The following is a 115343-nucleotide window of genomic DNA, read 5'->3' on the forward strand; positions in this document are numbered from 1 at the left end:
GAAAGCCGCCGTGGCGCTGGCCACCGAACGGCTCGCGGCGATCCTGGGGGCCAACGCGTCCGGCGCGGTGACGGGCGGGCGGCTCGCGGGGTGGTGGACCGACCCCTACGCGCGCGGCTCCTATTCCATCGCGGCACCCGACCATGCCGACGCCCGCGATGCGTTGCGGGCACCCGTCGCCGAGCGTGTCTACTTCGCGGGGGAAGCCTTGGCCGGGGGCGGCGCCATGACGGTCGGCGGCGCGACCCTCGATGGCGAGCGCGCCGCCCGGGACATCCTCAAGCGGCTTCCGGCCTGAGCCTCAGTCCCGCCGCAGGACGTGGACGCTGAACAGCGCCTCGGGATCGGTCCAGACCGTCACCGACTGCCAGCCGGCACGGGCGGCGAGATCCTTGAAGCTGTCGAGCGTGTACTTGTAGCTGTTCTCGGTGTGGATCGTCTCGCCCGCGCGGAAGGCGAAGGTCTCGCTGCCGATCCGCACGCTCTGGTCCTTGCAGGATTCGAGATGCATCTCGATCCGCGAGGCCGTCGGATTGAACACGGCCTTGTGCCGGAACGCGTCGAGGTCGAAATCGCCGCCGAGTTCGTGGTTGATCCGCTTCAGCAGGTTCATGTTGAACGCGGCCGTCACGCCGGCGGCGTCGTCATAGGCGGCCTCCAGACGGGCGGTGTCCTTCACGAGATCGACGCCGAGGATCAGCAGCGCGTCCGGCCCGAGGATCGCGCCGAAGCTGTCGAGCAGGGCGCGGGCTTCCTCCGGCTCGAAATTGCCGACCGTCGAGCCGGGAAAGAAGCCGGCGCGGGGCGCCATGCCGGTCGTCTCGGGCAGGGTGAACGGCTTGGTGAAGTCGGCCACGACGGGCTCGACGGTGAGGTCGGGAAAATCCTGGCGCAAACTCGTCGCCTGCTCGGCCAGGAACTCGCCGGAGACATCCACCGGCACGTAGGCCGCGAGGTCCGGCAGGTGGTTCAGGAGCCGCCGAAGCTTCGCGGTCGAGCCGCTGCCGAATTCCACGAGCGCGGCCTGCTTCGGCAGATAGGCGGCGATCTCGTCGCCACGGGCGTCGAGGATGCCGACCTCCGTGCGCGTCGGGTAGTATTCCGGCAGGGCGGTAATCTGCTCGAACAGCTCCGAGCCGGCGGCGTCGTAGAAGTATTTCGGCGAGAGCGTCTTCTGCGGCTTCGAGAGGCCCGCGCGGACATCGGCCAGGAAGACGGGGTCGGCCGCCACGGACTCGGGGAAGGTCGGATGGACGGTCACGGCGTACTCCGGGGCACGAACGAGAGGGCGGGGCGCCGCCGCGAGGGGCGGCGCGCCGTTCAGGACAGCGGCTCGGCCAGACGCAGGCCGGTGAACTGCCAACGCTGGTGGGGGTAGAAAAAGTTGCGGTAAGTGGGCCGCGCGTGCCCCTCCGGCGTCGCCACCGACGAGCCGCGCAGCACGAACTGGTTCGACATGAACTTGCCGTTGTACTCACCGAGCGCGCCCGGCAGCGGCCGGTAGCCGGGATAGGCAAGGTAGGCGCTGCGGGTCCATTGCCAGACGAGGCCGTAGGCGTCGGGCAGGTCGCCGTTGCGGGCGGCCACTTCCCATTCGAACTCGGTCGGCAGGACCTTGCCGGCCCAGCGGGCGTAGGCATCCGCCTCGTAGTAGCTCACATGGGAGACGGGGGCGTCGGGATCGACCGCCTTCGGCCCGGCTAGGCTTGCCTGGACCCAGCCGCCGTCATGCCGCCGCCAATAGCCGGGCGCCTCCCAGCCCTGGGCTTGGCCGGCGTACCACCCGTCCGACAGCCAGAGGTCCTGCCGGGAATAGCCGCCGTCTTCCATGAAGGCGAGCCAGTCGCGGTTGCTCACCAATGCCCTGTCGATCCGCACGGGCAGGATCAGGCTTTCGTGCCGAGGCGATTCGTTGTCGTAGGAGAAGCCGTCGCCCTCATGGCCGATGGCGGTGATGCCGTGCTCAAGGGTCACGGCGCCGGTTTGCGACGCGGCGTCGGGAAAGCGCCAGGACGGATCGTAGACCGGATCGAGGGGATTCTGAGCGAAGGCGTGGAGGATGTCGGTCCAGAGTAGTTCCTGGTGCTGCTGCTCGTGGAACAGGCCGATCTCCAGGATCGGCAGGATGTCGGCGAGGGCCTTCTCCGAAGCCTGACCGAGCAGGGCCTCGACGGCGCGGTCCACATGCGCCCGGTAGCCCGCCACCTCGTCGCAGGTCGGCCTGGTGATGAGCCCGCGCTGGGTGCGCGGCTGGCGCGGCCCGGCGGCCACGTAATACGAATTGAACAGGTAATGCAGGCGCGGATCGTGGATCGCGTAGCCCGGCAGGTGCTCGGCGAGCAGGAATTGCTCGAAGAACCACGTCACATGCGCCCGGTGCCACTTGGTCGGGCTGGCATCCTCCATGGACTGGATCTGCTGATCCTCGGGCGAGAGCGGCGCGGCCCGCCGCTCCGTCTCCGCGCGCACCGTCCGGTAGGCGTCGATCCAGGCCTGCCGGTCGATGGGCCGGGCGCTGGAGGGCGGCGGCGGGAAGGCCGGGCGGAGGGCGCCTTGCCTGTCGTCCCTGGGCAGTGCGGCGGTGGCAGCCATGCAGTTCCTTCCCTCTCGGCGTCGTTCCGAAGGAGAGTTTTCCCGCCCGGAGGCGTGCCGGGGCACATAGTCCCGCAATCGGACGGTGCAACCGTAGCGCGGCGATTGTGTTCAGCTTGACGATGGCGACCGGTGGATTGACGGGATGGCGGGCCTTTCTCTCGCCGTTTTGAGACGGCCTTAACCACCGAACCGGATGGTCGGTATTCGTTCAAAGGGGAGCAGTGAGCCTTGCGATGCGGATCGACCTGATGGCCGGTGCCGGATTGTCCCTCGCCCCGGTCGGCGTGGCGCCGGAGCCGACGATCCTCGTCTTCGATTCCGGGCTCGGCGGCCTCACCGTCCTCGAAGCCGTGCGGCGGGCGCGTCCCGATGCGCGCTACGTCTACGCCGCCGACGACGCGGCCTTCCCCTACGGACGCCTCTCCGAAGCCGACCTCGTCGCGCGGGTCCTCGACGTGATGGGCCAGCTCATCGCGGCGCATCGGCCCGACCTCGTGGTCATCGCGTGCAACACCGCCTCGACGCTGGTCCTGCCGGCCCTGCGGCAGCGCTTCACGACGCCCTTCGTCGGCGTGGTGCCGCCGATCAAGCCGGCGGCGGCGACGACCCGCAGCGGCCTCATCACCCTTCTGGCGACGCCCGGTACGGTGGCGCGCTCCTACACCCGCGACCTCATCGCGACCTACGCCTCCGCCTGCGCCGTCACCCTGGTGGGCTCGCGCAACCTCGCGACCTTCGCCGAGGCCGAGATGGCGGGCACGCCCGTCGATGACGCGACGCTGCTCGCCGAAATCGCCCCATGCTTCGTCAGCGCCGAGGACGGGCGGCGGACGGATGTCGTGTGCCTCTCGTGCACCCATTATCCGCTGCTGCTGCCGCGCCTGCGCGCCCTCGCCCCCTGGCCGGTGACATGGATCGACCCCGCCCCGGCCATCGCCCGGCGGGTGGTGCAGCTACTCGGGCAGGGCTCCCGCGCCGAGACGCACGGCGTGCTCGCGGCCTTCACCGCCGGCACCAGCCTGACCGCTCCGCTGCGCGACAGCCTCACGCTCCGGGGCGTGAATGAAGTGACGGTGGAAGCGATCCCGCTGCCTATGCAGTAAGGCCTTGCAGCCTATTAAATCTTAACGGTGTTTTAGGAAGGCCACGGTCACGCTCCCATCGGTGGGGAGGGGCGCGGCATGCTCGAACATCGCGGCGGATTGACCGGTCAGGACCGGGCGCCGGGAGCCGCCGAGCGCTTCCTGTCCAAGGCCGTGGCGCATCGCGAGGCGGGCCGGCTCGACAAGGCGCGGCGCAACATCGGCCGCGTCCTCGACATGGCCCCCGACCATGCGAATGCCCGCTACGAACTCGGCCTGCTCGTCAGCCGCACCGAGGGTGCCGCCGCCGCGATCCCGCATTTCGCCGCCGCCCTGAAGGGCGCGCAGTCCAACCCCGCCTGCTGGCTCGCCCTGATCGGCGCCCTCCTCGAAACGCAGCGGCTGCCGGAAGCTCGCGCCATCGCCGAGCGGTTCCGCGCGGCGGGCCTCGCGGCCGTGTCGCCGAAGGCCGTCGCCGTGCTGGTCGAGCGGGCCGTCGCCCTCGGCCGCGGCTGCTACGATCAGCAGGATTTCGTGCGGGCCGAAGCCTATCTCGACCTCGCCATCGCCCTCGACGACACGCACCCGGACGCGACCTTCCTGGCCGGCGCCGTCGCCGCCCGGACGAACCGGCTGCAGATGGCGTTCGATCTCATCAGTATCGCCATCTACCGCACGCCCGACCGAGCCCTGTACTTCGCCGGCCTCGGCGCCCTGATGACGCTGATGGAGGACGAGGCCGGCACCCGCTCGGCGCTTGAGAAGGCCCTCGAACTCGATCCGAACCTCGCCATCGCCCATTCGAACCTCGCGGGGTTCCTGCACAAGCGCTCGTGCTACGCCGAGGCGATGCACCACGCCGACCGCGCCGTGGCGATCGACCCGGCCTGTTCCGGGGCGCATGTGAACCGCGGGCTCATCCTGAAGAGCCTCGGGCGGCTGCACGATTCCATCGCGGCCATGGATACGGCGATCGCCCTCGCCCCGCGCGACATCGACGCCCATTCGAACCGGCTCTTCACCAAGCTCTATGCGGGCGACATCCCGGCCACGGAATATGCGGCCGACGCGCGGGCCTTCGGCAAGCTCTTCGCGGACCCGTTGCTGCGCAAGCGCCCCTTCACCCATGACCGCGACCCGAACCGGCGGCTGAAGGTCGGCTTCGTCTCGGGCGACCTCTGCGCCCACGCGGTGGCCCGCTTCCTCGAACCGTTCCTCGAACGCTTCGACCGCGAGGCTTTCGCGACGTACGCCTACATGACCCGCGCCGCCGAGGACGGGCTGTCGCTTCGGATGAAGCCGCTGTTCGACCAGTGGCTCAACATCTCCGGCATCTCGGACGACGCGGCCGCCGACCGGATCGAGGCCGACCGCATCGACATCCTCGTGGACCTCTCCGGCCACAGTGCCGGGCACCGCCTGCAGGTCTTCGCCCGCAAGCCCGCGCCGGTTCAGGTGACGTGGATGGGCCATCCGGCCACGACCGGTCTCTCGGCCATCGATTATCGGCTGACCGACGACGTGCAGGACGGCGAGGGCTGCGATGCCCTCCACACCGAGGCCCTGTGGCGCCTGCCCCGCGTGTCGGCCACCTACCGCCTCGCCGACGATACGCCCCCCGTGCGCGAGCGGCCCCCTTGCGCGGAGAACGGCTTCGTCACGTTCGGCGTGATGAACCGCTTCGAGAAGGTGAGCGACGCCGCGCTCCAGACCTGGGGCCGGATCCTCGCCGCGATCCCCGACGCGCGGCTGTTCATGGTGGTCGGCGACGTGGACACGCCGGAGGTCCGCCAGCAGGTGGACGAGCGGCTAGCCCGCGCCGGGATCGACCTCGACCGGTTGATCCTGCAACCGCGCGTGACGAGCGGCTATTTCGAACTCTACCACCAGATCGACATCGCCCTCGATCCGTTCCCCTATAACGGCGGCACGACGAGCTGCGACACGCTCAGCATGGGCGTGCCCTTCGTGACTCTGTCCGGCGCCACCGCCCCCGAACGGGCCGGCGCCGTGGTACTCGGCTCGGCGGATCTCGATGAGCTGGTGGCGACCTCGCGGGACGAGTACGTCGCGACGGCCGTCGCCCTCGCCATCGACCGGGAGCGCCTCGCCCGCACCCGCGACGGCCTGCGCGAGCGCTTCTTCGCCGGCCCGATGACGGACCACGCCCGCCTTGCCGGCGAGGTCGGGAAGGCGTTCCGGGCCATGTGGACCCACTGGGCGACAGGTGAGCCATGCGCGCGCGGCTGAAGGCTCCGACCGAGGGCGGCGTCCGCCGCAAGCGCAAGGCGGCGGGGGGCGGCGTCCCCTCCCCGCTTCTCGACGACGCCCTGGCGGAACGCCTCGCTGCCGCCGCCCGCGACCCCGCGCTGCTGCGCGAGGCGCCCGCACCGCGGGCGGCCGGGCCGATCTACGTCACCAAGCCCTTCCTCCCGCCCTACGCCGAATTCGAGCCGATGCTGCGGGAGATCTGGGACCGCAAGGTCCTAACCAACGGCGGCCCGTACCACCACGAGTTCGAGGCGCGGCTGGCCGAACATCTCGGCGTGGCGCATGTCGCGCTGTTCAACAACGCGACGACCGCGCTTATCATGGCGCTGCGGGCGCTGGGCCTGTCCTCGGGCGAGGTGATCACCACCCCCTACTCCTTCGTGGCGACCTCCCACGCGCTGATGTGGACCGGGCTGACGCCCGTCTTCGCCGACATCGACCCCGTGACCCTGAACCTCGACCCGAAGGCGGTCGAGGCTGCGGTGACGCCCCGGACCCGCGCGATCCTGCCCGTCCATTGCTACGGCCACCCTTGCGATGTCGATGGCATCGCGGCGGTCGCCGAGCGCCATGGGCTGAAGGTCGTCTACGACGCCGCCCATGCCTTCGGTGTGCGCGATGCCGGCGGCTCGGTGCTGCGGCACGGCGACCTTTCCGTGCTGAGCTTCCACGCCACCAAGGTGTTCAACACCTTCGAGGGCGGCGCCATCGTCTGCCCCGACGCGGCGCGCAAGGAGCAGATCGACAAGCTCAAGAACTTCGGCCACGACGGCGAGACCAGCGTCATCGAAGTCGGCCTCAACGGCAAGATGAGCGAGTTCAACGCCGCCCTCGGCCTTCTGCAATTGCGCTACATCGATACGGCCATCGACCGGCGCGGGGCCATCGACGCGGCCTACCGGGCCGGGCTCGCCGGCATTCCCGGCATCGCCTGCCTCGAATGCGCGGGCGAGGTGCGGGCCAACTACTCGTATTTCCCGATCCTCGTCGGGCCGGATTACCCCATCGCCCGCGATACCCTGTGGGAGATGCTGAAGCGGGAGGGCATCCACACCCGCCGCTACTTCCACCCGCTGATCTCGGATCATCCAATGTATGCCGGCCTGCCGAGCGCCGGCCGCGCCACCCTGCCGATCGCGGCGCAGGCCGCCGACCGCATCCTCTGCCTGCCGATCTATCCCGACCTCGAACCGGAGGTGGTCGCCAGGACCGTCGCCCGCATCGCCGATCCCTTGCGGACTTGAGCCGCCATGCGTGTCGCGATCATGCAGCCGTATCTGTTTCCGTATATCGGCTACTTCCAATTGATCGCGTCCGTGGATCGCTTCGTGATCTACGATGCGGTGAAGTACACGAAGAAGGGCTGGATCAACCGCAACCGTTTGCTGCGGGACGGCGAGGGCGTCACCTTCACGCTGCCGCTCGCCAAGGGCGCGGACGAACTGGACATCGCCGAGCGACAGGTCGCGGGCGATTTCGCCCCGGACAAGCTCTGCGCGCAGATCGCGGGCGCCTACCGCCGGGCCCCCTTCTTCACCGAGACGATGCCCCTGGTCGAGGCGGTGCTGCGCCACCGCGCGGAGAACCTGTTCCTCCATCTGCGCGAGGGCCTGACGCGCACCTGCGCGCATCTTGGCATCGCCACGCCGATCCTCACCGCCTCGGAGATCGAGGGCCGCACGGATCTGCGCAAGCAGGACCGCGTGCTCGGCCTCTGCCAGCGCCTGGGGGCCACGACGTATGTGAACCCCATCGGCGGCACGGCGCTCTACGACCCACAGGAATTCGAGGCGCGCGGCATGGCCCTGCGCTTCCTGAAGGCGAGGCCCCTCGCCTATCCGCAATTCGGCGCGGCGTTCGTGCCGTGGCTGTCGATCATCGACGTGCTGATGTTCAACGGGCGCGAGGGCACGCGCGCGATGCTCGGCGAATGCGATCTCCTCACCCGCCACGAGGCCGCCCCCGCCGGCCTGCCCGAGGCCGCGTGAGCGGGGTCGCGCCGCGCATCACCTGCAACCGCTCGGATGCGGCGGAGATCGCCCGGCATCTCGCCGCCTGCTCCGCGAGCTTCGTCCCGCCGCTCGAAACCCGCGTCGCCATCCCGGACTACGCCGGGAAGCTCGCCCGGCGCGCCGAGCGGTTCGAGGCTTGGGAGGCGGAACGCCTCGTCGGGCTCGTGGCGATCTATTGCGCGGAGGATGGCGGGGACGCTTTCGTGAGCAACGTCAGCACCGTGCCGGATTGTGTTCGCCGGGGGATCGCGCAGTCGCTCCTCGCCGAAGCCCTCGCCCATGCGCGCCAGCGCTCGCGGACGATGAGCCTTCAGGTGGATCGCCGCGCCCCGGCGCTCGCCCTCTATCGCCGTCTCGGCTTCGGGCCGGTGAGCGAGGACGGCGACACGCTCACCCTCCGGCTGCACTTCGCCGAGCGCAGCGAGGCGCCATCTACGCCATCGGCCTCGTCTGGGCGCCCCAATCCTTTGTGAAGCGCAGGTTGTCCCGCGACAGTTCCGCGATCGATGAGCAGCCCATCAGGCGCATGTCCCGCTCGATCTCGGCATGCATCAGGCTGAGCGCCTTCTCGACGCCCGGCCGTCCGGCGGCGGCCAGGGGGAAAAGGTAGTAGCGGCCGAGGCCGACCGCCTTCGCCCCGAGGGAGAGGGCCTTCAGCACATGCGTCCCGCGCTGGACGCCGCCATCCATGATGACGTCGATCCGGTCGCCCACCGCGTCCACGATCTCGGCGAGCTGGTCGAAGCCCGTGGTGGATCCGTCGAGCTGGCGGCCACCGTGGTTCGAGAGCACGATGCCGGTGCAGCCGATCTCGACCGCGCGCTTGGCATCCTCCACCGACATGATGCCTTTGAGGCAGAACTGGCCGCCCCATTCCCGCACCATGAGGGCGACGTCGTCCCAGGTCATGCTGGGGTCGAGCATCTCGGTGAAGTAGCGGCTGATCGAGAGCGAGCCGCCGCCCATGTCGACATGGTTGTCGAGCTGCGGAAGCTTGAAGCTCTCGTGGGTGGCGTAATTGATCGCCCAGGCGGGCCTGATCGCGAATTGCAGCATCCCGCCGAGCGTCAGGCGGAAGGGAATCGAGAAGCCCGTGCGTTTGTCGCGCTCGCGGTTGCCGCCGGTGATGCTGTCCACGGTGAGCATCATCACCTGGATGCCGGCCTGCTTGGCGCGGGCCATCATCTCGCGGTTCAGGCCGCGATCCTTGTGGAAGTAGAACTGGTAGACCTGCGGCCCGCCGCTGATACGCCGCGCCTCCTCCAGGCTCACCGTGCCCAGCGACGAGACGCCGAACATCGTGCCGTACTTGCCGGCGGCCGCCGCGACGGCGCGCTCGCCATCGTGGTGGAACAGGCGCTGCAGCGCGGTCGGCGAGCAATAGACCGGCATGGCGAGCTTCTGGCCCATCACCGTCACCGACATGTCCACGTCGCCGACGCCGCGCAGGACGTTGGGCACGAGGCTGCAATTGTCGAAGGATGAGGTGTTGCGCCGGTAGGTGACCTCGTCGTCCGCCGCGCCGTCGATGTAGTCGAAGATCGGTCTGGGCAGGCGGCTCTTCGCCATGCGGCGGAAGTCGTGGAACGAGTGGCACTGAGAAAGGCGCATCATCAAACTCCGCAGGCGCTCGCGATCCCCGCGACGGGGACAGGGGACGCCGTGGGCGCCCCCTGTCCGGTTCGGCTCAGTGGACCACCGCCGGGGTGACAATCGTGGGCGGGACCAGGGCGGTGAAGGGTGGGACGTAGGCCTGGAGCATCACCAGGAGGCCGACGAGGCAGGCCAGCGCGATCGAATGGAAGAACACGTAGCGCAGGATCTTCGATTCGCCGCCGTACCATTGGGTCGCGGTGGAGGCGACGACGATGGACTGCGCGTCGATCATCTTGCCCATCACGCCGCCCGAGGAGTTCGAGGCGGCCATGAGGACCGGCGACAGGCCGAGCTGTTCCGCCGTGATCTTCTGCAGGCCGCCGAACAGGACGTTGGAGGCCGTGTCCGATCCCGTCAGCGCCACGCCGAGCCAGCCGAGCATCGCCCCGAAGAACGGGTAGATCCAGCCCGTCTGGGCGAAGGCGAGGCCGAGGGTGGCGTCGGTGCCCGAGTAGCGGGTGACGTAGCCCAGCGCGAGCATCGCCGAGATGGTGATGAGCGAGTAGCGGACGATGTAGGCCGTCCGCCCGTATTCCTTCACGAGCTTGAACGGGTTGAAGCCCAGGATCAGCCCGCCGACGATGGACGAGAACAGGATACCCGTGCCCGTCGCCGAGAGGATGTTGAAGGTATAGACCGCCGCCTCGCTATGCGCCTTGGCGACGACCGGCGGCACCTTGAAGACGAGGTTGTGCAGGTACGGCACCGGCAGCTTGAAGATGAAGAGCGAGTCGAGCCACGCGCGGAACTGCGGCGTGCCCCAGGCGAAGACGAAGACCGAGAGGATCAGCCAGGGCAGCCACGCGCGGAACACGGCGCCCGCGCTGTGCGTCCGGGCGGGGGTGACAGGCGCGGTCGCAGTGGTCGCGACGGCGGGGGTCGCGGTGTCCGTCGAGGTCCAGATCCGGGCGGGCTTCCACACCCGCAGGAAGCTCGCGAGCGCCGCCATGGAGCAGATCGCGGCGATGACGTCCACGAGCCACGGGCCGTGGAAGTTCGAGACGAGATATTGCGGGACGGCGAAGGACACGCCCGCCACCAGCAGCGCCGGCCAGACTTCCCACATGCCCTTGCGGCCGGCGAAGGCCCAGATCAGCCAGAACGGCACGATGATCGAGAAGAACGGCAATTGCCGCCCGATCATGGCCGAGAGTTCGAGGAGATCGAGCCCGGTGACGGCCGAGAGGGCGATGACCGGTGCGCCCAGCGCGCCGTAGGCGACCGGCGCGGTGTTGGCGATGAGCGAGAGGCCGGCGGCGGCGAGCGGCGTGAAGCCGAGGCCCATCAGCATCGCGGCGGTGACGGCGACCGGCGTGCCGAAGCCCGCCGCGCCCTCGAAGAAGGCGCCGAACGAGAAGGCGATGAAGAGGAGTTGCAGGCGTCGGTCTGGCGTGATGCCCGCGATGGAGTCGCGCAGGATGTCGAACTGCCCCGTCTGCTCGGTGAGCCGATAGAGGAAGATGACGTTGAGGATGATCCAGCCGATGGGCAGCAGGCCGAAGGCCGCGCCGTAGGCGGCGGTGGCGCCGGCCATCTGGGCCGGCATGCCGAAGCCGATGATCGCGACGAGGAGGGCGGTGACGAGGCCGAGCAGCGCCGCCGTATGCGCCTTCATGTGCAGGAGGCCGATGCCCCCGAGCAGGACGATGATCGGCAGGGCCGCGAGCGCCGTCGATCCGAACGTGTTCGCCAACGGATCGTAGACTTGGTTCCAGGTCACGCCTTGTCCTCCCCTTTTTGCATCGTCGCGATGCGGCCCCGGTCGTCATTCCCGCATGTGGCGTGTATGCGGCTAACCTTAGCTGGACCGATGGCGGCGGCTTGGTAAAATGAATTGACCAAGCTCGTCAATTGGAAATAGCATTTGCCCAAAGTAATCCATCCGGCGATGTCCATAAGGTCCGGAGGCTGGGGCGGGGCATGGAGCAGGATCCCATCAAGGGCGCGAGCGTGGCCGAGAGCACGGCCCGCCACCTCAAGGATCTGATCGCCGAGGGGACGCTGAGCCCCGGCGATCTGCTGCTCCCCGAGCGCGACCTCGCGCTGCAACTCCACGTCTCGCGGCCGACCCTCCGGCAGGGGATCAAGATGCTGGAGAAGGACGGGCTCATCGTCTCGACCCCCGCCGGCCGCTCGGTGGCGCCGCTCGGCCGCGAGATCACCGATCCGCTGATCGCGCTGATCGCCTCCCACGCGGAGGTCGTGGACGATTACCTCGAATTCCGGGCGACGACCGAGCGGATGGCCGCCCGCCTCGCCGCCGCGCGGGCGAGCGCGGTGGACCGGGACCGCCTATCGGCCTGCATGGAGCGCATCGACCGCGCACACGAGCAGGGGAACGACCGGGAGGAGGCGGAGGCCGATGTCGCCCTGCACATCGCGGTCTACGAGGCGAGCCACAACCTCGTCGTGCTGCACACGATGCGCGCCCTGTCCGGGATGCTGCGCCAGGGGGTGATCGAGAATCGCGAGACGCTGTTCGCCCGCCCCGAGACGCGCGACCGGCTCTATGCCCAGCACAGGGAGATCACCGCCTGCGTGCTGGCCGGCGATGTCGAGAAGGCGGGCGAGGCCGCCGAAGCGCATATCCACTACACGCACAGCGCGCTCAACGAGATCAAGGCGGCCGAAGCACGACTTCAGGTTTCCCTGCGTCGTCTGAACCACGGCGGACTCACCGCAAAGCACAAAAACGACAAATAACCTTTGCTGCATTGCACTCGGTGACAGAGCGCATGCGATTGCGCGAATAACACAGACAAGAGCTTGCTTTCCCCGGACGCCTCCTTTGTACTGGCCCGACAGAGCCGCCGTCAGAGCGGCCTTGCACGGGAGGAAGCATGGCCTCGGTGGGAATCCGCGAGGTTCGCAAGGCTTTCGGTTCGACGAATGTCTTGCACGGTGTCTCCGTGGACATTCGGGATGGCGAATTCGTCATCCTCGTCGGCCCGTCCGGCTGCGGAAAGTCGACCCTTCTGCGCATGATCGCCGGGCTGGAGAACATCTCCGGCGGCGAAATCCGTATCGGCGAGCGGGTCGTCAACGATGTGCCGCCGAAGGAGCGGGACATCGCGATGGTGTTCCAGAACTACGCGCTCTACCCGCATCTCACGGTGCGCGAGAACATGGCCTTCTCGATGCGCATCCGGAAGGCGGCGGCGTCGGAGATCGACCAGCGCGTTGCCAGGGCCGCGCAGATCCTCGGGCTCGCGCCCCTCCTCGACCGCTACCCGCGCCAATTGTCCGGCGGGCAGCGCCAGCGCGTCGCCATGGGCCGGGCCATCGTGCGTGACCCGCAGGTCTTCCTCTTCGATGAGCCGCTGTCGAACCTCGACGCGAAGCTGCGCGTCGCCATGCGCACCGAGATCAAGGAGCTTCACCAGCGGCTCAAGACGACCACGATCTACGTCACCCACGACCAGATCGAGGCCATGACCATGGCCGACCGGATCGTGGTGATGCACGACGGGATCGTGGAGCAGATCGGGCCGCCGCTCGACCTCTACGACCGGCCCGACAACCTGTTCGTCGCGGGCTTCATCGGCTCGCCGGCCATGAACTTCATCCCCGGCCAGGTCCGGGCGAACGGTCAACTCACCTTCGTCGCCGATGGCGGCCTGACGATCCCGCTGAAGGACGCGCCCTCCGGCTGCGAGGGACGGCCGCTGATCCTCGGCATCCGGCCGGAGCATTTCGACCTCGCTCCCGATGGCCTCGCCGCCGAGGTGGTGGTGGTGGAGCCGACCGGCTCCGAGACCATGCTGGCCGTGCGGGCCGGCGGCCAGGACATGACCTGCGTGCTGCGCGAGCGCGTGAGCGAGCAGCCGGGCGAGATCGTCTCGCTCCGCCCGAACCGCGTACACTTCTTCGACGCCGGGACCGGCCGTCGCCTGCCGAGCTGATCAGCCCCGAGGGAGACCCTAAGATGACCGCTCTCGACCGCCGTTCCCTCCTCGCCGGCGCGGCCGCGACCGGCCTCGCCGCCGGCAGCGACCTGCTCGGCTTCGCCAGGGCCTGGGCGCAGACCACGGAATGGAAGCCCGAGCCGGGGGCGAGCCTGTCGCTGCTGCGCTGGAAGCGCTTCGTTCCGGCCGAGGACGAGGCCTTCATGAGGCTGGTGGACGCCTTCACCAAGGCGACGGGGGTGAAAGTCACCGTCACCAACGAATCCTTCGACGACATCCAGCCCAAGGCGTCGGTGGCCGCCAACACCGGCCAGGGGCCGGACCTCGTATGGGGGCTGTTCTCCTTCCCCGCTTTGTTCCCCGACAAGTGCCTGCCGCTGGAGGACGTCGCGGAGTCGCTCGCCAAGAAGTACGGCCCGTTCTTCCCCTCGGCGGAAGCCTACGGCAAGGTGAAGGGCAAGTGGATCGCGATCCCCGTCGCGTTCAACGGCGGATACCCGAACTACCGCATCTCGGCGATGAAGAAGGCCGGGTTCGACAAGTTCCCCACCGACACGGCGGGCTTCCTCGAACTCTGCCGGGGCCTGAAGAAGAACAACACCCCCGCCGGCTTCGCCCTGGGCCACGCCACGGGCGACGGCAACACATGGTGCCATTGGGCGCTCTGGTCGCACGGCGCCAACCTCGTGGACGCCAACGAGAAGATCGTCATCAACTCGCCGGAGACGGCCAAGGCGCTCGAATACGTGAAGTCGCTCTACGAGACCTTCGTGCCGGGCACGGTGTCGTGGAACGATTCCTCGAACAACAAGGCGTTCCTGGCGGGCGACCTCTACCTCACCAACAACGGCATCTCGATCTACGCCGCCGCCAAGAAAGACAACCCGAAGCTCGCCGAGGACATGGACCACGCGGTGTGGCCCATCGGCCCAGCCGGCAAGCCGACCGAGTTCCAGCTCGCCTTCCCGATCCTGGCCTTCAAGTATTCGAAGGCGCCCAACGCCTGTAAGGCGTTCATCAGTTTCATGATGGAGGCGGGTAATTACGGGCCGTGGCTGGAGGCGGCGCAGGGCTACCTCTGCGAGCCGCTGTCGAACTACCCGAAGAACCCGATCTGGACGAACGACCCGAAGAACGCGGTCTTCGCCGAGGCCGGGCGGCGCTCCATGGCGGCGGGCGGCCTCGCCCCGGTGAGCGAGCGCATCGCGGCGGTGCTCGCGGATTTCGTGGTCGTGGACATGTTCGCGAGCCATTGCACCGGCCGCGAGGACGTGAAGACCGCGATCAAGAACGCCGAGCGCGCGGCCCAGCGCATCTTCCGCAACACCTGACGCCCAAGGGCCGGAGGCGAGACCATGGCGCACACCGCCCTGACACGGCCCGCCCCGGTCGCGGTCCCGACCCGCTCGGCCTTGACCCGCCTGCGGGCGAGCCGGGGCTGGGCGGGCTTCTGGTTCATGCTGCCCACCGCGCTGATCTTGGGCCTGTTCCTGGCCTATCCGCTGCTGAAGGGCATCTGGCTGTCCTTCACCAACACGCGGATCGGCCGCGAGGGCGTGTTCATCGGCCTCGAGAACTACGCATGGCTGTGGGACGACGACGTGTTCTGGCTGTCGGTGTTCAACACCTGCCTCTATACGGCCGTCGCCTCGGTGGTGAAGTTCGGCGTCGGGCTCTACCTCGCCCTGCTGCTCAACAAGAACATGCCGTTCAAGTCGATCATCCGCTCGATCGTGCTGATCCCCTTCGTGGTGCCGACCGTCCTCTCGGCCATCGCCTTCTGGTGGATCTTCGACAGCCAGTTCTCGATCATCTCGTGGTCGCTGCGCCATCTCGGGATCATCGACGGCAACATCGACTTTCTCGGCGATCCGGCCATGGCCCGCGCCTGCGTGATCTTCGCCAACATCTGGCGCGGCGTGCCCTTCATCGCGATCACGCTGCTCGCCGGATTGCAGACCGTCTCGCCCTCGCTCTACGAGGCGGCGACGCTCGACGGCGCCTCGAACTGGCAGATTTTCTCGCGCATCACCCTGCCGCTGCTGACCCCGATCATCGCGGTCGTGATGACCTTCTCGGTGCTGTTCACCTTCACCGATTTCCAGTTGATCTGGGCGATGACGCGCGGCGGGCCTGTGAATGCCACGCACTTGATGGCCACCCTCTCCTATCAGCGCGGCATCCTCTCGGGGACGCTGGGCGAGGGCGCGGCCATCGCCACCGCCATGGTGCCGTTCCTGCTCGCCGCCATCGGCATCTCGTGGTTCGGCCTGCAGCGCAGGGCCTGGCAATCCGGGGAAACCGACCGATGAGCGCGCCCGCACCCCCCGCCCATGCCGACCCGCGCCTCACCCCCGTCATGGAGGCGAGGCCGGCCGGCATCACCGACAACTCGGAGGGCATGGCCTATCTGGAGCGCCTGCCCCGGCGGCTCGTGACCACCTATCTGCCGCTCCTCGTGATCCTCGCGGTGCTGCTGTTCCCGTTCTACTGGATGGCGCTCACCGCCATCAAACCGGACGAGCAGCTGATCGACATGGAGCGGTTCAACCCGTTCTGGGTCGTGGAACCGACGTTCAAGCACATCCACAAGCTGCTGTTCGAGACGCAATATCCCCGCTGGCTCTGGAACACGATGTACGTGTCGGTGCTGGCGACACTACTCTCGCTCTTCGCCAGCGTGCTCGCGGCCTATGCCTGCGTGCGCGTGCGCTTCCGGGGCGCGGGCTGGGTCGGCGCGGCGATCTTCCTCGCCTACCTCGTGCCGCCCTCGATCCTGTTCATCCCGCTGGCGACGATCATCCAGGCCTACGGGCTGTTCGATTCCCCCATCGCCCTGATCCTCGCCTATCCGACGATCTTGATCCCGTTCTCGACGTGGCTGCTGATGGGCTACTTCAAGACCATCCCCTACGAGTTGGAGGAATGCGCCCTCATGGACGGCGCGAGCCGCTGGCAGATCCTCACCAGGATCATCCTGCCGCTGGCCTTCCCCGGGCTGATCTCGGCCGGCATCTTCTCCCTCACGCTCTGCTGGAACGAGTTCATCTACGCCCTGACCTTCCTGTCCTCGACGCAGAACAAGACGGTGCCCATCGCCGTGGTGAGCGAGTTCGTGGACGGCGACGTCTACAAGTGGGGCTCGCTGATGGCCGGCGCGCTGCTCGGCTCGCTGCCGCTGGTCATCCTCTACTCGTTCTTCGTGGAATATTACGTGTCCGCGCTGACCGGCGCCGTGAAGGAATAGCCCCGCCGCATTCCTGTACGGAAACTGCATAGCGGCTTCAGAATGGGTTCAACGCGCCAGCCCGAGACTGCCCTCATCGTGAAACGAAAGGGCAGTCCCATGAAGGCACGTCTCATCGGTCTCGTCGCCGCCACGCTCCTGCTGGTCCCCGGCGCGGCCTCCGCGCAATGGTACGACCACGGCCCGCGCCACCATCACGGCCACCATGGCTGGGGCCATCACCGCCCCCACCACGACCATGGGTACGGCTACGGCTACGGTCCCCGCCGGCACCACCACCACGGCCACCACCGTCCCCATCATTGGGGACATCATCACCACCATCATCACCACGGCTACTGACGGGCCGCTTTATTCCGTCATCGCGCCCGTGCATGGTGCCTCCCGGCGCGGGCGCGCCCAAGATGGGAGGAATTGAATGGATCGTCGCGTCCTGCTGACGGGCGTCGGCTCCGTGGCCGCGTGGACCGCGTTGCGGCCCCGCCCTGCCGCCGCGGGCGACAAGACGACCATCGTGCTGTGGCACGCCATGTCGGGCGCCAACGGCGAGGAGGTCGAGCGGTTGGCGCGCGACTTCAACGCCAGCCAGTCGGACGTCACGCTGGAAGCGGTGTTCAAGGGCACCTACCCGGAGACCCTGACGGCGGCCATCGCCGCCTACCGCGCGGGCAAGGCGCCGCACATCGTCCAGATCTTCGAGGTCGGCACGGGGACGATGCTGCAGGCGGGACCGGCCATCAAGCCGGTCTGGAAGCTCGCGGAGGAGACCGGGCTCGCCCTCGATCCGAAGGCCTACATCCCCGGCGTGCGCGGCTATTACAGCCTGCCGGACGGCAAGCTCGCCTCGATGCCGTTCAACTCCTCGACGGCGGTGATGTGGTACAACCGCGACGCCTTCGAGAAGGCCGGGCTCGACCCGGACAAGCCGCCGGCCACCTACGATGACTTCGCCAAGGCCGCCCGCACGCTCGCGTCGAAGGCGGCGACGCCCATCGCCAGCACCTCCGCCTGGATGACGTGGATCCAGTTCGAGGAATACGCCGCGATCCAGAACCTGCCCTACGCCACCGAGGGCAACGGCTATGATGGGCTTGGCGCGCAACTCCTCATCAACGCGAAGCCCTTCGTCGATCAGCTTCAGCGCTTCATGGACCTGTCGAAGGACGGCGCCTTCAAATATGCCGGCCGCGACACGGCGCCGGATGCCGTCTTCTATTCGGGGCAGGCCGCCATCGGGTTCGGCTCGTCCTCCGGCCGCGCCGACATCGTGAAGAACGCCAAGTTCCGCTACGCCGAGGCCTTCCTGCCGACCGAGCCGGCGCTGAACCCGAAGCCGAACAACTCGATCATCGGCGGCGCGAGCCTCTGGGCCATGAATGCGCCCAAGCGCAGCGAGGCCGAGTACAAGGCGGTCGCCGCCTTCTACGGCTTCATCTCCAAGCCCGAGCAGGTCGCCCTCTACGCGCAGCACACCGGCTACGTGCCCGTGACCAGCGCCGGCTACGAGGCGACGAAGCAGGCCGGCTATTTCGAGAAGAACCCCGGCACCGACGTGCCCGCGCAGCAGCTCGGGCGGGGTGAGCTCACCCCCAATTCGCGGGGGCTGCGGCTCGGCCGCCTGCCGGAGATCCGGGTGATCCTCTACGAGGAGATCGAGAAGGCGCTCCAGGGCCAGCAGGGCGCGCAGGCCGCCATGGACAGCGCCGTCTCGCGGGGCAACCGCGTGCTGCGCGAGTTCCAGAAATCCGCCCGGGGCTGACGCGGCGGATCGGGACGCTCTCCACCCATGGAACGACGCACGCTGTTTCCCGGCAAGCTCCTGCCGGCGCTGCTGATCCTGCCTCAGCTCGTGCTGACGCTGGTCTTCTTCCTGTGGCCGGCGGTCCAGGCCATCAAATCGAGCCTGGAGCGTGAGGATGCCTTCGGCACCAGCACGGAATTCGTCGGGCTCGAAAACTTCGCCGACCTGTTCGGCGATCCCCTCTACGTCGCGGCCATCGGGCGGACGGCGTTCTTCTGCGTCTGCGTCACCCTCCTCTCGATGGGGGTAGCGCTGGTGCTCGCCGTCCTGGCCGACACCGAGATCCGGGGCCGGGCCTTCTACCGCACGATGCTGATCTGGCCCTACGCCGTGGCGCCGGCCATGGCGGCTGTGCTGTGGGTGCTGATGTTCCATCCGCAGATCGGCCTCGTCGGGGCGTGGCTGAACCGGATCGGCATCGACTGGGACTACAAGCTCGACGGCACGCAGGCGATGGCGCTGGTGATCCTGGCCGCCGCGTGGAAGCAGATCAGCTACAACTTCATCTTCTTCCTGGCCGGGCTGCAGGCCATCCCGAAGACGATCATCGAGGCGGCGCGGATCGACGGCGCCCGAGGTTTCCGCCGCTTCCGCACCATCGTGCTGCCGCTGCTGATGCCGACCGTGTACTTCCTGCTCGTGGTCGATCTGGTCTACGCGGCCTTCGACACCTTCGCGACGGTCTACGCGGTGAATGCCGGCGGGCCGGGGCAATCGACCCAGACGCTGGTGCTCAAGGTCTATCTCGACGGCATCGTCAACGCGAATGTCGGCTCGTCCTCCGCGCAATCGGTGGTGCTGATGGTCGGCGTCATCGTCCTCTGCGCCCTGCAATTCCGCTTCCTCGGGCGGAAGACCGTGACCTGATGCGCCGCTCCGCCCTTCACCTCATCCCCCACGCCGTCCTGATCCTGGCGATCCTGCTCTTCGCCCTGCCGATCTGGATCGCCATCGCCGGCTCGACGCAGGACTCCGCCGCCATCGCACGGGGGGAGGTCTCCCTCGTGCCGAACCTCGACGGGCTCGGCGTCTACCGCGACGTGTTGCTCGACGGCTCGGCGGGGGCCGGGCCCGTGTGGCGGGCGCTGCTCGTCTCGGCCGGGATGGCGCTCGCCATCGCCTTCGGCAAGATCGCCCTGTCCCTGCCCTCCGCCTACGCGGTGACGTTCTTCCGCTTCCCCTTCCGGATGACGGCCTTCTGGCTGATCTTCCTCACCCTGATGCTGCCGGTGGAGGTGAGGCTGATCCCGACCTTCCAGGTCATGTCGTCCCTCGACCTCATCAACAGCTTCACCGGCCTGACGATTCCGCTCATCGCCTCCGCGACGGCGACGCTGCTGTTCCGACAGACCTTCCTCGCCATCCCCGACGAACTGGTCGAGGCGGCGCGGATGGACGGGGCCGGGCCGCTCCGCTTCCTGCGGGACATCGTGATCCCGGTCTCGGGCGCGAACATCGCGGCGCTGTTCGTGATCCTGTTCGTCTACGGCTGGAACCAGTACCTGTGGCCGCTCCTCGTCGCGACGGATCCGAAGCTCGACACGGTGGTGATCGGCATCGTCAAGATGATCGGCGTCGACACGGCGACCGAGTGGAACAAGGTCATGGCGACGGCGGTGCTGGCGCTGATCCCGCCCGTGGCGGTGGTGCTCCTGATGCAGCGCTGGTTCGTGAAGGGCCTCACCGAGGGGGACAAGTGATGGCGGGCCTGAGGCTCGACGGCCTGCGCAAGAGTTTCGGCGCCAACGAGATCCTGAAGGGGGTCGATCTCACCCTCGCCGATGGCGAGATGTTGGTGATCGTCGGCGCCTCCGGCTGCGGGAAGTCCACCCTGCTGCGCCTCGTGGCGGGGCTCGAAACGCCGACCGGCGGCCGCATTCTGATCGACGGGCGCGACGTCACGCAAGCCGACCCGTCCGCCCGCGACATCGCGATGGTGTTCCAGAACTACGCGCTCTACCCGCACATGAGCGTGTACGAGAACATGGCCTACGGGCTGAAGATCCGCGGGCTGCGCAAGGCCGAGATCCGCGCCAAGGTCGATGCCGCCTCGTCGCTCCTCGGCCTCGACGCGCTCCTCGACCGCAAGCCGCGCCAACTCTCCGGCGGCCAGCGCCAGCGCGTCGCCATGGGCCGCGCCATCGTCCGCGACCCGAAGCTGTTCCTGTTCGACGAGCCGCTGTCGAACCTCGATGCGAAGCTGCGCGTGCAGATGCGCGGCGAGATCCGCCGCCTCCAGCGCCGGTTGAAGGTGACGAGCCTCTACGTGACCCACGATCAGGTCGAGGCGATGACGCTGGGCGACCGCCTGCTGGTGATGCACCAGGGCGTGCCGGTGCAGCTGGCGACGCCGACCGAAATCTTCGAGCGCCCGGCCGACACCTACGTCGCCGGCTTCATCGGCTCGCCCGCGATGAATCTCCTGCCCGGCCTCATGCGCCGCAACGGCACCGCCATCGCGGTCGATGATACCGAGTTCGCTCTCGGGCCGCAGCGCTATGCGCTCCCGGACGGCCACCCGGTGTTCCTCGGCATCCGGCCGGAGCATGTCGCCCTCGCCGCGGATGGCATGGCGTGGCCGGTCGAAGTCGTGGAACTGCTCGGATCGGAAATGCTGGTCCATGCCACCCGGCCCGGCGGGGCGACGCTGACCCTCCGCATCCCGAACGCGCCCACGGGCGGGCCGGCGATGGGCGAGTCGATTCGCGTGGCCTTTCCGGCCGATCGGATCCACGTCTTCGACCGGAACTCGGGCCGGCGGATCGAGCCCGCGTAGGGCGCCGCGTCCTCCCCATCTTTCGGTTCGGACCATGCGCTGCGTTGGCGCATAACATTTCCGTGAAAGAATTGGCCTCGGTATGGTTGTCGTCACGAGGGCGCATGTCGCGGACGTCGCCGCTGCGGACCGGGGTAAGTGACGGATGGACCAGAGAACACCGCTCAACCTCGCCTACGATGCGGTCGCGGCCGCGCGTCTCGTCGCCTCGACCGCGCCGTTCCGGGCCGCCGCGCAGGATCGCGACGACGGCTTCCCCAGCGATGACGTCGCCGACCTCGCCCGCCTCGGCCTGCTAGCCGCCCCCATCCCCGCCGAAGCCGGCGGCGCCGGCCTCGGCGACGAGCCGGGGGCGTGCGCCCTCGCGGAGGTGTTGCGCCTCGTCGGGTATGGCAGCCTCGCCCTCGGGCGGCTCTACGAGGGCCACGTCAACGCCCTGCACCTCGTCGCCACGCACGGCGATGCCGCCCAGCGCGCCCGGCTCTTCGCCGATGCCCGCGCGGGCCATCTCTTCGGCGTTTGGAACACCGAGCCGCCGGATAACGGCCTCGTCCTGAGGGAGGCCGAGGGCTGCCCGCAACTCGGCGGCGTGAAGACCTTCGCCTCCGGCGCGGGATACGTGACCCGCGCCCTCGTCACCGCACGGCGGGACGGCGTGCCGGGCACGCTCATGCTGGTGATGCCGCTCGAACACGGCACCCGTGCCGACCTCTCCGCGTGGCAATCGCAGGGAATGCGCGCCTCGGCCACCGGCACCCTCGACTTCACGGGCTTGCCGGTGCGCGACGAAGACATCCTCGGCGAGCCCGATTCCTATTCCCGACAGCCGGCCTTCTCCGGTGGGGCATGGCGCTTCGCGGCCGTCCAACTCGGTGGCATCGAGGCGGTGTTCGATGCGTGGCGGGCCCACCTCGCCCGCACTGGCCGTGGCGGCGACCCGCACCAGCTCGCGCGGCTCGGCGAGGGGGCTCTCGCCCTCGAAGGCGCCCGCAACTGGGTGAAGCGCGGCGCCGAGACCGTCTCCGATGCCATCCTGCCGCCCGAGCGGATCGTCGCCACGATCAACCTCGTCCGTCTCGCTGTCGAGCGCGCGGGGCTCGACGTGCTGCAACTGGCGCAGCGCTCGGTCGGCTTGCAGGGCTTCCTGCGCGGCCACCCCCTGGAACGCCTCTCGCGCGATCTCGCGACCTACCTGCGCCAGCCCGCTCCCGATGGCGCCCTGATCGGCGCGGCCGTGGAGATCCTGAAGGCCGACGGCTTCGTCGGCGACTTGTGGGACGGGGACGTCACATGAGCCGCTTCACGTCCTCGCTGCCGCCGAGCTACTTCGACGGGCAGTATGCCGGCACCGCCGACCCCTGGCAGCTGGCCACCAGCGACTACGAGCGCGAGAAATACGCGGCCACCCTCGCCGCCCTGCCCGCTCCGCGCTTTGCCTCGGCCGTCGAGGTCGGCTGCTCGATCGGTGTGCTGACGCGGGCTCTGGCGGACCGCTGCGATGCCGTCGTCGGGCTCGATGTGGTCGAGAAGGCGCTGGAGCAGGCGCGGGACCGCAACAGGGATCTGGCCCATGTGCGATTCGCGCGTGCCCAGGTGCCCGGCGAATGGCCGGAGGGGACGTTCGACCTGATGGTCCTGTCCGAGGTGGTCTATTTCCTCGATCCCGTCGACGTGGAGCGTCTGGTCGAACGGGTGAAGGGCAGTTTGCGGCCGGGCGGCACGGTCGTCCTGGTGCATTGGACGGGGGTGACGCATTATCCCCTGAGCGGCGACGACGCCGCAGAGCTGTTCATGGCGACCGCTCAACTGTTCCTCCGCGCCATTCACCATGGCGCGACGGACGCTTACCGCCTCGACGTGCTCATGAACGAACCGGGGGACCGCGGATGACGACGGCCGGCTGGCTCGACACCCCGCAGCGCTATGGCCGCGTCAGCCGCGCCTTCCACTGGCTCATGGCGGCGCTCTTCGCGTGGCAATTCGCCGGGGCTTTGCTCTACGTCACCCTCGGCGACAAGGCCGTCACGCGCTTCGTCGGCGGAAGCCATTTCACCCTCGGCTTCACGCTCTTCGTGCTGGTCCTGTTTCGCGGGATCTGGGGGCTCGCGAACATTAGGCGCCGACCGATCCACGACGGCCGCCTCGGGCGGGCCGCGACATTCGGGCATGGGCTGATCTACGCGCTGATGGTCGTCATCCCGAGCTTGGCGCTGCTGCGCCAATACGGCTCCGGCAAGCCGTTCACCCCCTACGGTCTTCCGCTGATGCCGGGGCGGGACGACAAGATCGCGTGGATGATGATCCCCGCCGACCTGCTGCATTACTGGCTGGGCTTCACGCTGATGATCGTCGTCCTCGGCCACGCGGCGATGGCGATGGTGCACAGGCTGCGCTGGAAGGACGATGTGCTGGCGCGGATGACGTGACCGCGCCAGCACGGCCGTACACGGCCGTGATGCCTGTTCAGGGGGCGCCGGCATCGGCGATGCCGCTGATGTTGCTCATGACCTTGGCCGTGCCCCCGAAGCTTGGCCAACTCCTTTTAAAATTTTAGCCGCCCGTACCGACGCCTCGCCCGTTCGAGTCCGTACCCTCGTGCCTGCTGGGCAAGGTGCTCGAACGGGGATGACGGGTCGGCCTCAACCCGGCGCGAGGCCGAGGAGGGTGCCGAGGGGCACGGAGAGGGTGAAGCCGCCGTAGAAGCCGTCCTTCGGCCGCCGGGCCGTGTACGGATTGAAGTAGGAGTTGCCGTTGACGAGGTACTGGACGACCGGCTCCAGCACGACACCGCCCGGCAGGGCGAAGTGGGCGTTCACCTCAAACACGAACTTGTCCCGTGAGAACGCCGCGCCGGACCCGCCGGAGATGAAGTTCGCATCGGCCAGGAAGCGGGCGTAATCGTCGTTCAGACGCTGCCAGTTGATCTTGATCCCGTAGGTGTCGAGGGGGCGGCCCTGGTCCGGCGCCTGCAGCAGCAGGCCGGCGAAGCTGTTGAAGCGGATCGGGATCGTCGGGTCGAAGGCGTAGCCGGTCCCGGTGTAGAACGAGATCGCCGTTGGATGCAGGTTGACCTCGCGGCCGTCATCGGCCCGCCACAGGGTCTGCGTGCCCGTCAGCACGACCCCGGAGGTACCGGCCTTCTGCAGGACGGGCGCGCCGGGGTTGAGCCCCTTCGCGGTGCCGAAGACGGTCTTATAGTTGTCGTCGTGGTCGGCGGAGTTGAAGAAGCCGGTCAGCGAGGCCCGGCCGGGATAGGCCTCCTGCGTGTAGTCGGTGACGCGGCCGATCTCGACCATGGCCACCGCCCCCGTGAGGCGCTCGTAGCCCCAATCGTAGCCGGAGAGCACGTTGGTGCCGGGGTTCACGCTGAACGCGCCGGCCTGAATGTAGGTCGTGGGCGACGTCTTGTAGGCGACGTTGGCGCCCCAGACGCCGTACAGGGGCGATGTCCAGCCGGCGTTGAAGTACAGCAGATCCTGGAAGCACGAGTTGATCGAGTTGCACGGCGGCAGGGCGTAGTAGCGGCCCGGATGGGTGCGCCCGACCTCGATGACGAGGCGGTCGTCGAGCAGCTTCTGCTGATAGGTGAACAGCGAGAGGCGGTTGTTGTTCGGGTTGTAGGGCGGCTGGTAGCCCACGGTGGTGTCGCCGATGTCGCCGGCCATGTTGAGGTTGCGCACGAGGCCGAAGAACGTCTCGGTGAAATTGATGCTGCCGCCCGCGATGCCGGCGAGCTTCTGCATGTCGGCGGTCATGGAGAGGACGAAGTAGGCAGAGTTCGATTGCTGCCCGGTGCGCAGGCCCGCGGAGGGGTTGGCCTGGTAGAAGTCGTACATGTTGATGTCGAAGGTGAAGCCGGCCGCCGCCATCTCCGTGGCCCAGGGGGCCAGCGGCCCGACCCGCACCGGCGACGTCGCCTTGGCGGCGAGATCCGGGTTGGTGCGCGCCTGCGTCTGATCGTTCAGCGTCTCGACCGGCGTCGCTGTCTGCGACAGGGCCGGCGCGGCCATCAGGCCGGACCCGAGGGCGAGGAGGCCTGGAAGCGCTCCGCGCGTCAGGCCCGATGCGACACGTGACAAGTTAACGATCATCGCTGTCTCCATCTCAGGTCTGAGCCCAGCCGGCATCGAGACGCCGCCCGGTCGCGCGATGGCGATCGGCGACGAGGCCGTCGAAACCCTTCGATATGGCTGTGGTCACTGGCTGGCCCGGCGTTCTGCGCGCCGTCTGGATGCCGGGGCGATCCCCCTCCGCCCGTGATGCGAAGCGGGGTAGCCCGTGGGCCATTGCGGTCAAAACGGGCCCGACATCGACCTAGGGCAAGGTGTCACAGCCATTCCGCCGTCGTCAATGGCCGTTCCATGTCATTTGTGGCTTTCACCGAACATCGGCATTCATGCAACAGTGGTTCATCGGTATCGCCACGCCGGGCGTTGGTCGTGTGAGCCTATCGCTCGCTCCAGGATTTGGGGCGACTACGCAGGCAACACGGCTCTACTCGCTGGGCGCGGGCTCTTTCTGCACAGTTCTTGGACTTTTGGCCGTCGAACGCGTCTTATCTGCCGAAAGGGCGGGCACTACGTTCACGACATGGCGCATCGTTCAGGCGCCGGCCCCTTCCGGTCTCCCCTCATCCGCCGGCTGGCACACGGCTTGCGATGTGGTTTTCGACCGATATGTGGACTTGCCGAGCCGGAGGGTGGGGGATGGATCGCAGGCACTTCTTGCAGGGGCTCGGCGCATTCGCCGCCTGGGCTCAGATCAATCCGGACGTGCTCGTGTCGCCGGCCTTTGCCCAGGCCGGCAAGCCGATGGTCTTCCTGTCGGCGGAGAACATCACGGGCAATTGGGATCCCACCGCCCATACGACGCTCTCGCAGAAGAACATCGAAGGCTTCGTGATGGGGTTCCTCACCCGCACGCCGATGCGCCTCGATGATCCGGGACAGGTGGTCTACGAGCTGGCGACCGAGATCACCCTCCTCGATCCGCACCGCCTGAAGATCATCCTCCGCGACGGCGTGACCTTCCACGACGGGAAGCCGTTCAAGGCGGAGGATGTGAAGGCGACCTTCGAATACGGCGCCCGGTCGGACCGGCCGGCGCAATGGTACCCCGGCCCCACCGAGACGCTGACCGTCACCACCCCGGACGACCGGACGGTCATCGTCGACACTAGCAAGGGCGGCTACCCGGCGCACCTGTTCATCTTCCTGGCTTCGTTCCTGCCGATCATGTCGGCCAAGGACATCGCGGAGGGGCCCGGCGGCGCCCTCACCCGGCGGCTCAACGGCACGGGCCCGTTCCGCTTCGCGGAGCAGCGCGGCAACACCACGGTGCTCAAGGCCAACGAAACTTACTTCAAGGGCAAGCCCGCCATCCCAGGCATCGACTTCACCTTCACGGCGGATTCGACCACGCGGATGCTCTCGCTCATGAACGGGCAGGCCTCCATCGTGGAACGCCTGGAGCCGGAGCAGGTGGAGACGGTCAAGGGCAACCCGAAGATCGCCATCAGCCGGATCGTCTCGGTCGAGAACAAGTACCTATGGTTCCGCTGCTCGAAGCCGCCGTTCAACGACGTGCGGATGCGTCTGGCGGCCTGCCACGCCATCGACCGCAGCGTGATCCTGGATCTTCTCGGCTCGGCAGGACATGCCTCGGCCAACTTCGTCTCGCCGGTGAAATTCGGCTACACCGACCTGCCGAACTACCCCGCCTACGACCCGGCCAAGACGCAGGATCTGCTGGCGCAGGCCGGTTTCCCCAAGGGCAAGGGCCTGCCGCCCCTCGAATACATCACCTCGGTCGGGTTCTACCCGAAGACCAAGGAATACGGTGAGATCATCACCGCGATGCTGAACGAGCAGGGGTTCCCGGTCAGCCTCACCGTCCTCGAACCGGCCGCCTGGAACGAGCGCCTCTACCATCGCCCCGGCGGAGGCCCGGGCCACATGATCGATTGCGGCTGGTCGACCGGCTCGCCCGAGCCCGACCTCGTGCTGCGCACGCATTTTCACTCGTCCTCGCACCGCATCACCGGGCTGGAGGATGCGGAGGTCGATGCGAGCCTCGACGGCGAGCGCAACGCCCCGACCCTGGAGGAGCGCAAGACCATCCTGCAGACGCAGACCATGCCGCTCCTGGCGGCCAAGGCCCCCGCGCTCTCCCTGTTCACCTCGGCGATGATCCACGCCATGCAGGCCGAGCTGAAGGGCCTGTACATCTACCCCGACGGATCCATCGACGCCTCGCGCGGAGCCTGACCGGCCCCGCGATTCCCGGCGCGTTCGCGAGAACGCATCCGCCAGCGCCACCCCGTCTCACCGATGTTCGTGCTCAGCTTCCTCGCCCGGCGCCTCGCGCAGGGGGCGGTCATCATCTCCCTGGTCTCGCTCCTGATCTTCACGCTGCTGCGCGTGGTGCCGGGGGATCCGGTGCGCCTGATGGTCGGCGGGATGGCGCCGGATTCCCTGGTCGAAAAGATTGCGGCCGAGATGGGCCTGCGCGATCCGATCCTCGTGCAGTTCGGCCGCTATGCCGGCCATGTGGTGCGCGGGGATCTCGGCCACAGCTTCGTGCGCCCGGCGAACGGGGCGGCGACCGGCGGCGCGAACTTCGACGATACGACACGCGGCGAGCGGGCGGCCGTGGCCGACCTGATCCGCGATGCGCTGCCGATGACGCTGCAGCTCGCGGCCCTGGCGCTGGTCTTCGCCCTGGCCTTCTCCGCCCTCGTCGGCATCGCGGCGGGGCTGAAGCCGGGCGGGGTGGCGGATAAGGTCGCCTTCGCGGTCTCCTCGATCTTCATCTCGCTGCCGAACTTCTGGCTGGCGATCGTCCTCGCCCTGCTCTTCTCGGTGAAACTCGGCTGGCTGCCCGCCATCGGTTATGGCGGCTTCTCCTACACGATCCTCCCGGCCCTCGTGCTGGCGGTCGAACTCTCCCCCGTGTTGATCCGCACCCTGTCCGGCGCCGTGGCCGCGCAGATGAGCGAGAGCTACGTCACCGTCGGCCGCATCCGGGGCCTGTCCGAAACGCGGATCGTGGCGGCGCATGTGCTGCGCAACGCCGCCGTGCCGATGCTCAACCTCCTCGGCGTCCAGTTCTCGGGGCTGCTCGGCGGGGTGATCATCGTCGAGTACATCCTCGATTATCCCGGCCTCGGCCTGCTCACCATCAATGCCGTGCTGCAGCGCGACTTCCCGCTGATCCAGGGCATCGCCATCGTCACCAGCGCGATCTTTGTCGTCATCAACATCGTCGTCGACCTCGCGGCCACGATCATCGATCCGAGGCTCGAATACTGATGGGTCTCGATTCCCTCGTCGCCCTCGGGCCCCAGCCCGCCGAACCGGAGGCGTCGCGCTCCATCGGGCGGCGCATCCTCGGGCGTGCGGCCCGCTCCGGCGGTTTCCGGATCGGGCTCGCGATCCTCGCCGTGCTGGCGCTCGCCGCCGCGCTCTATCCGGACCTGAGCGGCATCGACCCGAACAAGATGGACGTGCGCGCCCGCCTGCTGCCGCCGCTCTTCGGCGGGGCGCAGTGGAGCCTCGGTCATCCCCTCGGGACGGACCAGATCGGCCGCGACATGCTGGTGCGCTGCCTGATCGGCCTGCGCTACTCCTTCCTGATCGGGGTCGCCTCCGTGGCGCTCACCCTCGCCATCGGCTGCACCCTCGGCATGGTCGCGGGCTATTTCGGGGGGCGGACGGACACGGTGGTGATGCGCATCACCGATGCGCAGCTCTCCATCCCGATGATCATCCTCGCCATCGCCGTGCTCGGCGTCTCGCGCCCGACGATTCCGGCGATCATCCTGGTGCTCGGGCTGTCGAACTGGCCGGTCTACGCGCGGGTGATGCGCTCGGTGGTGATGGCCGAGCGCGGGCGGGAATACGTGCGCGCGGCCCAGGTCTCGGGGGCCTCGCACGCGCGCATCGTCGTGAGGCTGCTGGCGCCGCTCCTCGTGCCGCCGCTGCTCTTCGCCTCGGTCCTCGACATCGCGCGGATGATGATCTTCGAATCGACGCTGGGCTTCCTCGGCCTCGGCGTCCAGCCGCCGACGCCGACTTTCGGCAACGTCATCGCCGACGGGCGGAAATACCTCCTCAACGCGTGGTGGATCGCCACCATGCCCGGCCTGTTCCTCGGCCTCACGCTCACCGGGATCAATCTCATCGGCGCCTCCTGCGAGCGCGCCCGCAACGCGATCCACGGGGGCGCGTGATGGGCGAGGCGCCGATCCTGTCCGTCCGCGACCTCAGCGTCGCCCTCGCCCCTGCCTTCGGCGGGCGGCGGCTCCTCGATGGCATCTCCTTCGACATCGCCCCCCGCGAGATCGTGGGGGTGGTCGGCGCGACCGGCGCGGGCAAGACGGTGCTGGCGAAGGCCGTGGTGAACGGCCTGGACCAGACGCTCTCCGCCAGCGGCACCGTTCGCTTCCGGGGCCGGGACATCCTCGGCCTCGACCCCCGCGCGATGCGCCCCCTGCGCCGCGACATCGCCTATGTCGGCGCCAACCCGATGGGCGCCCTCGATCCGACGCTCCCGGTCGGCCGGCAGATCGCCGAGAAGATGCGGGCCGTCGTCCCCGGCGTGACGGAGGACGAGGCGCGGCGCCGGGTGATCGCGCTGCTGGAGGCGGTGCGCATCCCCTCCGCCGCGCGGCGCTTCCACGATTATCCGTCGCAATTCTCCGGCGGGATGATGCAGCGCGCCCTGCTGGTCGATGCGATGATCTCGGACCCGGCGCTGCTCGTCGCCGACAACGTCACCCAGCCCCTCGACGTCACCGTGGCCGCGCAGGTCATCCGCCTGATGCGGGAGCTGACGGCGCAGTTCCAAACCGCGATCCTCTTCGTGTCGTCCTCGTTGCCGGTCGCCCGCGAGGCGGCGGCGCGGACCCTCGTCATCGATGCCGGCCGCCTCGTGGAGGAGCAGCCGACCGACGCCCTCGTCGCCCGGCCGGTCCACGCCTACACCCGCGAACTGGTGGCGCAGATCCCCACGATCTGGACGGGCGTGCCGGCCCAGCCCCGGTCCCGCGCGGCCGGCGCGGGACCGCGCCCGATCATCAGCCTCGAGGACGTCTCCCAGATCTACCGGGTGCGCGAACGCGGCACCTTCGCCGGCACGGGCGAATTGCGGGCGGTCCGCAACGTCACCTTCGACATCGCCAAGGGCGACAGCTTCGCGGTGGTGGGCGAGAGCGGCTGCGGGAAATCGACCCTCATGCGCCTGCTGAGCCGGCTCGAACGCCCCAGCGCCGGGCGGATCCTGTGCGAGGGGCAGGACATCGCCCGGCTCTCCGGCGGCGCGCTACTCCGCTTCCGGCGCAAGCTCCAATTGGTGCTGCAGGATCCGTTCGACTCCCTGCCGCCGCGCACGGCCATCGGCGCGATGCTCGAGGCGCCCCTGCGCATCCACGGCTGGCGCGACGCCGCGCGGATCCGGGACAAGGTGCGCGTGGTGATGAACGATGTCGGGCTGAGCCTCGCCCTCTACGACGCCCTGCCGCTCGGTCTGTCGGCGGGCCAGCGGCAGCGCATCAACGTCGCCCGGGCGATGGTGCTCGATCCCGAGATCCTGCTGATGGACGAGACGCTCTCGGCCCTCGACCAGACCGAGCAGTTCCGGCTGCTCGCCCTGTTCGACAAGCTCCAGAGCGCCCACGGGCTCACCTACATCTTCATCAGCCACGACCTCGCGATGGTCCGCAAGGCGTGCAACCGCGTGGCCGTGATGTATCTCGGCGAAGTGGTGGAGCTCGCCGACAACGAGCGCCTGTTCTTCGATCCGGGGCATCCCTACACGCGGGCCCTGCTCTCGGCGATGCCGACCCTGGAGGAGCGCCGCTACCGCCCGGAGGATTGCCTCCTCGACGGCGAGCCGCCGAGCCCGATCGACCTCCCGGCCGGCTGCGCCTTCCGCTCGCGCTGTCCGCGGGCCTTCGCCCCCTGCGCCGGGCAGAGCCCCGCTCTCGTCACGCGGGGGGCGGGCGATTTCGCCTCCTGCCACCATGTGCCGGCCCCCGGCGCCGGGTTGGCCCAAGCGGTCGCCATGGGGTCAACAGGATGAATCCGCAGGACGAATTGCGGCCTGCCGACGGGCATGCCACCCCCGTCTCGGGGCGCGTCTCAGGTCAAGGGACGTGCAACCCGGGAAGAGGGACGCCGATGAGCATCACCGAGCAGCGCCTGCAATTGATCCTGGCGGAATTGCAGCGCGACGGACGCGTCGCGGTCAACGAACTGTCGGGGCGCCTCGGGATCAGCACCGAAACCGTGCGGCGCGACCTGCGGGATCTCGAAATGCGCGGCCACGCCCGGCGGGTCTATGGCGGGGCGGTGATCGAGCAGAAGAGGGGCGACCAGCCTTTCGAGGACCGGGCCCGGATCGGCATGCGCGAGAAGGCGCGGATCGCCTCGGCCGCCCTCCCCCTCGTGGAGGACGGGATGACCGTCTTCATCGACACGGGCACCACCACCCTCGCCTTCGCGCGGCAGCTCCTCGGCCGGCGCATCTCGATCCACACCAACTCCATCGGCATCGCGGCGATGTTCGCCGACGATCCGCAATCGCAGGTGACGGTGCTCGGCGGGGAGATGAAGCCCCATTACCGGGGCCTGTTCGGCCACCGCACCGTCGCGGCCCTGCGCGAGCACGTCTACGACCTCGCCGTGATGGGGATCGTCACCGTGCACCGCGAGCACGGCTTCATGGATCTCGGCCAGGAGGAGGCGGTCCTGCGCCGCGCCGCCGTGGAGCAGACCCGCCGCTCGGTGATCCTGGCCGACAGCGCGAAGTTCGGGCGCCTCGGCACGATCCGCACCCTCGGTCTCGGGGACGTCGACGTCCTCGTCACGAACGCCCCCCTGCCGGGCGACTTCGCCGACGCCTTCAAACGACTCAACGTGGATGTCCTTCATGCCTGAAACACCGACCGCGCGGATCGACGCCGCTCGCCTCCAGGCGATGATGGAAGCCGTGTCGGCTTTCGGCGGCGGCCGGGACGGATCGATGACCCGCCTCGCCCTCTCGGCGGAGGACGGCGCCGCCCGCGACGGGCTCGCGGCCTGGTTCCGCGAGAACGGCTTCGTGCCGCTGGTCGACCGGATCGGCAACCAGTTCGGCCGCCTCGACCTCGCGGGCAACAACGCGCCGACGGTGATGGTCGGCTCCCATCTCGACAGCCAGCCCAATGGCGGCCGCTTCGACGGCGCGCTGGGCGTCGTCGCCGCCTGCGAGGCGATCCGCGCCGTCCGCGAGGGCCTCGCCGCCCTCGGCCAGCAGGCCGCCTGCAACTTCGTCGTGGCCAACTGGACCAACGAGGAGGGCGCCCGGTTCCAGCCGAGCCTGCTCGGCAGCAGCGTCTTCACCGGCGCGGCCGAACTGCCCTGGGCCCTCGAACGCCGGGACGGGAACGGCATCTCGGTCGGGCAGGCCCTCGACGCGATCGGCTATGCCGGCTCCGACACCGTGCGCATCCCGGACGCCTTCATCGAGTTGCACATCGAGGGCGGCCCGATTCTGGAGCGGGAGGGCCAGCGCGTCGGCGCCTTCACCCGCTACTGGGGCGCCACCAAGTATCGCCTCGCCTTCCTCGGACGGCAGGCCCATACCGGGCCGACGCCGATGGCCGAACGCCGCGACGCCCTGCTCGCCGCCGCCTATTTGATCGCCGACCTCAAGGACATGGCCGGCGATCATGGCCTCGACCTGCACACCTCGGTCGGTCGGCTCGAAGTCTTTCCGAACTCGCCGAACACCGTCCCGAGCGAGGCGGTCCTGTTCATCGAGTTGCGCTCCGGCTCGCCTGGAATCCTCGAAGAGGCCGAGGCCACGCTCAAGGCGCGCATCGCGGCGGCCTGCGAGCGGGCCGGCGTCGAATCGGAGGTGCGCTCCATCGACCTGCGCCCGGCCGGCGCCATGCATCCCGGCCTCGTCGGCCTCGCGGAGCGCGTCGGGGCCGGTCGCGGAGTCCGGACCCGCCATCTCGATACGATCGGCGGCCACGATGCGATCAGCCTCGCGGCGGTTTGCCCGTCGATCGTGCTGGCCGTGCCCTGCCGGAACGGGGTGATGCATCACCCGACCGAATTCGCCTCTCCCGAGGATCAGGCCTTCGGCACGCAGGTCCTGGCCGACATGCTGATGGCCCTCGCCACGAAGGGGCTCGCGGCCCTCGATGAGGGGGGAGACGGGCGATGAAGGCGACCGGCGCCCCCGAATCCCCCTACGAACATCTCGCGGAAGAGGCGCTCGCCGCGCTCTTCGCCGGGCGGCAGGTCCGCTATGGCGTGGCCTGCCCCGGCGCGGCCTCGCCGTCCTATCACGGGGTCGAATCCGCGACTTACCTCGTAGCGGATTCGCCAGGCGCCGAGCCGGCCACGTTCCTCAAGGTCTCGGAGCCCGCCGCCGCCGCGTGGCTCGATCCCGCCGCAGCCTTCCGGGTGGCGACCCGGATCGCCGGCCTCGGCCTCGCTCCCGAACCGCTGCACCTGGCGCCGGACCAGGGGGCGATCCTGTTCCGGCGCCTCGGGCCCGAGTGGCGACCGGCCACCCTCGACCTCCTGCGCCAGCCCGACCGCATGGGCGCGGTGATCGGGGCCTTCGGCCGGATCGCCGGGGGGGAGCCGTTCGGCACCCCGTGGAGCGTGTTCGACGGCATCCGCCGGATGCGCGCCCTCCTGGGCGAAGGGGCCGACACGCTGCCGCCGGATGCGTGGTTCCTGTTCGATTGGGGCGAGACCATCGCGGCGGCGCTCGGCGCGGCGGGCATGGACCGGCGGCCCGTCCACGGCGATCCGCACGCCTCCAACCTGCTGTTCGACCCGAACGGAGCCCTCCGCTTCGTCGATTTCGACATGGGCTGCGACGCCGACCCCCATTACCAGCTCGCCGCCTTCCTCAACGAGGCCTGCCAGTTCGAGAGCGACATGCGCCTCGGCATCGAAATTGCCGAGGGGACCTGCCGGCCGGCGGTGTTCAGCCGCTGCCGGGCCTATGGGGCGGCCGACGACCTGTACTGGGGCCTGCGGGCCCTGGTGATGGACAAGGTCTCCCCGCGCCGGAGCCTGGAGTTCCGCAAATACGCGAGCTGGCGCCTCCTGCGTTGCCGGATGCGGGTCACGCGGCCGGATTTCGAGGAAACCCTGAGAAGCCTGTGAGGAGCGCGGCATGATTTCCCTCGGCGCTGCGAGCAACGAAGCCGAACGGGCCTTCGAGGCCACCCTCCGCCGGGTCGCGCCCTGGCAGGGGCGCGGCATGCGCTACCGCCCGGTGCTGGGCGGCATCAGCAACATGAACTGGCGCGTCGAGATCGAGGGCGAGGCCTGCGCCTACTTCGTGAAGATGCCGGGCCGGGGCACCGAGATGTTCATCGACCGGGCCGCCGCCCGCGCCGCCAGCCGGCAGGCGGAGGTGATCGGCCTCGGACCCCGCACCTTCGACTACCTCGACGCCGAGGACGTGGAGATCGCGGAATTCGTGGATGGTCGCCGTCCGTCCACGAACCGCGACTTCGCCGAGGCGGCCGTCCGCACGCAGGCCGTCGGCCTCTACCGCCGCTTCCATGCGGCGCCGCTCCTGCCGCTCACCAAGACCGTGTTCGACATGATCGACGAACACGACCGGCAGGTGGCCGAACTCGGCGCGGCGGTCCCGCCGGATCACGCGTGGCTGGGGCGCCAGACCCGCCTCGCCCGCGCGGCGCTGGAGGCGTCCGGCCTCGACCTCGTGCCCTGCTTCAACGATCCGATGCCGGGCAACTTCCTGCTCGGCGAGGACGGCTCGATCCTCCTGATCGACTTCGAATACGCCTCGAACAACGACCGGCTCTACGACCTTGCGGTGTGGAGCGGCGAGATGTTCTTCTCCGAAGAGATCGACCGCACCCTGATCGAGACGTATTTCGGCCAGTACAGCGAAGCGCTCTTCGCCCGGCTCATGGTGCACAAGGCGCTGGCCGACGTGAAATGGTCGACCTGGGCCATGGTCCAGAACCGGATCTCCGATCTCGACTTCGACTTCTACAAATATGGCATCTGGAAGCACATGCGCGCCCGCTCGATCATGAACGACACCCGCTGGCCCGCCTTCCTGAGGGCGCTCTAGAGCATGGCCGCCCTCCCCTCGCCCGCCGAATTGCTGGCCTTCGCGGAAGACCTCGCCGACTCGGCGCGGCCCGTGGCCATGCGCTACTTCCGCACCGCCCTCGATGTCGTCGCGAAGGCGGATGCGAGCCCGGTCACGCAGGCCGACCGGGCCATCGAAGCCCTCCTCCGGGCGCGCATCGAGGCCCGCTTCCCCGCCCACGGCATCCTCGGCGAGGAGATGGGCCTGAAGCCCGGCGACGGGCCGGTCTGGGTCATCGACCCGATCGACGGCACCAAGAGCTTCGTGACCGGCCTGCCGCTGTTCGGCACCCTGATCGCCCTCATCGACGGCGGGCGCCCGGTCGTCGGCGTCATCGACATGCCGGCGCTGGGCGAGCGCTGGACCGGCCGACCCGGACAGGCCCTGTTCGGCGGTGCCCCCGCCCGGGCCAGCGGCTGCGGCACGCTCGCGGAGGCGCGGTTCTTCACCACCACGCCCGATGGCTTCACGGGGGCAGACGAGGCGCGCTACCGCCGCCTCGTGAGCCGGGTCGGCATCCGCCGCTTCTGCGGCGATTGTTATGCCTACGGCCTGCTGGCCTCGGGCCATTGCGATCTCGTCGCCGAGACCGGGCTCCACCCTTACGATTATCTCGCCCTCGTCCCGGTGATCGAAGCCGCCGGCGGCATCGTCACCGATTGGGACGGGGCCGCCCTGACGCTCGACTCGGATGGCCGCGTCCTGGCCGCCGCGACGCCCGCGCTGCACGGTGCGGCCCTGGCGATCCTGCGGGATCGCGACATCTGATCCGGACCGGCCGCGCGGAGGCTTCGCCATGGCGTATGCGACGACGATCGAAGGGACGCGCTTCACCTTCCCCGACCTGAAGAGCCTGATGGCCAAGGCGACGCCCGAGCGCTCGGGCGACCAACTCGCCGGCATCGCCGCCGAGGGGCCCGTGGAGCGGCTGGCCGCGCAGATCGCGCTGGCCGACCTGCCCCTCAAGACCTTCCTCGAGCAGGAACTGATCCCCTCCGAGGAGGACGAGGTCTCGGACCTCATCGCCCGGCGGCACGACCGCGCGGCCTTCGCGCCGGTCGCCTCGCTCACCGTCGGCGCGTTCCGGGAATGGCTGCTCCGCACCGAGGCGGACGGGCCGGTGCTCGCCGCCCTCTCGCCCGGCCTGACACCGGAGATGGTGGCGGCCGTCTCGAAGATCTGCCGCCTTCAGGACCTCGTGGCCATCGCCGCCAAGCGGCCGGTGGTGACGCGCTTCCGCTCGACCATCGGGCTGCCGGGGCGCCTCTCGACCCGCAACCAGCCGAACCATCCGACGGATTCCTCGGAAGGCATCCTCGTCTCGGCCCTCGACGGGCTGCTGATGGGCTCGGGCGATGCGGTGATCGGCGTGAACCCCGCCACCGACTCGCTGCCCGACTACATCCGCATCGTGGAGTTGCTGGAAACCCTGCGCCTGCGCCTCAACGTGCCGACGCAGCATTGCTGCCTCGGCCACGTCACCGTGGCGATCGAGGCGATGGGGCGGGGGGCACCGGTCGATCTGGTGTTCCAGTCGGTGGCCGGCTCGCAGAAGGCCAATGCCGGGTTCGGGGTCGATCTCGCCGTCCTGCGCGAGGCCACGCAGGCGGGGCGGGCGCTGGGCCGCTGCCCGGCGGACGGGCAGTTCATGTACTTCGAGACCGGCCAGGGCTCGGCCCTCTCGGCGGATGCCCATTGGGGCGTCGATCAGCAGACGATGGAGGCCCGCGCCTACGCCGTGGCGCGGGAGTTCGATCCGCTCCTCGTCAACACGGTGGTCGGGTTCATCGGGCCGGAATACCTCTATGACGGCAAGCAGATCATCCGCGCCGGGCTGGAGGACCATTTCTGCGGCAAGCTCCTCGGCCTGCCGATGGGGGTGGACGTCTGCTACACCAACCATGCCGACGCCGACGGCGAGGACATGGACGCGCTCCTCACCCTGCTCTGTGCGGCGGGGGCGAACTTCGTCATCACCGTGCCGGGGGCGGACGACGTGATGCTGAACTACCAGTCCCTCTCCCACCACGATGCCGTCTTCGCGCGGCAGACCCTCGGACGGGCGCCGGCCCCGGAATTCGAGGCGTGGCTCAGGGATGTCGGGGTCACCGATGCGCGGGGATACCTGCGCGGCGGCGCGGGGGAACTGCCGGGCGCTTTCGCGGAAGCCTCCCGCCTCCTGCCGGGGAAGGCCGCATGAGCCGGCCCCCCTCCCTGCGGGACCTGCGCTCCCTCACCCAGGCGCGGATCGCGCTGGGCGCCCACGGCGCCGGCTGGCCCACCGCCGCCTCCCTGGCCTTCGGCCTCGACCATGCCCGCGCCCGCGAGGCGGTGTGGACGCCCCTCGATCCGGCGGCGATCCGCGAGGCACTGACGGCGCAGGGGCTCGCGTCGGTCGAGGTCCGCTCCAACGTCGCCGACAGGGCGGAATACCTGCGCCGCCCGGACAAAGGCCGCACGCTCCATCCCGATGGCGACGCCGTCCTCGGCGACGCGGGACGGGGCTTCGATCTCGCCATCGTCATCGCGGACGGGCTCTCCGCGACGGCGGTCGCCCTCAACGCGGTGCCGACGGCGGCGGCGCTGGCGGCGCGGGCGAAGCGGGCCGGCTGGAACCTCGCGCCGATCGTCGTCGCGACCCAGGCGCGGGTGGCGCTCGGCGATCCCGTGGGCGCGCGGCTGCAGGCGCGGGCGGTGGTGGTGCTGATCGGCGAGCGGCCGGGCCTCTCGGCCTCGGACAGCCTCGGCTGCTACGTCACCTTCGCGCCGGAGCCCGGCCTGCCGGATTCCCGGCGCAACTGCATCTCCAACATCCGGCAGGACGGCCTCTCCATCGAGGCGGCGGCCGCGCAGATGGAAGCGTTGCTGCGCGCCATGTTCGCGCAGCAACTCAGCGGCGTCGGGCTCCGGCGGGACGAGGCCGCGTTGCCCGGCGCCTAGGGTCTTTAGGCCGACAGGGCCGGCGCGGTGCGGTGGCGCGTCGCCTGTTCGTAATCGTAGGCGAGCGCCAGGAGGTCGGCCTCGCTCCAGAGCGGCCCGACGAAGATCAGGCAGAAGGGCGCCCCCGAGGCGAAGGTGCCGGCGGGCATCACCACGCCGGGCAGGCCCGCGATGTTGATCTCGCAGACGGTCGTCTCATGGATCGTCTCCGTCCCGTGCAGGGACGGGAGGGTGTCGCGCATCTGCGGGAAGACCAGGGCGTCGAGGCGATGCTCGTCCATCACCGCCGCGAAGAGGTCGAGGTATCCCTCCCGCGCGGCCAGGAAGTCCGACAGGTCCGGGGGCGAGAGCGGGTTAGTGAGGCAGGGCGCGAAGGACGGGACATCGTTCATCCAGTCGAGGACGCCGCCCCTGGCGAAGGGATCCTCGGCCTTGGTGGCGGCGGTGAACTCCGCGAGCGTCCGCAGGGAGGCGTCCGGGCCGAGCCGCTGCAGATACGCCTGCAGATCGAAGAGCACGCTCTCGATGCCGCGGGCATCGTAATGGTCGAGGCCCGGCACCGGCTGGCCGATCGCGGCGAAGCCGCTGCCGGCGAAGGGGTCGGCGACCAGGGTGGCGCCGCGCGCCGCGATCTCCCCCTGCGCCCGCTCATAGAGGGCGGTCGTCTCCGCCGAGAGCGGCCGGTCGCGCCAGCCCGGCCCGTAGAGACCGAGCCGCTTCCCCCGCAGGGCGGTCTCGGACAGCTTGGAGGCGTAGCCGCCCTTCGGACGGCGGCCGATGCCGGCCACGGTCTTGGGATCGGCGGCGGTGTAGCCCGCCAGGGCATCCAGGGTAAGCGCGGCGTCGCGCACGCAGCGGGCGATCGGCCCCACCACGTCGCGGGTGCTGCCGGCGAGCGGGATCACCCCCGCATTGGGCACCAGGGCGAAGGTCGGCTTGATGCCGACGAGACCCTGCGCGGAGGCCGGGTTCTGGATCGACCCGCCGGTCTCCTCGGCGAGGCCCAGCACCGCGAGGCTCGCGGCCACCGCGGTCGCGGTGCCCGCGCTCGATCCGCCGGGCAGGAGGTCCGGCGCCATGGCGTTCAGGGTCGGCCCGGCCCAGCTGTCGTTGGCGTGGCTGCCCGTGGCGCTCAGCACCGGCACGTTGGTCTTGCCGAGGATGACGCAGCCCGCCGCCCGCATCCGAGCCACCACGGGCGCATCGGTGCCGGGGATCAGGTCGGTGCCGCCGGCCTTCGAGCACAGGAAATGCCAGCCCCCCGTGCTCGGCAGCCCGGCGACGTCCATCGTGTCCTTGATGACGACCGGCACGCCCGCGAGCGGCCCCAAGGCCTCGCCGGAGGCCCGGCGGGCATCGATCGCCCGCGCCTCGTCAAGGGCGTTGGGGTTGAAGAAGATCAGGGCATTGTAGCGGGGGTTGTAGGTCTCGATCCGCGCGAGGAACGCGCGGGCCAAGGCCTCGGCGGTCACGCCCCGGGCGAAGGCCGCCTGGGCGTCGGCGACGGTCATCTCCACAAGCAGATCGGAAAGGGCGAGCGCATCGGTCTCGGCGGCGTCCATCACGGGGCTCCGGGTTTGGGTTGGTTCGGGGGATGCGACGGCCGGGCCTGTCAGGCCATGCCGACGAACTCGTCGATCAGGGCGCGGTCGCGGGCGACCTCGGGGGGCACCTCGCGGGTGATCGTGCCCTTCTGGAGGATCAGGATCCGCTCGGAGAGCCCGGCGATGCAGTTCAGGTTCTGCTCCACGAGGAGCAGGGCGATGCCGCGCTCGCGCCCGATCCGCTGCAACGTCTCGATGATCTCCTCGATGATCGAGGGCTGGATGCCCTCGGTCGGCTCGTCGAGGAGGAGGATGCGCGGGTCGCCGCACAGGCAGCGGGCCAGCGCCAAGAGTTGCTGCTCGCCCCCCGACAGGGCGCCGCCCGGCCGGTTGAGATAGGCCTTCAGGCGGGGGAAGGTGGTGAGGATGTCGGCGATGGTCTCGTCCTCGCCGCGCTTGGCGAGGAGGCAGCCCATGCGCAGGTTCTCGTGGACACTCAGCGCGGGGAAGATCTCGCGCCCCTGCGGCACGTAGCCGAGGCCCAATTGCGCCCGCGTGGTGGGGCTGCGCCGGGTGATGTCGGCGCCCTCGAAGCGGACTTGGCCCGCCGTGGCCGGCAGGTAGCCCATGAGGGTCCGCAGCAGCGTGGTCTTGCCCATGCCGTTATGGCCGAGGATGCCCACGAACTCGCCCGCCCGCACGGAGAGGGTCACGCCGTCGAGGATCGGGATGCGCCCGTAGCCGGAATGCAGGCCCTCGACGGACAGGAGCGGCGGAGCGGCGGCCACCATGTCAGGCCGCCTGCTTGCCGAGATAGACATCCCGCACGCGGGGATCGGCCAGCACCTTGTCCACCGTGTCCTCCACGAGGATGCGGCCCTGGTTGAACACCGTGACGGTCTTCGCGATCATGCGGATGAAGGGCATGTCGTGCTCCACGACGATGAGGGCATGGGTGCGGTTGATCTCGCGGATCAACTCCGCCGTGCGGTGGACCTCATCATGGGTCATGCCGGCGGCGGGCTCGTCGAGGAGGATCAGTTCCGGCTCCTGGGCGAGCACGGTGGCGATCTCCACCCATTGCCGCTGCCCATGCGCGAGCTGGCCGACGATCCGCCCGGCGATTCCCGTGAGGGAGAGGCGCGTCAGGGTCTCCTCGACGATGGCGCGGGTGCGGGCGGCGGACTTGCGCCGCCCGGCGGCGACGAAGACGTTCTCGTGGACCGTGAGGCCGTTGAAGACGTTGGGCACCTGCGTCTTGATCCCGACGCCGAGGCGCGCGATCGCATGGGGCTCGGCGCCGGTGATGTCGGTGTCGCGCAGGCGGATCCTGCCCTCGCTCGGCTTCAGCTGCCCGGTGAGGATCTTGAAGAACGTGCTCTTGCCGGCGCCGTTCGGGCCGATGAGGCAGCGCAGCTCGACCTCGCCGAGGGTGAAGTCCACGTCCGCCACGGCGGTGACGCCGCCGAAGCGCATGGTGACGCCGCGCGCCGCGATGAGCGGGCGGAGGGATGCGCCGGAGGATGTCATCGCGCGCTCTCCGTGACGAGGGTGTCGGCCGCCTTGCCCGGCCGTGGCGCGCGGACGCGCTCCACGAGGCGCAGGGCCGCGCCCCGCGCCACCGGCAGCAACCCCTGGGGCACGAGCAGGACGAAGCCGACCAGCACGAGCCCGAGGCCGAGGTTGGAATCGATTAGGTTCTGGCTCCCGGCGGCGATGATCAGCGCCTGGATCAGCACGGCGCCGAGCATCGGGCCGACCAGGGTGCCGAGCCCGCCCACCAGCACGTAGATGATGACTTGGGCCGACATCGGCAGCGCGAACACGGTCGGGCTGATGAAGCCGCCCCAATTGGCGTAGAGGCAGCCCGCCAGGCCCGCGACGCCCGCTGCGAGCATGAAGGCGATGAGCTTGTAGAGCCGCGGATCGTAGCCGATGAGCTGCGCCCGGGTTTCGTTCTCGCGGATCGCCACGATCACCCGGCCGAGGCGGGCGGCGAGCACCGCCCGCAGGAACGCGTAGACGAGGATCAGCGCCCCCATGGCGGCATACCAGACGCCCTCCAGGTCGAGGGGCTCGTCGGGACGGCCTGGGGCGTTGAGAGCCGGGATCGCCGGGATGCCGTTGAACCCGCCGAGTTCCGCCGCGCCGATCCGGTACTGGCTGCCGGAGGTGGCGTTCACGAGCTGGAACAGGATCACCGACACGGTGAGCGTGATGACGCCGATATAGGCGTCGCTGATGCGGCCGTAGAACATGAAGTAGCCGAGCAGCCCGGCGAAGGCCATCGGCACCAGGATCGACAGCAGCACCGGGATGCTGCTGTCGCCCATGTTGATCACCGAGACGGCGTAGGCATAGCCGCCGAGCCCGAGGAAGGCGGCCTGCCCGAAGGACATCACCCCCGCGAAGCCCCAGACGAAGCCCTGCGAGAGGCCGAACATCGCCAGCGCCGCGAAGCCGGTGCATTGGACGAGGCCGAACGTGTCGAGGACGTGCGGCGCCCCGAACAGGATGGCGAGGCCGAGGGCCAGCGTCGCGAGGAACCCGAGGGCGGAGGCCCGGTTCGAGGGGAAAGCGGAGTTCATAGGCTGCGCCTCAGGTAGCGGCCGGTGATGCCTTGCGGGAGGACGCGGATCAGCAGGATCGCGGCGGTCAGGAGGGCGACGTCGCCGATGACCGGCGTGGTCTTGAACGACACGAGTTCGTTGATGGACCCGAACAGGGTGGAGGCGAGACCGGTGCCGGTGATGATGGCCGGGCCGCCGCCGAGCACGGTGATGAAGGCGCGGGCGATGTAGGCCGCCCCCATGGCCGGCGAGACGCCGGAAATCGGTGCCAGCACGCCCCCCGCGAGGCCCGCGAGCGCCGCCCCGAGGGCGAAGGTCGCCATGTAGATCCGGCTGGGCTGCACCCCGAGGGCCGCCGCCATGCGCGGGTTCTGCATGGTCGCCCGCAGGATCAGCCCGAACTTGGTGAACCGCAGCAGCAGGAACATCGCCGCCAGGGCGGACAACGCCGTCACGAGGATGACGAGGCTGTACAGGCTCGCCCCGTAGCGGCCGATGTCGAAGCTGCCGACGGGGGTCGAGACCCCGCGCACCACGTTGCCGTAGAGGGTGGTGACGAGCCCGATCAGCCCGAGGCTGATGCCCCAGGTGGCGAGCATCGTGTCCATCATCCGCCCGTAGAGGAAGCGGATGACGGTGCGCTCCAGGATCAGCCCGATCAGCCCGACCACGAGGGGCGGCAGGACGAGCATGGCGATCCAGATGTTCACCCCCGCCCCGGTCGCCATGACCGCCGTGTAGGCGCCGAGCATCATGAACTCGCCGTGGGCGAGGTTGATGATGCGCATCATCCCGTAGATCACGCCGAGCCCGAGCGTGATCAGGATCAGGGTGGCGATGCCGGTGAGGACGTTGAACGCGAGCAGGCCGACGAGATCCATCGCGCTCAGCCCTTGAGATCCGGGGTGAACTGCTTGTTGGTGCGCGGATTCTTGATGAGATCGCAGGCGCCGCCGGTGTCGGCCGGGAAGGAATCCGGGAAGGTCGCGAGGATCTTCCACTTCCGGTTCTCGGGCTCGGCCAGATAGGTGTTGCGGATCGTGTGGTGGGTCGCCCCGTCCATCGTGACCTTTCCGGTCGGCGAATCGATGGAGAGGCCGCTCTCCAGGGCGGCGGTGACCTTGTCGCGCTCGATCGAGCCGGCCTTCTTCACCGCCTCGGCCCAGAGCATGATGCCCTCATAGGTGGCGGTATCGAGCTCGCTCAGGTCGGTCACGTCCGCGCCGAACTTCGCCTGCATCCCGGAGACGAAGGCCTTGGTCGCGGGCGTGTCGAGGTTGTTGTACCAGCCGTAGCAGGTGACGATCCCGTTCGTGGTCGAGGGGGCCATCGTGGTGAGTTCGTCGCCGAGGCCGAACACGCTCGATCCCACCGGGATCTTGGACTTCATGCCGGCGGCATCCCATTGCCGGTAGAAGCCGGAATGGTTGGCGCCGACCAGGGCGGACAGGACGAGATCGGGCTGGGCCTGCTGGATGCGGCTGATGGCCGAGGAGAAGTTCGTGACGTCGAGGGGGAAGAAGTCGGTTCCGAGGACCGAGCCACCCCCGTCCTTCATGAACTTCGTCATCCAGCTCGCGGTGATGTGCCCGTAATTGTAATCGGCCGCGATGACGTAAGCCTTCTTGCCCCAGTTCTTCAGGGCATAATCGACGATGTGATTGACGGTCTGGGCCGGGGTCGAGCCGGTGCAGAACACGTTGCGGTCGCAGACGCCGCCCTCGTACTGCGTGTTGTAGAAGTACAGGGTCTTGGACCGCCCGAAGATCGGCCGGATCGCCTCCCGCGAGGCGGAGGTGATGCCCCCCTGGATGACGTCGACCTTGTCCTTGAGCGCGAGCTGCTGCGCATATTGGGTGTAGAGCTGCATCGAGGATTGTGTGTCGTAGGCGATGAGCTGGATCGGCCGCCCAAGGAGGCCGCCAGCCTTGTTGAGCAGATCGACGGTGTATTCCGTCGTCTCGATCATCCGCTTGCCTTCGAGGCCGAGGGCTCCGGTTCCGTCCAGCAGGCTTCCAAGCTTGATCGGCTCTGCGGCGAGGCCGGTGCGCGAGACGAACGGCATGGCGACGGTGCCAGCTGCAGCCGAGAGCGCCAGCTTCAGCGCCCCGCGACGGTCGATCGACCCTTTGCTCATCCTCAGACTCCTCTCCGTGCGGGATCTCCGACCCACTGGCCGGCCGCACGCAGGGAGGCATCGCAAACTTGGTGCCAACCAATCCCACACAACGGTCAAAAAACAGGTGGACCTCGCCGCTCACCGACTTGTGTAGAGGCTGAAAGCCACAAAAAGCACGCCCGGCACGCCAGAGCGGGTCGGCCTCGCCCGGCGCGGGGCCGAGGAGGGTGCCGAGGGGCATGGAGAGGGTGAGGCCGTCCTTCGGCCGCTATCGGAGCGGCGCACCAGACATCCAGCAGGCCGCCGGAGGCGGCTCGGCGATGAAAATGACTGATTCTTAAGGCAGAGGATTGGAGCGGGCGATCGGGATCGAACCGACGACATTCAGCTTGGGAAGCTGACGTTCTACCACTGAACTACGCCCGCGCGGTTATGGGAATTAGGCCCTTGGCCCGGACCTGTCCAGCCAAAAATGAGGCGTCCTCAGTCCACGGGCAGCAGCGTCGTCACCAGCGTCGCGACAAGGCTCGCAGCGAGGACGCGCAACAGCGCGTAGCCGGGATGGTCGGGCGAGATCACCAGCCACTCGAAGAAGCAGGCACCCACGATGATCGCCATCCCAAAGACGATGATCGCCTCGGCCGCGACGGATTGTTCGTCGGGCTTTTGCGTCATGGCGTGCGCTCCCCCCAGCGGCACACCCAAGAGGAGCGGACCACAGCGCGTGACATCACGAATTAAGCTAGCCCGGACCGGCCGAGCGACTTGGGTGACGCTTTAAAACAGGCCGGAAGGAAACGGAAGCCGGCTTCACGCGCCCCAGGCCGCGGGAAGATATGGCGCCGGCTCAGCGTCCGATCTGGGCCGCCTCCACCTGCGAGGCCGGCGACCAGCGCAGGATCTGGATGTAGCCGTTGCGCGCCGCCACCACGAGATGACGGCGATGGCGATGAACGACGGTCCCCGGGATGTGGCCGTGCGCCTCCACCCAGCCATCGGCCTGGGCGATGAAGGCGCGCATGTCGCCGATTCGTGCGATGGTCTCCACGGTGCCGAAGGCGCGCACCCGCCGGAGAATCGCCTCGACATCCTGGCGGAAGTCGAGGGTCCGGTCGGCATCCGTCGCCCGCGCCCAGTAGGAGCCGTCGCCCTGCGGCTCGGCGCGTTTCCAGCGGTTCGGCAGGTCGCGTGCGAGGGGTCCGGCGGCAAGGCGCCGGGCCGCCATCTGGCATTTCGCCAAGAGGGTCTCGTGCGATTCGCCCGCGCCGATCGCGAAGATCTCCTGGGCGAGGATGTCGCCGGTGTCGAAGCCGTTCTCGGCCAGGACATGGGCCGTCACGCCCCAGGTCTCGTAGCCGTCGAGGACCGCGCGGAACAACGGATAGGGCCCGCGCCCGATGGGGAGCGGCGACGGGTGAAGGTTGAGGGCGTAGTTCGCCCGGCCGCGCCAGCCGCGCACCAACCAAGGATAACCGGCCACCACCAGAGCCCAATCGCGTCCGTGCGCGGCGTGCAGCGCGTCGAGGTCGCCCTGCTGGATCTTCGACAGCTGAATCGGAATCCGCGCGGCCCGGGCGCGGGCGACGACCACCTCGTTATGATCGTAGATGCCGTCGCAGGGTCGGGTGAACAGCTTCACCGGGGTCCAGTTGGCTTCGATCAGGGCCTCGAACACGCCACCGAGGAAATCGATGCCCGCAAAGGCGAATTTCATGGAAAGCCTGCGACGTCGTGATGCCGGGAAGGCCGGGCGCTGCCGGTACCGGAGGTCATAGGCCGGCTTTATCCTGGGCGCGACCCCTGTGGGAACATCAGCGTCGCCCCGGCGACCGGGAGGACATGTGGCCAGCCGTCCAGCGCGCGAGAAGCCCCGAGAGGGCCGGGTCCTGCGCCTCGTCCTCGGTGACCAATTGAACCGCCGGGTCTCCAGCCTCACCGACCTCGACACCGACGAAGACGTCGTCCTCCTCGTCGAGGTGAGGGACGAGGCGACCTATGTCCGCCACCACAAGCAGAAGATCGCCTTCCTGTTCGCCGCCATGCGCCACTTCGCCGAGGAGTTGCGCGCGGAGGGCGCGGAGGTCGATTACGTCCGCCTCACCGATGCGGGGAACACCGGCAGCTTCACCGGGGAACTGGAGCGGGCGCTCACCCGCCACGGCATCGCGCGGATCGTGGTGACGGAGCCCGGCGAGTGGCGGGTCTGGGAGATGATGCAGGGCTGGCGCGACAGCCTAACGGTGCCGGTGGAGATCCGGGCGGACAACCGCTTCCTGTGCCCCCGCGAGGATTTCGCCCGCTGGGCCGAGGGGCGTCACCACCTGCGGATGGAGACCTTCTACCGGGGGATGCGCAAGCGCACCGGCCTGCTGATGGAGGGCGGCGAGCCCCTGGGCGGTCGCTGGAACTTCGATGCGGAGAACCGCAAGCGCCTTCCGAAGGGCCACCGCCTGCCCGACCGGATCGGCTTCCAGCCGGACGCGATCACCCGTGAGGCCATCGCCCTGGTCGAGCAGGAGTTTCCCGACCATTTCGGCGACCTCGCCGCCTTCTCCTGGCCGGTGACGCGGGCGGATGCGCTCGCCTCGCTCAAGCACTTCCTCGCCGAATGCCTGCCGACCTTCGGCGACTATCAGGACGCGATGAAGGGCAACGAGCCGTTCCTCTATCATGCGCTGATCTCGCCGGCCCTCAATGCCGGCCTGCTCACCGCCGAGGAGGTATGCCGGGCCGCCGAGCGTGCCCATCACGAAGGCGCGGTGCCGCTGCATTGCGCAGAGGGCTTCATCCGCCAGATCCTCGGCTGGCGCGAATATGTGCGCGGGCTCTACTGGGCGCGGATGCCGGCCTACGCCGAGACGAATGCCCTCGCCGCGAGCCGCCCGCTGCCGTGGTTCTACTGGTCGGGCGAGACGGACCTGCACTGCATCCGGCAGGTCGTGGACCAGACCCGCTCCCATGCCTATGCCCACCACATCCAGCGGCTGATGGTGACGGGCAACTTCGCGCTCATCGCCGGGCTCGATCCGGCGCAGGTGGAGGAATGGTACCTCGTCGTCTTCGCCGACGCCTACGAATGGGTCGAATTGCCGAACGTCCACGGCATGGTGCTCTGGGCCGATGGCGGTGTCATGGGCTCGAAGCCCTATGCCGCCTCCGGCGCCTATATCGACCGCATGTCGGATTATTGCCGGGACTGCGCCTACGATGTGAAGGCCAAGACCGGCCCGACGGCCTGCCCGTTCAACTACTTGTACTGGAACTTCCTCATCGAGAACGAGGAGCGTCTGGCCGGCAACCAGCGGATGGCGATGCCCTATCGCACGCTGGCCGGCATGGACGACACGCGCCGCCAGCAGATCCGCAAGGATGCCGCCCGCTTCCTGGATTCGCTCTCGGCGGATCAGAACGAAGCCCAGGTCGTCAGCGTGAAATAGGGGGCGGGCCGCGTCCGGTTCGCCTCCCACTGCATCCCCGTCGAGAGGCGGATGTGGGTGTTCCTCAGCACGAAGTCCGTGGCGTGGAAGCCGAGGGCGACCTTCCCGTAGCCGGTGGCGTCGAGATAGGCGCTGCCCTCCGGCCCGAGATACGTGTCCCAGAGGCGGTAGCCCCAGGCGATGCGGGTCCAGACGCTGTTGTACGCCGTGCCGGCGACCGTCACCGCGTGGACGAGGGTGTCCCCATCTGGCCGAAGCCACGCCTCGGCCTGCAGCCGCATCCCGTGGCGGATGCCCCGCGCGCCGTCGAACCGGGTCTCGAATCCGGCGAAGGTGGCGACGACGCCCTGCGGCAGGGCCCATTGGTAGCCGAGTTGCGCCGAGGCTTCGGCCGAGAACGACAGGACCGTGGCACGCGCGCCGCAGCCGCACCGCCATCGTTCGAGGCGGACACCGTCGCCGATGGCGACCAGTGCCAGCAGGCCGTCCCTGTCGAGGGCGCCGAGCCCGATCTTCGCGCCGCTGGTGGAGAAGGTCGACTGGCCGGCATCCAGGCTCTCGAACAGGAGCACGTCGAGATCGCTCGCCTCGACGCCACTTTCGGTGAGGCTGAGCAATGCGAGGCCCGAGATCCATCGCCTATGGAGCAGACTTACGCACACACGCCGCCTGACGGAGAACCTGTCGGGGCACCGTGACGAGGCGACCCGGCGTGTTTGGTAAAAGCGTGATTAACGCTCGCAAATGGGCAGGAGCGGTTGCAGCTTTCACCTTGAGAACGGCGCGGTTGCGGAACGAGACTCTAGGTGAGACTGCGCCGTCCCATTCGGCACGTCAGGTTCGCGGAGAGGGCGCAAAAAAGTCGGGGGACGCCGCGCGGCTTGGCGCAGGCGGCGATCTCGGATAGAGCCCGCCGCAAGTCAGTGAAGGTTGGACCGGACGTGTCTTACGGTGCTCGCACCTCGGACGTTCTCACCGTGCTCGCGAGCCAGGAAGGCGAGCGTCTCACGGTAGCGGACATCGTGGCGGTCCTGCGCGACCGGGCTTTCGCCCTGCTCGTCGTGCTGCTGGGCCTGCCCAATTGCCTCCCGATGCCGCCGCCGATCCCGCTCGTCTGCGGTCTGCTGCTGCTGCTCGTGGCCATTCAGATTGCGGCCGGCATGTCGGCGCCGTGGTTGCCCCGGCGGCTGCTCGGCCAATCGATCAAGCAGTCGGACGTGAAGCGCGCGGTCAAGCGGGCCGTGCCGGTCCTGCGGCGGCTGGAGCGCTGGTCGCGCCCGCGCCTCAGCGTGTTCGAGACGGCCATCGGCATGCGCGGGATGGGCGTGGCGCTTCTGGCGCTCGCCCTCGCGCTGATCGTGGCGGCACCGCTCATCGGGCAGATCCCGCTCGGGCTCGCGGTCTGCCTCGTCGGCCTCGGCCTCGTGGAGCGCGACGGGATCGTCGTGCTGGCGGGCCTCGCGGTGGGCCTGTTCGGCGTGGCGATCAATGCGGGCTTCGCCTACGCCGTGGTGTCCGGCATCGCCGGCCTGCTCCACCTTTAGAGGCGGTAGCGGATCTGGTCCGTCCAGAACCGCTCCAGGCGGCTGAGGGCGCGGTTCAGACGGTCGAAATCGTCGTCCGAGATGCCGCCGATCGGGGCGATCGTGCGCGAGTGCTTGTCGTAGAGCTGCTGCACGATGTCGTGGATCTGGCGCCCCTTGTCGGTCAGGCTGATCCGCACCGAGCGCCGGTCCGTCTTGGAGCGGGCGTGGTGCAGGTAGCCGGCCTCCACGAGCTTCTTGACGTTGTAGGACACGTTGGAGCCGAGATAGTAGCCCCGCGTCCGGAGTTCGCTGGCGGCCAGCTCGCTGTCGCCGATGTTGTAGAGCAGCAGGGCCTGGACGCTGTTGACGTCCTCGCGGCCGCGCCGCTCGAACTCGTCCTTGATCACGTCGAGGAGGCGGCGGTGCAGCCGCTCCACGAGATGCAGCGCCTCGAGGTAGGCGTTGTGCGGCGAAGCCGGCTCCTCGGAGGCGGCGGGCTGGGTGCGGGCGGACTGGCTCTTCATCGGTGAAATCCCTGACGGATCCTGCGGTGATCGTGTGGTCCGTCACCGCTTATGTTGGCAAAGCTATCCGCTGGGAATGAAAGACGATTTAAGCGGCAAGATGAATTCGCGATTTACCTGTGTCAGTAAAGACAAACTGAATGGATTAAAGGAAGATTTCGTTCACTCTCGTTCCGCGAGCTTGCGAGGGTTGCGATAAGCTTCCGTCAATCCTGTGCGGGTGCCTCAATGCCCCTCCCTGGCGGCGAGCCAGGAGAGCAGGAAATAGATGAGCATGACGAGGACGCCGAAGATCAGGAGCGGCGTCGAGACCGGCACGAGCTGCGGAGTGAGGATGGCGAGCGTCAGCCCGGAGGTCACGGCGAGCAGCCAGATCACCCCGCCCCAGGCGCTGGTGAGCCACAGGCCGCTCGCGGCCACGGCATCGACCACCGCGAAATAGACGATGGCGGCCTGCCGGCCGAACGGCTCGGCCTCGAAGGGCGGGGCGCCGGGGCGCACGTCAAGGATGGTCGCCCAGGCGAAGACCGCCTTGGCGAGCCATGCCAGCGCGGTGAGCCGCATGAACCAGACGAGGGCCGTGTCCCAGGTGCTGGGCTGGGGCGCCGCGTCGCGCTCGATGCGGTCTCCGAGCAGGCCTCCCGGCCTGACCGGCTTGCTGCGCAGCGGGATCAGGCCGCGCATGGACGAACCCTCGCGCGCAGGCTCCGCTCGATGTTCACGTTGCGTCGTCTCCCGATGCGACCGCCCACCCCCGGCCGGGTTGAACCCATCGGGGCCGTGCCGTCAACGTGCGGCACCCCTGCCCTGCGCGTGGCCCTTGGGTCGGTCCCGCCCGGCGTGCTAGGCCGGCGCAGCGGCAGGCGAGCGCCTCCGCTTGCCTGTCGCGGCCGTCCCGCGGGAGCCTCCCGCGCGGCCGCCTCTTCGAGCCCGGACACCCGCGCGCATGTCGGACAGAATCCCGGAACCCCGCCCCCTCGCCTATGCCGCCGTCCGCGAGGACAAGAGCAGCGGGAGCCTCGGCATCACCCAGCGTCCGCGCCGAAACCGCAAGGCGGAATGGTCGCGCCGCCTCGTCCGCGAGCACACGCTCACCGTCGATGACCTGATCTGGCCGATGTTCGTCATCGAGGGCGAGGACAAGCGCGAGCCGGTGGCCTCCATGCCGGGCGTCGAGCGCCTGACGGTGGACGAGATCGTCCGCGACGCCGAGCGCGCGGTGCGCCTGGGCATCCCGGCCATCGCCTTCTTCCCCTTCACCGAGGTGAGCCTGCGCGATCCCGTTGGGTCGGAGGCGCTGAACGCCAAGAACCTCGTCTGCCGCGCGGTGCGGGCGGTGAAGCGCGAATTCCCCGAAATCGGCATCGTGACCGACGTCGCCCTGGACCCCTACACCAGCCACGGCCATGACGGGCTGATGAAGGACGGCGCCATCCTCAACGACGAGACGGTGGCGGTCCTCGTGGAGCAGAGCCTGATCCAGGCCGAGGCCGGTACCGACATCATCGCCCCCTCGGACATGATGGACGGGCGCGTGGGTGCCATTCGCCGTGCCCTCGACAAGGCGGGCTTCCTCGACGTCCAAATCATGGCCTACGCCGCGAAATACGCGAGCGCGTTCTACGGCCCGTTCCGCGACGCGATCGGCACCAAGGCCGCTTTGGTGGGCGACAAGCGCACCTACCAGATGGACCCCGGCAACTCGGCCGAAGCCCTGCGCGAGGTCGCCCTCGACCTCGAGGAGGGAGCCGATTCGGTGATGGTGAAGCCGGGCATGCCGTATCTCGACATCATCCGCCGCGTCCGCGACACGTTCGGCGTGCCGACCTTCGCCTATCAGGTGTCCGGCGAGTACGCGATGATCGAGGCCGCCGCCCGCAACGGCTGGCTCGACGGAGACCGGGCGATGGTCGAGGCGCTGCTGTCCTTCAAGCGCGCGGGCGCCGACGGCGTGCTGACCTACCACGCGCCGCGCGTGGCCGAGAAGCTGCGCGCCCTTTGACGGAACTACGCCGGGCTCTCATTCCGTGAAGGTCCTGCATCGCTGGCTCGTGGCCGGGGGTATCGTCGCTGGGTTCCTCGGCGGGCTCGCGGCCTGCCAGGACACCCTGCGGCGGGACCGCGTGGCGACCTGCCGCCGGGCCCTGCCGGCGGTGGCCCGGGGCACCGCCATCCGCTTTCTGGGGGCCGGGTCCGGTCCCGCCCCCGGAACGGTGCGCGTGGACTATGCCGAAGGCACGCGCCAGCACCGGATGGTCTGCCGCTTCGACAATGCGGCCAAGCTCACGGAGGTGGCCACCGACGGCAACGCCCTCACCGGCGCGGCCCTCCACATGCTGCAGCGCTACTACCTCGATACGCCCGACGCGGCGCGCGCCGATCCCGGCCAGCCGTGAGCCCGCCCTTGCGGCGGACGGCGGCGGCGCCCACCTAACGGTCGCTGCACCGCTTGCAGGATCTTCCCATGTACGATTCCCGCACCGACTACGCCGCCCGTCCGGCCACCGCACCCTTCACCGGGGGATTGCCCATCCCCTACGTGCGGGCGAGCCTTGGTGCGCGCATCATCGCGTACCTGCTCGACATCCTGTTCATCCTCGGCTTCACCGCCCTGCTGACCCTGGCTATCACGGTGATCGGGATCGTGACCTTCGGCCTTGGCTGGACGCTGTTCGCGGTGCTGCCCGCGAGCGGGATCATCTACAGCGCGATCACCGTGGGCGGCCGGCGCCAGAGCACCTTCGGCCAGCGGATGATGGGCCTGCGGGTGGTGGCGCCCGAGAGCGGCGCGCCGGTCGACATCGTGTCGGCGGCGGTCCACGCCTTGCTGTTCTACGTGGCGGTCTCGACCTTCCTGCTCTGGTGCGTGGACGTGGCCTTCGGGCTGGTCCGCTCCGACCGTCGCCTCGGGCATGATCTGCTCCTCGGCCTCGCGGTGGTCCACGCGCGGTAAGGTTTGGAGAGTGCGGGCCAAGCGTCGCGGCATTTTGCGGGTGCTATGGCCTTCTGGCCCATTGAGCCCGGCCGCGACCCTTGTAGATTGGTGAGAAGCGCGGCGTGAGCAGCCGTGGCCGAGGTTCCGACGAAGCGTGACGAGCCATCCGCGCGATACTCCGCAATTCTACCTCACCGCGCCCTCGCCGTGCCCGTACCTGACGGGCCATGAGGAGCGGAAAGTCTTTACGCATCTCGTCGGGCGGCGGGCCCGCGACCTGAACGAGATCCTGACGCAGGGCGGCTTCCGCCGCTCGCAGACCATCGCCTACCGCCCTGCCTGCGAGACCTGCCGCGCCTGCGTCTCGGTGAGGGTGGTGGTGGACGATTTCGTCCCGAGCGCCAGCCAGAAGCGGGTGATGGCGCGCAACGCCGATCTGGTCGGCGCGCCGGAGCAGAACCGCCCGGCCTCGGACCAATACGCCCTGTTCCGGCGCTACCTGAACGCCCGGCACGACGACGGCGGCATGATCGACATGACCATGCTCGATTACGCCATGATGATCGAGGACAGCCACGTCGACACCCATCTCGTCGTGTACCGCCGCCATGGGCCGGACACCGCGATCACCGGGCGGGGCATGGGCGGCCCGATGGCCGTGTGCCTCACCGACGTCCTCTCGGACGGGTTGTCGATGGTCTACTCGTTCTTCGAGCCGACCGAGGCCGGGCGCTCCCCCGGCACCTTCATGATCCTCGACCACATCCGCCGGGCGAAGCAGCTCGGCCTGCCGTATCTCTATCTTGGCTATTGGGTCGATGGCTCGCGCAAGATGGACTACAAGGCCAAGTTCAAGCCGCAGGAGCGGTTGATGGGGCCGGGTTGGATGCGGGTGGAGTGAGGGGAGTAGCGAATAGCGAATAGAACCAGGCACCAGCCTTCGCGCTTCCCCGCCGACACTATGCGCTATTCGCTACTCCCTATTCGCCACTCCCCACTCCCTATTCGCCTGCGCCGAGCCCGGAGGGCGCAGCGCGCGCCGCACTGCTCCGCATCGACGCGCATTGAGCTCGACGCCCGGCGGTGCTACCCGCCGACCGTTCCCCGACGGTCGAGTCAGCATCGATGATCCCCCGCTACAGCCGCCCCGCGATGACCGCGATCTGGTCGCCCGAGTCGCGTTTCCGGATCTGGTTCGAGATCGAGGCCCACGCGACCACCGCTCTGGCCGAGATCGGCGTGGTGCCGAAGGACGCGGCCGAGAAGGTCTGGGCGATGGGCCGCGATGCGACCTTCGATGTCGCGCGCATCGACGCCATCGAGGCCGTGACGAAGCACGACGTCATCGCCTTCCTCACCCATCTCGCCGAGATCGTCGGGCCGGAGGCGCGCTTCGTCCACCAGGGCATGACCTCCTCGGACGTGCTGGACACCTGCCTGAACGTGCAGCTCGTGCGCGCGGCCGACATCCTGATCGCCGACGTGGACGCCCTCCTCGACGCCCTCAAGCACCGGGCGCAGGAGCACAAGATGACGCCGACCATCGGCCGCTCGCACGGCATCCATGCCGAGCCGGTGACGTTCGGCCTCAAGCTCGCCCAGGCCTATGCCGAGTTCGCCCGCAACCGCGCCCGGCTCGTGGCAGCGCGCGAGGAGATCGCGACCTGCGCCATCTCCGGGGCGGTGGGCACCTTCGCCAACATCGACCCGCGCGTCGAGGAATACGTCTCACGCAAGATGGGGCTCACGCCGGAGCCGGTCTCGACGCAGGTCATCCCGCGCGACCGCCACGCCATGTTCTTCGCGGTGCTGGGCGTCGTCGCCTCGTCGCTGGAGCGACTCGCCATCGAGATCCGCCATCTGCAGCGCACAGAAGTGCTGGAAGCGGAGGAGTATTTCTCCGAGGGCCAGAAGGGCTCCTCGGCCATGCCGCACAAGCGCAACCCGGTGCTCACCGAGAACATCACCGGCCTTGCCCGCATGGTGCGCAGCTACGTGAACCCGGCCATGGAGAACGTCGCCCTCTGGCACGAGCGCGACATCTCCCACTCCTCCGTCGAGCGGATGATCGGCCCGGACGCCACTGTGACCCTCGATTTCGCCCTGGCGCGGATGACCGGCGTCATCGAAAAGCTGCTCGTCTATCCGGCGAACATGCAGCGTAACCTCGACCGCCTCGGCGGCCTCGTCCATTCGCAGCGGGTGCTGCTGGCGCTCACCCAGGCCGGCGTCTCCCGCGAGGATTCGTACCGGCTGGTCCAGCGCAACGCGATGCCGGTTTGGCGCGGCGAGGGAGACTTCCTCACGCTGCTCAAGAACGACGCAGAAGTGACCAAGGCTCTGACGCCGGAGCAGATCGAGGAATGCTTCGACCTCGGCTATCACTTCAAGCACGTCGACACGATCTTCGAGCGGGTCTTCGGCAAGGCTTGATCGGCCGGCACGAATCCCGCACCACCCGTTCCATCGTCCGAGCTTGAGGAAACCGCCGTGAGCGCGTCCCGCATCGTCTACCTGAACGGCGAGTTCCTGCCCTTCGAGCAGGCGAAGGTGCCGATCATGGATCGCGGCTTTCTCTTCGCGGACGGCATCTACGAGGTGTCCGCCATCCTGGACGGGCGCCTCGTGGACAACGCGGCGCATCTGGCCCGGCTCGACCGGTCCCTCGGCGAGATCGGCATCCGCAATCCGCACGATTCGGCCGAGTGGGAAAAGTTGCAGACCGAACTCGTTGAGCGCAACGGCGTCACCGAGGGGCTAGTCTACATGCAGGTCACGCGCGGCGTGGCCGAGCGCGATTTCGCCTACCCCTCGGCGGACACGCCGCCCACGGTGATGATGTTCACCCAGGCCAAGACGGTCGCCGCCAACCCGCTGGCCGAGAAGGGCGCGCGGGTCATCACGGTCGAGGATCTTCGCTGGAAGCGCCGGGACATCAAGTCGGTCGCCCTCTTGGCGCAGGTGCTGGCGAAGCAGCAGGCCGTCGAGGCCGGCGTCTCCGAGGCCTGGATGGTCGAGGACGGGGCGATCACGGAGGGGTCTTCCTCCACCGCCTTCATCGTCAGCCGCGACCGCAAGCTTGTGACGCGCCCGCTTTCCACCGCCCTGCTGCCGGGCATCACCCGCGCCAGCGTGCTGAAGCTCGCCGCCGAGGCCGACCTGACCATCGAGGAGCGGCTGATTCCCGTCGCCGAGGCCCTTGAGGCCGCCGAGGCGTTCTACACCAGCGCTTCCTCCTTCGTGATGCCGGTGGTCGAGATCGACGGCCGCGCCATCGGCGAGGGCAAGCCCGGCCCGCTGACCAAGCGCCTGCGCGAGCTTTACCTGGATCTGGCGCGCGTCGGCTGAAGGCGTTTCGGGCCGGAGATCGGAACGGTTTGGGCTGCCACCTGTTTCGTCGGGACTTCGTACTCGACCATGGAGGCCGCGTTGCCGAGCCTGTTTCGTCTCTCCAAAGTGCCTGCCGCCGCCCTTGCGGTGCTGCTGACCGGCGGGGTGGCGCTGGCCCAGAACCCGGACGCTCCCCTGCGCAAGCAGGACAGCGATCCCGCCCTCCCCCCGGCGACCCAGACGCCGCCGGACAGGGTCCGTCCCAGCGCCGACGCCCCGCCGAATGATCAATCCCTCTCGGACAAGCTCCAGAAGAACGACGGGGTCATCAAGCCGCCGGGCGATGCCACCGGCACGGTGGTGAAGCCCGATCAGAGCGGGTCGATGCCGGTGATCAAGCCCGGCGAATTGCCCGGCCGGACCCCCGGCACCGAGGCGAAATAGCGTCGGACAGGCGAGGTTACGGGCCCCGCCTGCGCCCTGCTTGCTTGATTTCCACTGGCGGATCGCGAAAACGGGCTCTGAGCCCGCCTTTGGATTGCGTCCGACGGCGTGGACATCACTGACACGGGTTCAGGGCAGGCATGGCCAACGTCGTCGTAGTCGGCGCCCAATGGGGCGACGAGGGCAAGGGCAAGATCGTCGATTGGCTCTCCGAGCAGGCCGACGTGGTGGTCCGCTTTCAGGGCGGCCATAACGCCGGCCACACGCTGGTGATCGACGGCGTGACCTACAAGCTGTCGCTGCTGCCCTCGGGGGTGGTGCGCGGCGGAACGCTGTCGGTGATCGGCAACGGCGTCGTGGTCGATCCCTGGCATCTCGTGGAAGAGATCGCCAAGATCGGCCAGCAGGGGGTGGCGATCACGCCCGAGAACCTGCGCGTCGCTGACAATGCCACGCTGATTCTGCCCCTGCACCGCGAACTCGATCATTATCGCGAGACCTCGAACGCGGTCCTCAAGATCGGCACCACCAAGCGCGGCATCGGCCCGGCTTACGAGGACAAGGTCGGGCGCCGGGCGATCCGCGTCGTGGATCTGGCCGATGCCGACATGCTGGATGCGAAGATTGCCCGGCTGCTCGCGCACCACAACGCCCTGCGCCGGGGCCTCGGCATCGACGAGATCGACGGCGCCGCGCTGAAGGCCGAGCTTCTGGCGATCGCCCCCAAGATCCTGCCCTTCGCCGATACGGTGTGGTCGCTGCTGGACGAGGCCCGCCGCGCCGGCAAGCGCATCCTGTTCGAGGGTGCCCAGGGTGCGCTCCTCGATGTCGACCACGGCACCTACCCCTACGTCACCTCGTCGAACATCGTGGCGGCCCAGGCGGCGACCGGGTCCGGCCTCGGCCCCTCCGCCATCGGCTACGTGCTCGGCATCGTGAAGGCCTACACGACCCGCGTCGGCGAAGGCCCCTTCCCCACCGAACTGACCGACGCCACCGGCGAGCGGCTCGGCGAGCGCGGCCGCGAGTTCGGCGTCGTCACCGGCCGCAAGCGCCGCTGCGGCTGGTTCGATGCGGCGCTGGTGCGGCAGACCGTCCGCACCTCCGGGATCAACGGCATCGCGCTGACCAAGCTCGACATCCTCGACGGATTCGAGACCATCCAGATCTGCACGGGCTACCGCCTCGACGGCAAGGTGATCGACCACCTCCCCGCGAGCCAGGCCGCCCAGGCCCGCGTCGAGCCGATCTACGAGGCGTTCGAGGGCTGGGCCGACACCACAGCCGGCGGCCGCTCCTGGGCCGACCTGCCGGCGCAGGCTGTCAAATACGTGCGCCGGATCGAAGAGTTGATCGGGGCTCCCGTGGCGCTGCTCTCGACCTCGCCGGAGCGCGACGACACCATCTTGATGCACAACCCCTTCGAGGATTGAGCAGCGGGGCCGCTTCTATCGTTGATGGCGCCTCGCAAACGCCGTCAATGGTAGTGAATGGCGGCCGTTTTGGTTAAAAGAGCGTAGCAGGAACGCGGCTGCGGCGTCAGCCGCGGCCGGCAGGGCGCCAAGCGGGCGAACCGGAGCAGTATGGCCGATTATTACCCGCTTCTGGCTAGGGCCCTCGACGCTCTTCCCGACCGCTCGCCCGGACTCCGGCGCGCGGTCTACGACCGGGCGCGCAATGCGCTGATCAGCCAGCTTCGCTCCCTCGAACCGCCGCTGTCCGAGGACGACATCGACCTCGAACGCCGTGCCCTCGACACGGCCATCGAGCGCTTGGAGGTCGAGCACGGCGGCATTCCCGCTCCGGCCAACGACGCCGCCAAGGACAAGGACGCCGCGAAGCCGGAGCCGGCCCCGGCACCGCCGCCTCCCCCGCCACCGCCGTCGCCCGAACCGAAGCCCGCGCCTGAGCCGCCGCCGGTCGCGCCCGTGGCGGAGCGCATGGCCACGGCGGCGGCGGATCCGCTGCCCGAGGCTGGGCCGCCCGAGCCCACTCAGACGCAGGCGCCCGAGCCCGCCCTTCCGGCCGCGCCCTCCCCGCGCTTCGTCCTGTCGCCGGAGCCGGTCGCCGAAAAGCCGCGCGAGGCGGCCATCGCCATCGCCGCGCGCAAGCCTACCACCGGCCCGGAGGCCGAGTTCGCCCCCGTGACCGCGCCGCCGGCCACCGAGTCGGCGCCCCTGGACGAGCCGGATGCCGTTGGCGATTCCGCTCAGGGGCGTCAGCGCCCCCGGATCGCCGTCGTCGCTCCGCGCGGCGGTCGCTCGAAAGTGCTGCGCAACCTCGTCATTGGCATCGTGCTGGTGGCGGTGATCGGCGCCATCGCCGTCGCGGCCTTCCTGTTGCGCGACAAGCCGCAACTCGTCGCCCGCTCGACACTGGAGACGTCCCAGCCCGTCGGTGAGAACCCGGAAGCGAAGTTCAACGACCGCGTCGGCGGCGAGACCGCCCCGGCCGAGCGGCCGAAGCCCAAGCAGGATGGCGCGGCCCCCAAGACCGCCGCGCCCGTCGCCCCGGCCCAGCCGAGCGTCGCCGTGGCGCAGCGCGCCTTCCTCATCGAGGAATCGACCTCGACCGAGAACGCGCAGCCGGTCACGACGCAGGGCCGCGTGACGTGGCGGATCGATACCTCCAACGGCGATCAGGGCCAGCCGCTGCAGACCTCGGCCACGGCCATCGTGACCTACCCGGAGAGCGGCCTGACGCTCACCATGACGATCCAGAAGAACCTGGACACGACCCTTCCGGCCTCGCACACGGTGAGCCTGTCCTTCAGCCAGAGCGGCAGCGATCCCTCCACGCGGGTCGTGCAGGATGTCGGGCTGCTGCAGGCCAAGGATGACGAGAACGCCCGTGGCTCGCCCGTGTCGGGGCTGCCGGTGCGGGTGCGCGACAACCTCTTCCTGATCGGCCTGTCGTCGCTGCCGGCCGATGTCGAACGCAACACCGATCTGCTCCTGCACCGGGCGTGGTTCGACGTCGCCGTGCGCTACACGTCGGGACGCCGCGCGGTCCTCACCTTCGAGAAGGGCTCGTCCGGGGAGCAGGTGCTGCAACAGGCCTTCGACGCCTGGAAGTGACCACCCCACACGAACGAAGCCGGCGGATCCCTCCGCCGGCTTCGTTCGTCACGGGCCCTTGGCCAGCGTTCTAGTGGTGGTCAGCGAGCGCGCGGGGCGCCTCGCGGGTGGCGACGTTGCGCTTCACCGCCTCCTGCACCTTCTCGAAGGCGCGGACCTCGATCTGGCGCACCCGCTCGCGGGAGACGCCGAACTCGCCCGACAGATCCTCCAGGGTGATCGGATCCTCGGCCAGCCGGCGTGCCTCGAAGATGCGCCGCTCCCGCGCATTGAGCACGCTCAGGGCGTCGCGCAGGGCCGAGAGGCGGTTCTGCCCCTCCTGCTCGCGCACCAGCACCGTCTCCTGGCTGGGGGTGTTGTCCACGAGCCAATCCTGCCACTCGCCCTCGCCTTCCTCGCGCAGGGGCGCGTTCAGGGAGGTGTCGCCCGAGAGGCGGCGGTTCATGTCCACCACGTCCTGCTCCGGCACGCCGAGGCGGGTCGCGATCTGCGACACCTGATCGGGCCGCAGGTCGCCCTCCTCCAGCGCGGAGATCCGGCCCTTGGCCTTGCGCAGGTTGAAGAACAGCTTCTTCTGGTTGGCGGTGGTGCCCATCTTCACGAGGGACCACGAGCGCAGGATGTATTCCTGGATCGCCGCCTTGATCCACCACATGGCGTAGGTGGCCAGCCGGAAGCCCTTATCCGGGTCGAAACGCTTCACGGCCTGCATCAGGCCGACGTTGCCCTCGGACACGACCTCGGCGATGGGCAGCCCGTAGCCGCGATAGCCCATGGCGATCTTCGCGACGAGGCGCAGGTGCGAGGTGACGAGCCGGTGGGCCGCCTCACGGTCCCCGCCGTCGCGCCAGGATTTCGCCAAGGTGAACTCTTCCGCCGGCTCCAGCATCGGGAACTTGCGGATCTCGTCGAGGTAGCGGGAAAGGCCACCTTCGTTGGCGAGCACGGGCAGCGTACCGGCCATGGCATGACTCCTCAAACAGGTCCCCCGAACGGGCGAACGCGGTGATCTCCGAGGCCGCCCTTGAGCCAACCCCTCCGAGCGCCCATCTGAGTGGGGCCGCTCGACCAGTCCCGTCGCGTCTGGGGCACGTTACGTCGCCACCAACGCACGACCGGATCGTTGGGTTGAAGGATGGCACGAAGTGCCGCGGCCTGTCGTGCCCTTTCGCACGCTTATCGCTGAAAATTACGCGACCAGCGCAGCCTTTAGCGCGGCCATATCCGGCGGCAGCGGGCTTTCGAAGCGCATCGTCTCACCCGTTCGCGGGTGGGCGAATCCGAGCAGTTCCGCATGCAGGGCCTGCCGATCCAGCGCGATGAGCGCGGCCCGCGCCGCATCACCGAGCTTGGCCGCCTTCGTGCGGAACGCGGCACCGTAGACGGCATCCCCGAGCAGCGGATGACCGCGATGGGCGAGGTGGACGCGGATCTGGTGCGTGCGCCCCGTCTCGAGGCGGCAGCGCACGAGGCTCGCCTCCGCATAGCGCTCCGCCACTGCGTAATGCGTGATCGCGTGGCGGCCCATCTCGTCCGAGACGACGGCGATCTTCTCACGGTTGTGGCGGGAGCGGGCAAGGCTCGCCTCGATCCTCCCGACCGCCGGGTTGGGCTCTCCCCAGACGAAGGCGAGGTAGGCGCGCTCCAGCGGCCCGGTGCGCCCGTGGTCGGCGAACTGCGCGGCGAGGCCATGGTGGGCCACGTCGTTCTTGGCGACGACGATGAGGCCGCTCGTGTCCTTGTCGAGCCGGTGGACGATGCCCGGCCTCCGCACGCCGCCGACGCCTGACAGGCTGGCGCCACAATGGGCGATGAGGGCGTTGACGAGGGTTCCGCCGGCATGGCCCGGCGCCGGGTGGACGACGAGGCCGGCGGGTTTGTCGATGACGATGAGATCGTCGTCCTCATAGGCGACGACGAGATCCACGGATTCCGCTTCCGGTACCGGATCGGCGGGCGGCGGCATGTCGAGGACGAGGCGCGTCCCGGCGGCGACCTTCGCGGAGGGATCGCGCAGCACGCCGCTGTCGCGGCTGACATGGCCTTCGCGGACAAGGTCCTGCAGCCTCGCGCGCGACAGGTCGGGAAAGAGCCCGACGAGGGCGCGGTCGAGGCGCTGGCCACCCTCTTCCACGACGCCGACACGTTCCTGTCCGTGCTCTTCCACCCGCGCTCACCCGTTCGTTGAAATATCTACCGGGCGGCACTTGTGCCCCGATCCCGACGTCGCTATAGCAACGCCACGCCGCCGGAAAGCTCCCATCGTCTAGCGGTCTAGGACGTCGCCCTCTCACGGCGAAAACAGGGGTTCGATTCCCCTTGGGAGCGCCAAATCACTCGCCATCCATAATAGAACTGCGAACGTCTCGGTTCTGACAAGCGCGGGTCTTGGTCAGCTTGTGAAAGCAAGACCAAGGGTGACATTGATTACGGAAGGCGTTGCCGGAACATCCGCTTCGCGCTCCCCCGGTCGTTCTGCAGAATTATTAGCCCTCGAAGTAGCCGTCTTTGACGACTGGCTAATGACCGGGATGGGCAGAAATCTGCCCGTTCGCTTTTGGGCGCCAATATCAAAAAGGGCGGACGTTTGAAGTTCCGCAGGTGGCCGAAAGCGGAACGGCTGCTTCCAAGCGGGGGCGCTTAAAAAGCGGCTTGCCTCCTATCGACCCAGCTAAGCCGAAAGCTGCTGGTCTGCTTCGGTCAGGATGGGCGCCTTATGAGCGGGTGGCGCCCTCCATCGCAACGAGAGTTCCTGGCCCGGATCGGTGACCTTGCCGGCATCCGCCGATATGGCCATTCGAAACAAACACACCATATTAGGATCAGCTAAATAAACTGAGATCACCGGTTCAGGAACGACGCCTATGGACGCCGTCACGCCGAGCGAACTGATGCGGCTCCAGGACAAGGCTGGAGACGCGGCGCGCCTGCTGCGCCTCCTCGCCAACGAGAAGCGCCTGCTCATCCTGTGCCTGCTGGTCGCCCGCGGCGAGATGGATGTGACTAGCCTCGCCGAGGCGGTCGAACTCAGCCAGTCGGCCCTGTCGCAGCACCTCGCCAAACTCCGCGAGGACGGAGTGGTCGCGTACCGCCGCGAGAGCCAGACGCTCCACTACCGGCTTGAGGATCCCCGCGCCGCCCGCGTGCTAGCGACGCTCAAGGACATCTTCTGTCCCGAACTCGGCTGACCGCGTCAGGCGCGCAGGATCTCCGCCGCGAGTCCCGGGCCGTCCGGCCGGTTGCGGAGCCGCAGGCTCAACCCGCTCCGGCGCGACGCCATCTCGGCAATGGCGAGGCCGAGACCGCTCCCCGTCGCGCTCTTGTGGCGCCCACGGAAGAAGCGCGTCGTGACATGGGGCAGTTCGTCGGCGGGACTCCCGGGCCCCTCGTCGCGCACAAGGACGCCCTCTCCACCGGTGCGCACTGTCCACTCCACCGTACCGGCTTCCATGTGCTGCACGGTGTTCTCGTGCAGGTTTCGCACGGCCAGACGCAGGCACTCGGGATCGGCTCGCAGGGTGTAACCGCGCAGCCCCGAGTCGATCAGAGTCCGTACCCCCGGCGGCACCCTCATCCCGTCGACGGTCTCGGCCACCAGCGCGCCCACGTCGTCGATTCGCACTCGGAAAAACCGGCCGGCGCGTCGGACAGGCGCCGCTGTGGAGCCCCGCTCGACCGCGCGACGCCCGTCCAGGGACCAGATCTGGCAGGAGAGCTGCCGCTCGTAGGCCGTCGACGCCGGGAAGGTGGACGGCGTCCCGTCGGGTGCCGTACCGCCGACCGCGCCCACCAGGGAGCCGACCATGCGTGCGGCCTCCTGCAGGCGATTGTCGAGCACCTGCTCCACCTCGCGCTTCGAGCCGAGGTAGATCCAGGCGACCGCGCTGAGCCAGATCAGGCCGGTCGCGAGGAGCAGGATGGCGAACAGCCTGACGCGCAGGGATGTCATGCCGGCGCCGTCATCCGGTAGCCGAGGCCGCGCACCGTCTCGATGGCGTGCTTGCCGATCTTGGCGCGCAGGTTGTGCACGTGGATCTCGACGGCGTTGCTCTCGACCTCCTCCTGCCAGCCGTAGTGGCGCTCCTCCAACTCGGTCTTGGAGCGGAGCACGTCCGGGCGTTCCAACAGCGCCGCCAGCACCATGACCTCGCGCCGGGACAGACCGACCGGCACGCTGTCCACCGTGACGGCAAGGCTGCCGGGATCAAGCCGGATGCCGCCGTGCTCCAGGAGGGCGGCGGCCCGCCGGACGACCGCACGGATGCGGGCCGAGAGTTCGTCGAGGTCGAAGGGCTTGCCGAGATAGTCGTCGGCGCCGCCGTCGAGCCCGGCGATCCGGTCGGCCACCGCGTCGAGGGCGGTGAGCAGGACGACGGGCGTGCGGTCCGTCCGGCGGCGCAGGCCGCGCAGCACGTCGAGGCCGGAGCCGTCGGGGAGCTTCCCGTCAGCACGCCGCCCGCGCAGACCAAGGACGACCCGAACTTCGGGCCGACGGAGGTCTACCACGACTCCTTGGACGACCTCGTGCCGAGCGGCGTCGCCGAACTGGCGCGCCTGCAGGGCATGGGGTTCGCCTACATCCACCCCTGATCCCGTCGAACGGAAGACGAGGAGCCTCCCCGCCGATAGCCCATCGGCGAGAGATCGACCACGGGTGGCGGCGCCGGTGCGCCCTGGCACCAGCTCCGCGCATTCCAAGCCGGCCCGTGGACTTCGCGCTTGCATTTACATTAGATCTTGCTAATTAAGAGTCATCTAATGTTTTGGCCTGGCGAGGGACGTTGGTCCCCGGAGCAAGGCGGGCATGGCCCGAACCACCGCCTGGGAGCGACCACCATGGATGGCTTCACGCCTGTCAGCGCTCTCATCGGCGGTGCCATGATCGGCACCTCCGCGGCCCTGTTCCTGCTCCTCAACGGACGGATCGCCGGCATCAGCGGCATCCTCGGCGGACTGCTCGCCCCACCCTCGCCCGAGACCGGATGGCGGGCCGCCTTCGTGGCGGGCCTCGTCCTGGCGCCGCTCGCCTACGCCGGCCTGGGGAGAAGTCTGCCGCCGGTGACGGTCGGGGCGTCGTTCCCGCTCCTGATCCTTGCGGGTCTGCTGGTCGGGTTCGGGGCGCGTCTCGGCGGCGGCTGCACGAGCGGCCACGGGGTCTGCGGCATCGGCCGGGGCTCGCCCCGCTCGCTGGCCGCGACCGGCACCTTCATGGCCGTCGCCGTCCTGACCGTCCTCGTTGCGCGCCATCTCGTCGGAGCCTGAGCCATGGCCAAGACCACCTCCGCATTCGCCGTCGGCCTCCTGTTCGGCCTCGGCCTCCTCGTCTCGGGCATGGCCGACCCGGCCAAGGTCCTGGCCTTCCTCGACGTGACCGGGCGCTGGGACCCGAGCCTCGCCTTCGTCATGGCGGGCGCCGTCGCGGTCTCGGCCGCCGGCTACCGCCTGGCGCTGCGGCGCGGACGGCCTGTGCTCGCGCTCAGGCTCGACGTCCCGGCCCGGCGCGACCTCGACGGACGCCTGATCGCCGGGGCCGCGGTGTTCGGCATCGGCTGGGGCCTCGCCGGCCTGTGCCCGGGGCCGGCGCTCACCCTGCTGACGGTCGCACCGACGCAAGCGGTGACATTCGTCGTCGCCATGGTCGCCGGGATGCTGATGTTTCGCCTTCTGCCCTCGGCAGCCCCGGAGCGGGCGGTTCAGGGAGCCGAGGCATGATGCCTGGTCCCCTCACATCCGGCCTCGCCGCCGGCTCGGGCGGGGTCGTGGGCGTGATCCTCGGCCTGGTCGGCGGGGGCGGCTCGATCCTCGCGGTCCCGCTCCTGACCTACGTGGTCGGCGTGTCCTCGCCTCACGTCGCCATCGGGACGAGCGCCCTGGCGGTCTCGGTCAGCGCGGCGGGCAACCTCGTCCCGCAATGGCGGGCCGGGAACGTGAAGTGGCGCTGCGCGGCGGCGTTCTCGCTCGCCGGGGTCCTCGGCGCGCTCGTCGGCTCGGCGGCCGCAAAGGCGGTCGACGGGCGGAGCCTGCTCGCCCTGTTCGGGGTCGTCATGCTCGTGGTCGGCGGCCTGATGCTGCGCAAGCGGCGCGGCGAGGGTGACCCGGACGTGCGCCTGACCAAGGCCAGCGCCCCGGTACTCCTGCCATGGCTTCTCGGCATCGGCCTCGCAGTCGGCCTGTTCTCCGGGTTCTTCGGCATCGGCGGGGGATTCCTGATCGTGCCGGGCCTGATGCTGGCGACGTCGATGCCGCTGCCCATGGCCATCGGGACCTCGCTGGTCGCGGTGAGCGCCTTCGGGGCGGCGACCGCGGCCAGCTACGCCGCCTCCGGCCTGATCGACTGGCCGCTGGCCGGCCTGTTCATCCTGGGGGGCGTGCTCGGAGGCCTCGTTGGATCGAGGCTCGGCCAACGCCTCGCCGGGCGCAAGCGCGCCCTGACCGTCACCTTCGCCGGCCTCGTCATCCTGGTCGGCCTGTACGTCGTCGCCCGCGGGGCCCTCCCGCTCCTCGCCCTGAACGTCTGAACCCGTAAAGGAGGAGATCCATGTCGAACCAGACCGTCGGAGCCTTACGCGGGCATCCCGTCGTGACCGGCTTCCACGACGAGCCGACCGGCAGTATCCAGTACGTCGTCGCGGACCCCGGGACGAAGCGCTGCGCGATCATCGACCCGGTCCTCGACTTCGACCCGAAGTCCGGCGCGACCGCGACCCGGTCCGCCGACGCCCTGCTCGCCCATATCGAGCGGGAGGGCTACGTCCTGGAGTGGATCCTCGACACGCACCCGCACGCCGACCACTTCTCGGCGGCCGGCTACCGCCACGACCGGACGGGCGTCCCGACCGCCATCGGCGAGAGGGTCGTCGACGTCCAGCGGCTCTGGAAGGGGCTCTACGACCTGCCCGACACGTTCCGGACGGACGGTTCGCAGTGGTCCCGGCTCTTCGCCGACGGCGAACGCTTCCGGATCGGCGACCTCGACGTCGAGGTGATGTTCACGCCGGGCCACACCATGGCCTCCATCGCCTACCTGGTCGGCGACGCCGCGTTCATCCACGATACGCTGTTCATGCCCGACAGCGGCTCGGCGCGGGCGGACTTCCCCGGGGGCAACGCGCACGCTTTGTGGCGCAGCATCCAACGCATCATGGCCCTGCCGGACGACACGCGGCTGTTCACCGGGCACGACTACCGCCCGGGCGGCCGGGCGGCGGCCTGGGAGAGCACCGTCGCCCGGCAGCGGAGCGAGAACCCGCACCTCGTCGAGACCCCGACCGAGGAGGCATTCGTGGCGATGCGCGAGGCCCGCGACCGCGCGCTGCCGATGCCGAGGCTCATCCTGCATTCCCTGCAGGTGAACATCCGTGGCGGGCGCCTGCCCGAGCCCGAGGCGAACGGCAGCCGCTACCTGAAGATCCCGCTCGACGCCCTCGACGGCGCGGCGTGGGGCGAATGACGGAGGTGACCATGACCACGATCAGCGCGAAGGACTTGGTGGCGCAGGCCAACCGGGAGGTGGAGACCCTCTCGGCGGAGGAGGCGCTGGCGCGCCTGGGCCAGCCGGGCACGGTGCTCGTCGACGTGCGCGAGGGCGAGGAGTTGGCCAAGACCGGCAGGATCGCCGGCGCGGTTCATGTGCCGCGAGGCTTCCTGGAGTTCCAGGCCGATCCCGCGAGCCCGACCCACCATGCCGAGCTCGGCGGGGGCAAGCGCCTGGTGCTCTACTGCGGCTCCGGCAACCGCTCGGCCCTGGCCGCCAAGTCGCTCATCGACATGGGCCTCGGGCCCGTCGCCCATGTCGCCGGCGGCTTCCCTGCGCTGGCGAAGGCAGGCGGCACCGTCGAGCCGGCCTGAGCGCGCCCGGTGCCCGGCGCGGTCGCGCATCGGGGGCCACCGTCCGTGACCGGGAGGCACCCGCACTTCTGCGGCCGTATGTTAGGTCCGTGGTTCATGATGCCGTAGCCAACCCGGCCGATGACGACCCAGCTTGCGAGACGTCGTCCCCGACGAGCGGACGGGAAACATGGTATCCTGGAGCCGTCCCGCGGAGGGGCGGCAACGTCCCTGCGCTTCGCCCATGTCGTGTCGTCACCAGTCCGAAGGTCCTTCCCCGCCGAGCGTTCGGGACGCCCCTTGCTCGACCCGGAAGTGGAGGCGTCGACCGGGCAAGCCGCCGGTGGCATGCAACGACAACGAGGGTGGCGCCCTGGGTCAGGGCTCACGCGCTCCTGACGGCGATGCTTGGCGTCCTCCTCGCCCTGGGCGCGGCCTTGAGCATCCTCGATCTCTGATGGCCGCTCGCGGTTCATCGGCGCTCAGGTAGACCAATCAACGCCCGGGTATATTGCGTCGCAACGAAGTCTCGGGTTATCGTCCCGCCACAAGAACGGACCCGGTGAAAGCCCGGGTGGCTCTTCCGGCCGCCGATCCGCCGGACAACGCAAATCGTGGTGCCTAAGTCGCGGACCTCCGAGGAGGCCGACCGGCCCTGTTGCGCGCCCCATGCGTCGAACCGAACGCGCTTGGGACAAGGAAAGCCTTTCACAACAATGGATCTCGTCCATCTACGGAGCGAGTGGGCTCCGAACGTCACGCGCGAGCTGCTGGCGGGCGCCGTCGTGGCCCTTGCCCTCATCCCCGAAGCCATCGCCTTCTCCATTATCGCCGGGGTCGACCCCAAGGTCGGCCTCTACGCCTCCTTCTGCATCGCCGTCGTCTCTGCCTTCGCGGGCGGGCGGCCTGCCATGATCTCCGCCGCCACGGGGGCCATGGCGCTGCTGATGGTCGGCCTCGTGAAGGACCACGGCGTCGGCTACCTGTTCGCCGCCACCATCCTGACCGGCCTTCTCCAGATCGTCGCCGGCGCGCTCCGGCTCGGCAACCTCATGCGCTTCGTGTCGCGCTCGGTCGTGACCGGGTTCGTGAACGCCCTGGCCATCCTGATCGTCCTGGCGCAGATGCCGGAGCTCATCGGGCAGGGTACGACCGTCTACGTGATGACCGCGGTCGGCCTCTGCATCATCTACAGCCTGCCGTATCTCACCAAGGCGGTGCCGTCGCCGCTCGTCACCATCGTCCTGCTGACCGGCGTCTCGATGTACCTCGGCCTCGGCATCCATAAGGTCGGCGACATGGGCGCACTCCCGAGCGAGTTGCCCTGGGTGGCCCTGCCGCAGGTGCCGTTCACCTGGGAGACCCTGCAGATCATCCTGCCTGTGTCGCTGACCCTGACCATGGTCGGCCTCCTGGAAAGCCTGATGACGGCGGCCATCGTCGACGAGATGACCGACACGACCTCCGACAAGAACCGCGAGTGCGCCGGCCAGGGCGTCGCTAACATCGCTTCCGGGTTCCTCGGCGGCATGGCCGGATGCGCCATGATCGGCCAGTCGGTGATCAACGTCTCTTCGGGCGGACGGGGACGGCTCTCCACGCTGTTCTCGGGCGTCTTCCTGCTCTTCCTGATCGTCGTGCTCGGCCGTTACGTGGCCCAGATCCCGATGGCGGCGCTGGTGGCGGTGATGATCATGGTCTCGATCAACACCTTCCAGTGGAAGTCATTCCGCACGCTGGTGACGCATCCGAAGTCGTCCAGCTTCGTCATGCTCGGCACCGTCGTCGTCGTCGTGGCCACCCATGACCTCGCCAAGGGCGTGCTGTTCGGCGTGATCCTCAGCGGGCTGTTCTTCGCCCACAAGGTCACCCGGCTTTTCGGCATTGCCTCCTCGCGCGACGAGGCCCGCGCGGTGCGCACCTACAAGGTCACCGGGCAGATCTTTTTCGCCACGGCGGAGGCGTTCCACTCCGCCTTCGATTTCCGCGAGAAGGATCTCAAGGGCGTGGTGATCGACCTCTCGACCGCGCATTTCTGGGACATCACCAGCATCAACGCCCTCGACCGGGTCGTGCTCAAGTTCCGTCACCACGGCATCCCGGTCGACGTGATCGGCATGAACGAGGCGACCGCCACCATGGTTGAGCGGCTCGGCACCCACGATAAGCCTGGGGCTGCGCTCGGCGCACCCGGTCACTGACCCGGACGGAGCCCGAGCCCGGGCGCAGGATGAGACCTGCGCCCATATCGCCTGACCCGAGGCTGCTCATGGTGTGGCTGGCCGCCTACCTCGCCGCCGGGATCGTTCTACGTCCTGCACGGGCTACGCCGTCCTCGCCCGCCTCAAGACGGAAGCGGCGGCGCCTTTGGCCTTGGTGCTGGCCATCGTGCTGACAGCCTCGACGCTGCCCCAGAGTTAAGGGCCGACACCACCGTCGATGAACGCGAAGGTCATCGGCGGCCGGCGGCGAGCAGGCTCGCTCGGTCGACGATCTCGACCGCGCCCCGGCGAAGCTCGATGAGGCCCGCTTCGGCCCACTGTGCCAGGATCCGGCTCACTACTTCCCGCACGCTGCCGACGTCGTCGGCAAGCTTCTGGTGCGTCACCGCGGTGACACCCCGCGGATCGGCCTCGGCCAAGAGCCGCTGCGCGAGGCGCTGCTTCAACGGTGCGAACGCGACCTCGTCGATCAGCGTGAACAGGCCGGACATCAGCCGCGTGTAGTCGTCCATGACGAAGCTGCGGAAGGCGGCGCTCTCGCCCATCAGGTGCTGGAACGTGCTCACCGGCAGCGCCGCGAGTTCGGTCCGCTCCTCGGCGATGCTCTGCGCCGGGAAGTTGCCGCCGGATAGGAGGCACTGCGTGGTCAGGGCGCAGGTCCCGCCGGGGCCGACCTTGTAGATCAGCACCTCGCGCCCGCCCTCCGACATGCGGAAGATGCGCGTGCGCCCCTCCAGGCACATCAGGTAGTTGGCGCACTCGCCATCGAGTTCGTAGGCGACGGCACCTTGGTCCAGCACCGGGAAATGCACGGTTCCTCGGGCGATCTGGAGGTGGGCAGGGCTGAGCGCCTGAAGGAGTGGGAAACGGTCGATCCAACGGTCGACCTTCTGGGCATCCGTCATGGCTGGCTTGGTTCCCCCACCCGGCCATGACGACGGATGATCGTCCGGCTCGCGTTGCGTTTTTCTCCCGCCGCGCCGGACTTGTGTGACCTGGGTCACCGACCGGGTGCAGCGGGTCGGCATAGCATCGCGACACAATGAAAACGATAAGGGTGCCCGCCCTACGCGGCGCCCACCGGGAGTGAACCGATGCGCCGCCTCGCCCTGAGCTTCATGCTCGCTGCCCTCGCCGCCGGCCCCGCCGCGGCCGAACAGGACCTCCTGCTCGGGGCGGACATGTCCTCGCCCGCCATGACCAAGGCCGAGATGAGCCGCGCCGACGTCGAGGCGCTGATCAAGGGTGCGGACGGCAAGCCGGTCGACCTGCACGACAAGTCCCTGTCCGGCCTCGACCTCTCCGGGCTGAATCTCCGGGGCGCCAACCTGCGGACCGCACGGCTGAACAAGGCCAACTTGCGCGGTGCCGACCTTAGCGGTGCGAACCTCGAACAAGCGTGGTTCCTGAAGGCAGACCTGTCGGGCGCCAAGCTCGCGGATGCGAAGATGTTCGGCATCACCGCCCGGGACGCCAATTTCAGCGGCGCCGACCTCAGCCGGTCCAGGCCCATCGGCGACTTCAAAGGCGCCAACATGGGCGGTGCCACGCTGGTCGACCTCAAGGGGGGCGCCGACATCAAGAATCAGTCCATGGGCCTGATGCGTGCCGTATTCGTGTCGGTGAACCTCTCCGGCGCCAACCTGAAGGGTGCCAACCTCGGCCGTTCGCGGCTCGAATACGCCAACCTCAAGGATGCCGACCTCACTGACGTGGTGCTGATGGGTTCGGACCTGTCCGGGGCCAACCTGACCGGCGCCACGGTGGCGGGCGCGGACTTCAAGAACGTCGACGTCAGCGGCGCGCGGCTCATTGACCTCAAGGGTCAATCCGAGGCCAAGGACTGGGCCGAGCGCAAGAACGTCGACCGCGCCATCACCCGGGCCTCGAACTGAGCCACCTGTTCGCCTCGACCCATCACCAAGGAGACAGACAGTCCATGACCACCCGTCGGTTCCTTCTCGGCGCCCTGGCCGCCGCTCCCCTGCTGTTCGGCACAGGCGCGGACGCCGCCGAAGCCGTTTTCACCCCCGCCGCCTTCGAGGCGGCGCAGAAGGCGGGCAAGCCGATCCTCGTCCATGTCACCGCGCCGTGGTGCACCGTCTGCGCGGCGCAGAAGCCGATCCTGGCCAAGCTGGAGGCCCAGCCTCGCTTCAAGGACCTCCAGGTGTTCGACGTCGACTTCGACAGCCGCAAGGACGTGTTGAAGCGGTTCGGCGTGACGACGCAGAGCACCCTGATCACCTTCAAGGGCGAGAAGGAGACGGGGCGCTCCGTCGGCGACACCCAGCCGGAGTGGATCGAGGGCGCCGTCGAGAAGGCTTTGTAGGTCGGCCATGGCCACGACGTTCGGCCTCGCGTTCCTCGCCGGCATCCTCTCGGTGCTGTCGCCCTGTGTGCTGCCCTTGCTACCACTGGTTCTGGGCGCGGCCGCATCGGAGCACAGGCTCGGCCCCGCCGCCCTCGCCGCCGGCCTCGCGCTGTCCTTCGTGGCCATCGGGCTGTTCGTGGCGACCGTGGGGTTTGCCATCGGCCTCGACGTCGATGTCTTCCGCACCGTGGCGGCCATCATGCTGGTCCTGATCGGGCTCGTCTTGATGATTCCGGCCGCCCAAACCCGGCTCGCCGTCGCCGCCGGCCCGGTGAGCAACTGGACCGAGAGCCGGTTCGGTGGCTTCTCGACCGCCGGGCTTCTGGGACAGTTCGGGGTCGGCCTGCTGCTCGGCGCGGTCTGGAGCCCGTGCGTTGGGCCGACCCTCGGGGCTGCCTCCCTCCTCGCCGCGCAGGGACGCGATCTGGGTGCGGTGGCGGCGACGATGCTTCTGTTCGGCCTCGGCGCCGCACTGCCGCTCCTGCTCCTCGGCACGCTGTCCCGCGAGGTGCTGATGCGCTGGCGCGACCGGATGATGGGGCTCGGCAAGGGCCTGAAGGTCGCCCTGGGCGCCATCCTGGTGGCCACTGGCCTGTTGATCGCCACGGGCTACGACAAGAGCGCAGAGACGGTCCTGGTCAACGCCTCGCCGGCCTGGCTCACGGATCTGACGACCCGCCTGTGACCTCGATGGCGTCTGCCTCCGGAGCCCGCCCCATGCGCCCCATCTGCCCAGGGCCTGTCTGTTCTGCGCCGCCGTCCTCCTCGGTGTTTCAGGTCCGGCGCATGCTTGGGAGATGGTCGGTACGAAGCAGCTTGAGCTACGCACCCACGACGGTACGTCCATCCCAATCGGCACCATGACCTTCACCCCAAGGCCAGACGCAACTCGTTTCGCCGCCGCCGTCGACCGAGCGAAGTTCAAGGACTACTTCCTGTCGATGCGCGAGTTCAAACTCCAAGCGCTGATTCAAACAATCGAATTCATGCCCAAAAACGCTAAAACCCTTTGACTGCACCTTATCGGCTCCAGTGATCTCGTTGCAGCGAACTGTATGTCTGGGGCAGGTACGGGCGGGTGCTAGGGGCCGCCACTTGCTGCTCTGTACTGAAGCAGCCGGTAAGAAAGCAGACAAGGACTGAAAGGGTGCGTCTCGCCCCTCGATCCAAACCTTAAGGGTAGGCGTGCCGCCGGTTCCGCTCGAACGCACGCTCGCAGGCCTGATCGAACAGGGGACAGGGGGGCTTTTCGTCGTAGGGCTCCGTTAGCATCGGCTGGCCGCCGATGTCGCCGAGGGAGTGGGCCTGCGAGTAGCGAGAGCGCGGATCGAAATACGGATCGCTCGTGTAGCTGCTCATGAAGGCTCCGCCCGCCGGCTGCTCGTTACGCGCCAGGGCGGGGGCGGTCGATGGCAACAGGATCGCCAAAATTGCGAAGGCGCGCATTCGCATTCTCGACATCGGAAACTCCGAATACGCGAGCCGACCAAACTGGCTGCGACGGAGAATGCTTGCCAACGACCCGCCCGCAAGCAATCGAATAAATATTAACTCGCTAAACTCTAATAAATAATCTTAAATAAAATTTGGAAATCTAAGCTGCGGAATTCGCGCTTCCGACCCGTCTCATGGTCTCAGGCGGGGTGTTCGACTGCCAAATTTTAGAGGCTACAACTCAATTTATCGTTCCAAAATATTTTTAAAAAAGCAACCGCGAATTCATTCGCAACACTTCTTGGGCGGTACTATCTAGCAGTCGACCTGCCTCGCTTCGTTCGAAACACTCTCCAATAGTGCCTCCCGTCTGTTCGACCGAGCGCGGATCAAGCGCCGGCCGCAGGGCGGGTTGTGCCGGGAAGCCCGATTGTTCGATGAATCTCGTTCGGTTCGCCCTGAAATTCCGCAAGAGCTTTTACGTTCTGGCGATCCTGATGGCCCTGGCCGGAATCGGTGCGATCACTGTGGCGCCGAAGGACGTGCTGCCCTCGGTCGACATCCCTGTCGTCGTCGTGGTGTGGACCTATAGCGGTCTCGATGCGACCGACATGGTCCAGCGCATCACGAATTACAGCGAGTTCTCGCTGTCGAGCAACGTGAATAACATCAAACGGATCGAGTCGACGTCCATCCAGGGGACCGTGACGGAGCGGATCTACTTCGATTCCGCCGTGAGCATCGATCTCGCGATCACGCAGGTCGACTCGGCCATGAATGCGATTCGGTCGCGGATGCCGCCGGGGGTACAGCCGCCGGTCATCATGCGCTTCTCGGCCTCCTCGGTGCCGGTGATCCAACTTGCGCTGTCCTCGGGCACCCAGCCGCTGACCAAGGTGTTCGATTACGCCCAGTACCGCACTCGTCAGCGCCTCGCTCAGGTGCCGGGCTCGACCCTACCGTCGCCCTACGGCGGCGCGCCGCGCCAGGTGATGGTCGATCTCGACCTCGCCAAGCTCCGCGCCGTGGGCATGACGCCTCTGGATGTCACCGATGCCGTCCTCAAGCAAAACCTCGTCGTGCCCTCGGGTCTCGCGAAGATTGGTCGCCAGCAATACACGGTGCGGCTCAATTCGAGCCCCCTCCTCGTCGATCAACTCAACCGCATCCCGGTCAAGGTTGTGAACGACCAGCCAGTGCTGCTGCGCGACGTCGCCCATGTCCGGGACGGTTCGCCGCCGCAGACCAACATCGTCCGCGCAGACGCCAAGCATTCCGTGCTGTTGCAGGTGCTCAAGAATGGCTCGGCCTCGACGCTCGATGTGGTCAACGCTGTGAAGGCCGCCCTGCCGGACATCCGCGCGGCCTCCCCCAAGGGCATGACGATCACGCCGCTCTTCGACCAGTCGGTCTTCGTCTCCGACGCCATCGGTGACGTGGTGCGCGAGGCGGTGATCGCCGCCGGGCTCACGGGGCTCGCCATCCTGTTGTTCCTGGGATCGTGGCGCTCGACACTGGTCGTCCTCGTCTCGATTCCCCTCTGTATCCTCACCTCACTGTCGGTGCTGGTGGCCCTCGGCCAGAGCATCAACGTGATGACGCTGGGCGGCCTCGCCCTGGCGGTGGGCATCCTCGTGGACGACGCCACGGTCGCCATCGAGAATACCTACCGGATGTTCGAGGAGGGCCACCCCTTCCGCCGCTCGGTGCTGGAGGGGGTGGCGGGCATCGCCAAGCCGGCGCTGATCTCGACGCTGGCCATCTGCTCGGCCTTCTCGGCGGTGTTCTTCCTCTCCGGCGCCCCCCGCTACCTGTTCGTGCCCCAGGCCGAGGCGGTCGTGTTCGCGATGCTCGCCTCGTATCTGCTGTCGCGCACCCTGGTGGCGATCCTCATCGACGTCCTCGTCGCGCCGGAATACGCCAAGCATCACGGGGGGGCGGCGCATGTGCCGGGGCGGCGCCCCCTCCTGCTGCGCCTGCCACTGGCCTTCCGCGATGCGTTCGAGCGCGGCTTCACCCGCTTTCATGCCGGCTATGTCGGGCTACTCGGCGCGGTGATCCGGCATCCCGGCCGCGCCCTGGCCGGGGTGGCCTGCGTCTTCGCCGTGACGGCGGGTCTCTTCCCCTTCGTCGGGCAGGATTACTTCCCGCAGATCGAGGCGAGCCAGATGACCCTGCACATCCGCACCCGCCCCGGGATGCGGATCGAGGAGGCGGAGAAGACCTTCGCGCAGGTGGAGGACACCGTCCGGCAGGTCGTGCCGAAGGACGAGCTCGGGCTGATCCTCGACAATATCGGTCTGCCGGCATCGAACTACAATTACGCCTTCATGGATGCGTCCTTCGTCGCCTATAACGACGGACAGATGCTCATCAACCTCAAGGGTGAGCATAAGCCGATCTCGTTCTACGAGCGGAAACTGCGCAAGGTGCTGCGGCAGGCGTTTCCTGCGGACGTCTTCTACTTCCAGCCTGCCGACATCATCACGCAGATCCTGAACTTCGGCACCGTGGCGCAGATCGACGTGCAGGTCTCCGGCCGTCACGACACCAAGGACCTCGCAGTCGCCCGCGACCTCGTGCGCCGGATCTCCGCCGTGCGCGGCGCGGTGGATGTCCACCTCCATCAGATCGTCGATGCGCCGCAGATGTACGTGAACGTCGATCGCCGCCTCGCCTCCGAGATGGGGGTGAGCGAGCAATCCATCGCCCAGAACCTCAACGTCTCGCTCTCGGGCTCCTTCCAGGTCAGCCCGAACTTCTGGGCCGATCCCAAATCCGGCACGCCCTACCAGCTCTGGGTGCAGACACCGGAATGGCGCAACGACGACATCGCCCGGTTGATGAACACGCCGGTCTCCGTCCACGGCACGCGTGACGGCGAGCCGGGCATCCCGATCCTGCTGTCGAACATCGCCACGATGCAGCGGCAGCCGGAGCAGACGGTCATCAACCACGTCAACACGCAGCCGACCTTCGACATCCTCGCCAACGTGCAGGATGCCGACCTCGGCAGCGTGCGGAACGCGGTCGAACGGATCGTCGGCGAGGAGCAGGCGCGGCTGCCCGCCCCCGACAAGATCCACGTGCGCGGCCAGATCGAGAGCATGGAGGGCGCCTTCGCCCGCATCGAGATCGGGCTCGGGATCGCGCTCGTGGCGGTCTACTTGCTGCTCGTCCTCAACTACCAGACCTGGGTCGATCCCTTCGTGGTCATCGCCGCGCTGCCGCTCGCCTTCTGCGGCATCGTGATGAGCCTGTTCCTCACCAGTACCGCCTTCTCCATCCCGGCCCTGTTCGGGGCGATCATGTCGGTGGGCGTGGCGAGCGCGAACTCGATCCTGCTCGTCACCTTCGCCAAGGAGCACCGGGAAGCTACGGGCTGCTCGGCCGTCGAGGCCGCCCTGATGGCCGGCAACACCCGCCTGCGGCCGGTGCTGATGACCGCCTCGGCCATGTTCCTCGGCCTGATGCCCATGGCGATCGGCTCGGGGGAGGGCTCCGAGCAGAACGCGGCCCTGGCCCGCGCCGTCATGGGCGGCATCGGCATGGGCACGCTCTCGACGCTGCTCGTCGTGCCGCTCCTCTACACCCTCCTGCGTCGCAACCCGATCAAGCCCCTCGAGGATTATTGATGAGCCCGTTCAACGAGCCGAACGACATCGGGATCGACGCCGCCGCGCGGGCCCACGCCCACGCGGTCGAGATCGATCCCCTGCGGCAGGACGCGGAGGGCGAGGCCCTCGCCCACGCCGCGCTGCCGCCGCCGCGCAAGCGCCCGTTCCTCATCGCCATCCTGGCCCTGAGTAGCGCCCTCGGCCTCGGCGGCTGGCACCATTGGCAGACCTACCAGACCTCCCTGGAGACGCAGGAGGACGCGGTTAGCTTCGTGCCCACCGTCCGCACCGTCCCGGCGGAAGAGGACGACAAGCCGATGACCCTGACCCTGCCTGGCCAGACGGAGGCCTTCGACCACGCCGACATCTTCGCCCGCGCCACCGGCTACATCGCCGAGCGCCGGGTCGATATCGGCTCGCGGGTGAAGAAGGGCGATCTGCTGGTCCGCATCGCTGCCCCGGATCTCGATCAGCAGAAGCGCCAGTCCGAGGCCCAGCTCGGCCAGCTCCGGGCGCAACTCGCCGTCGCCAACGCGGATGTGGAGCAGGCCAAGGCCAACGTGACGCTCGCCAACGCTACCGATGCCCGCACTTCGACGCTCGCGGGCCAGGGCTGGGCCTCGAAGCAGAACGCCGACCAGAGCCGGGCGCAGATGCTCACCGCCACCGCCTCCCTCACCGCCGCCACGGCGAAAGTGAAGGTGGCCGAGGCCAACATCACCGCCCAGCAGGCCACCGTCGACCGGCTGCGCACCCTCACCACGTTCGAGGACGTGACCGCCCCCTTCGACGGCATCGTGACCGCCCGCATGGTCGATGTCGGCGACCTCGTCCACGCCGATTCCGGCAGCGGCACGCCGCTCTTCTCCCTCGACAGCAGCGATGTGCTGCGTACCACCGTCCAGGTGCCGCAATCGGCGGCGGTGAACATTCATGACGGCGTGCGGGCCAAGGTGCAGGTGGCGCAGATGCCCGATCGCACCTTCGACGGCACGGTCTCGCGCAGTTCCGTGGCTCTGCGCTCGTCGGTGCGGACCCTCGACACGGAAGTCGATGTGGCGAACCCGGATGGGGCGCTGCGGCCGGGCCTTTACGTGAACGTGACCTTCGAAGTGCCCCGCGCTCATCCCGGCCTGCGGATCCCCTCCGAGGCACTGATCTTCGACGCGGCCGGAACTCAGGTCGCCGTGGTTCAGCCTGACGATACGGTGAAGCTTCAACCGATCACGATCGCGCGTGATCTTGGCACGGTTCTGGAGCTTCGCTCCGGCCTGAAGGGTGGCGACACGGTCGTCCTCAACCCGCCCGCCGACCTGCGCGACGGCAGCCGCATCGTCCCGAAAAACAGTGCTTCGTCAGGGGAGCCTGTGGCCGAGCTTGCCGTGCAGGCCAGCGCGGAATGACGGAAATGGCCGACGACAGCCCCCATGCGATAAGCTTCGCCGCCGACATGACGCACGCCTCACGCCCTGATGGGGCACCATTTGACAACGGCCGCGAGGAGCATAATTCCGGCGGCCCAACCGAAGCGCCAAGCCAGAAGCAGGATCAGCGTATCCATAATAAAAAGGATAAAAGGATGGCCAATGTTCTTGTGGTTGAGGATGATAGGCGTGTAGCGGCCGAAATTGGATCGGCACTGACGGAGTACGGATTTCGGGTCGATGAGGCCGCAAACGGATCGATCGGATTACGCAAGGCGATGAATGGTGACTTCGATGTCATTGTCCTCGATCGGATGCTGCCGGAGATCGACGGCCTCGCCCTGCTCACCAAGCTGCGCGCCGCCAAGGTCTCGACCCCGGTCCTGATCCTCAGCGCCCTCTCGGCCGTGAACGAGCGGGTGGACGGACTGCGCGCCGGGGGCGACGACTACCTCGCCAAGCCCTTCGAGTTCATCGAGCTGACCGCCCGCGTCGATGCCCTCGCGCGGCGCAAGATGGCAGCAGAGGCGGTGAACGAACTCGTCGTAGGCGACCTGCGCCTCGACCTGATCGAGCGGGTGCTCCATTGCGCCGGCCGTGAAATCGAGCTTCTGCCGAAGGAATTCGCGATCGTCGAATTCCTGATGCAGAACGCCGGCGTGCTGGTGAGCCGCAAGATGATCTTCGAGTCGGTGTGGGGCTACAGTTTCAACCACCAATCGAGCGTCATCGACGTCCACATCGGCAAGATCCGGAAAAAGCTCGATCCCGACGGGCTGAACCCGCGCATCCACACCGTCCGCAACACGGGCTTCATCCTCCGTGCGACTGCTTGAGGTTCGCCGGACCAGCGGGTTCCGGGTCGCGTGCCTGTTCTTCGCGACCTTCGGAACGGCCTCCCTCGCACTCTCGGGTTTCCTCTATCTCGATACCCGCAGCTACGGCCGCCGGGCGGCCTTCGAGTGGGTCGGGTGGGAGTCGAAGCACCTCCTGAGCCTCGCCCCACGCGCCTTACGCGAGCGCATCGACGCCTCGGAAGATTTCGCCGAGGGCGGGCGGCCCCTCGTGCTGTTCGGCCCCGACCACGCCCACCGGGCCGGCGCGCCGATATCGTTCCCTGAGAAGGCTCCCGTCGGCCATCCCTTCATCCTGACGCAACAGACCGACCAGGGTTCGCGCACCCTGTTCAGTGAGCTGACGCGACTGCCGGGCGGCGAATACGTCCTCGTAAGCCGCTCGGCCAAGGATCTGGAGGCGCTGGAGAAGGCCCTGGTCGAGACCTTTGTCTGGGGCATGGCCGCGACTGTCGTGATCGGCCTCATCGGCGCGGTGATCTTCGGCGCCGGGTCGCTGCGTCAGAACGATGCCATCACCCGGGCGGTCGAACGCATCATGCGCGGCGATCTCAGCGAGCGTCTTCCGACGCGGGGCGTCTCAGCCGATCTCGCGCACCTCACCGGCGTCGTGAACGACATGCTCGGCCAACTCGAACGGCTGATGCTGGAGATCAAGGGCGTCAACGAGAACATCGCCCACGACCTGCGCACGCCCCTGACGCGGGTGGTGGGCACGCTGGAGCGCTCCCTGCGCAAGGCCAACAGCGTGGAGGCGTTCCGCGCCTGCAATGAAGACGCCTTGGCGGAGGTGAAGTCCATCGTCGTCCGTTTCTCCGCCCTGCTGCGCATCTCCGAGATGGAGGACCGCCTGCGCCGTTCCGGCTTCACGCAGGTCGATCTCGCCCGCCTGTTGGAGGATGCGGTGGAGTATTATGAGCCCCTGGCCCTGGAGCGGGAGATCCGTTTCCGGTGGGAGCGGCCTGAGGAGCCCTGCACCGTAGAGGGAGACCGCAGCCTGATCTTCGAAGCGGTGAGCAACCTGATCGACAACGCGCTGAAGTTCACCCCCGCCGGCGGCGAGGTGGAGGTGGCGCTGAGGCGCGACCCTCCAGGAATTCGCGTCACCGATACGGGCTGCGGCATCCCGGCCGACGAGCTGGGTGAGGTGCGCGAGCGGTATAGGCGGGGGGCACTGAAGACCGGTAAGAGCGGCTTCGGCATCGGTCTCAGCCTCGTCGATTCCATCGCCCGGCTGCACAGTGCCGCCTTCGACATCGCGAGCGACGCGGGCGGCACCCAAGTGACCCTCGTATGGACGCCGGCCGCGACGTCGGCCGGACACCTTGCTTCCATCCCGGCCCCCACCGCCTGACAAGCGGGGGCCGGGTTTCCTCTCTCAGTACGAGTCGCCGTAGGCCCGGCGCTCCCGCGACCGCAGGCGGGTCCACTGACGGTTCACCGGTATCGAGCCTACCGTGGCCGGGCGCTGCGCCGCGAGCGAGCCGCTGGCCCCTTCCGCGTTCTCCCACATGCCGCCGGTATGGTCGTTGCCCTGGGCGTAGGCGTCGGCGTCGAGCCCATCACCGCCGGTACGGACGATCAGGTTCGGGTCGATGCGCTGCTGCGCGCCCTCGGCATAGGCCGCGCCGGACATCAGGATGGCGCCGAGGGAGCAAGCCAGAACGAGATTTTTCATAGTGTAGTTCCGTATTGGTGGCGTCGCCCGCTTGCGACATGCCATCATACTGTCTCTACTCATGTATAAATTCAATGTTTGATCAAATAATAAACATTTAGACTCGAACCAAAGGTTTGAATTTGAAAATGGATTTCAGAGTAAGGTCCGGCCCAAAGAAAAAGCCGACCGGTTTCCCGGTCGGCTGAGTCAAAGGGTCTGAAGCTTTGGTTCAGAGCCGACAGGCCCCGGTACCTGAGTCGGTCGCCACTGAAACCTAAGCATTCGCTCGGTCGGTGACGAAATATGCCGCCGAAGAGCTATCGCCTTTGTCCCATATCTTCAAAATATGGCAATAAAAATAAGTTTTATTCGTTGAAATCTAAATTATCGTTGCTAAAACGACGAAAGCCCGGCCTTGCGGCCGGGCTCTCCCGATGCGGAACGCAGCTGTCTCAGAAGTCGCGCTGGACCCGGAAGCGAAATTGGGCCGCATCCTGCGAACTGATGTAGCGCAGGGAGTTCTTGGAGATGTCGGGGGTGACGCCGCTGTTGAGCGCGGTGCGGATGTATTCGCCCTCCACGCCGATATCGAGATCCTTCACGGGGGTCCAGATCAAGTTGGCGCCCGTCACGATCTGGTTGTTGCCGCGCAGGATCGGGCTTGTCGCGAAGGCGAAGGCATTGGCCGCGCTAGCCCCACTTGGCGCGAAGCCGAAGCCAAGGGTGCCCAGTGCGTTGCGGCCGTGCGAGTTGTAGTCGATCTCGGCGTAGCTCCCGAATACCGCTGAACGCCATGTCGGCGACCAGTAGTGCAGTAGCGAGGCGACGGCCGAGAACGAGGTCGAAAGTTCGAGCTTGCCGGTGGATGGGTTCAGCACCGCATCGGAATAGTATTGCAGGAACGATCCGCCGCTCACGGGGGCGGCGGCGAGGGCATCGTACGGCGCCGTGTAGTTGGAGATACCGGTGTAGCTCATGGCGCCCTGGCCATAGGCGCCCTGAAGGTAGAGGGCGTCGCCCTGGGCGAGGAATGGCAGGTTGACCTTCACCGCCCCCTGGACCGCGAAGCCGTAGGCACTGGACGCGCGGCCGGTCGGCGAGATGCCGAGGCCCGCCGTGGCGGTGGTGACGCCCGCAACCGTGCTCGATGCGTCGCCCGCGTTGATCTCATGGACCGCCGCCGACAGCTGAGCCGAACCCCAAGGCTGGTCGATGCGCGCGACACCGACGAAATCCGGCAAGCGGCTTTTCTGCGTCACGTCGACGAAAGCGACGGTGCCCGGGCCTACGATGATCGGGGCGAGGAAAGTGGACGGCGTGAACGGGTTGAAGGCGTTGCTGTAGCCGGCGAACCCGCCCGCTGCCGTGAAGGTGCCGGCGGCGGCGCCGGTGCCGAAGATCGGGAATCGCCGAAAGGTCGGGTCTTCCATCGAGCCGGTCAGGGTAATGCCGTTGCCGAGCACCGCCGAGTAGGCGAGCAGGTTGGTACTGTAATTGTCCGAACCGGCCGTACCGCCGATCAGCTCGAAGTCGTGCGCATAGAAGTCGAAAAAGGACGAGGCGCGTCCGGCGGTGAGGCCAGCGAACTGCACGAAGGCTTTGTCTGCGTTCACGAAGTCTTGCGTCCGACCGAAAGCGTCCGCTCCAAGTCCGGGAAATGCCTGCCCCTCGCGCTGGCGAGAGGCTGAGGTGAGGAAAGGGCCGCTGCGCGAGGCCACGTCGAGGCGCAGGAACGCGCGCAGAGTGCCGTAATCGGTCTGTGTGCGCGCATCGAGGTTCAGTCGAAGCAGGCCGACATACCCCGATACATCGCCTCCGGTCCCCGTGCGGACCTTGCTGGCTTGGTACAAGTAGTCGTACCGCGCGCGGCCCGAGACGCGCAAGCAGGTATCACTGCCCGGAATGTAGAAGAAGCCTGCACCGTAGGCGGTGCAGACGCGGACATAGTCGACCGGGACTGCTTTCCTGGCGGGGAGATCCGCGGCGCGGGCGCCCGCTCCAATGGCCATGAGGGCCGAAGAGTAGAGCAGAATCGTCTTGAGATGTCGCATTGTGTCCCCACATCCGACGCCATCGCGCCCAGCGCCGGCATCGACCCGAATCCGCAAGCAATCGCAGTCCTCACAATACGCGAAGACAGGTGTTGCAGCTTTTTAGTGGTTTGGCCGAAAATCTATCAGCAGCTTGACCATAAGTGCGGCCGAGTTTTTCTACAATTAAAATGCGTTTTCTTTAATCAAGTTCGATTCTAATGTTAAAAAACGTTTTGACATTTAAATTTGATTTGTTTATTCGATTTTTGGCTGACTTGATTGCGGCTTCAACGAGTGCGAGGTTATGAAAAACCGCATCCGATTAGGTTGAACCAACTTTTGGCAGCTACGATGCGCAGCGGCTCATCGCGACCCCGGATGGTGCAGACGCCCAATTCTGTGATCAGGATGTCGCTCGGTACCTCGCCTCGGTGGTCGAGGAGATCGCCAGATACTACGACAGACTCAGCGAGTTCCTTTGCAAACCCTCCAAGCCGTCTTGGCGTTTAAGTGATTGGCCCTCACGAGGTGTTCAAGAGCAAAGTTAGGGTCTGGACTCGATCAGCACCAGAACATGACGATGGTGGCCAGAGCGAGGGCTGAGCCGTAGTTGCGGGCGAGCTTGTCGTAGCGCGTGGCGATGCGACGAAAGTCTTTGAGGCGGTTGAACATCGCCGCGATGCGCCAGCGCTCCCGATAGCGGGACCTGTCATGGCGGATCCGGCGCTTGCGACCGCGTTTGCCCAGGATGACTGGCGTGACCCCACTGTTGCGAAGGTCGATGCGCAGCCAGTCGGCATCGTAGCCCTTGTCGGCGCTCAAACGGCGGATCCTGCCCGGCGCTTCGGCCAGCACTGCCGGGGCAGTCGTCACGTCGCTGGCGTTGCCCGGCGTCAGCAGGAGGACACCGGGCCGCCCGAGGACATCGGTGAGTGCGTGGATCTTAGTCGTTTGACCACCGCGCGACGGGCCGATGGCTTGCGCCCTCGCCCCCCTTTCCCGCCATGGGCAGACAGGGGAGCCCGGACGTAGCTGCTGTCGAGAGCGCCGCATCGCCAGCCCACCCAGCCTTGGCCAGTGCGGTCAGCATCGCCTTCCAAAAGCCGCGCCGCGACCAGCGATTGACGCGGTTGTAGACCGTGGTGCGCGGGCCATACGCAGCCGGGCAGTCGCGCCAGCGGCAGCCTGACGTCAGGACATGCAGGATGCCCGAGATGATCTGCCGGTCGTCCTTCCACTCGGGTCCGGGCTGATCCCTGGGCATGAACGGCTCGATCACCGCCCACTGCTCATCCGAGAGTCAGAACAGGTTTGCCATCGTCACCTCCAGGCCGCAAACGGCCGCCCAGAATCACAAACTGCCAAACACTGCAATGTCTTGGTTCGGTTCACACCCTAGTCGGTCGTCCGGCAGCTTCGGCTGAGGGTGGTGAGCGGTCTTCATCTCAGGGTCGGAAAGCGGACCTTGGCTCCGCTCCCGTCATTTGAGAACTCGCTCGTCGGTCAAAGCCCGGATACCGCGGCGTAAGTGCTACGTGAGGTTCAAACCTCCATCGGAGAGCAAGATCTCCCCGGTGAGATAATCCGACGCTGCCAGCAGTGCGACGGCTTGGGCGATGTCCTCCGGCTTGGCAGCCCGGCGCATGGGCGAACGCTCCCGCCACAGCGTCTGGGCGGCCGTCCAACCCGCCGTCAGGGGGGTGTCCACCAAGCCTGGGGCGACGGCATTCACCCGGATGTCCGGGGCCAACGATACGGCGAGCAGACGGGTCATGTGGTTCAACGCCGCCTTCGATGCGGCATAGGGGATCGATGCGCCCTTGGGTCTGACCCCCGCATGCGAACTGACGTTGACGACGCAAGCCGGCCGGCCGCGCCGGGCGGCATCCCGCAAGGCGGTTTCGGCTTCTGTTATGAGGCGGAACGGTGCCACCACGTTGACCTCGTGCAGCTCGTGCCAGATTTCCGGCGAGGCGGCCTTGAGGTCGGCATGGGGGATGACCCTGCTGATACCGGCGTTGTTGACCAGAACATCGAGACGGCCCCAGCGGGCGATAGCCTGCCGCACCAGCCTGACCCTGTCGACGTCATCGGCAAGATCGGCCTGGACATAGGCGGCCTTCCCGAGTTCGGCGGCGAGCGCGTGTCCCGTGCCCACGGAATTGCGCGAGTGCAACACGACCGCGTAGCCATCGCTGGACAGCCGACGCGCTATCGCCGCCCCGATGCCGGAGGTGGACCCGGTCACGAGGGCAACGGGCGGGTCATCATCAAGGGCTTGGTTCAAGGGCTATCCTCCATTCTGCGGCCATGCGGTCTTGGCCCCGATGGTCCAACGCGCAGCGCAGTCGTCGGCGTCGGATGACAGAGTTAGCGCGCCCGGAGGCAGACATTCAGGGCGGCCGCTTTGAAGTCGGAAGCAGGCAAAGAGACGGCGTCCGCTTCCTTGCATCGTCGTCCGAGAGCGGACGGGCAGAAACTCACCGTGTGCGGTCATTCCGCTGGCGACCCAACGCGGCTCGTCGGGGCTTCGCTATAAAGCCCCTGAAGCGGAAATTGCGGTAAGCAGGGATCCAGTCAGCCAACGCGATTGCGAAAGCCTCGGCCGCTGAGATGATCCCAGAGTTCATCGGCCGCAGGGTTGCGGCTGACTGAGGATCGAAACAGCCGGATCTCAATAGGCACGTCGAACTGCTTGGGTCCGGCGCGCACGAGCCGGCCTTGCGCCAGATCTTCGGCCGCCACAGTACCTGGCAGCCACGCGATCCCATGTCCTTCTCGTGCCATCGTCGTGAGCGTTGCCGCGAGATGTGAGGTGAAACTGGTTGCGGTGTAGGTTGGCTCCCCGAGCTTGCAGGCTGCCAGGATGCGGCCGAGCCCTGACGCGGGGCTGTACGCAAGACGGGGAACCGGTTCGTCTGGCGAGCCGGGCAGCGACCATGTTCCGCTTCCGTCCGCCCGAGGGGCACAGAGCGGCATCAAGACATCCTCGCCGACCCGGACGCTCTCGAAGCGCTCGGTTTCGAACCGGATCGGTGCGTCCGAGTGAAAATGACAGAGCAGGAAATGCACTTCCCCGGCGAGCATGATCTGCTCGCAGGCTTCCATGCTATCCGAGACGAGGTTGAGCGTTCCAAAGACTTTGGATCGCATCAGCTCCCGAATCCAGGCAGGGAAGAACGTGAACGACAGGGCATGGGTCGCCGCAATCGACAGGGTGACCGTGTCCCGCGCGTCGATCGCCTGCGTGTCCCGTCGCGCCCGTTCCAACTGACGTATCAGTTCCTGTGCCGCCGGCTGGAAGTGGGCGCCCGCTGGGGTCAGGCTGGCGCCCTGCGTGCTCCGCACGAAAAGCGCCGCCCCAATCCAATCTTCCAGAGCGCGGATACGGCGGCTGAAGGCCGGTTGCGTCACGTTCCGAGCATCGGCGGCACGCGAGAAGGTTCGCTGCTCGGCCAGAGCCAGGAAGTCCTTCAGCCAATCGAGATCCATGTCGATGCCGTTCGCGCATAGGGCGAACCGAACATGGCATTGGCTGTCTAGACGTGTCCAGGCGTAAAGCCTCCATCAAGCTCCCAAGAGAGGAGACGGTCGGCTCGCCGCATCATCGGCGACTCAATGGAGGGTTCGCTGATGAGAATGTGGCTGAGCAGGCTCTACATTCAAGTATTCATCGCCATCATACTCGGCGGTCTGATCGGGTATTTCTTGCCAGACGTGGGCATCACCCTGCAGCCGCTGGCAGACGGCTTCATCAAGCTGATCAAGATGCTTCTCGCGCCGGTCATCTTCGGCACGATTGTCGTCGGCATCGCCAAGATGGGTAACCTCAAGGAGGTCGGTCGGATCGGCGTCCGGGCGCTGATCTACTTCGAGGTCGTCTCGACCCTCGCGCTCGTCATCGGCCTCGTCGTCGTGAACGTCATGCAGCCCGGCGCCGGGATGAACATCGATGCCACGCATATCGATGCCGGCGCCATCGCCGGCTACGCGAAGCGGGCAGAAGCCCAGCCGGGCTTCGTCGGCTTCCTGATGGACATCATCCCGACGACGATAGTGGACGCCTTTGCAAAGGGCGCGATGCTGCAGATCATCCTGATCTCGGTGTTGCTGGGCATCGCCCTGGTCCAGGCGGGGGAGCGCGGCAAGCCGGTTGTCGCAGTCATCGACAGCCTGCTCGACGCGCTGTTCCGCATCGTCGCGATGGTGATGCGCCTGGCTCCAATCGGCGCCGGTGCCGGCGTCGCCTTCACCATCAGCAAGTACGGGTTCGGCACCGTCTGGTCCCTCGCCTACCTGATGCTCGGCGTCTACGCGACCTCGATCCTGTTCGTCGGTGTGGTCCTCGGAGCGGTCTGTGTCTGGACCGGGTTCTCGCTCGTGAAGGTGCTCAGCTACTTCAAGGACGAGATCCTGATCACCTTCGGCACCTGCTCCACCGAGGCCGTCATGCCGCGCATGATGGCCAAGCTGGAAAAGCTCGGCTGCGAGAAGTCGGTGGTCGGCTTGGTGCTGCCCACGGGCTACACCTTCAACGCGGACGGCACCTGCATCTACCTGACCATGGCGGCCATCTTCGTCGCCCAGGCCACGAACACGCCGCTTGGGCTCGGCGACCAGCTCGTCGTCCTCGGCGTACTGCTCCTGACTTCGAAGGGGTCGGCCGGCGTCGCCGGTGCCGGGTTCGTCACCCTCGCCGCGACCCTGTCGAGCATCCACACCGTCCCGGTCGCCGGCCTGGTCCTGCTGCTCGGCGTCGACCGCTTCATGAACGAGGCCCGGGCGGTCACCAACCTGATCGGCAACGCGGTCGCCACCATCGCAGTCGCGAAATGGGAAGGCGCCTTCGACCGCGCCAGGGCCGAGGACGCCTACCGCAACCGGGCATTGGTCGCGGCCGAGGACGTCCTCCCGGACACCGAGGCCGGGCATGCCCTGCCCAGCCCGGTTGCCGTCGCTCACTAGGCCCGGCGGTCCACGCCAGCCCTTCAACCCGACCAAACCTTCATAACCCAGGGAGAACAGCCATGCGTATCGTTGACGTCTGCGAGGTCACCAAGCCGATCTCGTCCCCCATCCGCAATGCCTACATCGACTTCTCGAAGATGACGGCGAGCCTCGTGGCGGTGGTCACCGACGTCGAGCGCGACGGTCGCCGGGTCGTCGGCTACGGCTTCAACTCGAACGGCCGTTACGGCCAGGGCGGCCTGATCCGCGAGCGCTTCAAGAACCGCATCCTGGAGCTGGAGACCAAGGACCAGCTGAACGAGGCCGGCGACAACCTCTGCCCCCATAAGCTGTGGGCGGCGATGATGACCAACGAGAAGCCCGGCGGCCACGGCGAGCGCTCGGTGGCGGTGGGCACCCTCGACATGGCCATCTGGGACGCAACCGCCAAGATCGCCGGCAAGCCGCTGTTCCGGATGCTCGCCGAGCAGAAGGGCGTCGAGGCCAATCCGCGCGTCTTCGTCTACGCGGCCGGCGGCTACTACTACCCGGGCAAGGACGACACCCAGCTGCGCGCCGAGATGCGCGGCTACCTCGACCGCGGCTACAACGTCGTGAAGATGAAGATCGGCGGCGTGCCGATCGACGAGGACCAGCGCCGGATCGAGGCCGTGCTCAAGGAGATCGGCTCCGAGGCCCAGCTCGCCGTCGACGTGAACGGCCGCTTCAACCTCGAACAGGGCATCGCCTACGCCAAGATGCTGCGCCAGTACCCGCTGTTCTGGTACGAGGAGATCGGCGACCCGCTCGACTACGCCCTCCAGGCCGCCATCTCCGAGTTCTATCCGGGCCCGATGGCCACTGGTGAAAACCTGTTCTCGCACCAGGACGCGCGCAACCTGCTCCGCTACGGCGGCATGCGGCCGGACCGGGACTACCTGCAGTTCGACTGCGCCCTGTCCTACGGCCTGGTCGAGTACCTGCGCACCCTCGACGTGCTGCACCAGTTCGGCTGGTCGCCCTCCCGCTGCATCCCGCACGGCGGCCACCAGATGTCGCTCAACATCGCGGCCGGCCTCGGGCTCGGCGGCAACGAGAGCTACCCGGACCTGTTCCAGCCCTACGGGGGTTTCCCGGACGGCGTGAAGGTCCAGGACGGCCACATCGTGATGCCCGAGTTGCCGGGCATCGGCTTCGAGGGCAAGTCCGACCTGATCAAGGTCATGCGCGAACTCGCAGAGTAAGCGGATCCGACCGGGCGGCATCCCCAACGACCGCCCGGTCCCGTTCCCTGATCCATGCGTCGATGTTCATTCGTGAGATCGCACCGGCAGACGTCATTGACCGATGACGAGTGGGCCGTCCTGAGCGCTCTGACCGACGATTTCGTGAGTACGTCGGTCATCAAGATCCGGGCGGGTATCCCCAGCACCGAGCGGAACACCCGGGCTTTGAGTGCCTGCCTCGCGCTGGAGAGAAGGAGTTTGGTTGAGCGCGCCGGCTCCGGTCGGCGCTCGACGTTGCGCTGGCGTCGACGATCAAAAAGCCCTTAGCCGTTCAAGCCAACGTCTGGTTTCAATGGTAATCGGCTCAGGCGCAGATAGACCGAAATCAACCGTGAGCAGTTCTTTCGCACTCGGCCCACCCCAGTCTTGCAAGCCCCGCGTCGATGCTCCCCAAAAGCGGTCATGAGTTAGCCGTCCGGCGACTTCGCTTCGGGATGGAAAGCTAAGTTCAAAGCTGATTGGACTGAACTCAAGGTCTATTATTTTGGCGATAATAATTCACGTATCATATTACCAGCTGGAATGCGGTTAGGTATCCTTAAGAAAATTGTCTGTTCTATCTTTTATGGTCTGTTGAGAATGAATACAAAAAGACAAAAGGCGGCGGCATACCGGCTATATCTACCGATAAGTCATATCATGCCTGCGGTGTCATACTCGCCAATTTTTGACGTCGCGATTAAATAAGAAATTTAATCAATAGCCTTTGGACTAATGATGGTTCGTGCTTTCCGCAATTGTCCGCTGCCGTCTTAAACCAAATGGGCAGCTATCCACCCCACCCGGCCGTTCATCCGTGTCCCTCGATCAGGCCGGACTTTGCAAAAGTCAAAATACCCGTTCACTTATTATAAAACGGCAAATCTAATATACCTCGTATTAGATTAAAATTCATATTTCATATTTATGAAAAATTTTTCAGGGGGATTAGAATTGTATTACATCAAAAAATTTGGAGGTTACAAATAACTAAATATTTTTACGAAGGCGACGAGGCGGCTGATAGATGCTAGCTGGAACGTTGAAACAATAGATGCGGCGAGACCGAGGCTGTTTTCTTCGACCCGGCCACAACACTCTCTCGCAGCAGTTCTCGTTTGCCTCTGATGAGTCCATCGCGCAAACGTGACGGCATCGCCGACATTGCGAACGACTATGTGGTTATTATGCCACAATCATTCCAACAATGTTACAATGTTGCATGCACCCGTTGACGACGATGGCGTTCATGGCGAGTATCGATCGGCCAAGGTTCTTCGGGTTTCGACCCGGAGCTAAGACGGGAATTCGGTGAGCTTCTTGAAGCAAAGCCGAAGCTGCCCCCGCAACTGTTAGCGGCGAGCGTTCGCCACCGATGACCACTGGTGCTTGCACTGGGAAGGTCCGGCGGGGGCTTTGACCCGTGAGCCAGGAGACCTGCCTTCGGCATGTTGACGTCTCTCGGGCGGGGTGCCCGACGGAGCGTGCCGTGTCGCCGTCTCGGAGGCGACGCGGCCCGTATTCCCGTCGCCCCCGCTCGGCAACAGCGAGTGTGTGGTGGCGACCTCTCAACGTCCGTCCCTGAGCGAACCCGGACGAATCACGCAGCGTTCGGCGCGGGCTTCGCGGGCCCGGCGTCGCAATCAGCGCCTCGCCTTCGCTGCGGTGCTCTCGACCGGCCTTCCCATCGAGGATGTGCGTGCGCAGGAAAGTGTGACGCTGGAGGAACTCTCGGTCGAGCAGGTCGGCGAGGGCACCGCCCGCACGACGGCGACCGGGCGCGGGACCATCGGCCTGATCGGCCCAACGCCGGGCTACGGAGCAGGTACGGCCGTCAGCGCGACGCGCACCGCCACCCCGCAGATCGACGTGCCGGTGGCCGTCTCCGTGGCACCGCGGGAGGCGATCACCGACATCGCCGCCACCCGCGTAGACCGGGTGTTCAATTATCTGCCCGGGGTCGCCCAGCAGAACAATTTCGGTGGTCTGTCGATCTTTAGTTACGCGATCCGCGGCGTGACCACCTCGGAGATCTACAAGAATGGTTTTCCCCTCAACCGCGGTACGCCGCCCCCGCCCGACGCGCAGAACATCGAGCGCATCGAGGTTCTGAAAGGCCCCGGCGCGGCCCTGTTCGGGCGCAGCGATCCCGGCGGCCTCGTTAATCTCATCACCAAGCAGCCCACCGCCGAGCGGTTCGTCGAGTTCGGCAACCAAGTCGATTCGTTCGGCCTGACCCGGGGCACCATCGATGCCGGCGGCGCCCTGAACGAGGATGGGACGGTCCTCTATCGCTTCAACCTCGCGGCGCAGGGGGCGGGCAGCTTCCGCGACTTCGTAGACAGCGACCGCCTGCTCGTGGCTCCGGTGGTGAGTTGGCAGGTGACGCCCGACACGCGCATCACGGTCGAGGCCGAGTTCGTGAAGAACCGCATCGTCTTCGACCGCGGCGTGATCGCGATCAACCGGCAGCTCGGATTCCTGCCGCTCTCGCGCTTCCTCGGTGAGCCCGGTCAAAGCACTGTCCAGAACAACAACTCGCTGCAGGTCCGCGTCGATCACCGCTTCGATGAGAACTGGCAGATGCGGCTCGCCGCCTACTTCAACACCGGCGATCTGGAGGGCGAATCAGCCGAGATCCGGGCCATCGCCGCCAACAACCGTACCGTCTCGCGCGACCGGAACATGCGCGACTACCGCTGGGACGTGGCGGTCGGTCAGGCCGACCTGATTGGGCGGTTCGACACCGGCGGCATCGGCCACACGCTCCTCCTCGGCATGGACCGGGAGAGCACCGACAGCCGCGTCCTCTATCTGCGCTCGAACTTCCGCACGAGCCCCTTATCCCTCGACATCTACTCGCCGGTCTACGGGCAGGCGCTGCCGCCGATCACCATTCCGCGCAATAACATCGAGCGCATCACCAATACCGGCCTCTACGCCCAGGACGAGATCGTCCTGAGCCCGGAATGGCGGGCTCTGGTCGGCGTGAGGCTCGACATCTTCGAGCAGTCCTTCCGGGAGCGCATCCCGCGCAGCCAAGTGGACCAGGCACACGTGGCGGCCTCGCCCCGGGCGGGCCTCGTCTACCGGCCGCTTCCCGAGCTCGCCTTCTTCACCAATGTCGGCACGAGCTTCCGGCCCAATATCGGGCCGGACGCCGCCGCCGTGACGCGCGGAACGGCGCTGCCGCCCGAGACCGGCCTCGGCTACGAGGTCGGCGCCAAGTCGGAGCTGTTCGGCGGCAACCTGCTCCTCACCGCCGCCGCCTTCCATGTGGAGCGGGAGAACGTGCTAACGCCCGATCCGGCGAATTCCGGGTTCTCGCTCGCGGCGGGCGCCGTGCGCAGCCAGGGCTTCGAGTTGACGGCCCAGGGGCAGATCACGCCGGAGCTGAAGCTGCTCGCCGGCTACGTCTACGCCGATGCGAGAGTGACCAAGGACAACGTGCTGCCCGTGGGCGCGCCCCTCGTCAACGTGCCCCGCCATTCCGGCAGCCTGCTCGCGGTCTACGAACCGGGGGGCGAGTGGCGCGGCTTCGGGATCGGCGGCGGCGTGCGGGGCGTCGGCGAGCGGGCGGGCGACGCGGCCGGAACCGGCTTCACCCTCCCGGGCTTCATCGCGGTCGATGCGCTGACCTATTACAAGTTCGGCAATGCCCGCGTCGCGCTCAACGTCGAGAACATCTTCGATACCGCGTATTACGAGAGCTCCCTGAACGTCTTCCGCGTCTATCCGGGCTCGCCCCGGCGGATCACCGGCTCCATCACGGTGCGCTTCTGATGGCGGCGGGGACGGACGAGCCCTTGCTGGCGTTGCGGGGCGTGACGAAGCGCTTCGGCACCAGGACCGCCCTCGACGGTCTCCACCTCACCTTGCGGGCGGGGGAGGTCTACGCCTTGCTCGGCCCCAACGGCGCGGGCAAGACGACCACGATCAACCTGATCCTCGGCTTCCTGAAGGCCGAGGCGGGGGACGTCCTCGTGGGCGGGATTGACGCTGCGGCGTCTCCCGTCGCCGCCCGCGCGCTGACGACCTACATCCCGGAACAGGTCGCCCTGTATCCGGGGCAGACCGGCGTAGAGAATCTCCGCTACTTCGCGACCCTTGCGGGCCTCGCCGTCGGCCGGGCGGAGGCCGAAGGCCATCTCGCCACGGCGGGCCTGCCGATGGAGGCGTGGTCGAGGCCCGCCTCCGGCTACTCGAAGGGGATGCGCCAGAAGGTCGGCATCGCCATCGCCCTGGCGCGGAAGACCCGGCTGCTGTTGCTCGACGAGCCGACCTGGCCTCGATCCGTCGGCCTCCGCCGCCTTCTCCGGCACGGTGCGGGATGCGGCGGCGCGAGGCACGGCGGTGCTGATGGCGACGCACGACCTCTACCGGGTGCGCGAGATGGCGGATCGCGTCGGCGTGCTGTCGCAGGGGCGCATCGCCGAGGAGATCGACCCGAAGGCGCTCGATCACCTCGCGCTCGAACGGCTCTACAACGCGCAACTTTCCGGAGCGACACCGTGAGCCGCGTCGGCGCGGAACGACGGTGCTGCACGTCACACGCCGCCCCCCGATGCCGATCCACGACGACCAGATCCGGCTGGGCTCCCACGGCTATGGGCGCGACACCGAGCGGGAGGGGCGGCGCGAAAGGGCGCTGCCGAGGGAGGGGACCCGTGCTGTCGCGGCCTGAACACCTCCATCACTTTCCGACCCTGACCGGGATCCGGCCTCCCCGCGCGGCGGTCGCCTTCGGCTGGATCATCGGCATCGGGACCATCCTCGCAATCCTGGCCCTGCTGTACGTGCCCTGGGTGCAAACCTCGGCCGGGACCGGGCGCGTCATCGCGCCGAACCCTGCCGATCGGGTCCAGACGGTCACGGCCCTGGTTCAGGGGCGGGTGGAGCACTGGTACGTCGAGGATGGCCAGCAGGTCCGCGCCGGGGATCCCATCGCCCGTCTCGTCGACAACGATCCGTTCCTGCTCAAGCGTCTCGCCGCCGAGCGGGAGCAGATCGAGGCCGAGATCGCGGCCGCCGATCAGGCGGTGAAGGTGGCGGAGAGTCAGGTCAGCCAGACGCGCGAGGCCGCCGAGAAGGGCTTCGTGACCCGGCGCAACTTCGAGGCCGCCCAGATCCGCGTGGCGGAGCAGCGCGCGAAACTGGCCGAGGCCAAGGCCAAGCTCAGCCGCCTCGACGTGACCGTGAACCGCCAATCGGCGCAGCTCGTGCGGGCTCCGAGGGGCGGCCGCATCCTGCACATCGACGCCGCCGCCGCCGGTACGCTGGTGAACGCAGGCGACACCCTGGCCACCCTCGCCCCGCACGCTCCGGAACGCGTCGTCGAACTGATGGTCGACGGACGGGACGTCGCTCTGATCCGGGTCGGCCAGAGCGTGCGCCTCGCCTTCGAGGGCTGGCCGGCGATCCAGTTCAGCGGCTGGCCCTCGGTGGCCCACGGCATGTTCGACGGGCGGGTGCGAGCCGTCGACCCATCGGCCCAGCCGACCGGCCTCTTTCGCGTGCTGGTCGAGCAGGATTCCGGCCAGACCAAATGGCCGGACGTCGACTATATCCCGCTCGGCGCCAAGGCGCGGGGCTGGATCCGAATGGAGACCGTCCCGCTCGGTTACGAGTTGTGGCGCGTGCTGAACAACTTCCCTCTGGAGTTTTCGAAGACGCCTCGAATGTCGAACTGAGCAATCGAAGCGATAGATGTCGTCGCCGTCTGGGCTGAGATAAACAGTCCTTCGTGGAGTTGGTGCTCGGCGACGCGAGGGAAAATCCCACGGGCGCGTGTTTTTTCCGGTGCGGCGGGGGTTAATTTTTCCTTACTTACGCGCGTCGCCGTGCATGATGCCAGGAACGGCCACCGTTCACGAGGCCGGGCACAATCGAACCGAAGCTCCACGTTCGGGATGCGTTCGATGGGCAATCGATCAGGGGCCACTTCGCACACGACGTCACGCCCGCGCATTCCCGTGCCGGGCCCGGCCCTCTCGCGGGGCCGGACCTCGAACGTCCGTGCGACGCTGCCCCCGCTGCCCTCGTAGCAATCTCCGAAGGTCGAGCCGGCACGCCGGGCTTCGACGCCTGTCCCAAGGTTTTTCCCCTTTCGCCGGGGCGCCCAAGCGGCGCGCCCCGCCCCCCTGCCATGGGCAATGGAGACGATCATGTCCGTCACGTTCACGGTCGACGCCAACGACCTCCGCCACATCCTCGATCAGATCCGGATCGCGGAGGAGTTCACGGCCCCTGGCAATACGCGCACCCTGCAGGAGATCATCGGTCCCGACGCGGCGCTGCAGCCGTTCGGCCTGCGCGCGGTGGACGGCAGCAACAACAACCTCCTGCCGGGTCAAAGTCTTCTCGGGGCGGCGGACCAGCCGTTCCCCCGGCTCCTGTCAGCGCAGTACACCACGGGCACCGGCTCGTTCGGCAACCTGACAAACAACGACTATTCCACGTCCGGCACAATCATCGACACCAGCATCCGGACGGCCAGCAATCTCATCTCGGACATGAGCCCGCACAACCCGGCGGCCGTCGCCGCCTGGTTCGCGAACCCGATCGCGCAGACGGTCTATGCCGATGCCCATGGCGGCGCGGCGCCGCCCGCAGGCTACATCCCGACTGCCGCCGAGCTGACCTTCATCCCGAACCAGTCGCCGGATATCGGCCTCTCGCCGCCGTTCAACGGCTGGATGACCCTGTTCGGGCAGTTCTTCGACCACGGCCTCGACCTCGTCACCAAGGGCGGCAACGGCTCCGTCATCGTGCCCCTGATGCCCGACGACCCGCTGATCGCCGGTGCCGACGGCACCTTCGGCACGGCGGACGATCTGCCCGAGGCCCAGCGCTTCATGACGCTGACCCGCGCCACCACGGTGGTCGGCCCCGGCGCCGACGGCGTCGTCGGCACGGCGGACGACACCCGCGAGGCGGTCAACACCACGACGCCGTGGATCGACCAGAACCAGACCTACACCTCGCATCCCTCGCACCAGGTCTTCCTGCGCGAGTACGTCCGCCTCGACACGACCCCGGACGACGGCATCGTCAATCCGGTCACGCTCGCGACCGGCCACCTGCTGAACGGCGGCGCGGACGGCAGGGCCATCGCCAACTGGGCCGAGGTGAAGGCGCAGGCCAAGGCGATGCTCGGCATCGAGCTGGTCGACGCGGACATCCACAACGTCCCCGTCCTGATGACCGACCCCTACGGCCGGTTCATCCCCGGCCCGAACGGCTACGCGCAGATGCTGATGCAGCCGGACGGGACCCACGCAACCATCTGGTTCAAGGAGGGGACCGCCGCGGGCATTCTCACCACCGGCGCCGTCATGACCGGCCACGCCTTCCTCGACGACATCGCCAACACCGCCGATCCCTTGGTGAGGGGGCAGCTCGTTGCGGCGGATGGCGATTCTGACATCGGCAACGCCATCCCCGTCGGAGCCGACGGCCGGCGGCCGACCTACGACAACGAGTTGCTCGACAGTCACTTCATCACCGGCGATGGGCGCGGCAACGAGAATATCGGCCTCACGGCCGTGCACACCATCTTCCACTCGGAGCACAACCGGCTCGTCGAGGCCAACAAGGCGACGATCCTGGCCTCCGGCGACCTCGCCTTCGTCAACGAGTGGTTGCGGGTCGAGGTCGCCGCGCTGCCGACGACACCGGAACAGGCCGCCGCCCTGCAATGGGACGGCGAGCGCTTGTTCCAGGCGGCGAAGTTCGTGACCGAGATGCAGTACCAGCACCTCGTGTTCGAGGAGTTCGCCCGGACGGTCCAGCCGAACGTCGATCCGTTCGTCTTCACCAACAGTGCCGACCTCAACCCCGCCATCACGGCCGAATTCGCGCATGTCGTCTACCGGTTCGGGCACTCGATGCTCGGCGAAACCATCGACCGACTCGGCTTCGACATGCAGCCGGTCGATGCCGACCCGAACGCGGACGGCAACCAGGAACTCGGCCTGATCGAGGCGTTCCTGAACCCGCTCGCCTTCACGGCCAGCGGCGTCGACACGGACGCGGCGGCGGGCGCGATCATCCGGGGCATGACCCGCCAGATCGGCAACGAGATCGATGAGTTCGTGGTCGATACCCTGCGCAACAACCTGCTCGGGCTCCCCCTCGACCTCCCCGTCCTCAACATGGCGCGGGCGCGGGAGCAGGGCGTGCCGTCGCTGAACGAGGCCCGTGCCGAATTCTACGCGATGACTTCGGACGCGAAACTCAAGCCCTACACGAGCTGGGTCGACTTCGCGCAGAACATCAAGAACCCCGCCTCGGTCATCAATTTTATCGCAGCCTATGGTGACCATCCCCTGGTCGCGCAGGAAACGACGCTGGTGGGTAAGCGCGCGGCAGCGACTGCGCTGGTCTTCGGCACCACGGTCGTTGTGCCCGACAATCCCGCAACGCCCGGCAACGACGCGCATACCATCCAGGCGCCGGGGAACCGCCTCGATTTCCTCAACGGCACCGGCGCGTGGAACGCCGCCAATTCCGGCCTGAACGACATCGATTTCTGGATCGGCGGCCTCGCCGAGGAGAAGATGGAATTCGGCGGAATGCTGGGCAACACCTTCAACTTCGTCTTCGAGACGCAGATGGAGAACCTGCAGAACGGCGACCGCTTCTACTATCTCAGCCGCACCCAGGGCATGAACCTCCTGAATGAGTTGGAGGCCAACACCTTCTCGGCGCTCGTCCAGCGCAACACCGACCTCGGCTCCGAGGGGGCCTCTCACCTCAACGGCTCGCTGTTCGGACGGGCCGACCACATCCTCGAACTCAACCAGTCCAAGCAGATCGGGGAGGACCCGACCCAGGAGGACCCGCTTCTCGCGCTCATCGATCCGAAGGTCGTGCGCGTGGCACCGGGGGCCGATGTCGATGGCGACGGACGCGCCGACGGGGGCATGCTCAAGTTCAGCGGCGGCGAGCACGTCGTGCTCGGAGGCACCGAGGGCAACGATCGCCTGATCGGCGACAAGGGCATCGACACCCTCTGGGGCGACGGCGGCGACGACTACCTCAACGGCGGCATGGAATCCGATCAGATCTTCGGCGGCGACGGCGACGACGTCATCGAGGACCCGTTCGGCGACGAGTTCATCCGGGGCGGCGAGGGCAACGACGCCATCTCCGGCGGGCCGGGGCTCGACATCCTGTTCGGGGGCGGCGGCAAGGACTTCATCACGCACTCGACGGATACGGTCGAGGTCTTCGCCGGGCGCGGCGACGACTTCGTCCTCGGCGGCAGCGCCGCCGACGCCCTGATGGGCAACGAGGGCGATGACTGGATCGAGGGTGGCGAAGGGTTCGACAGTCTCTCGGGCGAGAACTCGCAGCTGTTCTTCAACAGCATCATCATCGGCCACGACGTCCTCGACGGACAAGGCAATGACACCGATTACGACGGCGAGTCCGGCGACGATATCATGGTCCAGGGCCCCGGCATCCAGCGCAACAACGGGATGCTCGGCTTCGATTGGGTCATCCAGAAGGGCGACCCGAACGACGGGGAGATCGACCTCGGCATATCCCGCTTCCTGACCCAGCCTGCCCTCACCCTCCGCGACCGGAACGATTCCGTCGAGGCGGCCTCCGGCTGGAAGCACGACGACACGCTGATCGGGACAGAGCAACCGACAGGGGCGGTCGGCGATCCGGCGGGCGGCATCGTCGGTGGCCCCCCGACCGACAGCATGCTGCTGTCGCAGAACGTCGCCCTGATCGACGGGCTCGAAGCCCTTCTGAAGCTGACACCCGCCGCGCTCCGGGGACAGACGGTCGGCGGCGGCGCGACGCCCTTCGCCGCCCTCGCACCGGACACGACGGTGTTCGACCCGCAGAACGGCGGTGACATCCTGCTCGGCGGCGCCGGCAGCGACACCTTCACCGGCAGGGCCGGCAACGACATCATCGACGGCGACCGGTGGCTCAACGTGCGGATCAGCATCCGCAACGCCGCCGGCACCGAGATCGCGACCGCCGACAGCCTCGCGGGCAAGATGTTCACGACGCCCGCCGGCCTCGCGAGCGGGAACGGGCCCCTCTATCTCGACGGGATCACCCTGAAGGAGGCCCTGATGACGAGGGCCGTCAATCCGGGCCAGCTCAACATCGTCCGCGAGATCGTCGATGCCGGCCAGGGGACCGATATCGACACGGCGGTCTTCTCCGACGTGCGGGCCAACTACACGATCACCGACCTCGGCGACGGTAGCCTTCGCGTCGACCATACCGGGTTCGTCGCCCGTGCCGTCGGACGGTTCTCGGATGGGGTGGACACGCTCCACAACATCGAGAGGCTTCAATTCGCCGACGGCACGGTCGACACCCAGCTGGTCCTCGACCAGCCGTTCCAACGGCTCAACATCGTGGCGGCGAACGGCGACGTCGGCGTCTTCACTGCCGCCTTCACCGGTTTGGACGCCACTCGCCCGGTGACGGTGCAATGGCAGGTCCTCGATGCCAACGGCGCCTGGCGCAACGTCGGCCCGGCGGATGGGGCCGTCCGCAACGCGCCTGGGGGGGCCCCGGGGGACCGCTTCGCGCCGGCCAACCCGGACGTCGAAATCCGCGTCGTCGCGAACTGGACGAGCACGCTCCCCGGGGTGACGCTGCCGCAGCAAACGCTGTCCGTCGAAACGGCCCTTGTCGGGACCGCCGGTGACGACGACCTCGCCGGCTCGACATCCTCGAACCTGATCCTGGGCCTCGCAGGCGACGACAGGATCCGGGGCGATGAGGGCAACGACGTCATCGACGGCGGCGACGGCGACGACCGGATCGACGGAGGGGACGGCGACGACGACCTCCGCGGCAACGACGGCGACGATATCCTCGTCGGCCGGTTGGGCGACAACACGCTCTCGGGCGGGACGGGCGACGACCAGCTCTCGGGAGGCCACGGAAACGATACCATCGACGGCAATGCCGGCACGGATACCGCGCTCGTCGTCGGCCCTGTCGCGGCCTACGCGTTCGAGCGCACGGGTGCCGTCATCACCGTGACCGACAACCTCGGCGCGGATGGCGACGGGCGCGATACCCTGACGGGCGTCGAATTCCTCCAGGACGGGGATGCCGACGTCTACGCCATCGGCGCGGCAGGGACGACCGGGGCCGACATCGTGGTCGGGACCGGCGCGGCGAACACGCTCGCCGGCGGTGCCGGGGACGACCTCATCTTCGCGGGCGGCGGGACCGATACGGTCACGTGGGGGCCGGGAGATGGACGCGACTTCATCGACGGTGGCGCCGGCACCGACACGATCCGGCTGAACGGCGGGGCCGCGACGGAGACGTTCCGCATCTATTCGCGCTCGGCGTGGATCGGCGTGGCGGGGAACGATGCGGCCGACCTCAACCTCAACACCGAGATCGTGGTGACGCGCAACGGCACGGGCGTCGCGAGCATCGTCGCGGAAATCGACAACGTCGAGGAGATCCGCGTCAACACCCTTCAAGTCACGTCGCCCGGCGGAGCCGCCGGGGGTGCGAGCGGCGGTGACGCCATCCAGGTGATCGGCGACTTCACCCAGACGAGCCTCAACTTCAACACCATCACCATCGACGGCACCGGGGGCGACGACACCGTCGACATCGCCGGCCTCGCCTCGGCCCACCGCATCGTGTTCCGTTCCAACGGCGGCACCGACACGATCGTGGGCGTCCTGCGCCCGCAGGACGTGATCGAACTGGCACCGGGCACGACCCGAGCCGACTACACCGAGACCCATGCCAACGGCATGACCACGCTCACCCACGGCTCGCACAGCATCACCTTCGCAGGCACGGGGACGCCGGCGTTCGGCACGACGCCCGCTCCGGGCGGCGGCGGCGGAGGGGCCGGCACGGCGGGCGGGTTCACGCTGACCGCCACGGACCTCGCCGGCCTCAAGGGCCTCGTCACCGGACAGCTGGTCGGGGCAGACGACGATGCCGAGGGCGCGGCCGGCGTCCGCAACCTGTCGGGGGCCGGAAACAACCTCGACAACCCGGAATACGGGGCGGCGGAGCAGCCTTTCATCCGGCTGACGGAGGCGCATTACGGCGCATACGATCCGGCGACGAACAACAACGCCGTCAATCCGATTTTCGCCGGGCTCGACGCGCGCGCCATCAGCAACGTGCTTGGCACGCAGGAAGCCAACCTTCCGCACCAAGCCGACGGCGCGAACATCTTCTTCATGGCCTTCGGGCAGTATTTCGACCACGGCCTCGACTTCCTGCCGAAATCGTCCGCCAACGGCATCGTCGAGATCGGTGGCCCGGGCTCCGTCCGCAGCCCGACCAGCGACAACCCGGTCGACCTGACCCGCGGCGCGGTCGCCTCCCTCGATGCGAACGGGGTGCCGCAGCACCTCAACAAGACCTCGCCCTTCGTCGACCAGAACCAGGCCTACGGCTCGCATGAACTCGTGGGCCAGTTCCTGCGGAACAGCGACGGGCAGCAGGGCGTGGGCGCCCATCTGCTGGCGGGCGCGCCGGACCCGTCCAACCCTTCCTTCAACCTGCTGCCGACGCTGCGCGCCCTGATCCAGCACCACTGGGACGCGAACACGATCTTCCACGATCCGTCGCTGCCCGGCGGCGCGATCAGCTTCCGCGACTACTATTCGAGCTACGTCGTGGCGGGTCAGCCGGCGAAATCCCTGATCGACCCGGCGACCGGGGCCTTCGACGCCGGAATCGTCAAGGCCCTGGCCGACGACTTCATGGGCAGCGGCAACGCGCTGCTCCTGGACACCAATCCCTTCGTCAACCTCCTCGACCACTACGTGGCCGGCGACGGTCGGGCGAACGAGAACGTCTCCCTCACGGCCATGCACACGATCTGGGCGCGGAACCACAACTTCCACGTCGAGAACCTGCTGCAGGCGGGCTTCGAGGGCACGGACGAGGAGGTCTTCCAGGCCGCCAAGATGATCAACGAGGCGGAGTATCAGCGGGTCGTCTTCACCGAGTTCGCCGACCATCTCATCGGCGGGATGAAGGGCAACGGCAGCCACGGCGCCGCCGGCTACGACCCGTCCGTCGATGCCCGCATCTCGGAGGAGTTCGCTTCGGCGGTCTACCGCGTGGGCCATTCGCTGATCGGCCAGAGCCTCACCGTGATCGGCGCGGACGGACAACCCCAGCAGGTCGCGCTGGTCGATGCGTTCCTGAACCCCACGAACGCGGCCGGCGCCTTCACGGGGGCCCTGCCTCCCGGCTACGTGCCGCAGCCGGGCTACGCCCAGCTCGGGGCGAACGCCATCCTTGCCGGCGTGGCGACGCAGGCGGCCGAGGAGGTGGACTTCAACATCGTGGACGCGGTGCGCAACGATCTCGTGCGCATCAACGCCGACCTCTTCGCCTTCAACGTGGCGCGGGGACGGGATGTCGGGCTCGGCACGCTGAACCAGATCCGCGCCGACCTGAAGGCGTCGAGCGACCCCTACGTCCGGGAAGCCGTCGGCTTTGCCGGCAACCTCGACCCCTACGCGTCCTGGGCCGACTTCCAGGCCCGCAACGGTCTGAGCGATACGGTCATCGCACAGTTCAAGCAGGCCTACCCGGATCTCGTCCTCGCGACCGCTTCGGAACAGGCGGCCTTCGCGGCGGCGAACCCGGACATCGTCCAGCATGACGGGCCGAACGGGGCCAAGATCGTCTCGGGCATCGATCGGGTCGATCTCTGGGTCGGCGGCCTCGCCGAGACGCACATCAACGACGGCATGGTCGGCCAGACCTTCTGGGTCGTGCTGCACGAGCAGTTCGACCGCCTGCAGGAGGGCGACCGGTTCTACTACCTCGAACGCTTCGACAACTTCGACTTCTACCAGAACATCGTCGATGGCCAGAACTTCACCGACATCGTCGTGCGCAACACCGGCCTGACCGGACTGTCGGAGGACATCTTCACCGTCAGCGACGAGGACGGGCCGGCCGGCGACGGGACCGGAGTCGACCCGGGCACGGGCGACGGCGGATCCCCTGGCGACAACGACAACGACAATGACGACAACGAAGATGACGACGACGAGACCGAGGGTGAGGGCACCGGATCCGGTTCCGACGGAGGCACGTCGGGCGGGGGCGACGACGACGACGAGACCGAGTCCGGCGGCGGGACCGGCAGCGGACCGACGCAAGGGGATCCACCCGGCGGAACGGTGACTCCGCCCCCAGGTTCATCCGCTCCGACCGTGATGACGGGGACGATCCAGGACGACGTGCTGGTCGGCACCTCCGGCGCCGACACCGTTCTCGGCCTCACGGGTGACGACAACATCCTCGCCGGCGACGGCGCCGATGTGGTCAGGGCCGGGGACGGCAATGATTTCGTCGATGCGGGCGAGGGCCGCGACCTCGTGTTCGGCGGCTCCGGCGACGACGACATCCTCGCCGGAGGCGGCGCGGACATGGTGTACGGCGACGCCGGGGCCGACCGGATCCTCGCGGGTGACGGCAACGACCTCGTGACGGCGGGGGCCGGGAACGACCACGTCATCGGCGGCGGGGGCGACGACCTCCTCGTCGCGGAGGTGGACGACGGCAACGACACCTACTGGGGCGACGAGGTCGGCGGCGGAACCGGCGTCGATACCCTCGACATGTCGGCCATCACGGCGAACATCACCGCCAACCTCGGTACGGGGCTGGCCGGGCGCGGCAGCGCCGCCAGCGCTCAATCCGGCTCCGATACCCTTTGGGGCATCGAGAATATCGTGACCGGGTCGGGCAACGACGACATCACCGCGAGTGACGCCGTCAACGTGATGGACGGCGGGCTCGGCGCCGACGTGTACCGCTTCCAGACTGCGTCGGCGGCCAACGGCGACACCATCGCGAGCTTCGAGCCCGGCGACAAGGTGGACCTCAGCGCCATCGACGCAAACCAGGGCGCGGCCGGTGATCAGGCCTTCACCCTCGCAACGGGGGCGGCCTTCACCGGGGTGGGGCAACTGCTGATCACCCATGAGCAACGCGCCGACGGGGAGTACACCGTCGTGGCTGGGAACACGGCGGGCGACGCGGCGCCCGAATTCAAGTTCGGCATCAAGGGTGCCCCTGCGGCCACCGCCGCGGACTTCACGCTGTGACGGACGTCGGGCCCTTCGCGGGGCCCGACCCTTCGAACCGTCCGTAGGGGGAGCCGGACATGCGACACAAAGATCGGAAACACCTCGCCAAGGCCCGGTGCACCGAGCGGCTCACGCGCCGCCTCGCGATGCCGTTCGTGTTCCTGGGCGGGATGTCGGGCCTCATCAACGTCCTCGCCCTCACGGGCTCCTTCTACATGCTCCAGGTCTATGACCGGGCCCTGCCGAGCGGCAGCCTGCCCACGCTCATCGGCCTCTCGACCCTCGCCATCGGCCTGTACGTCATGCAGGGGATGTTCGAGGTGCTCCGGCTGCAGATCCTGGTTCGGGTCGGGGCTCAGCTCGACCGGCGCTCCGCCCCGCTGGCCCACCGCGTCGCCATCGACATGCCGCGCTTCGGCTACTCGCCCGCCGAGGCGATGGAACGCGGACGGGACGTCGACACCCTCAGGGGATTCCTCGGAAGCCCCGGTCTGGTGGCGCTCCTCGATCTGCCGTGGATGCCGATCTTCCTCGTCTTCGTCTACACGCTCCATCCCTGGCTCGGGGCGCTGACGGTCGGCGGCGCGGTGCTGCTGACCTTCATCACCATCCTGACCGAATTGTTCACGCGGCGCTGGGCCGGCGCGACCCAGGAGGCGATGGTCGTCCGCAACGGGATCGCGGATACGAATGCCCGCAACGCCGACGTCCTCAAGGCCATGGGGTTCGCGGGGCGGGCGGTGGACCGGTACCGCGCGGCCAACGACGAGCACCTCGCCCTCCAGACGCGGACGGCGGACGTCACCGGGACGTTCGGCGCGATCTCCCGCATCCTGCGCATGATCCTCCAATCGGCGGTGCTGGGGCTCGGTGCCTACCTCGTGATCGGCGGCGAACTTTCGGCCGGGGCGATCATCGCGGCGTCCATCACCTCGGCCCGCGCCCTCGCCCCCATCGACCAGACGGTGGGCAATTGGAAGGCCATCGCCACGGCCCGCCGGGCCTACACCCGCCTCAAGGAGACCCTGACGGTCCTCGCCAACACCGAGGAGCCGATGCCGCTCCCGCCCCCGCAGATGTCCCTGCGGGTCAATTCGGTGACTGTCGCGGCGCCGGGCTCCGGCCGGGTGCTGCTGTCGGACATCAACTTCGAGCTCAAGGCCGGGCAGGCGGTGGGCGTCATCGGTCCCAGCGGCGGCGGGAAGACCACCCTGGGCCGGGCGCTGACCGGCGTGTGGCCGGTCCTGCGCGGCGGCATCCGCCTCGACGGCGCCGACCTGCCCCAATGGGACGAGGAGAGCCTCGGGCGCAACATCGGCTACCTGCCCCAGGAGGTCTGCCTGATGGATGCGACGGTCGAGGAGAACATCTCGCGCCTCGCCAACGACGCCGACCCTGCCATGGTGGTCGCGGCCGCCCGCGCGGCAGGGGTCCACGAGATGATCCTGCGCATGCCGGACGGGTACCGGACCGAACTCGGACCGTTCGGGACGGCCTTGTCCGGCGGTCAGCGCCAGCGGATCGCGCTCGCCCGGGCCCTCTACGGCGACCCGTTCCTGCTCGTGCTCGACGAGCCCAATTCCAACCTCGACGGAGAGGGGGAAGCGGCCCTGGCGAAGGCGATTCTCGACGTCCGCGCCCGCGGGGGCATCGCGGTCGTCATCGCTCACCGCCCGAGCGTCCTGGCTGCCGTCGATGCCGTCGCGGTGATCCAGGATGGGAAGCTGACCGCCTTCGGGCCGAAGGAGGCCATCCTCGGGAAGCCGACGCGCGAGGTCGCAAAGGGCACCGATTCGGCCAAGGTCACCAGGGAGCGCTCCCCGGAGGAGCGGGCTACGGCATGATGATCGCAACGAAAGGCACCAAGACCGACGAGGCCGCGCAGGAGGGGGTGCAGGGACTTGCCCGCAAAGCCCCCGAAGCCAAGTCTCGCTTGCCCTATGTCCTGGGGCTCGCCGTGGCGGCGGTCGCCACCTACCTCAAATCCCTCTTCCAAGAACCAGCACGCGCCGAGGCCGAGGGCGAAGGCGCAGAGCCGCCCGGGGCGGCGTCCCTCAAGCCGGCGTTGCTGCTCGTCTCCGAGAGCCAACAGGACGAGGAGCTTCCCGATCCCGACGCGAAAGGATCCTCCGCCTTTGTCGAGGAGGCGCAAGTCACCGCCGCGGCTTTGGAATACGACGTTCAGGAGTTCGTGCGAGCGCAGTCCCTGCGGTTCGCAATGCCCGAGACGCGCCCCGATCTCGGCGACTTCAAGTCGTCGCCGATCATCCCCAGCCCGATCAACGACAACCGGGACGCGGCCCCCGCCGGCGGCGGGGGTGGTGGGGGGCGCGGACATGGCGGCGGCGGACGCGGGACACCCTCCCAAGAAGACGCCGTTCCGCGCCCGTTCCCCGTCGGCGATGAGGCCGCGCATTCTCCGGATGAGGCCGGAGACGGGGTGAAGCCGAACGGCTTGTCCGGTGAAGGGGGTGGGACGGCCACTGGCGGCCGGACAGAGGACGGGGACGACACGGGCGGTTCAACGCCCGCCGACCCCTCCGTGCCGGGCGACCCGCCGGGCGGACGCCGCAATCGAGCTCCGGTTTCGGTGGGAACCGTGCAACTGGCGGACACCACGAGGTGCGCATCCCTCACGATCGCGGCCCTCGACCTCCTTCGGACCGTGTCAGACCCCGACGGCGACGCGCTGGCGATACGGGACGTCACGGCCTCGTCCGGCACCCTGGTCCGCGATGGCGACGGGTGGCTCTTCGACGCCGACGCAGCCGGATCCGTCACCTTCACCTACGAGGTCACGGATGGAGAGTTCGTCATCACGCAGACGGCGACCCTGAATGTCGTCGACCGTGCGTTTGAACCCAGCTCGGGCGGCGACGGGGGGAGCGCGGGCGGTACGACCGGCACGGGTGGCGACGACCTGATCCTGGGCACCCCCTTCCCGGACCGGATCGACGGGGGCGCCGGGGACGACAACATCGACGCCCGGGGCGGAGCCGACTTCGTCGATGGAGGCCCGGGAGACGACACCATCGTCGGCGGCGCCGGAGACGACACGATCCTCGGCGGGCTAGGGCACGATGTGATTTTCGCCGGCGCGGGACGGGATGTCGTGTCGGGCGGGGGCGGAAACGACCGCATCTTCGGGGAGGACGGAGACGACAGCCTCTTCGGCGACGACGGCGACGACCTGGTGGACGGGGGCTCGGGCTCCGACATCCTCGTCGGCGGGGACGGCGACGACGCCCTTCACGGCGGCGAGGGCGATGACCGTCTGGACGGCTCCTACGGGAACGACGTGGCGCTTGCCGGCACCGGAACGGACGTGGTGCTCGGCGGTGCGGGCGACGACCGGTTGGAGGGCGGCGAGGGCGACGACCTGATCTCGGATGGAACCGGGCGGGACAGCGTGCTGGGACAGGAAGGCGACGACGTCCTGGCCGTCGCCCTGGACGGAGAGGCCGACACCTTCGACGGCGGTGAAGGCGTGGACACCCTGGATCTCACCGCCTCGACGTCGGGCGTCGCGGTCGACTTGGCGGCAGGGACTGCCGTGGGCACCGACATCGGTACGGACCGCGTGGTGTCGGTCGACATCGTGCGGGGCGGGTCCGGCGCAGACACGCTCACCGGCGATGCCGGCGCGAATGCCCTGTACGGCGGTGACGGAGGGGATCATCTCGCCGGAGGGAGCGGCGACGACTTGCTCGACGGCGGCAGCGGCCGGGACGCGATCCTCGACGGCGCCGGGCTCGATGTCGTCCACGGAGGCGAAGGGGATGACCTGATCGTCCTTGCCACGGACGGCAGCGACGACCGCGTGGACGGCGGAGCGGGGTCCGACACACTGGATCTGGGAGGCGCGACCGGGGACCTTCTCGTCGACCTCGTCCGCCAGGTCGTGTCCGGAACCGAGATCGGAGACGATCAGATCGAATCCATCGAGCGCATCGTGACCGGTGCGGGGCAGGACCACTTCGTGATCGGCGACGACGACGTCGTTTTGACCGGGGGCGGGGGAGACGATCGCTACGAGTTCGTGTCGGCCAAGGGGGAGCGGGAACCGACCCACGCGGTCCAGATCACGGACTTCTCGGTCGGGGACCATATCGACCTGCTGAAGTGGACCTTCTTCGAAGCCGAGCCGGGATCGAAGGGCGAGTCGCTGGCGGAAGCGATGGAGCGCAAGGACGGCACCGTATCCGGCATCCGGTACAAGTCCGCCCAAAGCGAAGACGGTGTCGTGACCGCCATCTCCGCCGACTTCGATCACGACGACATCTTCGAGACCACCATCGTTCTCGACGGACAGCATACCCTCCTGTTTTGCGCCGTCGCGCCCCCGGCGATACCGCCGAGTGCCGCGCCCATCGCCTAACGACCAACGGAAGGCCCGGACATGTCCACGCTGCCGACCCACCACCGAAGCCCGAAATACCTCGCGGAGATCGACCATGCCCAGGAGCTGTCCTTTTCGGTCATTCCCCGCATCGCGCTGAGCCTCGCGCTGTCGGCCGCGTTGCTCGGCGGCCTCGGGGGCTGGGCCGCGACGACGAGCCTGAATGGGGCCGTCATGGCGCCGGGGACGGTCGCCGTGGAACACCGCGCCAAGGCGGTGCAACACCGGGACGGCGGGGTCGTCGGGGCGATTCTCGTCCACGACGGGCAGGCCGTGACGGCGGAGCAGGTCCTCATCCGGATCGACGACGCGCAAACCCGCGCGGAACTCGCCATCGTGAGCGGTCAGATCATCGAGATGTCGGCAAGGAAGGCTCGGTTGCTCGCGGAGCGCGATGGGCTGAGGGTCCTCGTCTTCCCACCCCTGCCGCTCGGGGGCGGGCCGGGCGCACGCTCGGTGGTCGAGGGCGAGATGCGCATGTTCCAGGGCAACCTCGCCAGCCGCGACAGCCAGCGCCAGCAACTCGAACTCCAGATCGGGCAGGTGAACGAGGAGATCGCCGGCTTGGTCAAGCAACGGGACGCGAAGCGCGAGGAACTCACGATCCTCACGAGCGAGCACGGAAAGCTGCAGGGGCTCGTGGACAAGCACCTCTTCGAGGGATCCCGCTTCCTTCCCATCAACCGCGACCGCCACCGGCTCGCGGGCGAGCAGGGGTCGCTCGAAGCGTCGATCGCCCGCGCCAAGGTCCGGGCGAGCGAGATCCGGGTGCAGGTGCTCGCCATCGCGGATACCGCGCGCACCGAGGCGCAGCGCGAACTCGCCACCGTCGATGCCAAGCTGTCCGAACTGTCCAACCGTCGGATCGCGTTGGAGGACCGGCTCACCCGAACCGACATCAGGGCCCCCGTCACGGGCATCCTGCATGAGCTGAAAGCATTCACGGTGGGCGGCGTCATCACCCCGGCTGACGTCCTAGCGACCGTCGTCCCGCACGATGCCACGCTCAAGGTTGAGATCCACATCGCGCCGTCGAGCATAGACCAGATCGTCGTCGGCCGGCCGGCGAAGGTGAGGTTCACGGCATTCAACCAGCGCACGACACCCGAACTCAAGGGACGCCTCACCTATGTCTCGCCCTCGACGACGAAGGGCGCCAGGGACGACGCCTACTTCGTCGGACACGTCGCACTCGATGAGGGGGAGTGGGAACGGCTCGGACAGGGCAAGCGCCTCGTGCCCGGCATGCCCGTCGAGGTCCACGTCGCCACCGAGGAGAGGACCGCCCTATCCTACCTCGTGAAGCCTCTACAGGATCAATTCAGCCGGACATTTCGTGAGAGATAACATGCATAACTATCGACCGTGCACCGCAGTAACGATACTTTCGACCGAATGAATTTAAACGTTTCATTCTTGGAAGTTTCTTGTTGCCTTTCAATTCTAACGTGTATACCTCTTCCTTCGGTCGACGAGGAGTCGATGATGGATGAGGCGCTCAAAGTAAGCAGTTTTCGAGCGGCGCCCGTCGCGACCGACCGCGAGATGTTCCTTGCGACGTTGGTGAAAGCCTTGAACGATACCCTCGGCGACACGGTGGGTCCGCGGGAAGCCAAGGGTTTCGATCACTTGGTGGGAATGGCCGTCGCGGAGCAGGTGTTAGCCGGTTACTTGGCCGCCGCCGGCGCGTCCCGGCTGGACCTCACGGCGACCCTCGATGCCTTGCTCGACTGGAAGAGGCGTTTGGGCGGCGACTTCACCATCCTCGAAAGGACGGACAAACGGGTCGTCCTGGTCTACGGGCGCTGCCCGTTCGCCGGTCTGGCCGGCGACACCGGAGCGATGTGCCGGGTGGCGTCCCACGTGTTCGGCCACATGGTTGCGGAGAGCCAGGGTTATGGACGCGTCACTCTCAGGAACACCATCGCCTGCGGCTCGCGCGGACGCGGGATCGTCATCGACCTCGAACCCGACGACCACGACGGTCCTGGGCAATCCTACTACGCGAAGGTCGGCCGTTAGGTCCGACTTCGAGATCCTTCTCGATCTCATGCCGAGCCCGACAATCCTCGCCGACAGGCTTGGGAGCGTCGTGGCCGCGAATGCGGCGGCCCACGAAACCCTGGGCGCTCTCCGGCTCGATCGCCCGTTGCCGGTCCCAGACGCGGCCCGCGCCGACTTCGAGCGTTACCTCGGCGGCTGCCTGTCCACCTCGGGGACCGTTCCCGGCGTGGTGTACCTCTGGCAGGCCGATGGGCGGATCGAACGCCATCCTTGCCATGGCGTACGCGCTCAATTCCAGGCGTACGAGGGGACACCGCTGGTCCTCATCCAGTTCGATGGGATCGTCTTCGACCGCCGTTTCAAGGCTTTGGCGGCCAAGCTCCATGACGCCCGGCGCGTGATGCGGGAACGACGGATCCAGTCGCAGCAGATGCAAACGATGATGGGGGAGCGCGAAAGCCTGCTGGCCCGGCTCGAGGGCGACGCGTTCGCCCGCGCCGAGGCCGAGAGCGAACGCGACGAGGTTCTGACCCAACTCTACAGGGCCGGGCAGGACGAGAGGAGGCGGCTCGCCCGCGACCTGCACGACCACGCCGGCCAGCACCTCATGGCCCTGAAGCTCGGGCTCAGGCGGCTGGAGCCGCACCTGACGACCTCGGAGGCCCAGGGCGAGCTCGAAAGGCTGGTGGACCAGGCACAGGACGTGGGGGACGCCCTGAAGCGCGTGATCCTGGCGCTTCGCCCTGCGGCCCTGGAGGAGTTCGGCTTCGTCACGGCGCTCCGGTACCTCGTCGAGGAATGGGGGCGCGCCACGAGGATGCCGGCGGAGTTCCAAGTCGGCAATGTCGAGGTGCAACTGCCGCCGGATCACGCCATCACGCTGTATCGTATCGTCCAGGAGGCACTGACCAATGTGGCGAAGCATGCCGGCCAGCCCTGCCGGGTCTCCGTCGTGCTCGTCTTCAGTGAAAGCCACCTCACCTTGTCCATCGACGACGATGGACACGGTTTCGACGCGGCCAACGCCTCCAGCCATTCCCTGATCGCGCAGGGCAAGCTCGGCTTGGTGGGGATGCGCGAGCGCATCTTCCTGGTGGGCGGCGCGCTCGACATCGACTCGACCCCCGGGGCCGGCACCTTGGTGACGGCCAGGGTCCGCCTGGAGAGGGAGACCCACCGCCATGGCTGAACAGACTGCGATCCGCGTCGTGCTCGCGGACGACCATCCTGTGTTCCGCCACGGCGTCGCCGACCTCCTGGCCAGCGCCGGCGATTTCGACGTCGTCGCGGCGGTCGACAATGGCACCGCAGCGGTCCGGGCCGTAACCGACCTCGCTCCGGATGTCGCCATCCTCGACCTTGCCATGCCGGAGATGAACGGGGTCGCGGTCATCCGCAAACTCGTCGAAGGCAAATGTCCCACCCGGTCGCTCATCCTGAGCGTCTACGAGAGCCGTGTTTACGTCGAGCAGGCGTTCGAAGCCGGTGCTTGCGGGTATGTCTTGAAGCGTTCCGCCTTCAACAACATCGCCCAGGCCGTCAGGGCCGTCCGGGCCGGGGGGACCTATCTCGATCCTTCCCTGTCGGGCCACGTCGGCGGCCCCGGGCGGGTGCCGTCCGACCAATCGGCCCGTGACGCCTCCGCACCCCTGGCGGAACGAGAGCGGGACATCCTCCGCTTCGTGGCCTACGGCCTCACCAGCAAGGAGATCGCCAGCCGCCTCGCGACGACCCCCAAGGCCGTCGAGGCCCATAAGGCGCGGGCCTGCAGCAGGCTCGGCATCGGCAGCCGGGCTCAGGTGGTCCAGTTCGCGATCCTGCAGGGATGGCTTCAGGGGGAACTCGCGGAGCGATGATTGGCCCGGTGAGGTCGCAAAGCGGAGAGTGACGGGAACGCGATGTCCATGGCCCGCAGCTTCGGGCGGCCGGCCGTCCCGAACGGTCCCAGCCCCTCGCATCCATGACCGGCAAGTCCTCTCACCGATGCGCTTGAGAGGAATGTAGGAAAAACCCCCGGCTCTGGAAATTTCCTGTGAGATTAGGGAAATTCAAGGCATTCCTTTGAGCCTGTAAAAGTGGAACATTGCGGCTTCCAGTAGATGCGCTGCTCGAATGGAATTCGGTGAACGATCGGGACGGCGGCGTGTTCGCCCGGTCTCACCTTCGTAGCGCCCTTCGATTCTCAACAAGACGACGAGGTTGCGACTCGTCGGTGGGGATCTGCCATGTTCCTGAACCCAAGGAAGACCTCCCGCATCCGTATGCTGGAGGCCGAGCGGGCCCGTGAAAACCGGCTGGAGATCGTCAAGGCCCTGTCGCATGGCCAGGTCTCCAAGCGGGAGCTGTTCCGGTGGGGCCTCTACGGCACCTCGGGGCTGATCGCCGCCAAGCATGGCCTGAGCCCGTTCGTCCGCAGCGCCTACGCGGCGGTGCCGACGGGGACCCCGGCGAGCCCGCTCTTCGGGGCGAAGAAGTTCCACGAGCCCATGCACCGGGCGCTCGTGCAGCCGCGCATCCCGCTCCTGCCGGCGCCGACGAACATGGACGTGATGTGGATGGACCCCGCCGGTTCCGGGCGCGAGCTGCCTGAGCTGCGCGGCCGGCGGCTGTCCTACCATGACGAATGGTCGAAGAAGGGCAGCGGCTACACCCGCTACAACAATCCCCTGACGGGGCGCGGCCCCTGCGAGGGCCGTCCGCCCGGCGAGTTCTTCGCCCACCAGCGCTGGACGAACGATCCCGCCAGCCCGAACCGCGACCTGTTCCCCAAGGTCGGCTACCTGATGTCCCTCGGGCAGATCCAACCGGGCTCCCGCTATTGCAACGAGATGCCCGAGCAGAACGCGAACTCCGTCTGGAGCTTCGGCGTCCGCCAGCCCGGCCGGCGCGGCAACGCCGCCGGCTCGCGGCTGGGCTACGGCGCGCCCTGCCTCATCAAGGCCCGCTACGGCGAGCCGATCCTCACCCGGATCTACAACGACCTCCCCGTGGACCGCACCGCCAACGGCGGCTTCGGGCGCAACGAGACCTCGACCCATTTCCACAACGCCCATAACGGGGCGGAGAGCGACGGCGCCTGCAACGCCTATCACTTCCCCGGGACGTTCTACGATTACCATTGGGGCATCACCCTCGCCCGGCGGGACATGCCGAGCCAGCGGGTCTTCAGCGATCCGCTCTACGCCCGGAAGGCGTCCGGCCCCACCGACGACGGCGGGTTGAAGCTCGTCGAGGGGGATTTCCGCGAGCTTCAGGGAAGCCTGTGGTTCCACGATCACCGCTTCTTCTTCACGGCCGAGAACGTCCACAAGGGCAACTTCGCCCTGTGCAACATCTACAGCGGCCCGGATCGCGCCTGCACCAGCGTCAGGGACGGGATCAATCTCGGCCTGCCGAGCGGGAACGCCCTGCCCTGGGGCAACCAGGATTTCGACGTCAACCTCGCCGTGACCAACCCGGCCTTCGACAAGAACGGCCAGCTGTTCTTCGACATCTTCGATACGGACGGGTTCCTCGGCGACATCCTGGCCGTCAACGGCAACTACTACCCCTATTTCGAGGTGCTGCCGCGCCGCTACCGCTTCCGCATCCTGAACGCCTCGATGTCGCGGTTCATCAAGCTCGCCGTCGCGGTCAACACTTCGCGCAACTTCTCCTCGGGGACGACGGTTTCGATCTGGTTCATCGCCAACGACGGCAACCTCGTCGTGAACCCGTTCCAGATCACCGAACTGGACGAGCAGGGCGTCGCCGAACGCTACGACGTCGTGATCGACTTCTCGGCCTTCGCCCCCGGCGACAGCCTCTACCTCGTCAACCTGCTCATGCAGACGGATGGGCGGCTGCCGGCCGGCGCCGTCTCCATGTCCAACGCCCTGACCGGCGTCGCCGCCGATCCCTGCGTCGGCCCGATCCTGGAATTCCGCGTGCTGAGCGGCGGGATCGTCAGCGTCGATGACCCGACGCGGACCTATACCGGCACCGAGATCGACGACAGCGCCGACTTCCGGACCTCCGACTGGCGATCCGGCGTCAAGACGCTCACCACCCAGATCCCCGTCGTAGCGCCTGTCCGCACCCGCGTCTTCGAATACGGCCGGTCTGGCCGTGGCGATTCGCGCGATTCCAAAACCGGCCAGTGCATCCCGGAATGCGGGTCCATTGAAGCCTTCCCGTGGACGATCAAGATCAACGGGCAGGCGGCGCATTCCCTCAATGCCAACCGCATCGGAACGCTCGTGCCGAAGCCCGGCGAGGTCGAATATTGGACTCT

At 67.9% G+C, this 115343-nt stretch carries 94 protein-coding genes, 2 tRNA genes, 3 pseudogenes, 1 riboswitch and 1 other annotated feature (2 of these 101 only partly in view); of the genes and pseudogenes, 71 read left to right on the forward strand and 28 right to left on the reverse strand.

Going from position 1 to position 115343, the window contains the following annotated elements; genetic code table 11:
- Positions 1 to 298: the end of a flavin monoamine oxidase family protein gene (locus ACXJ1Y_RS10155; RefSeq protein WP_463849888.1), read on the forward strand. 992 nt of this gene lie to the left of the window's left edge; the window shows 298 of its 1290 coding nt (coding positions 993-1290); the start codon falls outside the window, past its left edge; its stop codon occupies positions 296 to 298.
- 3 nt (positions 299 to 301) lie between these two features.
- Here ACXJ1Y_RS10155 and egtD read toward each other — a convergent pair whose 3' ends face one another.
- Positions 302 to 1261, reverse strand: coding sequence for an L-histidine N(alpha)-methyltransferase (gene egtD, locus ACXJ1Y_RS10160; protein ID WP_463849889.1), 960 nt, complete (start codon positions 1259 to 1261; stop codon positions 302 to 304).
- Positions 1262 to 1320: 59 nt separating this feature from the next.
- Positions 1321 to 2592 (reverse strand): ergothioneine biosynthesis protein EgtB, encoded by a 1272-nt coding sequence (gene egtB, locus ACXJ1Y_RS10165; protein ID WP_463849890.1) that lies wholly within the window; start codon positions 2590 to 2592, stop codon positions 1321 to 1323.
- 236 nt (positions 2593 to 2828) lie between these two features.
- Here egtB and murI point away from each other — a divergent pair, with 236 nt between their 5' ends.
- The 5 genes from murI to ACXJ1Y_RS10190 all read left to right on the forward strand — a co-directional run bounded on the left by murI (position 2829) and on the right by ACXJ1Y_RS10190 (position 8433).
- Entirely contained in the window at positions 2829 to 3698 is an 870-nt protein-coding gene (gene murI, locus ACXJ1Y_RS10170; RefSeq protein ID WP_463849891.1) for a glutamate racemase, read from the forward strand.
- 78 nt (positions 3699 to 3776) lie between these two features.
- Positions 3777 to 5927, forward strand: coding sequence for a tetratricopeptide repeat protein (locus ACXJ1Y_RS10175; RefSeq protein ID WP_463849892.1), 2151 nt, complete (start codon positions 3777 to 3779; stop codon positions 5925 to 5927).
- Positions 5912 to 7192 carry a DegT/DnrJ/EryC1/StrS family aminotransferase gene (locus ACXJ1Y_RS10180; RefSeq protein ID WP_463849893.1) on the forward strand — a complete coding sequence of 427 codons (1281 nt, stop codon included), beginning with the start codon at positions 5912 to 5914 and terminating at the stop codon, positions 7190 to 7192. The genes ACXJ1Y_RS10175 and ACXJ1Y_RS10180 overlap by 16 nt, the downstream gene beginning before the upstream one ends.
- A gap of 6 nt (positions 7193 to 7198) precedes the next feature.
- Positions 7199 to 7936 carry a WbqC family protein gene (locus tag ACXJ1Y_RS10185; protein WP_463849894.1) on the forward strand — a complete coding sequence of 246 codons (738 nt, stop codon included), beginning with the start codon at positions 7199 to 7201 and terminating at the stop codon, positions 7934 to 7936.
- Entirely contained in the window at positions 7933 to 8433 is a 501-nt protein-coding gene (locus ACXJ1Y_RS10190; protein ID WP_463849895.1) for a GNAT family N-acetyltransferase, read from the forward strand. Before ACXJ1Y_RS10185 ends, ACXJ1Y_RS10190 begins: the two co-directional genes overlap by 4 nt.
- On the opposite strand, the gene ACXJ1Y_RS10195 is transcribed toward ACXJ1Y_RS10190, so the two are convergent.
- Together ACXJ1Y_RS10195 and ACXJ1Y_RS10200 are read right to left on the reverse strand one after the other, a co-directional pair.
- Complete coding sequence (locus tag ACXJ1Y_RS10195; RefSeq protein WP_463850086.1) at positions 8393 to 9571, reverse strand: alpha-hydroxy acid oxidase; 1179 nt, start codon at positions 9569 to 9571, stop codon at positions 8393 to 8395. The two genes, ACXJ1Y_RS10190 and ACXJ1Y_RS10195, sit on opposite strands and share 41 nt — an antisense overlap.
- A gap of 76 nt (positions 9572 to 9647) precedes the next feature.
- Entirely contained in the window at positions 9648 to 11336 is a 1689-nt protein-coding gene (locus tag ACXJ1Y_RS10200; protein WP_463849896.1) for an L-lactate permease, read from the reverse strand.
- A gap of 200 nt (positions 11337 to 11536) precedes the next feature.
- Here ACXJ1Y_RS10200 and ACXJ1Y_RS10205 point away from each other — a divergent pair, with 200 nt between their 5' ends.
- The 13 genes from ACXJ1Y_RS10205 (at position 11537) to ACXJ1Y_RS10265 (ending at position 23771) form a co-directional block, all read left to right on the forward strand.
- Positions 11537 to 12319, forward strand: a complete 783-nt coding sequence (locus tag ACXJ1Y_RS10205) for an FCD domain-containing protein (protein ID WP_463849897.1) — start codon at positions 11537 to 11539, stop codon at positions 12317 to 12319.
- A gap of 137 nt (positions 12320 to 12456) precedes the next feature.
- Complete coding sequence (locus ACXJ1Y_RS10210; protein WP_463849898.1) at positions 12457 to 13518, forward strand: ABC transporter ATP-binding protein; 1062 nt, start codon at positions 12457 to 12459, stop codon at positions 13516 to 13518.
- A 23-nt stretch (positions 13519 to 13541) separates the two neighbouring features.
- A complete protein-coding gene (locus ACXJ1Y_RS10215; RefSeq protein WP_463849899.1) occupies positions 13542 to 14852 on the forward strand; it encodes an ABC transporter substrate-binding protein in 1311 nt (436 codons plus the stop codon).
- A gap of 24 nt (positions 14853 to 14876) precedes the next feature.
- Entirely contained in the window at positions 14877 to 15833 is a 957-nt protein-coding gene (locus ACXJ1Y_RS10220; protein WP_463849900.1) for a carbohydrate ABC transporter permease, read from the forward strand.
- Positions 15834 to 15880: 47 nt separating this feature from the next.
- Positions 15881 to 16768: a carbohydrate ABC transporter permease gene (locus ACXJ1Y_RS10225; protein WP_463850087.1), complete on the forward strand. Its 888-nt coding sequence runs from the start codon at positions 15881 to 15883 to the stop codon at positions 16766 to 16768.
- 99 nt (positions 16769 to 16867) lie between these two features.
- Entirely contained in the window at positions 16868 to 17110 is a 243-nt protein-coding gene (locus ACXJ1Y_RS10230) for a hypothetical protein (protein ID WP_463849901.1), read from the forward strand.
- Positions 17111 to 17186: 76 nt separating this feature from the next.
- A complete protein-coding gene (ugpB, locus tag ACXJ1Y_RS10235; RefSeq protein WP_463849902.1) occupies positions 17187 to 18527 on the forward strand; it encodes a sn-glycerol-3-phosphate ABC transporter substrate-binding protein UgpB in 1341 nt (446 codons plus the stop codon).
- A 27-nt stretch (positions 18528 to 18554) separates the two neighbouring features.
- Positions 18555 to 19436, forward strand: a complete 882-nt coding sequence (locus ACXJ1Y_RS10240) for an ABC transporter permease subunit (protein WP_463849903.1) — start codon at positions 18555 to 18557, stop codon at positions 19434 to 19436.
- A complete protein-coding gene (gene ugpE / locus ACXJ1Y_RS10245; RefSeq protein WP_463849904.1) occupies positions 19436 to 20269 on the forward strand; it encodes a sn-glycerol-3-phosphate ABC transporter permease UgpE in 834 nt (277 codons plus the stop codon). Before ACXJ1Y_RS10240 ends, ugpE begins: the two co-directional genes overlap by 1 nt.
- Complete coding sequence (locus ACXJ1Y_RS10250; protein WP_463849905.1) at positions 20269 to 21345, forward strand: ABC transporter ATP-binding protein; 1077 nt, start codon at positions 20269 to 20271, stop codon at positions 21343 to 21345. Before ugpE ends, ACXJ1Y_RS10250 begins: the two co-directional genes overlap by 1 nt.
- Positions 21346 to 21490: 145 nt before the next feature.
- A complete protein-coding gene (locus tag ACXJ1Y_RS10255) occupies positions 21491 to 22639 on the forward strand; it encodes an acyl-CoA dehydrogenase family protein (RefSeq protein WP_463849906.1) in 1149 nt (382 codons plus the stop codon).
- Positions 22636 to 23235 carry a class I SAM-dependent DNA methyltransferase gene (locus tag ACXJ1Y_RS10260; RefSeq protein ID WP_463849907.1) on the forward strand — a complete coding sequence of 200 codons (600 nt, stop codon included), beginning with the start codon at positions 22636 to 22638 and terminating at the stop codon, positions 23233 to 23235. The genes ACXJ1Y_RS10255 and ACXJ1Y_RS10260 overlap by 4 nt, the downstream gene beginning before the upstream one ends.
- Entirely contained in the window at positions 23232 to 23771 is a 540-nt protein-coding gene (locus ACXJ1Y_RS10265; protein ID WP_463849908.1) for a cytochrome b, read from the forward strand. Before ACXJ1Y_RS10260 ends, ACXJ1Y_RS10265 begins: the two co-directional genes overlap by 4 nt.
- 213 nt (positions 23772 to 23984) lie before the next feature.
- On the opposite strand, the gene ACXJ1Y_RS10270 is transcribed toward ACXJ1Y_RS10265, so the two are convergent.
- A complete protein-coding gene (locus ACXJ1Y_RS10270) occupies positions 23985 to 25355 on the reverse strand; it encodes a carbohydrate porin (RefSeq protein WP_463849909.1) in 1371 nt (456 codons plus the stop codon).
- A gap of 696 nt (positions 25356 to 26051) precedes the next feature.
- Here ACXJ1Y_RS10270 and ACXJ1Y_RS10275 point away from each other — a divergent pair.
- From ACXJ1Y_RS10275 to eutC, 11 genes are all read left to right on the forward strand, one after another.
- Positions 26052 to 27611 carry an ABC transporter substrate-binding protein gene (locus ACXJ1Y_RS10275; RefSeq protein ID WP_463849910.1) on the forward strand — a complete coding sequence of 520 codons (1560 nt, stop codon included), beginning with the start codon at positions 26052 to 26054 and terminating at the stop codon, positions 27609 to 27611.
- Positions 27612 to 27674: 63 nt separating this feature from the next.
- Positions 27675 to 28655 (forward strand): ABC transporter permease, encoded by a 981-nt coding sequence (locus tag ACXJ1Y_RS10280; RefSeq protein WP_463849911.1) that lies wholly within the window; start codon positions 27675 to 27677, stop codon positions 28653 to 28655.
- The gene (locus tag ACXJ1Y_RS10285; protein ID WP_463849912.1) at positions 28655 to 29575 is read left to right on the forward strand and encodes an ABC transporter permease; all 921 of its coding nucleotides are present in this window, start codon (positions 28655 to 28657) and stop codon (positions 29573 to 29575) included. Before ACXJ1Y_RS10280 ends, ACXJ1Y_RS10285 begins: the two co-directional genes overlap by 1 nt.
- A complete protein-coding gene (locus ACXJ1Y_RS10290; protein ID WP_463849913.1) occupies positions 29575 to 31425 on the forward strand; it encodes an ABC transporter ATP-binding protein in 1851 nt (616 codons plus the stop codon). Before ACXJ1Y_RS10285 ends, ACXJ1Y_RS10290 begins: the two co-directional genes overlap by 1 nt.
- A 98-nt stretch (positions 31426 to 31523) precedes the next feature.
- Positions 31524 to 32282: a DeoR/GlpR family DNA-binding transcription regulator gene (locus ACXJ1Y_RS10295; protein ID WP_463849914.1), complete on the forward strand. Its 759-nt coding sequence runs from the start codon at positions 31524 to 31526 to the stop codon at positions 32280 to 32282.
- The gene (locus tag ACXJ1Y_RS10300) at positions 32275 to 33558 is read left to right on the forward strand and encodes a Zn-dependent hydrolase (RefSeq protein WP_463849915.1); all 1284 of its coding nucleotides are present in this window, start codon (positions 32275 to 32277) and stop codon (positions 33556 to 33558) included. The genes ACXJ1Y_RS10295 and ACXJ1Y_RS10300 overlap by 8 nt, the downstream gene beginning before the upstream one ends.
- Positions 33555 to 34517: a phosphotransferase gene (locus ACXJ1Y_RS10305; protein WP_463849916.1), complete on the forward strand. Its 963-nt coding sequence runs from the start codon at positions 33555 to 33557 to the stop codon at positions 34515 to 34517. Before ACXJ1Y_RS10300 ends, ACXJ1Y_RS10305 begins: the two co-directional genes overlap by 4 nt.
- Positions 34518 to 34527: 10 nt before the next feature.
- Positions 34528 to 35463, forward strand: coding sequence for a phosphotransferase (locus ACXJ1Y_RS10310; protein WP_463849917.1), 936 nt, complete (start codon positions 34528 to 34530; stop codon positions 35461 to 35463).
- Positions 35464 to 35466: 3 nt separating this feature from the next.
- Positions 35467 to 36252: a histidinol-phosphatase gene (hisN, locus tag ACXJ1Y_RS10315; protein ID WP_463849918.1), complete on the forward strand. Its 786-nt coding sequence runs from the start codon at positions 35467 to 35469 to the stop codon at positions 36250 to 36252.
- Between the two features lie 28 nt (positions 36253 to 36280).
- A complete protein-coding gene (locus tag ACXJ1Y_RS10320; protein ID WP_463849919.1) occupies positions 36281 to 37684 on the forward strand; it encodes an ethanolamine ammonia-lyase subunit EutB in 1404 nt (467 codons plus the stop codon).
- Positions 37681 to 38424, forward strand: a complete 744-nt coding sequence (gene eutC / locus ACXJ1Y_RS10325; RefSeq protein WP_463849920.1) for an ethanolamine ammonia-lyase subunit EutC — start codon at positions 37681 to 37683, stop codon at positions 38422 to 38424. The genes ACXJ1Y_RS10320 and eutC overlap by 4 nt, the downstream gene beginning before the upstream one ends.
- Positions 38425 to 38429: 5 nt before the next feature.
- Here eutC and ACXJ1Y_RS10330 read toward each other — a convergent pair whose 3' ends face one another.
- From ACXJ1Y_RS10330 to ACXJ1Y_RS10370, 9 genes are all read right to left on the reverse strand, one after another.
- The gene (locus ACXJ1Y_RS10330) at positions 38430 to 39986 is read right to left on the reverse strand and encodes an amidase (protein ID WP_463849921.1); all 1557 of its coding nucleotides are present in this window, start codon (positions 39984 to 39986) and stop codon (positions 38430 to 38432) included.
- Between the two features lie 50 nt (positions 39987 to 40036).
- Entirely contained in the window at positions 40037 to 40759 is a 723-nt protein-coding gene (locus ACXJ1Y_RS10335; RefSeq protein WP_463849922.1) for an ABC transporter ATP-binding protein, read from the reverse strand.
- A gap of 1 nt (position 40760) precedes the next feature.
- Entirely contained in the window at positions 40761 to 41498 is a 738-nt protein-coding gene (locus tag ACXJ1Y_RS10340; protein WP_463849923.1) for an ATP-binding cassette domain-containing protein, read from the reverse strand.
- On the reverse strand, positions 41495 to 42556 hold the full coding sequence (locus tag ACXJ1Y_RS10345; protein ID WP_463849924.1) for an ABC transporter permease subunit: 1062 nt from the start codon (positions 42554 to 42556) through the stop codon (positions 41495 to 41497). Before ACXJ1Y_RS10345 ends, ACXJ1Y_RS10340 begins: the two co-directional genes overlap by 4 nt.
- On the reverse strand, positions 42553 to 43419 hold the full coding sequence (locus tag ACXJ1Y_RS10350) for a branched-chain amino acid ABC transporter permease (protein WP_463849925.1): 867 nt from the start codon (positions 43417 to 43419) through the stop codon (positions 42553 to 42555). The genes ACXJ1Y_RS10345 and ACXJ1Y_RS10350 overlap by 4 nt, the downstream gene beginning before the upstream one ends.
- A 5-nt stretch (positions 43420 to 43424) precedes the next feature.
- Entirely contained in the window at positions 43425 to 44675 is a 1251-nt protein-coding gene (locus tag ACXJ1Y_RS10355; RefSeq protein WP_463849926.1) for an urea ABC transporter substrate-binding protein, read from the reverse strand.
- Positions 44676 to 45008: 333 nt separating this feature from the next.
- A tRNA-Gly gene (locus ACXJ1Y_RS10360) sits at positions 45009 to 45083 on the reverse strand.
- A gap of 57 nt (positions 45084 to 45140) precedes the next feature.
- A complete protein-coding gene (locus ACXJ1Y_RS10365) occupies positions 45141 to 45332 on the reverse strand; it encodes a hypothetical protein (RefSeq protein WP_463849927.1) in 192 nt (63 codons plus the stop codon).
- Between the two features lie 172 nt (positions 45333 to 45504).
- Complete coding sequence (locus ACXJ1Y_RS10370; RefSeq protein WP_463849928.1) at positions 45505 to 46371, reverse strand: formyltransferase family protein; 867 nt, start codon at positions 46369 to 46371, stop codon at positions 45505 to 45507.
- Between the two features lie 127 nt (positions 46372 to 46498).
- Here ACXJ1Y_RS10370 and ACXJ1Y_RS10375 point away from each other — a divergent pair, with 127 nt between their 5' ends.
- The gene (locus ACXJ1Y_RS10375) at positions 46499 to 48094 is read left to right on the forward strand and encodes a cryptochrome/photolyase family protein (RefSeq protein WP_463849929.1); all 1596 of its coding nucleotides are present in this window, start codon (positions 46499 to 46501) and stop codon (positions 48092 to 48094) included.
- Here the strand turns inward: ACXJ1Y_RS10375 and bcsS are convergent.
- Positions 48061 to 48711, reverse strand: coding sequence for a cellulose biosynthesis protein BcsS (bcsS, locus tag ACXJ1Y_RS10380; protein ID WP_463849930.1), 651 nt, complete (start codon positions 48709 to 48711; stop codon positions 48061 to 48063). The two genes, ACXJ1Y_RS10375 and bcsS, sit on opposite strands and share 34 nt — an antisense overlap.
- A gap of 324 nt (positions 48712 to 49035) precedes the next feature.
- On the opposite strand from bcsS, the gene ACXJ1Y_RS10385 reads away from it, so the two are divergent.
- Entirely contained in the window at positions 49036 to 49638 is a 603-nt protein-coding gene (locus ACXJ1Y_RS10385; protein ID WP_313898722.1) for an exopolysaccharide biosynthesis protein, read from the forward strand.
- Here ACXJ1Y_RS10385 and ldtR read toward each other — a convergent pair.
- Complete coding sequence (gene ldtR / locus ACXJ1Y_RS10390; protein WP_342164735.1) at positions 49635 to 50144, reverse strand: transcriptional regulator LdtR; 510 nt, start codon at positions 50142 to 50144, stop codon at positions 49635 to 49637. The two genes, ACXJ1Y_RS10385 and ldtR, sit on opposite strands and share 4 nt — an antisense overlap.
- A gap of 225 nt (positions 50145 to 50369) precedes the next feature.
- On the reverse strand, positions 50370 to 50828 hold the full coding sequence (locus ACXJ1Y_RS10395) for a DUF6163 family protein (protein WP_463849931.1): 459 nt from the start codon (positions 50826 to 50828) through the stop codon (positions 50370 to 50372).
- 262 nt (positions 50829 to 51090) lie between these two features.
- Between ACXJ1Y_RS10395 and hemB the strand changes: the two genes are divergently transcribed.
- From hemB to ACXJ1Y_RS10440, 9 genes are all read left to right on the forward strand, one after another.
- Complete coding sequence (hemB, locus tag ACXJ1Y_RS10400; protein ID WP_463849932.1) at positions 51091 to 52146, forward strand: porphobilinogen synthase; 1056 nt, start codon at positions 51091 to 51093, stop codon at positions 52144 to 52146.
- 25 nt (positions 52147 to 52171) lie between these two features.
- Positions 52172 to 52540: a hypothetical protein gene (locus ACXJ1Y_RS10405; RefSeq protein WP_463849933.1), complete on the forward strand. Its 369-nt coding sequence runs from the start codon at positions 52172 to 52174 to the stop codon at positions 52538 to 52540.
- 68 nt (positions 52541 to 52608) lie between these two features.
- Entirely contained in the window at positions 52609 to 53097 is a 489-nt protein-coding gene (locus ACXJ1Y_RS10410) for an RDD family protein (protein ID WP_463849934.1), read from the forward strand.
- 136 nt (positions 53098 to 53233) lie between these two features.
- The gene (locus ACXJ1Y_RS10415; protein WP_463849935.1) at positions 53234 to 53980 is read left to right on the forward strand and encodes an arginyltransferase; all 747 of its coding nucleotides are present in this window, start codon (positions 53234 to 53236) and stop codon (positions 53978 to 53980) included.
- Between the two features lie 224 nt (positions 53981 to 54204).
- A complete protein-coding gene (gene purB / locus ACXJ1Y_RS10420; protein ID WP_463849936.1) occupies positions 54205 to 55512 on the forward strand; it encodes an adenylosuccinate lyase in 1308 nt (435 codons plus the stop codon).
- Positions 55513 to 55569: 57 nt separating this feature from the next.
- Entirely contained in the window at positions 55570 to 56427 is an 858-nt protein-coding gene (locus ACXJ1Y_RS10425) for a D-amino-acid transaminase (protein ID WP_463849937.1), read from the forward strand.
- Positions 56428 to 56496: 69 nt separating this feature from the next.
- The gene (locus ACXJ1Y_RS10430; protein WP_463849938.1) at positions 56497 to 56853 is read left to right on the forward strand and encodes a hypothetical protein; all 357 of its coding nucleotides are present in this window, start codon (positions 56497 to 56499) and stop codon (positions 56851 to 56853) included.
- A gap of 140 nt (positions 56854 to 56993) precedes the next feature.
- On the forward strand, positions 56994 to 58286 hold the full coding sequence (locus ACXJ1Y_RS10435) for an adenylosuccinate synthase (protein WP_463849939.1): 1293 nt from the start codon (positions 56994 to 56996) through the stop codon (positions 58284 to 58286).
- Between the two features lie 150 nt (positions 58287 to 58436).
- Entirely contained in the window at positions 58437 to 59930 is a 1494-nt protein-coding gene (locus ACXJ1Y_RS10440; protein ID WP_463849940.1) for a histidine kinase, read from the forward strand.
- Between the two features lie 70 nt (positions 59931 to 60000).
- On the opposite strand, the gene rpoH is transcribed toward ACXJ1Y_RS10440, so the two are convergent.
- Together rpoH and ACXJ1Y_RS10450 are read right to left on the reverse strand one after the other, a co-directional pair.
- Positions 60001 to 60894 carry an RNA polymerase sigma factor RpoH gene (rpoH, locus tag ACXJ1Y_RS10445; protein ID WP_463849941.1) on the reverse strand — a complete coding sequence of 298 codons (894 nt, stop codon included), beginning with the start codon at positions 60892 to 60894 and terminating at the stop codon, positions 60001 to 60003.
- A gap of 225 nt (positions 60895 to 61119) precedes the next feature.
- Positions 61120 to 62097 (reverse strand): RluA family pseudouridine synthase, encoded by a 978-nt coding sequence (locus ACXJ1Y_RS10450; RefSeq protein WP_463849942.1) that lies wholly within the window; start codon positions 62095 to 62097, stop codon positions 61120 to 61122.
- Positions 62098 to 62185: 88 nt separating this feature from the next.
- Between ACXJ1Y_RS10450 and ACXJ1Y_RS10455 the strand changes: the two genes are divergently transcribed.
- A tRNA-Glu gene (locus ACXJ1Y_RS10455) sits at positions 62186 to 62261 on the forward strand.
- Between the two features lie 533 nt (positions 62262 to 62794).
- A complete protein-coding gene (locus ACXJ1Y_RS10460) occupies positions 62795 to 63118 on the forward strand; it encodes an ArsR/SmtB family transcription factor (protein ID WP_463849943.1) in 324 nt (107 codons plus the stop codon).
- A gap of 5 nt (positions 63119 to 63123) precedes the next feature.
- On the opposite strand, the pseudogene ACXJ1Y_RS10465 reads toward ACXJ1Y_RS10460, so the two are convergent.
- Positions 63124 to 63879, reverse strand: a pseudogene (locus ACXJ1Y_RS10465) (sensor histidine kinase).
- A complete protein-coding gene (locus ACXJ1Y_RS10470; RefSeq protein WP_463849944.1) occupies positions 63876 to 64514 on the reverse strand; it encodes a winged helix-turn-helix domain-containing protein in 639 nt (212 codons plus the stop codon). The pseudogene ACXJ1Y_RS10465 and the gene ACXJ1Y_RS10470 overlap by 4 nt, the downstream one beginning before the upstream one ends.
- 252 nt (positions 64515 to 64766) lie before the next feature.
- Here ACXJ1Y_RS10470 and ACXJ1Y_RS10475 point away from each other — a divergent pair, with 252 nt between their 5' ends.
- From ACXJ1Y_RS10475 to ACXJ1Y_RS10500, 6 genes are all read left to right on the forward strand, one after another.
- Positions 64767 to 65192, forward strand: a complete 426-nt coding sequence (locus tag ACXJ1Y_RS10475) for a YeeE/YedE family protein (protein WP_463849945.1) — start codon at positions 64767 to 64769, stop codon at positions 65190 to 65192.
- A gap of 3 nt (positions 65193 to 65195) precedes the next feature.
- Positions 65196 to 65642, forward strand: coding sequence for a DUF6691 family protein (locus ACXJ1Y_RS10480; protein ID WP_463849946.1), 447 nt, complete (start codon positions 65196 to 65198; stop codon positions 65640 to 65642).
- Positions 65639 to 66448, forward strand: a complete 810-nt coding sequence (locus tag ACXJ1Y_RS10485; protein ID WP_463849947.1) for a sulfite exporter TauE/SafE family protein — start codon at positions 65639 to 65641, stop codon at positions 66446 to 66448. Before ACXJ1Y_RS10480 ends, ACXJ1Y_RS10485 begins: the two co-directional genes overlap by 4 nt.
- Before the next feature lie 20 nt (positions 66449 to 66468).
- Positions 66469 to 67380 carry an MBL fold metallo-hydrolase gene (locus ACXJ1Y_RS10490; RefSeq protein WP_463849948.1) on the forward strand — a complete coding sequence of 304 codons (912 nt, stop codon included), beginning with the start codon at positions 66469 to 66471 and terminating at the stop codon, positions 67378 to 67380.
- A gap of 11 nt (positions 67381 to 67391) precedes the next feature.
- Positions 67392 to 67778 (forward strand): rhodanese-like domain-containing protein, encoded by a 387-nt coding sequence (locus ACXJ1Y_RS10495; protein WP_463849949.1) that lies wholly within the window; start codon positions 67392 to 67394, stop codon positions 67776 to 67778.
- Positions 67779 to 68309: 531 nt separating this feature from the next.
- Positions 68310 to 68365, forward strand: a sequence feature (sul1 is cis-regulatory element that is thought to sense ions involved in sulfur or methionine metabolism; They are found in Alphaproteobacteria).
- Positions 68366 to 68473: 108 nt separating this feature from the next.
- Positions 68474 to 69958, forward strand: coding sequence for a SulP family inorganic anion transporter (locus tag ACXJ1Y_RS10500; RefSeq protein ID WP_463849950.1), 1485 nt, complete (start codon positions 68474 to 68476; stop codon positions 69956 to 69958).
- A 251-nt stretch (positions 69959 to 70209) separates the two neighbouring features.
- Here ACXJ1Y_RS10500 and ACXJ1Y_RS10505 read toward each other — a convergent pair whose 3' ends face one another.
- Positions 70210 to 70884, reverse strand: a complete 675-nt coding sequence (locus ACXJ1Y_RS10505; protein WP_463849951.1) for a Crp/Fnr family transcriptional regulator — start codon at positions 70882 to 70884, stop codon at positions 70210 to 70212.
- 189 nt (positions 70885 to 71073) lie between these two features.
- Between ACXJ1Y_RS10505 and ACXJ1Y_RS10510 the strand changes: the two genes are divergently transcribed.
- The 4 genes from ACXJ1Y_RS10510 to ACXJ1Y_RS10525 all read left to right on the forward strand — a co-directional run bounded on the left by ACXJ1Y_RS10510 (position 71074) and on the right by ACXJ1Y_RS10525 (position 73363).
- Positions 71074 to 71874 (forward strand): pentapeptide repeat-containing protein, encoded by an 801-nt coding sequence (locus tag ACXJ1Y_RS10510; RefSeq protein ID WP_463849952.1) that lies wholly within the window; start codon positions 71074 to 71076, stop codon positions 71872 to 71874.
- A gap of 44 nt (positions 71875 to 71918) precedes the next feature.
- Positions 71919 to 72308, forward strand: coding sequence for a thioredoxin family protein (locus ACXJ1Y_RS10515; RefSeq protein WP_463849953.1), 390 nt, complete (start codon positions 71919 to 71921; stop codon positions 72306 to 72308).
- Between the two features lie 7 nt (positions 72309 to 72315).
- Positions 72316 to 73035: a cytochrome c biogenesis CcdA family protein gene (locus tag ACXJ1Y_RS10520; protein WP_463849954.1), complete on the forward strand. Its 720-nt coding sequence runs from the start codon at positions 72316 to 72318 to the stop codon at positions 73033 to 73035.
- A gap of 112 nt (positions 73036 to 73147) precedes the next feature.
- Positions 73148 to 73363, forward strand: a complete 216-nt coding sequence (locus tag ACXJ1Y_RS10525; protein ID WP_463849955.1) for a hypothetical protein — start codon at positions 73148 to 73150, stop codon at positions 73361 to 73363.
- Positions 73364 to 73523: 160 nt separating this feature from the next.
- Here ACXJ1Y_RS10525 and ACXJ1Y_RS10530 read toward each other — a convergent pair whose 3' ends face one another.
- On the reverse strand, positions 73524 to 73709 hold the full coding sequence (locus tag ACXJ1Y_RS10530) for a hypothetical protein (protein ID WP_463849956.1): 186 nt from the start codon (positions 73707 to 73709) through the stop codon (positions 73524 to 73526).
- A gap of 512 nt (positions 73710 to 74221) precedes the next feature.
- Here ACXJ1Y_RS10530 and ACXJ1Y_RS10535 point away from each other — a divergent pair.
- The 4 genes from ACXJ1Y_RS10535 (at position 74222) to ACXJ1Y_RS10550 (ending at position 81033) form a co-directional block, all read left to right on the forward strand.
- The gene (locus tag ACXJ1Y_RS10535) at positions 74222 to 77419 is read left to right on the forward strand and encodes an efflux RND transporter permease subunit (protein ID WP_463849957.1); all 3198 of its coding nucleotides are present in this window, start codon (positions 74222 to 74224) and stop codon (positions 77417 to 77419) included.
- The gene (locus ACXJ1Y_RS10540) at positions 77419 to 78804 is read left to right on the forward strand and encodes an efflux RND transporter periplasmic adaptor subunit (protein ID WP_463849958.1); all 1386 of its coding nucleotides are present in this window, start codon (positions 77419 to 77421) and stop codon (positions 78802 to 78804) included. The genes ACXJ1Y_RS10535 and ACXJ1Y_RS10540 overlap by 1 nt, the downstream gene beginning before the upstream one ends.
- A gap of 176 nt (positions 78805 to 78980) precedes the next feature.
- The gene (locus tag ACXJ1Y_RS10545; protein WP_463850088.1) at positions 78981 to 79661 is read left to right on the forward strand and encodes a response regulator transcription factor; all 681 of its coding nucleotides are present in this window, start codon (positions 78981 to 78983) and stop codon (positions 79659 to 79661) included.
- The gene (locus tag ACXJ1Y_RS10550) at positions 79648 to 81033 is read left to right on the forward strand and encodes a sensor histidine kinase (protein WP_463849959.1); all 1386 of its coding nucleotides are present in this window, start codon (positions 79648 to 79650) and stop codon (positions 81031 to 81033) included. Before ACXJ1Y_RS10545 ends, ACXJ1Y_RS10550 begins: the two co-directional genes overlap by 14 nt.
- 24 nt (positions 81034 to 81057) lie before the next feature.
- Here the strand turns inward: ACXJ1Y_RS10550 and ACXJ1Y_RS10555 are convergent, their stop codons facing one another.
- From ACXJ1Y_RS10555 to ACXJ1Y_RS10575, 5 genes and pseudogenes are all read right to left on the reverse strand, one after another.
- Positions 81058 to 81357, reverse strand: a complete 300-nt coding sequence (locus ACXJ1Y_RS10555) for a hypothetical protein (RefSeq protein ID WP_463849960.1) — start codon at positions 81355 to 81357, stop codon at positions 81058 to 81060.
- A 434-nt stretch (positions 81358 to 81791) separates the two neighbouring features.
- Positions 81792 to 83390 carry a porin gene (locus ACXJ1Y_RS10560; protein ID WP_463849961.1) on the reverse strand — a complete coding sequence of 533 codons (1599 nt, stop codon included), beginning with the start codon at positions 83388 to 83390 and terminating at the stop codon, positions 81792 to 81794.
- A gap of 543 nt (positions 83391 to 83933) precedes the next feature.
- A pseudogene (locus tag ACXJ1Y_RS10565) lies at positions 83934 to 84636 on the reverse strand (IS5 family transposase).
- Between the two features lie 267 nt (positions 84637 to 84903).
- Complete coding sequence (locus ACXJ1Y_RS10570) at positions 84904 to 85659, reverse strand: SDR family NAD(P)-dependent oxidoreductase (protein ID WP_463849962.1); 756 nt, start codon at positions 85657 to 85659, stop codon at positions 84904 to 84906.
- Positions 85660 to 85949: 290 nt separating this feature from the next.
- Positions 85950 to 86864, reverse strand: coding sequence for a LysR family transcriptional regulator (locus ACXJ1Y_RS10575; RefSeq protein ID WP_463849963.1), 915 nt, complete (start codon positions 86862 to 86864; stop codon positions 85950 to 85952).
- Positions 86865 to 87005: 141 nt separating this feature from the next.
- Between ACXJ1Y_RS10575 and dctA the strand changes: the two genes are divergently transcribed.
- The 14 genes and pseudogenes from dctA to ACXJ1Y_RS10645 all read left to right on the forward strand — a co-directional run.
- Complete coding sequence (dctA, locus tag ACXJ1Y_RS10580; RefSeq protein ID WP_463850089.1) at positions 87006 to 88337, forward strand: C4-dicarboxylate transporter DctA; 1332 nt, start codon at positions 87006 to 87008, stop codon at positions 88335 to 88337.
- Positions 88338 to 88399: 62 nt separating this feature from the next.
- Positions 88400 to 89563 (forward strand): mandelate racemase/muconate lactonizing enzyme family protein, encoded by a 1164-nt coding sequence (locus ACXJ1Y_RS10585; RefSeq protein WP_463849964.1) that lies wholly within the window; start codon positions 88400 to 88402, stop codon positions 89561 to 89563.
- 1274 nt (positions 89564 to 90837) lie between these two features.
- Positions 90838 to 91044, forward strand: a riboswitch (cobalamin riboswitch).
- 205 nt (positions 91045 to 91249) lie between these two features.
- A complete protein-coding gene (locus tag ACXJ1Y_RS10590) occupies positions 91250 to 93367 on the forward strand; it encodes a TonB-dependent siderophore receptor (protein ID WP_463850090.1) in 2118 nt (705 codons plus the stop codon).
- Positions 93367 to 93807 (forward strand): annotated as a pseudogene (locus tag ACXJ1Y_RS10595) (ATP-binding cassette domain-containing protein); the annotation flags it as partial. The gene ACXJ1Y_RS10590 and the pseudogene ACXJ1Y_RS10595, both read left to right, overlap by 1 nt.
- A gap of 136 nt (positions 93808 to 93943) precedes the next feature.
- The gene (locus ACXJ1Y_RS10600) at positions 93944 to 94099 is read left to right on the forward strand and encodes a hypothetical protein (RefSeq protein WP_463850203.1); all 156 of its coding nucleotides are present in this window, start codon (positions 93944 to 93946) and stop codon (positions 94097 to 94099) included.
- Positions 94100 to 94251: 152 nt separating this feature from the next.
- Positions 94252 to 95274: an efflux RND transporter periplasmic adaptor subunit gene (locus ACXJ1Y_RS10605; protein ID WP_463850091.1), complete on the forward strand. Its 1023-nt coding sequence runs from the start codon at positions 94252 to 94254 to the stop codon at positions 95272 to 95274.
- 474 nt (positions 95275 to 95748) lie between these two features.
- Positions 95749 to 104685 (forward strand): peroxidase family protein, encoded by an 8937-nt coding sequence (locus tag ACXJ1Y_RS10610; RefSeq protein ID WP_463849965.1) that lies wholly within the window; start codon positions 95749 to 95751, stop codon positions 104683 to 104685.
- Positions 104686 to 104744: 59 nt separating this feature from the next.
- Positions 104745 to 106511 carry a type I secretion system permease/ATPase gene (locus ACXJ1Y_RS10615; protein WP_463849966.1) on the forward strand — a complete coding sequence of 589 codons (1767 nt, stop codon included), beginning with the start codon at positions 104745 to 104747 and terminating at the stop codon, positions 106509 to 106511.
- Complete coding sequence (locus ACXJ1Y_RS10620) at positions 106508 to 109045, forward strand: cadherin-like domain-containing protein (protein ID WP_463849967.1); 2538 nt, start codon at positions 106508 to 106510, stop codon at positions 109043 to 109045. Before ACXJ1Y_RS10615 ends, ACXJ1Y_RS10620 begins: the two co-directional genes overlap by 4 nt.
- 21 nt (positions 109046 to 109066) lie before the next feature.
- The gene (locus ACXJ1Y_RS10625; RefSeq protein WP_463849968.1) at positions 109067 to 110413 is read left to right on the forward strand and encodes an HlyD family type I secretion periplasmic adaptor subunit; all 1347 of its coding nucleotides are present in this window, start codon (positions 109067 to 109069) and stop codon (positions 110411 to 110413) included.
- 138 nt (positions 110414 to 110551) lie between these two features.
- On the forward strand, positions 110552 to 111088 hold the full coding sequence (locus tag ACXJ1Y_RS10630; RefSeq protein ID WP_463849969.1) for a methanogen output domain 1-containing protein: 537 nt from the start codon (positions 110552 to 110554) through the stop codon (positions 111086 to 111088).
- A 28-nt stretch (positions 111089 to 111116) separates the two neighbouring features.
- The gene (locus tag ACXJ1Y_RS10635; protein ID WP_463849970.1) at positions 111117 to 112259 is read left to right on the forward strand and encodes a sensor histidine kinase; all 1143 of its coding nucleotides are present in this window, start codon (positions 111117 to 111119) and stop codon (positions 112257 to 112259) included.
- 19 nt (positions 112260 to 112278) lie between these two features.
- Positions 112279 to 112926 (forward strand): response regulator transcription factor, encoded by a 648-nt coding sequence (locus ACXJ1Y_RS10640; RefSeq protein WP_463849971.1) that lies wholly within the window; start codon positions 112279 to 112281, stop codon positions 112924 to 112926.
- Between the two features lie 369 nt (positions 112927 to 113295).
- Positions 113296 to 115343, forward strand: the 5' portion of a protein-coding gene (locus ACXJ1Y_RS10645; RefSeq protein WP_463849972.1) for a multicopper oxidase domain-containing protein. Its footprint extends 415 nt past the window's final position; the window shows 2048 of its 2463 coding nt (coding positions 1-2048); its start codon is at positions 113296 to 113298; its stop codon lies beyond the right edge, outside the window.

The sequence above is a fragment of the Methylobacterium sp. TK26 genome (assembly GCF_055361565.1).

What these genes read in the sequence shown, in the direction of transcription:
- ACXJ1Y_RS10210 (WP_463849898.1), top strand. Translation starts at nt 12,457, where the DNA reads ATGGCCTCGGTGGGAATCCGCGAGGTTCGCAAGGCTTTCGGTTCGACG.
- ACXJ1Y_RS10560 (WP_463849961.1), bottom strand. Translation starts at nt 83,390, where the DNA reads ATGCGACATCTCAAGACGATTCTGCTCTACTCTTCGGCCCTCATGGCC.
- hisN (WP_463849918.1), top strand. Translation starts at nt 35,467, where the DNA reads ATGGCCGCCCTCCCCTCGCCCGCCGAATTGCTGGCCTTCGCGGAAGAC.
- ACXJ1Y_RS10635 (WP_463849970.1), top strand. Translation starts at nt 111,117, where the DNA reads ATGCCGAGCCCGACAATCCTCGCCGACAGGCTTGGGAGCGTCGTGGCC.
- ACXJ1Y_RS10555 (WP_463849960.1), bottom strand. Translation starts at nt 81,357, where the DNA reads ATGAAAAATCTCGTTCTGGCTTGCTCCCTCGGCGCCATCCTGATGTCC.
- murI (WP_463849891.1), top strand. Translation starts at nt 2,829, where the DNA reads ATGCGGATCGACCTGATGGCCGGTGCCGGATTGTCCCTCGCCCCGGTC.
- ACXJ1Y_RS10260 (WP_463849907.1), top strand. Translation starts at nt 22,636, where the DNA reads ATGAGCCGCTTCACGTCCTCGCTGCCGCCGAGCTACTTCGACGGGCAG.
- ACXJ1Y_RS10255 (WP_463849906.1), top strand. Translation starts at nt 21,491, where the DNA reads ATGGACCAGAGAACACCGCTCAACCTCGCCTACGATGCGGTCGCGGCC.
- ACXJ1Y_RS10480 (WP_463849946.1), top strand. Translation starts at nt 65,196, where the DNA reads ATGGCCAAGACCACCTCCGCATTCGCCGTCGGCCTCCTGTTCGGCCTC.
- ACXJ1Y_RS10205 (WP_463849897.1), top strand. Translation starts at nt 11,537, where the DNA reads ATGGAGCAGGATCCCATCAAGGGCGCGAGCGTGGCCGAGAGCACGGCC.
- ACXJ1Y_RS10285 (WP_463849912.1), top strand. Translation starts at nt 28,655, where the DNA reads ATGGGTCTCGATTCCCTCGTCGCCCTCGGGCCCCAGCCCGCCGAACCG.
- ACXJ1Y_RS10330 (WP_463849921.1), bottom strand. Translation starts at nt 39,986, where the DNA reads ATGGACGCCGCCGAGACCGATGCGCTCGCCCTTTCCGATCTGCTTGTG.
- ldtR (WP_342164735.1), bottom strand. Translation starts at nt 50,144, where the DNA reads ATGAAGAGCCAGTCCGCCCGCACCCAGCCCGCCGCCTCCGAGGAGCCG.
- ACXJ1Y_RS10520 (WP_463849954.1), top strand. Translation starts at nt 72,316, where the DNA reads ATGGCCACGACGTTCGGCCTCGCGTTCCTCGCCGGCATCCTCTCGGTG.
- ACXJ1Y_RS10345 (WP_463849924.1), bottom strand. Translation starts at nt 42,556, where the DNA reads ATGAACTCCGCTTTCCCCTCGAACCGGGCCTCCGCCCTCGGGTTCCTC.
- ACXJ1Y_RS10515 (WP_463849953.1), top strand. Translation starts at nt 71,919, where the DNA reads ATGACCACCCGTCGGTTCCTTCTCGGCGCCCTGGCCGCCGCTCCCCTG.
- ACXJ1Y_RS10220 (WP_463849900.1), top strand. Translation starts at nt 14,877, where the DNA reads ATGGCGCACACCGCCCTGACACGGCCCGCCCCGGTCGCGGTCCCGACC.
- ACXJ1Y_RS10490 (WP_463849948.1), top strand. Translation starts at nt 66,469, where the DNA reads ATGTCGAACCAGACCGTCGGAGCCTTACGCGGGCATCCCGTCGTGACC.
- ACXJ1Y_RS10335 (WP_463849922.1), bottom strand. Translation starts at nt 40,759, where the DNA reads ATGGTGGCCGCCGCTCCGCCGCTCCTGTCCGTCGAGGGCCTGCATTCC.
- ACXJ1Y_RS10585 (WP_463849964.1), top strand. Translation starts at nt 88,400, where the DNA reads ATGCGTATCGTTGACGTCTGCGAGGTCACCAAGCCGATCTCGTCCCCC.
- ACXJ1Y_RS10355 (WP_463849926.1), bottom strand. Translation starts at nt 44,675, where the DNA reads ATGAGCAAAGGGTCGATCGACCGTCGCGGGGCGCTGAAGCTGGCGCTC.
- ACXJ1Y_RS10275 (WP_463849910.1), top strand. Translation starts at nt 26,052, where the DNA reads ATGGATCGCAGGCACTTCTTGCAGGGGCTCGGCGCATTCGCCGCCTGG.
- ACXJ1Y_RS10300 (WP_463849915.1), top strand. Translation starts at nt 32,275, where the DNA reads ATGCCTGAAACACCGACCGCGCGGATCGACGCCGCTCGCCTCCAGGCG.
- ACXJ1Y_RS10180 (WP_463849893.1), top strand. Translation starts at nt 5,912, where the DNA reads ATGCGCGCGCGGCTGAAGGCTCCGACCGAGGGCGGCGTCCGCCGCAAG.
- ACXJ1Y_RS10535 (WP_463849957.1), top strand. Translation starts at nt 74,222, where the DNA reads ATGAATCTCGTTCGGTTCGCCCTGAAATTCCGCAAGAGCTTTTACGTT.
- ACXJ1Y_RS10495 (WP_463849949.1), top strand. Translation starts at nt 67,392, where the DNA reads ATGACCACGATCAGCGCGAAGGACTTGGTGGCGCAGGCCAACCGGGAG.
- eutC (WP_463849920.1), top strand. Translation starts at nt 37,681, where the DNA reads ATGAGCCGGCCCCCCTCCCTGCGGGACCTGCGCTCCCTCACCCAGGCG.
- purB (WP_463849936.1), top strand. Translation starts at nt 54,205, where the DNA reads ATGATCCCCCGCTACAGCCGCCCCGCGATGACCGCGATCTGGTCGCCC.
- ACXJ1Y_RS10340 (WP_463849923.1), bottom strand. Translation starts at nt 41,498, where the DNA reads ATGACATCCTCCGGCGCATCCCTCCGCCCGCTCATCGCGGCGCGCGGC.
- ACXJ1Y_RS10295 (WP_463849914.1), top strand. Translation starts at nt 31,524, where the DNA reads ATGAGCATCACCGAGCAGCGCCTGCAATTGATCCTGGCGGAATTGCAG.
- ACXJ1Y_RS10615 (WP_463849966.1), top strand. Translation starts at nt 104,745, where the DNA reads ATGCGACACAAAGATCGGAAACACCTCGCCAAGGCCCGGTGCACCGAG.
- ACXJ1Y_RS10430 (WP_463849938.1), top strand. Translation starts at nt 56,497, where the DNA reads ATGGAGGCCGCGTTGCCGAGCCTGTTTCGTCTCTCCAAAGTGCCTGCC.
- ACXJ1Y_RS10240 (WP_463849903.1), top strand. Translation starts at nt 18,555, where the DNA reads ATGGAACGACGCACGCTGTTTCCCGGCAAGCTCCTGCCGGCGCTGCTG.
- ACXJ1Y_RS10175 (WP_463849892.1), top strand. Translation starts at nt 3,777, where the DNA reads ATGCTCGAACATCGCGGCGGATTGACCGGTCAGGACCGGGCGCCGGGA.
- ACXJ1Y_RS10195 (WP_463850086.1), bottom strand. Translation starts at nt 9,571, where the DNA reads ATGCGCCTTTCTCAGTGCCACTCGTTCCACGACTTCCGCCGCATGGCG.
- ACXJ1Y_RS10510 (WP_463849952.1), top strand. Translation starts at nt 71,074, where the DNA reads ATGCGCCGCCTCGCCCTGAGCTTCATGCTCGCTGCCCTCGCCGCCGGC.
- ACXJ1Y_RS10485 (WP_463849947.1), top strand. Translation starts at nt 65,639, where the DNA reads ATGATGCCTGGTCCCCTCACATCCGGCCTCGCCGCCGGCTCGGGCGGG.
- ACXJ1Y_RS10620 (WP_463849967.1), top strand. Translation starts at nt 106,508, where the DNA reads ATGATGATCGCAACGAAAGGCACCAAGACCGACGAGGCCGCGCAGGAG.
- ACXJ1Y_RS10280 (WP_463849911.1), top strand. Translation starts at nt 27,675, where the DNA reads ATGTTCGTGCTCAGCTTCCTCGCCCGGCGCCTCGCGCAGGGGGCGGTC.
- dctA (WP_463850089.1), top strand. Translation starts at nt 87,006, where the DNA reads ATGAGAATGTGGCTGAGCAGGCTCTACATTCAAGTATTCATCGCCATC.
- ACXJ1Y_RS10610 (WP_463849965.1), top strand. Translation starts at nt 95,749, where the DNA reads ATGTCCGTCACGTTCACGGTCGACGCCAACGACCTCCGCCACATCCTC.
- ACXJ1Y_RS10230 (WP_463849901.1), top strand. Translation starts at nt 16,868, where the DNA reads ATGAAGGCACGTCTCATCGGTCTCGTCGCCGCCACGCTCCTGCTGGTC.
- hemB (WP_463849932.1), top strand. Translation starts at nt 51,091, where the DNA reads ATGTCGGACAGAATCCCGGAACCCCGCCCCCTCGCCTATGCCGCCGTC.
- ugpB (WP_463849902.1), top strand. Translation starts at nt 17,187, where the DNA reads ATGGATCGTCGCGTCCTGCTGACGGGCGTCGGCTCCGTGGCCGCGTGG.
- ACXJ1Y_RS10395 (WP_463849931.1), bottom strand. Translation starts at nt 50,828, where the DNA reads ATGCGCGGCCTGATCCCGCTGCGCAGCAAGCCGGTCAGGCCGGGAGGC.
- egtB (WP_463849890.1), bottom strand. Translation starts at nt 2,592, where the DNA reads ATGGCTGCCACCGCCGCACTGCCCAGGGACGACAGGCAAGGCGCCCTC.
- ACXJ1Y_RS10305 (WP_463849916.1), top strand. Translation starts at nt 33,555, where the DNA reads ATGAAGGCGACCGGCGCCCCCGAATCCCCCTACGAACATCTCGCGGAA.
- ACXJ1Y_RS10225 (WP_463850087.1), top strand. Translation starts at nt 15,881, where the DNA reads ATGGAGGCGAGGCCGGCCGGCATCACCGACAACTCGGAGGGCATGGCC.
- ACXJ1Y_RS10530 (WP_463849956.1), bottom strand. Translation starts at nt 73,709, where the DNA reads ATGAGCAGCTACACGAGCGATCCGTATTTCGATCCGCGCTCTCGCTAC.
- ACXJ1Y_RS10600 (WP_463850203.1), top strand. Translation starts at nt 93,944, where the DNA reads ATGGCGACGCACGACCTCTACCGGGTGCGCGAGATGGCGGATCGCGTC.
- ACXJ1Y_RS10265 (WP_463849908.1), top strand. Translation starts at nt 23,232, where the DNA reads ATGACGACGGCCGGCTGGCTCGACACCCCGCAGCGCTATGGCCGCGTC.
- ACXJ1Y_RS10630 (WP_463849969.1), top strand. Translation starts at nt 110,552, where the DNA reads ATGGATGAGGCGCTCAAAGTAAGCAGTTTTCGAGCGGCGCCCGTCGCG.
- ACXJ1Y_RS10540 (WP_463849958.1), top strand. Translation starts at nt 77,419, where the DNA reads ATGAGCCCGTTCAACGAGCCGAACGACATCGGGATCGACGCCGCCGCG.
- ACXJ1Y_RS10505 (WP_463849951.1), bottom strand. Translation starts at nt 70,884, where the DNA reads ATGACGGATGCCCAGAAGGTCGACCGTTGGATCGACCGTTTCCCACTC.
- ACXJ1Y_RS10310 (WP_463849917.1), top strand. Translation starts at nt 34,528, where the DNA reads ATGATTTCCCTCGGCGCTGCGAGCAACGAAGCCGAACGGGCCTTCGAG.
- ACXJ1Y_RS10370 (WP_463849928.1), bottom strand. Translation starts at nt 46,371, where the DNA reads ATGAAATTCGCCTTTGCGGGCATCGATTTCCTCGGTGGCGTGTTCGAG.
- ACXJ1Y_RS10525 (WP_463849955.1), top strand. Translation starts at nt 73,148, where the DNA reads ATGGTCGGTACGAAGCAGCTTGAGCTACGCACCCACGACGGTACGTCC.
- ACXJ1Y_RS10410 (WP_463849934.1), top strand. Translation starts at nt 52,609, where the DNA reads ATGTACGATTCCCGCACCGACTACGCCGCCCGTCCGGCCACCGCACCC.
- ACXJ1Y_RS10350 (WP_463849925.1), bottom strand. Translation starts at nt 43,419, where the DNA reads ATGGATCTCGTCGGCCTGCTCGCGTTCAACGTCCTCACCGGCATCGCC.
- ACXJ1Y_RS10290 (WP_463849913.1), top strand. Translation starts at nt 29,575, where the DNA reads ATGGGCGAGGCGCCGATCCTGTCCGTCCGCGACCTCAGCGTCGCCCTC.
- ACXJ1Y_RS10365 (WP_463849927.1), bottom strand. Translation starts at nt 45,332, where the DNA reads ATGACGCAAAAGCCCGACGAACAATCCGTCGCGGCCGAGGCGATCATC.
- ACXJ1Y_RS10250 (WP_463849905.1), top strand. Translation starts at nt 20,269, where the DNA reads ATGGCGGGCCTGAGGCTCGACGGCCTGCGCAAGAGTTTCGGCGCCAAC.
- ugpE (WP_463849904.1), top strand. Translation starts at nt 19,436, where the DNA reads ATGCGCCGCTCCGCCCTTCACCTCATCCCCCACGCCGTCCTGATCCTG.
- ACXJ1Y_RS10185 (WP_463849894.1), top strand. Translation starts at nt 7,199, where the DNA reads ATGCGTGTCGCGATCATGCAGCCGTATCTGTTTCCGTATATCGGCTAC.
- ACXJ1Y_RS10545 (WP_463850088.1), top strand. Translation starts at nt 78,981, where the DNA reads ATGGCCAATGTTCTTGTGGTTGAGGATGATAGGCGTGTAGCGGCCGAA.
- ACXJ1Y_RS10270 (WP_463849909.1), bottom strand. Translation starts at nt 25,355, where the DNA reads ATGGCCGCGCCGGCCCTGTCGCAGACAGCGACGCCGGTCGAGACGCTG.
- ACXJ1Y_RS10475 (WP_463849945.1), top strand. Translation starts at nt 64,767, where the DNA reads ATGGATGGCTTCACGCCTGTCAGCGCTCTCATCGGCGGTGCCATGATC.
- rpoH (WP_463849941.1), bottom strand. Translation starts at nt 60,894, where the DNA reads ATGGCCGGTACGCTGCCCGTGCTCGCCAACGAAGGTGGCCTTTCCCGC.
- ACXJ1Y_RS10320 (WP_463849919.1), top strand. Translation starts at nt 36,281, where the DNA reads ATGGCGTATGCGACGACGATCGAAGGGACGCGCTTCACCTTCCCCGAC.
- ACXJ1Y_RS10460 (WP_463849943.1), top strand. Translation starts at nt 62,795, where the DNA reads ATGGACGCCGTCACGCCGAGCGAACTGATGCGGCTCCAGGACAAGGCT.
- ACXJ1Y_RS10500 (WP_463849950.1), top strand. Translation starts at nt 68,474, where the DNA reads ATGGATCTCGTCCATCTACGGAGCGAGTGGGCTCCGAACGTCACGCGC.
- ACXJ1Y_RS10625 (WP_463849968.1), top strand. Translation starts at nt 109,067, where the DNA reads ATGTCCACGCTGCCGACCCACCACCGAAGCCCGAAATACCTCGCGGAG.
- ACXJ1Y_RS10215 (WP_463849899.1), top strand. Translation starts at nt 13,542, where the DNA reads ATGACCGCTCTCGACCGCCGTTCCCTCCTCGCCGGCGCGGCCGCGACC.
- ACXJ1Y_RS10440 (WP_463849940.1), top strand. Translation starts at nt 58,437, where the DNA reads ATGGCCGATTATTACCCGCTTCTGGCTAGGGCCCTCGACGCTCTTCCC.
- ACXJ1Y_RS10435 (WP_463849939.1), top strand. Translation starts at nt 56,994, where the DNA reads ATGGCCAACGTCGTCGTAGTCGGCGCCCAATGGGGCGACGAGGGCAAG.
- ACXJ1Y_RS10575 (WP_463849963.1), bottom strand. Translation starts at nt 86,864, where the DNA reads ATGGATCTCGATTGGCTGAAGGACTTCCTGGCTCTGGCCGAGCAGCGA.